Source organism: Achromobacter aegrifaciens, assembly GCF_902859965.1.
GTDB lineage: Bacteria > Pseudomonadota > Gammaproteobacteria > Burkholderiales > Burkholderiaceae_B > Achromobacter > Achromobacter aegrifaciens.
In genome coordinates, this window is sequence record NZ_CADIKO010000001.1 from 1,980,647 (window position 1) to 2,093,703 (window position 113,057).

The following is a 113,057-nucleotide window of genomic DNA, read 5'->3' on the forward strand; positions in this document are numbered from 1 at the left end:
ACGCTCCGGCTACGGCGGCGAATCCGCGGCCGCACGGCATGCCGCCCTTCGGACAACTGCTCAACGACGGCGACATCGCGATGCTGGTGACGTACATCCGCAATAGCTGGGGCAATGAGGCGGGCGGCGTGACACCGCTGGAAGTCAAGCGGGCGCGCGCCGCATCGACGCTGAACTGACGCGGAATCAGCGCGCCCTGATGGCCTGCGCGCAGGCCTCGCGCGCCAACTCCCCCAGCACGCGGATGGCCGCCTGCGCAGCGGCGTCCCAAGGATGCCCGTAGTTCAGGCGCAGCGCGCTGCCGAACTGGCCGCTGGCCGAAAAGATCGGTCCCGGCGCCACGCTGATGCCGCGCGCCAGCGCCTGGCGATGCAGCGTCAGCGCATCCACCGCGGCCGGCAGTTCCAGCCACAGGAAGAACCCGCCTTGCGGACGCGTCACGCGCGTACCGGCCGGGAATTCCTGGGCGATCGCCTCGGCCATGCGCTGCTGCTGTGTCTGCAGCGTTTCGCGCAGGCGGCGCAGGTGGCGGTCATAGCCGCCCTGCTCCAGGTATTCGGCGATGGCGCCCTGGGCGGGGCCGGACGCCGATAGCGTCGACGACAGTTTCAGGCGCTGCACGCGTTGCGTGTAGCGGCCGGCCGAGGTCCAGCCGATGCGGTAGCCCGGCGCCAGGCACTTCGAAAACGACGAGCAATGCAGCACCAGCCCCTGGGTGTCATAGGCCTTGGCGGGTACCGGGCGCACCGATCCGAAATACAGCTCGCCGTATACATCGTCTTCGATCAACGGAATGTCGTGGCGTGCAAGCAGCTGGACCAGTTGCCGCTTTTTCTCATCGGGCATCAGGCTGCCCAGCGGGTTCTGGAATTGCGTCATCAGCCAGCAGGCGCGCGGCGCATGACGCTCGATGGCGGCCTGCATCGCGTCCAGGTCGATGCCGGTGCGCGGATGCGTCGGTATTTCCAGCGCCTTCAGTCCATGGCGCTCAAGCGCCTGCAAGGCGCCATAGAACGTGGGGGCCTCGACCATGACCGTGTCGCCGGGCTGCGTGACCGCCTGCAGGCAGAGATTCAGCGCTTCCAGCGCGCCGTTGGTGACGACGATGTCGCTGGCCGGCACGTTGATGCCGCCGATCAGGTAGCGCAGCGCGATCTGGCGGCGCAGGCCGGGATTGCCCGGCGCCAGGTCTTCCACCGTGTCCAGCGGATCCTGGCGCTTGAGATGCACGGCCATGGCCTGGGCCAGCCGCGGCAGCGGAAACAGCAGCGGGGAAGGGAAGGCGGAGCCCAGCGGCGTCACGTCTCGGTTGCGCACCGAGCCGAGGATGTCGAAGATGCGTTCGCTGATCGCGAGCTCCGTCGATTCTCCGTCCGGACTGGAGGCGCCGGGTTCGGGCGGCAGGGATGCGGCAGGGGCGTTGACGTAATAGCCGGAGCGCGGCTGCGCCCGGATCAGGCCGCGCGCTTCCAGCAGATAGTAGGCCTGGAACACCGTCGACGGACTGAGGCCGCGCGCCGCGCACGCGTCCCGCACGGAGGGCAGCTTGTCGCCCGCGCGCAATACGCCGTCGCGGATCGACTTGGCGATCTCGGCGGCCAGAGTTTCATACAGGCTCAAGGTGCCGCCGGCCGATGTGCGCCTACTTGCTGCTTTGCAGGATCGCCATGGCCTGGCGTTCCATGAATTCGCCCAGCGTGTCGATGCCGCGCAGCTTCAGGATGGTGTTGCGCACGGCGGCCTCGACCAGCACCGCCAGGTTGCGGCCCGCGGCCACTTGCAGCATGACCTTGCGCACCGGCAGGCCCAGCATGTCCTGCGTGATGTCCTGCAGCGGCAGGCGCTCGAACTTGTCCTGTGCGGTGGCGCGCACCAGGTGCACGATGAGCTTGAGGCGCATCTTGCGGCGCACGGAGGTCTCGCCGAAGATGGTGCGGATGTCGAGCAGGCCCAGGCCGCGCACTTCCAGCAGGTTCTGCAGCAGCTGCGGACAGTGGCCTTCGATCATGTTGGGGGCCGTGCGCGAGAACTCCACGGCATCGTCGGCCACCAGGCCGTGTCCGCGCGAGATCAGTTCCAGCGCCAGTTCGCTCTTGCCCAGGCCGGATTCGCCGGTGATCAGCACGCCCAGTCCCAGCACGTCCAGGAACACGCCGTGCACGGTGGTGGTGGGCGCCAGCTTCTTGCCCAGGTAGATGCGCAGCAGGTCGATCAACTGCGCGGCCGCCACCGGCGTGGAGAGCAGCGGCACCTGATGCTGGTCGCACTGGTCGATGAGGTCTTGCGGCGGGGTCAGGCCGTCGGCCAGCAGGATCGCGGGCACGCCGCCGATCAGCAGCTCGTCCATGTGATGCATGCGGCGGCGCAGGTCGAAGCGGGTGTAGTACGCCAGCTCTTCCTGTCCGAACACCTGGATGCGGGACGGATGGATCAGGTTCAAGTGGCCGACGAGGTCCGCGGCCGACATGCCGTCGTCGGGAATTGCGCGGTCCGCGGCGCCTTGGCCGGAAATCCAGTTAAAGGGGATTTTGTCGGCGTTGTCGTCGACGAGTTCCTGCACCGTGAGCATGGCTGCGCTTCCGCGTGGAGTTCAGAGTTGGCCGGTCGTGAGCATCTTGTGGACGACAGCGGGATCGGGCTCTGTGGCCAGGGCCTCGCGCAAGGCCTTGTTCGACATGAGCTGCGCCAGTTCGGCCAGGATGTCCAGGTGCTGCTGCGTGGCCGTTTCCGGCACCAGCAGGCAAAGCAGCATCGACACGGGCTGCCCGTCAGGCGCATCGAAAGTGATGGGCTGGGCCAGGCGGATGAAGGCCGCCAGGGCCTGTTCCAGGCCCTTCACCCGGCCATGCGGCACCGCCACGCCCTGCCCGAGCGCGGTGGAGCCCAGGCGTTCCCGGGCGAACAGGCTGTCGAAGACGAGCGCGCGCGCCAGGCCATGGTTGTTTTCAAAGAGAAGGCCGGCCTGTTCGAACGCACGTTTCTTGCTCGTTGCGAGCATATCGAGCACGACGTTGCCGGCGGGTAGGATGCGCGACAAATGATTCATCGGGTCATTATATGGTTATATGACGCACTGCAATAATCGGCCTCTGAGATGCGTCCTCGGCTCGGTCGCATCATGGGGCGGCAAGAGCGACAGCATAGACCGATAGCGGCGGATTGTGGGCATTCTTGCTCCCGGCGGCGGGGTTGGCCCTGGGGAAAGCGTCGGAAACCTGGAAAAACGGAATCGCCGGCGGAACCGGGAATAGGGGACAAATAAGGGGGGGTACTGCGGGAGGTACTACAAGGAGGGGAAGTTTGCCGATGCCCCAGCTGGACGTTGCGTCTAGCGGGACACCGGGACTCAGGCAGGATTTCTAGAATCGCTGTTTAGCTAGTCTCGCAGTGCGAGTGCTCATGAAGCGCGTTACTGCTGGGGTGGCGTTAGATTTGCCGCTTGCCGCTTCACGGACTCCGCCGTGTGACTTCGTACCTTGTCCTTGTGCTTGATGACCTGACGGTCGACTTTGTCAGCAAGAAGGTCTATGGCTGCATAGAGGTTTTCATCGGTTGCTTCACAATGAATGTCCTTACCGCTTAGACGCATGGTGATTTCGGCTCTATGCCGCAGGGGCTCTACCGAGAGCATGACCTGGGTATCGATGACGTGATCGAAATGCCGCAGCACTCGCGCCAGTTTGTTCATGACATATTCCCGGATGGCCGGGGTGACGTCGAGGTGACGACCGCAGATGCTCAGGTTCATAGTGTGCTCTCCTTCTAAAAGAGGAAAAAAGGGTGCGCAAAAAGCGCGGCTGATTCGTTAGGCGTTCTCCTTGATTGAGCGGGTTCGTTTAGTACTAGTGTATAGACTCGGGCCGATAAAACAAGCTGACCTAGCGCAAGTTCATGGCATTTTTATGGCTGAGGCCCCAGGGTGCATGCGGCTTTGCGCAGGCGGCGCCTAGGGGTCTTCCCCAGGGCCGCATTACATGCGGAAATGCTCTCCCAGATAGACTCGGCGCACGGCGGGATCGCCCACGATTTCATCGGGATGGCCGTCGGTCAGAACCTTGCCTTCGCTGATGATGTAGGCGCGGTCGCAGATGCCCAGGGTTTCGCGCACGTTGTGGTCGGTGATCAGCACGCCGATGCCGCGGCCCTTCAGGAAGCGCACGATACGCTGAATCTCGATCACGGCGATGGGGTCCACGCCGGCGAAGGGCTCGTCCAGCAGGATGAAGCGCGGGCTGGTGGCCAGCGCGCGCGCGATTTCCACGCGGCGGCGTTCGCCGCCCGACAGGGAGATCGCGGCGTTGCTGCGGATGTGGCCGATCTGCAGTTCTTCCAGCAGCGATTCCATCTGCTCGTTGATCTTGGGCGTGGACAGCGGACGTCCATCCGGCCCCAATTGCAGTTCCAGCACGGCGCGGATGTTCTGTTCCACCGTCAGGCGGCGGAACACGGAAGCATCCTGGGGCAGGTACGACAGGCCCATGTGCGCGCGCTTGTGGATCGGCATCGAAGTGATGACGGAACCGTCGATCTCGATGCGGCCCGCATCCGCGGGCACCAGGCCCACGATCATGTAGAAGCTGGTGGTTTTGCCAGCCCCGTTGGGGCCGAGCAGGCCCACCACTTCGCCGCTGACCACGGACAGGGATACGTCCTGTACCACGGTCCGGCCGTTATAGGTCTTGCGCAAACCAGTTGCGCGCAGGCTGCCCTGCTTGACGCCCGAGGGCGCGGAGGTTACCGGAGTCGGCACTGAAGGTTGGTTCATCGTGGCTGCGAGTGGTGTTGCATGGGAGGCGTTCAACGCCCCTTCTTGGCTGCCTGCTGCTTGCGGCATTCGGCGATGGCTGCGTCCGACTTGGCGCGCGGTTCAGCCACCGAACGGACCCGGCCGCCGGCCGCGGCGGAGTTGGGGCCGCCATGGGCTTCGTAGGTGCCGGTCTTCTCGTTGTAGCGTACCCGCTCGCCGCGAATGGTATCGAACGGTTTCCCACAGACGTAGCGGATCACGACCGCCTGACCGATCAGGTCGAAGGTGCTCTTGGTGCCGTCGTATTCGGCGCGCAGGCCGGTGCCTTCGATGAGCTCGAAGGTTTCCGGGCGTTCCTGGCGGATGGTCACGATCTTGCCCTTGTTGGCGGTGGCCGTGCCGTATTGGTTGCCTTGCGCGTCTTCGTTCATTTCCAGCACGTCGGACGTCAGGGTCATGAGGCCGCGCGTCATGTTGACGTTGCCGGTGAAGACGCTCTTCTTCTTCACGTCGTCGTAGTGCAGGGTGTCCGACAGGATCAGCGTGCTGGGCTCTTCCGCCGGCGTCGCTGCCTTGGGCGCCGGATCCGCGGCATGGGCTGGGGCCAGTGCCGAGGCCGTCAGCAGGATGGCGCCGAGCAAGCGGGTCGTCGGGGCAAGGAGAATCCGGAGGTCGGTCATGGTTTTTTCTGGTCAGTGTTGTTGGCGGGAATTTCGGTCCGGCGTTGCTGCCTGCCTTCGGAACCGGCAATTTCCACATCGGTCGATGCCGAAACCTGCAGTTGGCGCGTTTTGTTGTTGTAGTGCATGCCCGTGCCGTTCATGCGCGAACGGCCTTTGATGACTTCCGCCGGCAGGTCGGTGTAGACCACGTCGTCGTCGGGCAGGATGATCAATTGCTGGCTGCGCACGTCCAGCAGGTCGTTATTGGCGTCCGGCTGGCGGCGCACGTGGGCGTCGCCGTTCATGACGATGCGCTTGCCGCCTTGCTCCATCACGGCGGTCTTGGAGACGGCCACGGTGATGGGGTTGTCCTCGCGCTGGCCCACGGCGCGCGGCGAGGTCACATGGTAGGAATCGTCATCCGGGAAATGTTCGGCGTAGTCGCCTTCCAGCCGGTTGATGGGCTTGCCGTTCGGGTCGGTGCGCAGCATGACGAAGTCGCGCGACCAGGCGTCCATTTCGTGGGTGACGCGGCGCGGCGGATCCGTCTGGATGGCCCGCTGCGCGTAATCCGCCGCCCACCACGAGCTGGCGACCAGCACCAGCAGCAGGAACAGCGCGATCAGGGAGGGAAAACGTTCTTTCATCGGGTCTGCCGCAAGGGCGTATGGGTTGTCCTGGCGGTCATTGGATGGCGCCCGGGCCAAGCAGGCCAGGCGCCGCCAGGAAGGCGCCCAGGCGTCCCTGGGCCGCCAGCAGCAGGTCGCAGCATTCGCGCACGGCGCCGTTGCCGCCGGTGTGCGTGGAGACCCAGTGGGCGGCCTGGCTGACGTAGCCCGGCGCGTTCGGCACGCTGGCGGCGAAGCCGGCGCGCTGCAGGGCCGGTAGGTCGATGACGTCATCGCCCATGTAGCCGGTCTGGTTCAGTTGGACACCGCTGCGCTGCGCAAGTTCGGCCAGGGCGCCGCCTTTGTCCCGTACGCCCTGGATGACCTCGGCGATACCCAGCTCGGCGGCGCGGCGCGCCACGATGGGGCCGGAGCGCCCGGTCATCAGCGCAACCTTCAGGCCGCCTTCCATCAGCAGGCGCAGTCCGTGGCCGTCCAGCGCGTTGAAGCGCTTCTGGAGTTCGCCGTTGTCGCCGTAATAGAGGCTGCCGTCGGTCAGCACGCCGTCCACGTCGAACACCATCAGGCGCACTGCGGCGGCGCGTTCGCGCACGCCGGCGGGGATGCGGGCCAGGACCAGCGCTTCGGCCGGATGCGTCACGGGTACAGAAAGAGTCATATTCATACCACTTTGGCGGCCATCAGATCATGCATGTGCAGGGCGCCGAGCAGAACGCCGTCGCTGTCCAGCACGAGCATGTGGTTGAGCCGTAGTTTGTCCATTTGCTGGGCCGCCTCGACGGCCAGCGCGTCGGGAGTGATGCTGCGGGGCGAGCGCGTCATGCCGGATTCGACGGTCAGGCTGCGGATGTCGCCCTGCCGGGCGATCAGGCGGCGCAGGTCGCCGTCGGTGAAGATGCCTAGGGGGCGACGCTGCGCGTCGGTTACGACGGTCATGCCCATGCCCTTGGCGGACATGACTTCCAGCGCCTGGGATACCGGGGTGCCGGCCATTACGATGGGCAGGGCGTCGCCCTGGCGCATGACGTCGCGCACATGGGTCAGCAGGCGGCGGCCGAGCGCGCCGCCCGGGTGCGAACGGGCGAAATCCTGCGGGCCGAAGCCGCGGGCCTCCAGGCAGGCGACGGCCAGGGCATCGCCCAGGGCCAGCGCAGCGGTGGTGCTGGCCGTGGGCGCCAGATTCAGCGGGCAGGCTTCCTGCGCCACGCTGGCGTCCAGGTGGACGTCGGCCAGCCGGGCCAGTTCGGACTGCGGATTGCCGGTGATGGCGACCAGCTTGGCGCCCATGCGGCGGGCGACAGGCAGGATCGTCAGCAGTTCCTGACCGGAGCCGGAATAGGAAATCGCGATGAGGACGTCATCCTGGGTGATCATGCCCAGATCGCCGTGGACGGCCTCGGCGGCGTGCACGAAAAAGGCCGGCGTGCCGGTCGAGGCGAGGGTCGCCGCGATCTTGCGGGCCACGTGGCCGGTCTTGCCGATGCCGCTGACGACCACCCGGCCGCGGCAGGCCAGCAGCATCGCGACGGTCTGCGTGAAGCTGTCGTCCAGCCGGGCGGACAGGTCCATCAGGCCCTGGCATTCGATCTGCAGCGTTCTGCGCGCAGATGCCAGCGCGGTCTCGGACGATGTTGTGGGATGGTCAGTCATACGTGGATTTTAATATCAGTATGCGGGTTTGCCCCCGGAAAGGGCGTATGGCATGCTGGCGGGTCATTTCAACGGCTTTCCAACTTTTTTCCAGGCCCGCTCCATGTCCAGCATTTCCAGCCCCGTCCTTGGCACGCCTTTGTCCCCCTTGGCCACCCGCGTCATGCTGCTCGGGTCCGGCGAATTGGGCAAAGAGGTCATCATTGCCCTGCAGCGGCTGGGCGTGGAAGTCATTGCCGTGGATCGGTATGCCGACGCCCCGGGCCACCAGGTGGCGCACCGGGCGCATGTGGTCTCGATGACGGACCCGCAGGCCCTGCGCAAGGTCATCGAACAGGAACGGCCCCACGTTATTGTCCCCGAAATCGAAGCCATTGCCACCAATTTGCTGGTGGAGCTGGAAGAGGCGGGCGTGGCCCGGGTGACGCCGACCGCGCGCGCGGCCCAGCTGACCATGAACCGCGAGGGCATCCGCCGGCTGGCGGCTGAAACCCTGGGGCTGCCGACCTCGCCGTACCGATTTGTCGACACCGAAGAAGAACTGCGCGCGGCCATCGACGGCGGCATCGGCTATCCCTGCGTCATCAAGCCGGTCATGTCCTCCTCGGGCAAGGGCCAATCCGTCATCAAGAGCGCTGACGACGTCGAATCCGCCTGGCGCTACGCCCAGGAGGGCGGCCGGGTGGGCGGCGGGCGCGCCATTGTCGAGGGCTTCATCCGCTTCGACTACGAAATCACCCTGCTGACCGTGCGCGCCCGCGGCGCCGACGGCCAGGTCGAGACCCGCTACTGCGAACCCATCGGCCACAAGCAGGTCGACGGCGATTACGTGGAAAGCTGGCAGCCGCACCCGATGTCTCCCGCCGCGCTGCAACGTTCGCGGGACATCGCACTGGCGGTCACCTCCAACCTGGGAGGCCTGGGCATCTTCGGCGTGGAGCTGTTCGTGGCCGGCGACCAGGTCTGGTTCTCGGAAGTCAGCCCGCGTCCCCACGACACCGGCATGGTCACCATGATCACCCAGGTCCAGAACGAATTCGAACTCCACGCCCGGGCGTTCCTGGGACTGCCGGTGGATACCAGCCTGCGCCAGCCCGGCGCCAGCAGCGTCATCTACGGCGGGGTCGAGGCCGCGGCGGTCTCGTTCCACAACGTGGCCGAAGCGCTGGCCGAACCCGGCACCGACCTCCGTCTCTTCGGCAAGCCTGAATCCTTCGTCAAGCGCCGCATGGGCGTGGGCCTGGCCGTGGCCGAGGACGTGGCGGCGGCTCGCGCCAAGGCCAAGCGGGTGTCGGCGGCGGTGTCCGTCAAGGCCGGCTAACGCTTCTTTTTCCCCTTTTCCAGCGGCCACCAGCTCACCGGCTGGTGGCCGCTTGCGCTTGTCCGCGGCTTTTGCCAAACCCGCGGAAGCCGTCTGTCACTGCCGCGACATCATGTCTTGCGATCATCCCCCTGCCGCCGGTGTGGTTTGCGCTTTCGCATGGATTGTTTGATAATTTCGGAAATTCCAGAATTTTCTGAAATCGGTGTAACTGTTTTTATCGGCCAGGGCGACGCGTCCTGGCCTTGTCGGCGTAGCGCAACCCATGGCCCTGTCTCCCCAAAACGAACGATTCGTCCTGCATTTCGGCGAAATGGGCAGCCGGTGGGGCGTGAACCGCACGGTCGGCCAGATCTACGCCCTCCTGTTCCTGTCGCCCAAGCCGCTGAACGCCGATGACATTGCCGAAACCCTCGGCTTCTCGCGCTCCAACGTCAGCCTTGGGCTGAAGGAGCTGCAGTCCTGGCGGCTGGTCAAGCTCATGCATCAGGTCGGCGACCGCCGCGACTACTTCGAAACTCCCAAGGACGTCTGGGAGATCTTCCGCATCCTGATGGAAGAAAAGCGCAAGCGCGAAATCGATCCCACGCTGACCCTGCTGCGGGACACCTTGCTGGAACCCCCGTCGGGTCCGGATGAGGCATACGCGCAACAACGCATGAACGACATGCTGGAGCTTATCGAACTGTCCACCGGATGGTTCGATGAGGTTCAACGACTGCCGCCAGAAACCCTGCAGAACCTGATGAAGCTCGGTTCGAAAGTGCAGAAGGTGCTGGGTTTCGCCGGCAAATTGCGGGGCAAGGGCTAAGCCTGATCCGCCCCGATTTTTCAGGAAACCTCTATGAAGTTGTATGCAACGCCCGTAACATGGCGCGAGAGACGGCCTGGGAACCATGCCGGTTGCCGCGGCACCTCAACTGCTTGGGAGCGACCCAATGATTGATCTCGACGTCGTAAATCTGTCGCGATTCCAGTTTGCCGCGACCGCGCTCTACCACTTCCTCTTCGTCCCCCTCACGCTAGGCCTGTCGTTCATCCTGGCCATCATGGAAAGCGTGTACGTCATGACCGGCCGCGCCATCTGGAAGCGGATGACGATGTTCTGGGGCACGCTCTTCGGCATCAACTTCGCATTGGGCGTCGCCACCGGCGTCGTGATGGAGTTCCAGTTCGGCATGAACTGGTCCTACTACAGCCATTACGTAGGCGACATCTTCGGCGCGCCGCTGGCGCTCGAAGGGCTGATGGCCTTCTTCCTGGAAGCGACCTTCGTCGGCCTGTTCTTCTTCGGCTGGAACCGCATGTCCAAGGTCAGCCACCTGATCGTGACCTGGCTGGTGGCGTTCGGCACCAATTTTTCGGCGCTGTGGATCCTGATCGCCAACGGCTGGATGCAGAATCCGGTCGGTTCGATCTTCAATCCCGACACCATGCGCATGGAGATGACCGACTTCGCCGCGGTGATCTTCAACCCCGTGGCGCAGGCCAAGTTCGTGCACACGGTCAGCGCAGGCTACGTCGCGGGCGCCATGTTCGTCATGTCGATCAGCGCCTGGTACCTCCTGAAGGGCCGCCACATCGACCTGGCCAAGCGCTCGATGGCGGTCGCCGCCAGCTTCGGTCTGGCCTCGGCGCTGTCGGTCGTGGTGCTGGGAGACGAAAGTGGCTACCTCACCACCGAACACCAGAAGATGAAGATCGCGGCCATCGAGTCCATGTGGCACACCGAGCCGGCCCCCGCGTCCTTCAACCTGATCGCCATCCCCAACCAGGCCGAGCGCAAGAACGACTTCGCCATCGAGATTCCCTACGTCATGGGCATCATCGGCACGCGTTCGCTCACCACGCCGCTGCTGGGCATCGACGACCTGATCCGCCGCGCCGAAAACCGCATCCGCGATGGCATGGTGGCCTATGACGCCTTGCAGAAGATCCGCGCCAATCCCAAGGACGTGGACGCGCGCATGGTGTTTGACAAGACCTGGCCCGACCTGGGCTATGCGCTGCTGGTCAAGCGCTATCAGCCCGACATGAGCAAGGTCACCGAAGACGACATCAAAAAGGCCGCCGTCGATACCGTGCCCAACGTGGCGCCGCTGTTCTGGGCGTTCCGCATCATGGTGGCGGTGGGCATGTACCTGATCCTGTTCTTCGGCGTGGCCTTCTGGCTGGCCTCGCGCGGGCGGCTGGACAGCCGGCGCGGTCTGCTCAAGGTGGCGTTGTGGAGCCTGCCGCTGCCCTGGGTCGCCATCGAAAGCGGTTGGTTCGTTGCCGAATACGGCCGCCAGCCCTGGGTGATCGAAGGCGTGCTGCCGACCTACTACGCGGCTTCCGGCCTGACCATCGTCGACCTGGCGATCAGCCTGACAATATTCCTGGTGCTGTACACGGTGCTGCTGATCATCGGCGTGAAGGTGATGCTGCACGCTGTGAGGAAGGGACCGAAATCCGATGGGCCGGCGCCCGGCGCTGCCGCCGCCGATCCTGTGCACGCTGCCGTGCGGGCCTGAAGGAGAGACAGCGATGGATACTCTTATTCCTTTCGACTACGGCACGCTGCGCGTGGTCTGGTGGGTGCTGCTGGGCGCGTTGCTCATCGGCTTCGCCGTCATGGACGGCTTTGACCTGGGCGTGGCCGCGCTGCTGCCGGTGGTAGCCAAGACCGACGCCGAGCGCCGGGTAGTGATCAACGTGGTGGGACCGGTCTGGGAAGGCAACCAGGTCTGGCTCATCACCGCGGGCGGCGCCATTTTCGCGGCATGGCCCTTGCTGTACGCCGCGTCGTTCTCCGGGTTCTATCTGGCGATGATGCTGGTGCTGATCGCGCTGATCCTGCGGCCGGTCGGCTTCAAGTACCGCAGCAAGATGGAAGGCACCAGCTGGCGCAACCGCTGGGACGGCGTGCTCTGTTTCTCGGGCGTGGTGGCTTCGCTGGTGTTCGGCGTGGCCATGGGCAACATCATCCTGGGCGTGCCGTTCACGTTCGATCCGGTGACCTTGCGTCCGATCTATGAAGGCCACTTCTACCAATTGTTCATGCCGTTCGCGTTGTTGGCCGGCGTGCTCAGCGTGGTGATGCTGGCCATGCACGGCGCCGTGTTGCTGGCCTGGCGCACGGAAGACCCGATCTCGTCGCGCGCCCGCAACTGGGGCAGGCTGTGCGCCTTGCTGACCGCGGCGCTGTTCGCGGCGGGCGGCTTCTGGGTGGCAAGCGGCTTGCCTGGCCACGTGATCACCAGCGCGGTGGACATGGCCGGTCCGTCGGACCCGATGCTCAAGGCCGTGACGGTGCAAAACGGCGCCTGGATGGCCAACTACGCGAAATGGCCGCTGATGTGGATCGCGCCCGCGCTGGGCGTGGGCGGCGCCGTCCTGGTGGCGCTGCTGCTTAGCGTGCGCGCCAACGTGCTGGCGTTCCTGGCGTCGTCGGTGTCGATCGCTGGCGTGATCCTGACGGTGGGCTTTTCGCTCTTCCCGTTCATCATGCCCTCGTCGACCAAGCCGCAGGCCGGCCTGACCATTTGGGACGGATCCTCCAGCCACTTGACGCTATGGATCATGGTGATCGCGGTCGCCATCTTCCTGCCCATCGTGACCGTCTACACCGCTTGGGTCTACCGCGTCATGCGCGGCAAGGTCACCCATGAGTCGGTCGGCGACACGCCCAACTCATACTGATAAAGGAGCCTCCACCATGTGGTATTTCTCGTGGATACTCGGTCTGGGCCTGGCGTGCGCCTTCGCCATCCTCAATGCAATGTGGTTCGAGCTGCGCGAGGGTCATACCCATGATCCGCGCGCCAGCCGCGACGACGAGTGAGCGGCGGCGCCAGCAGCCTCGAGCACGATCCCTCGGCCACCCTCAACAAACCGCCGCGCGAACAGTCGCGGTGGTTGATGGCGCTCGCCAAGACGGCCAGGCTGCCGCTGATGCTGGCGGGCGCCGCGCCTCTGGTCAGCGGCGCCTTGCTGGTGGTGCAGGCCTGGTTGCTGGCCAGCGTGCTCGACGCGGCCATCGTCAGGCAGGCGCCCCGGCAGGAGCTGCTGGGCGACATCCTGGCTATCGCAGGGCTCATGCTGGTGCGCGCCTGCATCACCTGGGCGGGCGAGCGCGCGGGCGCGGACGCGGCCGAGCGCATCAAGCGCCACGTGAGGCTGTCGCTTTTCCGGCGTTTGGTGCAGAAGGGGCCGTACTGGAGCCGGGGGCAGGCGTCTGGAGAACTGGCGAGCGCAGTGGTGGACCAGGTCGAGGCCCTGGACGGGTTCTTTGCCAAGTACCTGCCCGCCATGGCCGCGGCCGCCATGCTGCCGGTCGCTTTTTCGGTGGTGCTGCTGCCGATGGACGTGATTGCCGGACTGGTCCTGCTGATCACGGCGCCACTGATTCCCTTGTTCATGGCCCTGGTGGGCTGGGGCGCCCAGGGCGCAAGCCGCCGGCACCTGCGCGCCTTTGCGCGCTTGTCGGGCTTCTTTGCCGATCGGCTGCGCGGTCTGTCCACCCTGAAGCTCTATGGCCGCGCCGAGGCTGAAGCCGAGTCCGTCGTGGCGGCCAGCGACGCGCTGCGCCAACGCACGATGTCGGTGCTGCGCATCGCGTTTCTTTCATCGGCGGTGCTGGAGTTCTTCGCGGCGCTGGGCGTGGCCGGGGTGGCGGTCTATATCGGATTGACCTATCTGGGATTCCTGGATCTGCGCTGGTCGCCGCTCACTCTGCAGGCAGGGCTGTTCTGTCTGCTGATGGCGCCGGAGGTCTATGCACCGTTGCGCCAGTTCGCGGCGCACTATCACGATCGCGCGGCCGCGCTTGCGGCAGTTTCGCAGATCTCCCTGCTGTTCGATGGCTTGCCGCAGGCTGGCGATGCTGCAACCGATGGAGCGCCTGGCGCAGGCAAGGCCGCCGCAGGCCCGGGACGCGTTTCCGAAAGCCGCGGCGCCGGCGCCGCCCTGGCCATTGCGGGTTTGAACCTTGACGCGCCAGGCCGCAGCCAGGCGGTACTGGCGGACGCTGGCCTGACCTTGGCGCCCGGCGAGCATGCCGCGCTGATGGGGCCCAGCGGCATCGGCAAATCCTCCCTGATCGAGGCGATTGCGCGCCTGCGGCCGTTTCAAGGCGATATCCGCATCGACGGCGTGCCCTTGCCGGATTGGGGCGAGGCGGCACTGCGCCAGCGCGTGGCGCTGATTGGGCAGAAGCCGCAGCTGCTGACGGGATCCATCGCCGACAACATTCGCCTGGGGCGTCCGGAGGCTTCCGATGCCGAAGTGCAGGCGGCCGCGCGCCGCGCCTGCGTGCTGGAGTTCGCCGAGGCCCTGCCGCAAGGGCTGGCGACGCAACTGGGCGGCCGCGGGCACGGCCTGTCCGGCGGCCAGGCGCAGCGCGTCGCGCTGGCGCGTCTATTCCTGCGCGATCCGGGCTTGATCCTGCTGGACGAACCCACGGCGCATCTGGACGAAGGCACGCAGGCGCGCGTGCTGGACGCGATCCTGGAATTCTCGGCCGGCCGTACCTTGTTGCTGGCAACGCACGCGCCCGCGGTGGCGGCCCGGCTGGGCAGGACGTTGCAGGTGGTTGGCGGAAAAGTGGAAGACGCATGAAGAATCTGTTGTTGCTCCTGCCGCTCTATGTGCGCCGAAAAAGCGGGCTTTTACTCGCATTGTTCTGCGCGCTGGCCACCGTGGCGGCCGGCGTGGGCCTGCTGGGCGTGTCGGGCTGGTTCCTGACCGGCGCGGCGCTGGCGGGGGCGGGCGGCGCGTTCAATCTGTTTGCGCCTTCGGCGCTGGTGCGGGGTTTGTCGTTCCTGCGCATCGTGGCGCGTTACGCCGACCGCGTAGTGGGCCATTCCGCCACGCTGCGCCTGCTGGCGGACCTGCGCGCCAAAGTGTTCTCGGCCTTGATCCGGCTTACGCCGCGGCAATTGGCGCGCTATCGCGACGGCGATCTGGTGGCGCGCATGACGGGCGACGTCGACGCGCTCGATACGGTCTTCCTGTTTGTGCTGGCGCCCTTGATCACCGCCATCCTGGCGGGAGCGGTGTTGACCGCGGTGTTGGGATCGTGGGTGCCCGCCGCCGCACTGGCGCTGGCCCTGGCCTTGCTGGTCGCATGCGTGCTGGTGCCCTTGTGGCTGCTGCGCGCCGCGCGCAAACCTGGCGCGGCGGCCCAGGAGAGCGCGGCGGGACTGCGCGCCGCGACGCTGGACGCGGTGGATGGGCATGCCGACATGGTGGCCTTGCACGCGCAGGCGCAGACGGCCGCGCATTTCGAACGTCTGTGCGACGCCAGTGCGCTCGCCCGCCGCAGCCAGGCGCGGGTGGCGGCGCGGGGACAGTTTTTCCTGCAGGCCGCCGCCGGCGCATCGGTGCTGGCCTTGCTCTGGTTCGGCCTGGACACGCTGGAGATGGGGCGCATGGAAGGTCCCACGCTGGCCGGATTGTTGCTGGCGGTCATCGGCATTTTCGAAGTGGCCGGCCCGATCATGCGGGGCGCATCGCGCATGGGCTCGGCCATCTCGGCGGCCGGACGCATCCGTGAAGTCACGCAAAGCGAGCCGGACATGCAGGATCCGACGACGCCCAGCGCCTTGCCCGAGAGCGGCGCGCTGGAGCTGGACGGCGTGCGCTTTGCCTATCCCGCCCGGGGAGCGGCCGCGAGTCCGCCCGTGCTGGACGGCGTAAGCCTGCGCGTGGCGCCTGGTGAACGGATCGCCATCGTGGGACCCAGCGGCGCGGGCAAGTCGACACTGTTGCACCTGCTCCTTCGTCTGGAAGACCCGCAGGCGGGACAGGTGCGTTTCGGCGGCTGCGACGCGCGCGCCTGTACGCAGGCGGATTGGCACCGGCGCATCGCGCTGCTGTCGCAGGACGCTCCCGTGTTCCTGGGAACCCTGCGCACCAATCTGCTCATCGGCGATCCCGAGGCGGACGACGCCGCCTTGTGGCGCGCGCTGGACGCTGCGCGGCTGGGCGACTTCGTGCGTGGCCTGCCCGATGGCCTGGACACCTGGGCGGGGGAGACGGGGTCGCAGCTGTCGGCGGGACAGGCGCGCCGCTTGTGCCTGGCGCGTGCGCTGTTGTCGCCAGCTGCGGTCATCGTGCTGGACGAACCCACTGCCGGTCTGGACGTCGAGGCCGAAGCGGCATTCTTCAGCGATCTGGCGGGCGCCTTGCGGGGACGCGCCGTGGTGCTGGCCACCCACGCTGCGTTGCCCGCAGGGGCGGTCGATCGCCGCTACGCACTGCAGGGCGGCCGGCTACAGCAATGTGAATTGTCATCGCGGACGGCAACCCTGGCTTAAGCGCTGTTGCGAGGTTATAGTTCGCCTTGCTTCAATTCTTCAGGGCCGTCTTCCATGCAGACCGACAACGCCGAGTACATCCGGCGCACCATCCGCAGCGTTCCAGACTGGCCCCAACCCGGTGTCATTTTTCGCGACATCACGCCCGTGCTGCAGGATCCGCGCGCGTTCCGGGTGCTTATCGATCTCTTCGTCTATCGCTATATGCGCCAGCGCCTGGACCTGGTGGCTGGCGTGGATGCGCGCGGCTTCATCGTGGGCAGCGTGCTGGCTTACGAACTCAATCTGGGCTTTGTGCCGGTGCGCAAGAAGGGCAAGCTGCCGTTCCGCACCGTGGCCGAGGAGTACTCGCTCGAGTACGGGAACGCGTCGGTTGAAATGCACACGGACTCCGTGCGCACCGGCCAGCGCGTCCTGCTGGTGGACGACCTGATCGCCACCGGCGGCACCATGCTGGCCGCCATCAAGCTGCTGCAGCGCCTGGGCGCCAACGTGGTCGAGGCGGCCGCCATCATCGATCTGCCCGACCTGGGCGGTTCCGCCAAGGTCGCCGCCACCGGCACGCCGCTCTACACCGTCTGTCAGTACAGCGCCGACACGCCCGCGTAACTCATTAACAACCGCCGCTCAAGCGTCCGACAACCTGGGTTGTATGAAATCCAGGAAAGCCTTGGTCTTCGCCGGCAGCATGCGCGAAGGCAGCAGCGCGAAGAGCGGCAGGGGCGTCAGGCTCCACTCCGGCAGCACCCGCACCAGGCCCGCTTGCTTGATGGCGCGTTCCATCGCGTCAAAGACCAGCAGCGGCGTGATGCCCAGGCCTTGTCCGGCCAGCCGTCCGAGCATGCCGACGTTGTTGGCCGACAGGCGTCCCGACACTTGTACGCGTTCCACCTTGTCGCCCGAATGCAGCATCCAGAAGGATGACTCCTCGCGCATGGTGGGGCGCAGACATTCGTGATGGCTGAGATCCGCGGGCACCCGAGGCTCGCCGTGGCGGGCCAGGTACTCGGGAGAGGCATATAGCTGATGGGCCATCAGCACGATCTTGCGCGAGATCAGGCTGGAGTCCGGCTGCTGGCCAAAGCGCAGGATCAGGTCGAATGGATTGCTGATGGGGTCGATCGGGCGCATGCTCAGATCGAAGTCGCATTCGATATCCGGATGCTGCTCGCGGAATTCGCTGATGACGGCGGGCAGGAACAGCTGCGCCAGGCTGGTGGGCAGCGAGATGCGCAGGCGTCCCTTGGGTTGCACCGCCATGTCCAGCAACTGATCGTGCGCAATGCGCGCTTCTTCCACGATATGACGGCAGCGTTCGAAGTAGATGGCGCCGGCCTCGGTCAGGTCGATCTTGCGCGTGCTGCGGTTGAGCAGCCGCATGCCGATGCTGCGCTCCAGTTCGCTGACGCGGCGCGAGAGCGTGGACGTGGGAATATTCAAGGCTTCGGCCGCGTGGCTGAAGTTCTTGCGCTTGGCGACTTCGACAAACAGAGCGATGTCGTTAAGCTGGATATCCATGGGGGCTCTCACGATTTAATTCCATTTCTGGGTGGATTCATATGATAAATGGAATAATTGTCCCGCCAGTAGAAATGTCTATTTCCCCACGCTGAACGGCGCATCCACCCGATCAGCTGCATATGTTCTCTTACCTAGCTTGCTTCCCGCTGAATGCTGGCAAGTCTTGCCGTCGCTGGATGGTATGGGGAACCGTGCAAAAAATGCGCAGATTCTGGCGATAACATCCCGTAATTGTCCCATCTGTGCAAATATGTTCCCCAAAATAAGGGTTTTTACTAGGCCGCAATCGCCAGATACTTCGTCCCAGCAATCAAATTGTCATATCGCACCTGCCAGCCTGGCAGAAGACGATGTGCAAGGTTTAGGATGGAGTCATCTCAATGAAAGCCCTAGCTACCGCACTCATGGTTACCGCAACGTTGGTGGGTATGTCCGCCGCTCACGCCGATGGCAAGACGCGTGAACAGGTCCAGCAGGAACTGCAAGCCGCCAAGGCCGCCGGCCAGGTCACGTTTGGTGAACTGGACTACCCGCCCGCCACCGTCGAGCGCACCAGCCTGTCGCGTGAACAAGTCCAGCAGGAACTGCAAAGCGCCAAGGCCGCTGGCCAGGTGACCTCTGCTGAACTGGACTACCCGCCCAAGGCCGCCGTGTCGCAAACCGCGGGCAAGAGCCGCGAACAAGTGCGCCAGGAACTGGCTGAAGCCAAGGCGCGCGGCGAGTACAGCTTCGGTGAACTGGACTATCCGCCCCAAGGCCGTTAAGTCGCCCCGCTACCAAGGAAAAAGCCCCTACGGACGCCGAGGGGCTTTTTTCTGCGCGGTGCGCTCGGCTGCGCTTGCCAAATAGTGTCGCGTTTGCGCATCAGAATTGTGCGAATCAGCCAACAAGTCTTGTTGGCCGGTCAGGCGCGGCAGGAGAATATCCGAGGCTTGTTTGATTTTTTGCGAGCCTTAATTCGCATTTGATATCAACACGTTAACGCAGGTTTCCAAAGAGGGTAGCTAGTCAGAAGGCCGTGATTATCCCAACCATGGAAAGTAGTTCTTCGAAATCCGGGTTACTTCGAATTGGCGCAGGCTGGACACTGGCTTCAGTGCATGCGCCGCTAACTTGTTCGCAGCGGCACGCAGACTCCCAGCTCTGTGCGCGGTGGGTTTGCGGTTTGCCTTTCATCTCGCCATTTTGGGGACTTATATGAAGAAGACGCTATTGGCTGTCGCGCTGCTGGCTGGTTTTGCCGGCGTTGCGCAAGCCGCAGACTCCGTGACGCTGTACGGCTTGATCGACGCCGGTATCGGCTACGAGAAGGTTAAGTTCGACGGCAATTCGCAAAGCCGTTTCGGCGGCGTGCAGGGCGTGAGCAGCGGCTCGCGTTTTGGCCTGCGCGGTACCGAAGATCTGGGCGACGGCCTGCGCGCGGTGTTCACGCTGGAAGGCGGCTTCGGCCCCATGAACGGCAAGTCGCTGCAGAACGGTCGCCTGTGGGGCCGCCAGGCCACCGTGGGCCTGGACAGCGATACCTGGGGCCGCCTGGAATTCGGCCGCCAGACCAACCTGGCTTCCAAGTACTTCGGTTCGATCGACCCGTTCTCGATCAGCTACAACACCGCCAACATGGGTACCACGTTCGGTAGCGCCAACACGATGCGCCTGGACAACATGGTCCTGTACCAGACCCCCAGCATGGGCGGCTTCAAGGTGGGCGTGGGTTACTCCTTCAGCGCCGATGACGCCGTCAGCGACACCTCGCAGACCGGCTTCCAGACTGGCAACAACAACCGCGTGCTGACCGCGGGCGTGCAATACGTCAACGGCCCGTTGAACCTGGCTGCTGCGTATGACCGCTTCAATCCGTCCAACGGCCAGACCGGCGGCAAGTCCGAAGCCCGCATCCAGGAATACATCCTGGGCGGTTCGTACGACTTCGAAGTCGTGAAGGTTGCGGCGGCATTCGGTCAGACTCGCGACGGCTGGTTCGTCGGCCAGAACATGGGTACCACGCCCGCTGGCATGCAGAACCTGGGCACGTTCAAGCTGGCCGACGGCTTCCGCGCCAATTCGTACATGATCGGCGCGACCGTGCCGCTGGGCCGCCACGCGGTCTTCGGTTCGTGGCAGCGCGCGACCGCCAGCAACGACAAGCTGACGGGCGACGACGCAACGTTCAACGTCTACAGCTTGGGCTACACCTACGACTTCACCAAGCGCACCAACCTGTACGCGTACGCCTCCTACGGCGACAACTACGCGTTCCAGCGCGATGCGACCGACACGGCAGTCGCCGTGGGTGTGCGTCACCGTTTCTAAGCGCTAGGACGTCCGGCAAGACCTTGCTGAATGCGCGGCTCATCTCCGTGGGCCGCCGAGTGACAGCGAACCCCCCCCTACTGGTTGCCGCCGGACGTTTGTAGAGCAGGGAAGGGAAGGGCCTCCGCAAGGAGGCCCTCTCGTTTTTTATGCGCCCGCGTGAAGGGCGTGGATTTAGAGGAACAGCTTGTAGGCCGGATTGTCGGTCTCGTTCCAGTGGGGATAGCCCAGTTCCGCGACGAAGCTGCGGAACTGCTTCTTGTCGGCGGGCGGCACCTGGATGCCGATCAGGATGCGGCCATAATCCGCACCCTGGTTGCGGTAATGGAACAGGCTGATGTTCCAGTCCGGATTCATGGCGTTCAGAAAACGCATCAGCGCGCCCGGGCGTTCCGGGAATTCAAAGCGGTACAGCAGTTCGTTGCGCGCCAGCGCCGAGCGCCCGCCCACCATGTGGCGCAGGTGGGTCTTGGCCATTTCGTCGTGGGTCAGGTCCAGCGTGTCAAAGCCGTGACGGCGGAAGTTTGCGGCGATCTTGTCGGGTTCGGACGCCGAGGACACCTGGATGCCGACGAAGACGTGTGCGCGGTCCGCGTCGGAGATGCGGTAGTTGAATTCGGTCACGCTGCGCTCGCCCACCAGTTCACAGAAGCGGCGGAAGCTGCCGCGCTGTTCCGGCATGGTGACGGCGAACACGGCTTCGCGCATTTCGCCGACTTCGGCGCGTTCGGACACGAAGCGCAGCCGGTCGAAATTCATGTTGGCGCCGCAGGCGATCGCCACCAGCGTCTTGCCCTTCAGATTGTGTTCGGCCGCGTACTGCTTGGCGCCCGCGACCGCCATCGCGCCGGCCGGCTCCAGCACGCTGCGCGTGTCCTGGAACACGTCCTTGATGGCCGCGCAGATCGCATCGGTGTTGACCACCACGAAGTCGTCCACGTACTGGCGCGTGAGCTTGAAGGTTTCCGCGCCCACCATCTTGACCGCCGTGCCGTCCGAGAACAGCCCCACATCGTTCAACTGCACGCGGCGGCCCGCGCGCACGCTGCGCAGCATGGCGTCGGAATCTTCCGTCTGCACGCCGATGATCTTGATTTCCGGGCGCAGCTGCTTGATGTAGGCGGCCACGCCCGCGATCAGCCCGCCGCCGCCGATGGCCACGAAGATGGCGTCGATCGGGCCGGGATGCTGGCGCAGGATCTCCATGCCCACGGTGCCCTGGCCGGCGATCACGTCAGGGTCGTCGAAGGGGTGGACGAAGGTCAGCTTCTCTTTCTTTTCCAGGATCTGCGCGTGCGCGTAGGCGTCGGAAAAGCTCTCGCCGGCCAGCACGACTTCGCCGCCCAGGCGGCGCACCGCGTCGATCTTCACTTGCGGGCTGGTGGTGGGCATGACGATGACGGCGCGGCAGCCCAGCCGGCTGGCGGCCAGCGCCACACCCTGGGCGTGGTTGCCCGCCGAGGCCGCGATGACGCCGCGGTTGCGCGCGGCCGGGCTCAGGTTGGCCATCTTGTTGTAGGCCCCGCGCAGCTTGAAGCTGAACACCGCCTGGGTATCTTCGCGCTTGAGCAGCACCGTGTTCGAGATCCGCTGCGACAGCAGCGGCGCCGTCTCCAGCGGCGATTCGACCGCTACGTCGTAAACCTTGGAGGTCAGGATGCGTTTCAGATAGTCAGTGGACATGGACAGCGGGCGGGGCAAGAAGTAGGAAGGTGGGGCAGATTATGCACCCGCGCGCGGCTACACTCGCCCCACTATGGAAGAAAGTCTGTTATCCGCTGTGCATTGGATGCTGGGGGTGCTGTCGCTGCCCTCGGTCGGCCTGTCCGCGATCTTCACGGTCTCGCTGGTGTCCGCGACCCTGCTGCCCTTGGGTTCGGAACCCGCCGTGTTCGGCTACATCAAGCTGGCGCCGGACATGTTCTGGCCGGCCATCCTGGTGGCGACCGCGGGCAATACCGTGGGCGGCGCCATCAGCTATGCCATGGGCCTGGGCGCCGAGCGCGCCGTGCAGCGCTGGAAGGAACACCACCCCCATCCGCATCCTGACGCGACCGAAGGCGGACGCATGCGCGGACGCTGGAACGAGCGGGCCCATGACTGGATCCACCGCATGGGGCCGCCGGCGCTGCTGCTGTCCTGGCTGCCCGCAGTGGGCGATCCGCTGTGCGCCGTGGCAGGGTGGCTGCGGCTGTCGTTCTGGCCTTGCGTGGTCTACATGGCCATCGGCAAATTCCTGCGCTATCTGGTCATGACGGCCGGACTGCTGTGGTTTTTCCCCGGGCAGATCTAGCGCCAGGATTGCACTTAATTGGGGACGCACCGCCCCTCTCATTTCCGAGTTTCGAGCGCTTCCCTAGGGGTATTAGGGGCCAGACTCGGCCTATGGCATAAAATAATTTTTTAAGGGCCCCCTTCTTGCAGCCATGAACGCCCCACTCGCTAGCCACATCTTGAACGGGGCGATGCCGCCCGCAGCACCCGCGCGCTTGCGCGAAATCCCGTACAACTACACGTCGTTTTCCGACCGCGAGATTGTCGGCCGCTTGCTGGGCGACGACGCCTGGAGCCTGCTGAGCGACCTGCGCGGCGAACGCCGTACCGGCCGTTCCGCGCGCATGCTGTACGAGGTGCTGGGCGACATCTGGGTGGTGCGCCGCAACCCCTATCTGCAGGACGACCTGCTCGACAATCCCAAGCGCCGCAAGCAGCTCATCGAAGCCCTGCATCACCGCCTGGGCGAAATCGACCGTCGCCGCGAACCGGACGTGCCCGCCGAGGCCGGCCATGATCCGCACCGCGACGAGAAGGTCGTCGGACTGCTGGCGCGGGCGCGCTCCGCCATCGCCGCATTCGAGGGCGAATTCGACCAGACCGCCATGATGCGCAAGCAGGCGCAGAAGGTGCTGGGCCGCATCACCGCCCGCGACAACATCAAGTTCGACGGCCTGTCGCGCGTCTCGCACGTGACCGACGCCACCGACTGGCGCGTGGAATACCCCTTCGTGGTGCTGACGCCGGACTCGGAAGACGAGATCGCCGCGCTGGTCACCGCCTGTATTGAACTCGGGCTGACCATCATCCCGCGAGGCGGCGGCACCGGTTATACCGGCGGCGCCATTCCGCTGACCTGGAAGTCGGCGGTGATCAACACCGAAAAGTTCGACAAGCTGGGCAAGGTCGAGTCCTGTCTGCTGCCCGGGCTGACCGAGCCCGTGGCGGTCATCCATGCCGGCGCCGGTGTGGTGACCAAGCGCGTTTCCGAGGCCGCCGAGGCCGCGGGCTTCGTGTTCGCCGTCGACCCGACCTCGGCCGAGGCTTCCTGCGTGGGCGGCAACATCGCCATGAACGCGGGCGGCAAGAAGGCCGTGCTGTGGGGCACCGCGCTGGACAACCTGGCCTGGTGGCGCATGGTCGACCCGAACGGCAACTGGCTGGAAGTCAGCCGCCTCGACCACAACATGGGCAAGATCCATGACGTGGACGTGGCGCGCTTCGAGCTCAAGTGGTTCGACGGCCGCGGCAAGCCGGGCGAGCGCCTGCTGAAGACCGAAACCCTGGAAATCCAGGGCCGCGTGTTCCGCAAGGAAGGCCTGGGCAAGGACGTCACCGACAAGTTCCTGGCTGGCCTGCCCGGCATCCAGAAGGAAGGCTGCGACGGCCTGATCACGTCGGCGCGCTGGGTGCTGCACCGCATGCCGCGCTACACGCGCACCGTCTGTATGGAGTTCTTCGGCCAGGCTCGCGACGCGATCCCGTCGATCGTCGAGGTCAAGGGCTACCTGGACGGCGAAGGCCGCGCCCGCGGCGCCATCCTGGCAGGTCTTGAGCACCTGGACGAACGCTATCTGCGCGCGGTGGGCTACGCCACCAAGAGCAAGCGCGGCGTGCTGCCCAAGATGGTCCTGATCGGCGACATCGTCGGCGACGACGAAGACGCCGTGGCCGCGGCGTCCAGCGAAGTCGTGCGCCTGGCCAACACGCGCCACGGCGAAGGCTTTGTGGCCGTCAGCCCCGAAGCGCGCAAGAAGTTCTGGCTGGACCGTTCGCGCACCGCCGCCATCGCGCGCCACACCAACGCCTTCAAGATCAACGAAGACGTGGTGATCCCGCTGCCGCGCATGGGCGAGTACACCGATCACATCGAACGCATCAACATCGAACTCTCGACCAGCAACAAGCTCAAGCTGCTGGGCGAGCTGGACGCCTATCTGTGCACGCCGTTGCCGGTCGGCAAGATCGACGACACGGACGTCGAGACGACCCGCGCCGAAATGCTGGCCGAGCGCACGCGCCAGGCGCTGGAACTGGTGGCCGCCGTCCGGCAGCGCTGGCAGTGGCTGCTGGACAACCTGGACCTGCCGCTCCTGCAGGCGCTGCCCGAGCTGCACGGCCTGGGCCTGGGTGAATTGCAACCCGCCTTGTCGGACCGCCTCGCGGCGCAGCCCGGCGCGCGCGTCTTCGACGTGGTGCAGGACCGCACCATCCGCCTGTCCTGGAAGACGGAGGTGCTGGCGGGCCTGCAGCGCACGTTCTCGGGCGCAGCCTACAAGAAGATCATCGACGAGATGATCGCCATCCATGGCCGCGTGTTGAAGAGCCGCGTGTTCGTGGCGCTGCACATGCACGCCGGCGACGGCAACGTGCATACCAATATCCCGGTCAACTCGGACGACTACGGCATGCTGCAGGAGGCCCACCAGGCCGTCGAGCGCATCATGCAGATCGCCCGCGACCTGGACGGCGTGATCTCGGGCGAGCACGGTATCGGCCTGACCAAGTACGAATTCCTGACCGAGGCCGAACTGGCCCCGTTCCAGGACTACAAGCGCCGCGTCGATCCCAACGGCCACTTCAACGCCGGCAAGCTGATGCCGGGCGCGGACCTGCGCCACGCCTGGACGCCCAGCTTCAACCTGATGGGCCACGAGTCGCTGATCATGCAGCAAAGCGACATCGGCGCCATCTCCGAATCCATCAAGGACTGCCTGCGCTGCGGCAAGTGCAAGCCGGTATGCGCCACCCACGTGCCGCGCGCCAACCTGCTGTATTCGCCGCGCAACAAGATCCTGGCCACCTCGTTGCTGGTGGAAGCCTTCCTGTACGAAGAGCAGACCCGGCGCGGCGTCAGCCTCAAGCACTGGGAAGAGTTCGAGGACGTGGCCGACCATTGCACGGTCTGCCACAAGTGCTACAACCCCTGTCCGGTCGACATCGACTTCGGCGACGTGTCGATGAACATGCGCGCCGTGCTGCGCCGCATGGGCCGCAAGTCGTTCAATCCGGGCACGGCCAGCGCCATGTTCTTCCTGAACGCCAAGGATCCGGCGACCATCAACGCCACCCGCAAGGCGATGGTGGGCGTGGGCTACAAGGTCCAGCGCGCCGCGCATGACCTGCTGTCGGGCCTGGTGAAGAAGCAGACCGCCGCGCCTCCGGCCACGGTGGGCAAGCCGCCGCTGCGCGAGCAGGTGGTCCACTTCGTGAACAAGAAGATGCCCGGCGGGCTGCCCAAGCAGGCGGCGCGCAAGCTGCTGGACATCGAAGACGCGAACTACGTGCCCATCATCCGCGATCCCAAGGCCACCACGGCCGACACGGAAGCGGTGTTCTACTTCCCGGGCTGCGGCTCCGAACGCCTGTTCTCGCAGGTGGGCCTGGCCACGCAGGCCATGCTGTGGCACGCGGGCGTGCAGACCGTGCTGCCGCCGGGCTACCTGTGCTGCGGCTATCCCCAGCGCGGCAACGGCATGACGGACAAGGCCGAGCAGATCATCACCGACAACCGGGTGCTGTTCCACCGCGTTGCCAACACGCTGAACTACCTGGACATCAAGACGGTGGTGGTCAGCTGCGGCACTTGCTACGACCAGTTGGCGGGCTACGAGTTCGACAAGATCTTCCCGGGCTGCCGCCTGATCGACATCCACGAGTACCTGCTGGAAAAGGGCATCAAGCTGGAAGGGGCCAAGGGCGTGCGCTACATGTACCACGACCCCTGCCACACGCCCATGAAGCTGCAGGAACCCATGAAGACCGTGCGCGCCCTGGTTGGCGACGACGCCGTCAAGAGCGACCGCTGCTGCGGCGAATCGGGCACGCTGGCCGTGAGCCGTCCGGACATCTCCACGCAGGTGCGCTTCCGCAAGCAGGAAGAGCTGCTCAAGGGCGATGCCGCCTTGCGCAGCGACGGTTTCACCGGCGACGTGAAGGTGCTGACCTCCTGCCCGTCGTGCCTGCAGGGTCTGTCGCGCTATGAAGGCGACACCGGCATGGACGCGGACTACATCGTGGTCGAGATGGCGCGCCATATCCTGGGCGAAGGCTGGATGGAAGAGTACGTGCGCCGCGCCAACGCGGGCGGCATCGAGCGGGTGCTGGTCTAGGCCGGCAGTCCGCGCAAGATACGCGCAAGAAAAAACCGCGGCCATTGCTGGCCGCGGTTTTTTTTCAGCTGTGGCAGTGAGCCGGAGGTTTACTCCAGCTTGATGCCGGCCTTCTTGATCACGTCCGCCCAGGCGCTGCGTTCCTGTTCGGCGTAGGCCTTGAACTCCTGCGAGGACATCGGCATCGGGATGACGCCCATGTCCAGGATCTTCTGCGATACGGCGGGCGACTTCAGCGTGGCTTCCAGGTCGGCGGCCAGCTTCTTGACGACGGGCTCCGGCAGGCCGGCCGGGCCGACCAGGCCTTGCCAGGCATAGGCGGTGAAGTTGGGCACGCCTTGTTCGGCCATGGTGGGCACGTCCGGCAGCGCGGCGACGCGTTCCGGAGTGGCCGCGGCCAACACGCGCAGCTTGCCGGCCTTGACGTTGGGCAAGCCCGAGGCCAGGTCGATGAACATCAGGTCTACCTGTCCGCCCAGCAGATCCTGCACGGCGGGCGCTGCGCCCTTGTAGGGCACGTGCAGCACGTTGGCGTTGGTACGCTGCTTGAAGAGTTCCAGCGCCAGGTGATGCGGCGAACCCGCGCCGGCGGACGCCGCCGACAGCTTACCCGGCTCTTTCTTGGCGGCCTGGATCACGTCGTCCACGGTCTTGAACGGCGAATTGACGTTCACGGCCAGCAGCAGCGGGAACTTGGCGATGCCGCCGATGTAGGTGAACTTGGACGGATCGTAGGACAGCTTGGCGTACAGCGACGGGTTGAAGGCCAGCGTGCCCGAGTCGGCCGTGCCGACCATGTAGCCGTTGGCCTCGGCCTGGGCGATGGCGGTGGCGCCGATGATGGTGGCGGCGCCGGGGCGGTTTTCGACCACGATGGTCTGGCCCAGCGGCTTTTCCAGGCCGCTTGCCACCGTGCGCGCCACGACGTCGGTGCCGCCGCCGGCCGGGTAGGGCACGATCCAGCGGATCGGCTGGGTGGGCCAGGATTGGGCCGAGGCCGCGCCGGCGGCCAGGGACAGGGCGGCCAGCGCCAACAGGCGCTTCGCGTGCTTATGCATGGGGTGTCTCCAAGTGCGGAATTGAGTATGGGCCGCCGCCGCAGGGTAAGCGGGGGGCCTGTTATGCGCCGTTATTATGCCTTGCGTCCCCGGCAATCGGCAGATGTTTTGTGCCCTGTTCTCAGCGGCTTATTGCGGATCGGGATAGCTGCGGGCGCCGAAGATCGCCGAGCCGATACGCACCTCGGTCGAGCCTTCCTCGATCGCCAGCTCGAAGTCTCCGCTCATGCCCATCGAGAGACGGTCCAGCGATACGCCTGGCAGGTTTTCCTGCCGCAGGCGGTCGCGCAGCTCGCGCAGGGTGCGGAAGCAGGCGCGCACCTCGGCGGGATCCGGCGAATTCACGGCCAGCGTCATCAGGCCTTGCACACGTAGCGTCGGAAAGTCGGCGGTGATGCGGCGCAGGAAGGCGGGCACGTCGGCGGGGTCCATGCCGTACTTGGTGGGCTCGGACGAAGTCTTGACCTGCACCAGCACGTCCAGCGTCCGGCCTTCGTTGGCCAGGCGGCGGTGCAGGGCTTCGGCCAGCTCCACCCGGTCCAGCGACTGGACTTCGGCGGCGTCGCGCGCCGCGTCGCGGGCCTTATTGGTCTGCAGATGGCCGATCAGCACCCATTGCAGGCCCAGGCCGTCCAGCGCCGCGGCTTTCTGGCGGATTTCCTGCGTCTTGTTTTCGCCGTAGCGGGTCAGCCCCAGCGCCATGCCCTCGCGGATGGCGTCCACGCCGAAGGTCTTGCTGACGGGCAGCAGCGTCACGCTGTCCGGGCTGCGGCCGGCGCGCGCGCAGGCGTCGGCGATGCGTTGCTGGATCTGGGCAAGGCGCCCGGCCATGGTGTCTACGGCGGTCATTCAGCTCTCTGGTAGGAACGGGATGTCCCATAGTGTAGGACTGCGCCCGATCGTTTCGCCACAGCGCCCGTGCGCGTCGTTGACCCTGTCTGATCGGCAGGCTTAGAATTTGAAGATATTTGTTTATATTTCAATGTTCTATGCCATCCGGCGCCGCCCCAGCGGGCGACACGGTATCCAACCTACACAGTCTCCCGCCATGTCCACCGCAGCGCCTGAATACGCTTTCGCCACGCCTTTCCTGAATCCCCCAGCTTCCCCCATCCGATCGCTCATGCCGTATGCCATGCGGCCGGGCACCATTTCGCTGGCGGGCGGCTATCCCGCGCAGGAACTGTTCGACGTGGAAGGCCTGTCGATCGCGTCGACCCAGGTCCTGGCCCGCCTGGGCGCCTGCCTGCAGTATTCCAACATCGACGGCCAGGCCAGCCTGCGCCACGAGCTGGCACGTCTGTCGGCCGAGCGCGGCCTTATCTGCAACGCGGATACCGAGCTGGTCGTGACCGGCGGCTCGCAGCAGGCCCTGGCTTTGCTGACCCGCGTCATGCTGCAGCCCGGCGACCATGCCATCATCGAATCGCCCGCGTTTCCGAATTCCGTGCAGGCGCTGCGTTACACCGGCGCAACGGTGCATACGGTGCAGTCGGGTCCCGAAGGCATCGACGTGGACGCGCTGGACGAACTGGCCGGCCGCATCAAGCCCAAGATGGTCTGCGTGGTCGCATCGTTCTCCAACCCCTGCGGCGCGACCCTGACGCGCGAGCGCCGCCTGCGGCTGCTGGAACTGGCGGTCAAGCACCGCTTCCTGATCGTTGAAGACGATCCCTACAGCGAACTGCGCTTTGCCGGCGAAGCAGTGCCGCCCATCGCCGCGCTGGCCGAGGGCGAAGCGCGCCACTGGGCCGTGTACCTGGCCAGCATGTCCAAGACCATGGCGCCGGCGCTGCGCATCGGCTGGCTGGTGGCGCCGCCCGAAGTCCGCCGCCGCTGCGTCAGCGCCAAGGCAGCCGACGACATGGCCTCGTCCGCCTGGATCCAGGAAGTCGTGGCCCAATACCTGGCCAATGGCCGCTACGGCGAACACGTGCCGCGCATCCGCGCAGCCTACGGCCTGCGCTGTGACGCCATGGCGGAATCGCTGGCCCGCGAACTCAACGGCCGCGTCACCTTCAGCAAGCCCGAGGGCGGCATGTTCTTCTGGGCCCGCCTGACGGGCGAGATCGACGCCACGCGCCTCTTGCCCTACGCCATCGAGCACGAGGTCGTCTACGTGCCGGGCAAGGCGTTCTACGCGGATGCTGCGCAGGCCGACCTGCATGCCATGCGCATGTCGTTCGCCACCATGAATGAAAGCCAGATCGCCCAGGGCATGGTGCGGCTGGGCCGCGCGCTGGACGCGTGCGAGGCCAACGAACCAGTGTCGATCTCGCTGGCCGCCTGATGCCGGCTTGACGGCGCGCATGCGCCGCTGTGCGGCCTGTTGCTATGCTCTTCTGCCTGTCCGCCCCGGCGCTTGCGTGCCGGGGCGCGCATACCTAAATAAGCGCTGGTTATTTGGTTTGGGCGCTTCATGTCTATAAGCTTCTTGCCTCGGCGCGTTCCCGCGCCCGCAAAGCAGAACAGGAAACGAGGTCATGAACATTGCAAAAGGGTTGATCGGCGCAGCGTTGCTGGCGGCAGCGGCGCAGGGCGCGCAAGCGGCCACGCTGGACGTGGTGCGCCAGCGCGGCGCCGTGGCTTGCGGCACGACCACAGGCTTCGCGGGCTTCTCCGCGCCTGACGCACAAGGCAAGTGGCAGGGGCTGGACGTCGACCTGTGCCGCGCGATTGCCGCAGCGGTCTTCGGCGACGCCAGCAAGATCAAGGTGGTGCCGCTGAATTCGCAGCAGCGCTTCACCGCCCTGCAATCCGGCGAGGTGGACGTGCTGACGCGCAACACCACGGTGACGCAGCAGCGCGATACCGCACTGGGCATCATCCACGCCGGCATCAACTTCTATGACGGCCAGGGCTTCCTGGTGCCGAAGTCCCTGGGCGTGAAGAGCGCCAAGGAGATCAACGGGGCCACCATCTGCCTGCAGACCGGCACGTCCAACGAAAACACGCTGGCCGACTGGGCCCGCGCCAACAACGTGAGCTACAAGCCGGTCGTGATCGAGACCTTCAACGAGGTGGTCAACGCCTTCGCCGCGGGCCGTTGCGACGTCTTCAGCACCGACGCCTCGGGCCTGGCCTCGATTCGCATTTCCAAGCTGCAGAACCCCGACGACTACGTGGTGCTGCCCGAGATCATCTCCAAGGAACCGCTCGGCCCCTTCGTGCGCCAGGGCGATGATGCCTGGCTGAACATCGTGCGCTGGTCGTTGTCGGCCATGATCGAAGCCGAGGAATACGGCGTGTCGTCCGCCAACGTGGACGAGCAGGCCAAGAGCGCCAACCCCAATATCAAGCGCATCCTGGGCGTCACGCCCGGCAGCGGCGCCAACCTGGGGCTGGACGAGAAATGGGCCTACAACATCGTCAAGCAGGTGGGCAATTACGGCGAAAGCTTCGAGCGCAACGTGGGCCAGGGCAGCCCGCTGAAGATCAAGCGCGGGCTGAATGCGCAATGGACGCAGGGCGGCCTGATGTACGCGTTGCCAATACGGTGATGACGGCGGGTTTCGCGCGTTGGGTACTCGATTGCCCGTGCGCGAAGCCCGATGGCTTTATCCGCGCCGGTACAACTCCGCGATCTTCACGAACGCGGCGCGCAATTCCCGCGTGCCGCCCTGGAAGATCATCGGCCGGCCGCGGTGCGTGAACACCACCAGCCGCTTGGAAAACAGCATCGGCACGAAGCGCGCGTAGCGCACGTCTTCCCAGGCGACTTCGCGGCGCGTGAACCAGGTCTGGCGCAGGCCGCGTTCATCGATGGTGGTGATGGATGTCTGCATGTGCCAGGAAACGAACAGCAGCCCCAGGAAGCACAGTCCCACCACGACGGCCAGCAAAGTGTCGAAGGGCTGCGAGGGCGCGCGGATGGCGGTGGTGACCACCTGCACGCCCAGCACTGCCAGGATGACCCAGGTCAGGATGCGGACCCAGTCGGGCCAGGCCTGGCCGGACAAGGGCAGGGGACCGATGGTCCGCAGCAGCGCCGCGTGCTCCTCGGCGGAGGGCGTGCTGGCCGGAGTATTCATGCGATCCGTCATGCCGCCCGTTTGGCGGCGATGGCGTTGCCGGCGCGGCTCGAGCCCTTGCGGTTCAGGTGGGCCGACATCCACTGGCCGATATCGACCACGGCGTCGAAATCCACGCCGGTGTCGATGTCCAGTCCGCGCAGCATGTACAGCACGTCTTCGGTGGCGACGTTGCCGGTGGCGCCCTTGGCGTAGGGGCAGCCGCCCAGGCCGGCCACCGACGTGTGGAAAATCGAGATGCCGGTTTCCAGCGCCGCCAGGATGTTGGCCAACGCCTGCCCGTAGGTGTCATGGAAGTGGCCGGAGATGCGGGCCGGGTCGGCCACGCGCGTCACCGCGGTCATCACTTCGCGTACGCGCCGGGGCGTGCCCACGCCTATGGTGTCGGCCACGTCGATCTCGTCGACCTGCATTGCCAGGTAGCGCTGCGCCACGTCCACCACCGCTTCCACCGGTACTTCGCCCTGATAGGGACAGCCCAGCGCGCAGCTGATACTGCCGCGCACGCGGATGCCGGCGGCGCGCGCGGCCTGCACCACGGGCTCGAAGCGCGCGATCGATTCGGCGATGGAACAGTTGATGTTCTTCTGCGAGAAAGCTTCGCTGGCCGCGCCGAAGATTACGATTTCGTCGGCGCCGGCGGCCAGCGCACCCTCGAAGCCCTTCATGTTGGGCGTCAGCACGGAATAGATGGTGCCGGGACGGCGCTCGATGCGGGCCATGACTTCCGCGCCGTCGGCCATTTGCGGCACCCATTTGGGCGACACGAACGAGGCGGCCTCCACGTTGGGGAAGCCTGCGGCGGATAAGCGGTTGACCAGTTCCACCTTGATGTCGGTGGGCACGAATTCCTTTTCGTTCTGCAGGCCATCGCGGGGCGACACCTCGACGATCTTCACGCGGGAGGGCAAAGCCATGTCTATTCCTGTCTCGGGATGGGGTAGGCGGCGCGGCAGGGCGGCGCTATCTGCTCAATATTAGCGCCATAGCGCCGACCCTGTTTTGCAGGGAGGTCCAGGGGGAACAACCCTATTTCATGCGTTGGTAACGGCCGTCGTCCAGCTGGACGACGCGGCCTTGCAGCTCCAGTTGCACCAGTTGCGTCTGCAGGTCGGCGGTGTCCATTCCACTGCGGGCCTGGATCGCATCCAGGTGCAGCGGATCGTAGCCCAGCGCGTCCAGCACCGGGTGGTCAGGCAAGGCCTCCGCGGCGGCAGGCTGGGCGCGCGCGGCCGGCGTGGGGTCGCCGCCCAATTCGTCGGTGATGTCGCGGGCGGTCTCCACGAGCTTGGCGCCCTGGCGGATCAGCGCATGGCAGCCGCGCGAAAGCGGTGAATGGATGGATCCGGGAATGGCGAAGACCTCGCGCCCGCCTTCGGCCGCCAGCCTGGCCGTGATCAGCGATCCGCTCTGGCGGGCGGCTTCCACTACCAGCACCCCGCGCGCCAGCCCGGCCACGATGCGGTTGCGCTTGGGGAAGTGCTGCGGCAGCGCGCCCGTGCCCAGTGGCAGTTCCGACACCAGTGCGCCGTGCGCCGCGATGCGGTGCGCCAGGTCGCGATGCTTGGCGGGGTAGATGCGGTCTATGCCGGTGCCCATGACGGCCACGGTGCCGGCGCCATCGGGGCCGGCGTCCAGCGCGCCTTCATGGGCGGCGCCGTCGATGCCCAGCGCCAGCCCGCTGATGACGCGCCAGCCATGCCCAGCCAAATGCCGCGCAAAGGCGCGGGCGTTCTCCTGGCCGCCGGGCGTGGCGTTGCGCGCGCCCACCACGGCCAGCGACGGTCCCTGCAGGAAAGCGGGGTCGCCTGCGACATACAGCAGGATGGGCGGGTCGGCGATGGTCAGCAGGCTTTGCGGATAAGTCGGATCGGCCAGCGTCAGGATGTGCCGGCCGGGCGCGGCTACCCATTCCAGCGCGCTTTCGACCTGCGCTGCCATTTCTGGCGGCATCGGGGCGGCCAGTTGCCGCGCCAGCGCCTCGGGCAGATGGCGCGACAAGGCGGTGGCGCGCTGGGCGTAGATCTGTTCGGGCAGGCCGAGCGCGCCGAGCAGGGTGCAGGCGGTGGCGGAGCCTATGTTCGGTTCCAGGGACAGGCGCAGCCAGGCGGCCAGTTCGGAAGGGGATTGCGTAAGCGGCATCGTGCGGGCGCGTAAGGGCGTCGGTGGTGCGAGAGTGTCGCATGCGGGGCGCTGGACCGCGGGCCCGAGGCGGATTGATTTGCGGCGCGGAGCGGCCAGGAAACGCCGCGGACATGGCAATCCGGCCAATCCCGGGATTAGCCGAAAACTATTAGAAATCAAGAGTCTAATGAATTAAACTCTTATGTAAACCTGACTACTGGCATTTCCCCCGCAATGGCTTTACTTCCTATTCTTCGCTACCCGGACCCGCGCCTGCACAAAAAGGCCAAGCCGGTCGCCGAGGTCGACGACCGCATCCGCCAACTGGTGCGCGACATGGCCGAAACCATGTACGACGCGCCGGGCGTAGGGCTGGCCGCGACCCAGGTCGACGTGCATGAGCGCGTCGTCGTGATCGACGTGTCCGAGGAAAGCAACCAGCTGCTGGTGCTGATCAATCCCGAGATCACCTGGCGCAGCGACGACTACAAGATCTACGAAGAGGGTTGCCTGTCCGTGCCCGGCGTCTATGACGACGTCGAGCGGGCCTCCCGCATCCGTTGCAAGGCGCTGGATATCGACGGCAAGCCCTTCGAGTTCGAGGCCGACGGCCTGCTGGCCGTGTGCGTGCAGCACGAGCTTGACCATCTGGAAGGCAAGGTGTTCGTGGAATACCTGTCCAGCCTGAAGCAGAACCGCATCAAGACCAGGCTCAAGAAGGCCGAGCGCGAAGCGTTGCGAGCGTAAGGGGCTCACCCCCTACCCGCTGCGCGGGCCCCCTCAGGCGGGCCGCCGTCCAGGGGGCGGCGCAGGCGAACCGGCAAAGCCGGATCCGCGGCGCCCCGGATCGGCCAGGCCTCCTGGCTGCGGGCAACGCGATTCTTTGAACGTCCGTTCCATTTCATTCTTCTTTTCTCGTCCCATGCGCCTAGTCTTTGCCGGCACGCCGGAATTCGCCCGTATCGCCTTTGACGCCCTGCGCGCCGCAGGCCACGAGATCCCGCTGGTCATGACCCAGCCCGACCGCCCGGCCGGGCGCGGGCTGAAGCTGACGCCCAGCCCCGTGAAGCAGGCGGCACTGGACGCCGGCATCGATGTCGCCCAGCCGCGCAGCCTGCGCCTGGACGGCCGCTATCCCGAAGAGGCCGGCGAGGCTCGGGCCCTGCTTGAGCGTGTGGCGCCCGACGTGATGGTGGTGGCGGCCTATGGCCTGATCCTGCCGCAGTGGGTGCTGGACCTGCCGCGCCTGGGCTGCCTGAACATCCATGCCAGCCTGCTGCCGCGCTGGCGCGGCGCCGCGCCCATCCAGCGCGCCATCGAAGCCGGCGACGAGCAGACCGGCGTGACCATCATGCAAATGGATCAGGGCCTGGATACGGGTGACATGCTGCTGGAACGCATCGTGCCCATCGGCGGCGACACCACGGCGGCCGAACTGCACGATGCATTGGCGCTGGCGGGCGGGGAGGCGATCGTTGCGGCGTTGGACGCGCTGGCTCAAGGCGGACTGACGCCGCGCAAGCAGCCCGAGGCCGGCGTGACCTACGCCGCCAAGCTAGACAAGGCCGAAGGCGCGCTGGATTGCACGCAGCCAGCTGAACTGCTGGCGCGCCGCGTGCGCGCCTTCAATCCCGTGCCGGGCGCCAGCATCCGCCTGCCCGGCCTGGCAGATCCGGTGAAGGTGTGGCGCGCGCAGGCGCTGGACCAGGCCACGACGGCCGCGCCAGGCAGCGTGCTGCGCGCAGATGCCACGGGCATCGACATCGCCACCGGCAACGGCGTGCTGCGTCTGTTGGAACTGCAGAAAGCGGGCGGCAAGCGCCAGCCCGTGGACGTGTTCGCGCGCGGCTGGCAGCCGGCCTGAACCCGCCGGGGCCTGGCGGCCCCGGGATCTTTCTTCAATACAAGGTGCTGGCCACGCGGGCAGGCAATTCGCGGTCGTAGGTGACGCCGTCGAAGGTGCCCGCCGTCAGGTCCGACAGGATGCGGCCCACGCTGGGCAGCGCGGTGCGCGGCACCTGTGTCGCCGGATCCCATAGCTTGGAGCGCAGCAAGGCGCGCGAACACTGGAAGTACACGGTGTGCACGTCCACGACCAGCACCGAGCGCGGGAGCTTGCCGTCCATCTCGAAGCGCGCCAGCAGCGCCGGGTCCACGCTGATGCGCGCCGCGCCGTTGACCCGCAGGGTCTCGCCCACGCCCGGCACCAGAAACAGCAGCGCGACCCGAGGATCGGCCAGGATGTTGCGCAGGCTGTCGATGCGGTTGTTGCCGCGGCGGTCCGGCAGTAGCAGCGTCTTGTCGTCCTCTACCACCACGAAGCCGGCGGGATCGCCGCGCGGCGAAGCGTCCAGGCCATCGGGGCCCGCAGTAGCCAGCACCGCGAAAGGCGCCGCTTCGATGAAGGCGCGGTAGTGCGGATGCACATGATCCACCTCCTTCTTGATGGAGGCTTCGCCGGACGCGCCATACAGCGCCTGCAGGGCGTTTGCGTCGGTGACCAGATGGGCGGGATCGATATGCATGGCTGCGGGTTCCAGGTTCAGGCCAGCGCGGCTGGCAGGTCGGCAACGGTCAGGAACAGCTCGTCGGGGCCGCGTTCGCGCAGGGCCTCGACATGGTTATAACCCCAGGCGACGGAACCGATACGCACGCCGGCCTTGCGGGCGGCGTCGATGTCGCGCATTTCGTCGCCCACCAGCAGGAAGCGCTCGGGGGCGGTGCCATGCTGCTTGAGCAGGCGGTCGATCTTGGCGGACTTGCCGAACAGGTCGGTGCCGCATTCGTAGTCGTCGAACAGGGCGGCGGTTTCAGCGCCCAGCACGCGCTGCACGTTCTCGATGGAATTGGAGCTGACCACCGCCAGCCGCAGCCCGCCCGCCTTCAGGCGCGCCAGCGCGTCGGGAATGCCGTCGAACAGGTGCACGCTGGGGTCGATTTCCTGCATCAGCGTGCGCACGTGGGCCATGATGGCGGGCAGCTTCCACAGCGGGATGCCCAGAAACTTGAGGATCTCGGCGGCATCGCGATGGCGCAGCTGGTCGCGTTCGGAGGCGTCGATCTTGCGGAAGCCATATTTGTCGGCCACCGTATTCAGGATGGAGTTGAACCATGGCATGGTGTCCGCCAGGGTTCCATCAAAATCAAAAGCGGCGATGTCGTATTTCAAGTCGCGGGTCTCTGAGCCTGTTGATGCTGAAAATAGCGTTGTGCCGGCCCTAGGCGCCGTTCGGATGCAGCAGATAGTGCACGACGGGAGCCAGGCCCTCGAGCGGCGGCGCGCCGGCCACGACGCGGGCGGCGCTGGTCCAGGGATAGTCCAGACCCAGCAGCCAGCCGAACACGGCTTCGGTGTCGTGCGCGGGCAGCGTCACCATGGTTTCGATGGTGATGACGAGGTTGCTCGCGCGATAGGGCTCGGGCTGGAATTCCCAGTCATAGCGGCCACAGCCCACACGGACGTTGCCCGTGGCCTTTTCCGTCATGCCCACGATCCAGTCGCACTGGTAGGCGGGCAGGCGCGCCTCGGCCTCGGGTCGCGCCAGATAGAACGTGTAGACGTTGTCGTAGGTCTGGCCGAACTTGCGCACCAGCGTATCGGTGATGGCAGCCAGGCCGTGCGACTCGGGCGGGAAGGCGATGGCCTGCGTGCGCAAGGCCATCTTCAGCACGGCGTCCGGCGCGAACGCGCGCGCCATGTAGTGCGGGCGGTTCTCGTCCTTGGCATGAAAGTAGTCGCGCAGGACGGACTCGGTGCTGGCGGGAGTCAACGCATGGGTGGGCATTGCGGGGCTTCCGTTGTGGTCGGGTGGATGGATGGCCTCAGGCCTTGATCTGTTCGAACCACTTCGAGACATTGGGCGGTTCGTACATGGCGTAGCGGTCCAGCAGCAAAGCAGGGTCCTCTTCCACCACCAGCATGTCGCGATGCTGGGGGCGGATGAATTCTTCCTCGACCGCATGGTCCACGAACTGGACCAGCGCGTCGTAGTAGCCGGCAATGTTCAACAGGCCGCAGGGCTTCTGGTGCATGTTCAGCTGCGCCCAGGTCCAGACCTCGAAGAACTCTTCCAGCGTGCCCGCGCCGCCGGGCAGCGCGATGAAGCCGTCGGCCTTCTCCATCATCATGGCCTTGCGCTCGTGCATGTTCTGCACCAGGTGCAGCTCGGTCAGGCCGCGGTGCGCCTGCTCCTTCTTCATCAGCAGTTCGGGGATCACGCCGATCACGCGGCCGCCGGCGGCCAGCACCTCATTGGCGACCACGCCCATGATGCCCACTACCGAGCCGCCATACACCAGCCCCAGATCGCGCCGCACCAGTTCGCGGGCCAGCACGCGGGCCTGCTCGATGTAATCCGGCCGGGCGCCCGGGTTCGAGCCGCAATACACGCAAATGTTCTTCAAAGTCATAGATCTTCGGGTGATGCCCATCCCGTTACAGATTGCGTCACGGGTTTTCGGGAAGCCCATAGTTTACGCAAGGATCGAAAACCGTTTTCGCCGGGCAATTTGGGGGGCGCAGGCAATGTTTGGACACAGCATGTTCCGCCACGATCGGTAGACTGGGTTGTACGGAGAGACTGGAAGCCCAGTGTCGCAGTGCTTTCACTTAACCAAGAGGAGCCACGATATGGAACAAGCAACCCGTACCCAAGCGCAGACGAACCGCCCGTTCGACATGGACGTGAAGGCCATACGCGCCAAGGCGCGCCAGGACATCGAGTCCGGCGCCGTGACCGACACCTATCGCGCCGACCGCCAGACCGTGCTGAAGCTGCTGAATGAAGCGCTGGCCACCGAGATCGTCTGTGTGTTGCGCTACAAGCGCCACTACTTCATGGCCCGCGGGCTGAACGCCGAGCCCGTGGCCGCGGAATTTGCCGAACACGCCACGCAGGAACAGGACCATGCCGACCGGCTCTCGGAACGCATCGTGCAGCTGGGCGGCGAGCCCAACCTGTCGCCCAAGGGGCTGTTGGAGCGCAGCCATTCCGAGTACGTCGAAGGCACGTCGCTGGAGGACATGATCAAGGAGAACCTGATCGCCGAGCGCATCGCCATCGACAGCTACCGCCAGATGATCGAGTACATCGGCGAACAGGACACCACCACGCGCCGCCTGCTGGAAGAGATCCTCGCGGTGGAGGAAGAGCACGCCGACGACATGTCGGACTTCCTGGCCAAGCGCTAGCGGACGCGGCGCGCCGCCCGGGCGTCATGGCGGCGCGCGGCGGCGTCCAGCGCCGCATGATGGGTCTCGGCCCAGCGGTCCAGCGCGATCAGGGCCACGTTCAGGGATTGGCCCAGTTCGCTCAGCCGGTAGTTCACGTGCGGCGGCACGGTGCCCAGGTCCTCGCGCAGCACCAGGCCGTGACGCTCCAGTTCCTTGAGCGTCTGGGTCATGACCTTCTGTGAAATCCCGTCCAGCCGGCGCAGCAGCTCGTTGTTGCGCATGGGGCCATGTTCCAGCGCAGGCAGGATCAGCGGCACCCATTTGCCGGCAATCAGTTCCAGCGCTCGGCGCGACGGGCAGGCAGCGTCGAACACGTCGCCCGAGGGCACGGAGGCGGATGACTTTTTCATAGTTACCAAAAGGTGCGTACTTGTCTTGTGGTAACTATAGTCTCTAAGCTAGCCGTTCCCTGGTTCTGGCAGGAGGCCGCAATGGCCTGGTTGATTCTGGTCGCCGCGAGCGCGGTGGAAATCGTGATGGCCCTGGCCTTGAAGTATGCGGATGGCTGGACGCGATTCTGGCCCAGCGTGATCGGCATTGCGGCCGCCCTGGGCAGCGTGTTCCTGCTGACGCTGGCCATGAAGGAGCTGCCTGCTGGCACGGCCTACGCCATCTGGACCGGTATCGGGTCCGTGGGCATTACCGTGCTGGGAATCATGCTGTTCGGGGATTCGCCGTCTGCCGCGCGCCTGCTGTGCATCGCGATGATCGTGGGCGGCGTGGCTGGGCTCAAGCTGCTGGAAGCCTGAGCTGCGCGCGGCGGGCGCCGCGCGCAGGAGCGGATTCAGATCGCGTCGGCCCAGAGGTCGTATTCGTCGGAATCGGTGACGCGGGCGCGCACCAGATCGCCCGCCTTCAGGGGCTTGTCCGAGCTGACGTAGACGCAGCCGTCGATTTCAGGCGCATCGGCGCTGCTGCGGCCCACGGCGCCGTCTTCGTCCACTTCGTCGATCAGCACGTCGATCTCGCGGCCCACCTTCCTGGCCAGGCGGGCGGCGGAGATCGATTGCTGCAGCTCCATGAAGCGTTCCCAGCGTTCCTGCTTGACCTCGTCCGGTACCGGATTGTCCAGCAGGTTCGCGGGCGCGCCTTCCACCGGCGAATACTGGAAACAGCCCACGCGGTCCAGCTGCGCTTCCTGCATCCAGTCCAGCAGGTACTGGAAGTCTTCCTCGGTTTCTCCGGGGAAGCCGACGATGAAGGTCGAACGGATCGTCAGGTCCGGACAGATCTCGCGCCAGCGCTTGATGCGGGCCAGGGTCTTGTCCTCGAAGGCCGGGCGCTTCATGGCCTTCAGGATGCGCGGGCTGGCGTGCTGGAACGGGATGTCCAGGTAGGGCAGGATCTTGCCCTCGGCCATCAGCGGGATCACTTCGTCCACGTGCGGGTACGGATACACGTAGTGCAGGCGCGTCCACACGCCCATCTCGGACAAGGCCGTACAGAGCTCGGTCATGCGGGTCTTCACCGGACGGCCGTTCCAGAAGCCGCTGCGGTACTTCACGTCCACGCCATAGGCGCTGGTGTCCTGCGAGATCACCAGCAATTCCTTCACGCCCGCCTTGACCAGGCGCTCGGCTTCGCTGAGCACATCGCCCACCGGCCGGCTGACCAGGTCGCCGCGCATCGACGGGATGATGCAGAAGCTGCAGCGGTGATTACAGCCTTCCGAAATCTTCAGATAGGCGTAGTGCCGCGGCGTGAGCTTGATGCCTTGCGGCGGCACCAGGTCCAGGTAGGGGTTGTGGTCCTTCTTGGGCGGCGCTGCCTCGTGCACCGCGCGCACCACCTCTTCGTATTGCTGCGGGCCGGTTACGGCCAGCACGCTGGGGTGCACGTCGCGGATCACCGATTCCTCGACGCCCATGCAGCCGGTCACGATGACCTTGCCGTTCTCGGCCAGGGCTTCGCCAATGGCCTCCAGCGATTCCGCCTTGGCGCTGTCGATGAAGCCGCAGGTATTGACGACGACCACGTCGGCATCGTTGTACTCGGGCGTGACTACGTACCCTTCGGTGCGCAGTTGGGTCAGGATGCGCTCGGAGTCGACCAGGGCCTTGGGACAGCCCAGGGAAACGAATCCCACGCGCGGGGTCCGGCCGTCGGCGTTGGCGGCGGCGATGGTGTCGGCCAGGGCGGAGGTGGCGGACGCGTTCGCGTCAGCGTCGTTGGCCTTGCCGGGGCCCTTGCCAGGCCGGGAGGTTTCGAGGATTTCCAATGTCGTTCACCAAAAAATCGCGCGGCAAGCGTGTCGCGCGGCGGATGTGTTGTTCGTGTCGGGCGAGGCCGGGGCGGCTGGCCTCAGGATTCAGCGTGTTCGTTGGCGGGCCACGGGGGCAGCTCTCGCAGGGTCTCGGGATGCATCATTGCTACCTGCAGCAGGGTCTTCGCCGCGCCCGAGGGGGTGCGCCGTCCTTGCTCCCAATCTTGCAGAGTGCGTACGCTCACGCCCAGCAGTTCAGCGAAATCCGTTTGCGGCAGGCCCACGCGGCTGCGTGCTTCGCTGATATGCGACGCCTGCCACGGTACGCTGCGCGCCGTCGGGGCAGCATTCTTCATGGCTCTTCAAAAGTCGGGCGCCTGTATGGCGTCCCAGGGTTCAGGCCATCGCACCAGGATGGGCGGCGAAGGCGAATTTTTAATTATACGGCATTGCCGTAGGTCAAGCGCGGGGCGCTCCAATAGCGCGATGTGCCTGCTGTCAGGAATCATCCCCGCGCGTAGTGCGGTCGCGAGGCGGATCGATGCATCCACGTTGTTGGGTGCTGCCCAACGTGTATCCGCGCGGGATTTGGAATCGAGGTTGCATCAAGGCGCGCTGCGCCGATACAGCGCCAGCGTCCCCGCCAGCCCGATCAGCAGTCCCCCGCAGACGCGGTTCAGCCAGCGCAGGCCGGCGCCCTGGAAGGCGCGCACCATCTGCGCGCCCAGCGCGGCGTAGGCCAGCATCACGGCGACGTTCATCAGCGCCATGACCCCGGCCAGTACGGCGTACTGCGCCAGCAGAGGGGCGGCGGGATTGATGAACTGGGGCAGGAAGGCGGACATGAACAGCAGCGCCTTGGGGTTGGTCAGCGCCACCGCGAAGCTGCGCAGGCCCAGCGCCAGGCCGGCCGGACGCCGGGCGTCCGCCTGGGCGGCGGGCATGACCAGCGCCGCGTCCGAGCGCAGCATCTTCCAGCCCAGGTACGCCAGATAGGCCGCGCCCACCCATTTGATGAGCTGGAAGGCGATTTCGGACGCCGCCAGCACCACGCCCAGGCCCGACGCCACCGCGCCGATCAGGACCAGGTCGGCCAGCACCGCGCCGGCCATGCCCCAGCAGGCAGCGCGCACGCCGTGGCGCGAACCGTTGCTCATGGCGAGCAGGACGGTGGGGCCCGGCGTGATGATGGTGACGGCCGAGGCCAGGATGAAGAGCAGCAGGGTGGCGAGGGTCATGAGGGGCTCCGTGGCTGGGGCCAGTGTGCCGCGACGGCCGCCATTCGTCCAGGTCCGGCTACCATAGCGGTCTTATCTCCTGAATTTGCATCATGTCCACGCGTTCCGACTCCCCAAATTTGGCCCCTCCGCTGTCCTCCGTCCTGCTTTCCAGCGCGGAGGTGGTCGAGAGCGTGCTGGACGGCCGCTCCCTGACGGACGCGCTGGCCGACGTGGAATCGTCCCTGCGGCCCGCCACGCAGGCCGTGTCGTTCCATGCGATGCGCTACCTGGGCTGGGCCGACGCCGTGGGTCGCGAGATGGTGCAGCGCTATCCCAGCGTGTTGTTCGAATCTTTGTTGCTGGTGTCGCTGACCCTGCTGAAGGAAGAAGGCGATGCCGCCGCCGCCCTGCCGGGCATGCCGGTCTACGCGGCGCATACGGTGGTGGACCAGGCCGTGACGGCGGCCTCCCGCAGCCGCGCCCTGGCTTCCTATAAGGGCATGCTCAACGCCTGCCTGCGTCGTTTCCTGCGCGAGCGCGCGGCGCTCGAGGCTGCCGTGGCGGACAGCCCCGAGGCCCAATGGAACCACCCCGGCTGGTGGGTCAAGCAGCTGAGCGTGGCCTATCCGCGGGAATGGCGCGAGATCCTGGCTGCGGCCAATGTGCCCGCGCCGCTGACTCTGCGGGTCAATCGCCGCCGCGCCAGCCGCGAGCAGGTGTTGGCCGCCTTCCAGGCCGCCGGCCTGGCGGCCGAACCTGTGAGCCAGTCCGGCCTGGTACTGGCCACGCCCAAGCCGGTCACGCAACTGCCCGGCTTTGCCGAGGGCTGGTGGTCGGTGCAGGACGCCGGCGCGCAACTGGCGGCCGAACTGCTGGCGCCTGCCGACGGCATGCGGGTGCTGGACGCCTGCTCGGCCCCTGGCGGCAAGACCGCCCACCTGCTGGAGCTGGCCGATATCGATCTGCTGGCGCTGGATGCCGACGCCGACCGGCTGGCCCGCGTCGGGCAGAACCTGGACCGGCTGGGTCTGGCAAGCGATCGTGTCCAGTTGAAAGCGGCGGATGCGGCCGACCTGGACGCCTGGTGGGACGGCAAGCCGTTCGACGCCGTGCTGGCCGACGTCCCCTGCACGGCCTCGGGCATCGTGCGCCGCCATCCCGACATCCGCTGGCTGCGGCGCGAGAACGACGTGCGTCGCACGGCCACCCTGCAGGCCAGCATCCTGGACGCGCTCTGGCGCACCGTGGCGCCCGGCGGGCGGCTGCTTTACGTGACCTGCTCGATCTTCCCGATCGAGGGTACGCGCCAGGCGCTGGAGTTCATGCAGCGCCATCCGGAGGCGCAGCGCCTGGACGCGCCCGGCCAATTGCTGCCATTTGCGGTCGATGCAACACCTGCGGCGCAGCGCGACGGGTTTTTCTACGCCTTGTTTGCCAAGCAGTCCTGAATCGCCAAGAATAGGGGGCATGACGTAGTTCCGGTGCCGTATGTCCATTATTCCGCGCTTATTTCTCGGGTTGTTGCTCGCATCTGCCTTGCTTTCCTTCGTGCCGGGCGGGCAGGCGCATGGGGCGGAACCCAAGGTCACCGAAGTTCGCCCGGCGGTTCGAGACGGCCAGCTCCAGATCGACGCGGACATCGAGTTCGAACTGAACTCGCAGCTGCGCGAAGCCGCCCAGCGCGGAGTGCCGCTGTATCTCACCGCCGATCTCACCGTCACGCGCGAACGCTGGTGGTGGTTCGACAAGTCCCTGGTCGACACGTCCCGCACCTGGCGCATCATCTACAACGCCCTGACCCGGCAATGGCGGGTGGGCGTGGGCGAACTGACCTTTCCAGTCGCCTCGCTGGATGACGCCATGGGGGTCATCCGGCATATCCGCAACTGGCCGGTGGCGGACGCCGCCGACTTCGATGCGGGCGTGCTGTACGGCGGCCAGTTGCGCCTGCGCCTGGATACGTCGCTGCTGCCGCGGCCCTTCCAGGTCAACGCCCTGAACAGCAGCTCCTGGGTACAGTCGACGCCGTGGATGGACTTCACGTTCGTGCTCAGCGACAAGGAGAAAGACCCGTCATGAGGCTTGTGCTTCGGCTGGCCCTGATGGTTGGCGCCGCAAGCGGCCTGGCATTGCTGGGGCTGTTGGCGTGGTCCACCGGCAATGCCTCGCGCTTTGCGCGCTACTACGACACGCTGCTGGTGCTGAATGGCATTTTTGCGCTGGCGCTCTTCATCTGGGTGGTGGCGCTGACCGTGAGGCTGGCGCGGCAGATCCGTCGACGCCAGTTCGGCGCGCGGCTGACGGCCCGTTTTTCCCTGGCGTTTGCGCTGATCGGCGTGGTGCCCGGCGCCCTGATCTACACCGTGTCGGTGCAGTTCATGTCGCGCTCGATCGAATCCTGGTTCAACGTGCGCGTGGACACGGCGCTGGAGGCGGGCCTGAACCTGGGCCGCGCCGCGCTGGATTCGCTGCTGGCCGACCTGGACGCGCGTGCGCGCTCCATGGCGATGGAACTGAACCGCAGTTCCGACAGCGGCGTGACGCTCGCCTTGACGCGGCTGCGCGAGGCCAACGGCGTGCAGGAAGCCATGGTCTTTACCGGCAGCGGGCGCATGATCGCGTTCTCCACCAGCCAGTACGGGCAATTGCTGCCCGCGATGCCGCCGTCCACCGTCATGAACCAGCTGCGGCTGGCGCGCGGCTACTCCGCCGCCGAGGCCGATGACCCGGTGACCCCCGGCGCTGAAGGCGGGCTGCACCTGCGGGTGGTGATTCCGCTGACCGGCCCCGACCGCTACGACAACCTGTTGGGACCGGCATCCGAACCGCGTTGGCTGCAGCTGCTGCAGCCGGTACCCGAGCAGATCGCCCACAACGCCAATCTGGTGCAGCAGGGTTTTCGCGACTACCAGGAGCTGGCGCTGTCGCGGCTGGGCTTGCGCAAGCTGTACGGCATCACCCTGACCCTGGCCTTGCTGCTGGCGGCCTTCGGCGCCATCGCGGTGGCGCTCTCATTGTCCAAGCGGCTGGTGCGCCCGCTGCTCAGCCTGGCGGGCGGCACGCAGGCCGTGGGCGTGGGCGACTACCGGCCCTTGCCCGAGCCGCCCGAGCGCGACGAAGTCGGCCAGCTCACGCGTTCGTTCAACGCCATGACGCGCCAGCTCGACGAGGCCCGCCGCATGGTCGAGAGCAACCGGCAGCAGCTGGAACGCTCCAATGTCTATCTGGAAAGCGTGCTGTCGAACCTGTCCTCCGGGGTGCTGGTGTTCGACGAATCGTTCCGCGTCACCACCGTCAACCAGGGCGCCCAGACCATCCTGGGCGCGGACCTGCGCTCGGTGATCGGACGGCCGCTGGAAACCGTGGCCGGCATGCTGGAGTTCGCCAACATCGTGCGGCAGGCTTTTTCCGCCCACGCCGCGGTGGGGTCCGAGCGCCAGCACTGGCAGCAGCAATTCGAGATCGCCCCGGGCCAGGACGACGCGCCCGCTGGCTCGCAGCCCCTGACCCTGCTGGCGCGCGGCACGCATCTGCGCGTGGACGGGCGCGGCAACGGCTATCTGGTGGTGTTTGACGACATCACCGAAGTGATCTCGGCCAACCGGACCGTGGCCTGGGGCGAAGTCGCCCGCAGGCTGGCGCACGAGATCAAGAACCCGCTTACGCCGATCCAGCTATCGGCCGAGCGGCTGGCGATGAAGCTGGAGGGCAAGCTGCCTCCCGCCGAGGCCCAGATCGTGGCACGGTCTACCAATACCATCGTCAACCAGGTGGCATCGCTCAAGCAGATGGTGGACGACTTCCGCGAATATGCCCGCACGCCGCCGGCCGTGATGCAACGCATCGACTTCAACGCCCTGGTGGCGGACGTGCTGTCGCTGTACGGCTGGGAGCCCGAAGGCGGTTCGTCGCGCCTGGCCGAAAAGGCCCTGAATCTGGACGTGACGCTGGCGCCGGACCTGCCGCCCATCGAGGGCGATCCCACCCAGTTGCGGCAGGTGATCCATAACCTGATGTCCAATGCCCGCGACGCGATCGCCGAGCAGGGCGGGCAAGGGCGGGTCAGCGTGACCACGCAGCTCATGCGCAGCGAGCAGCCCGACCGGGCGGCCCATCAGGCGCTCAGGTTCACGGTCGCCGACACGGGCCCGGGCTTTCCTCCCCAGGTCATGCAGCGCGCGTTCGAGCCCTACGTCACCACCAAGTCCCACGGGACTGGGTTAGGATTGGCAATCGTACGCAAGATCGTGGAAGAACACGGCGGGCGTATAGACCTTGCGAACCGCAAGGAAGGGGGCGCGCGGATCTCCATATTGTTGACCCGGCTGGCTTCCGAGGCCGATACTATGGACGCGACCGCGCAAGAAAAGGATAATGCGGCTACGCAATAGGTGGATGCTTTATGGCCAGAATTCTGGTGGTTGACGACGAAGTCGGTATACGCGAGCTTTTGTCGGAAATCCTATACGACGAAGGACACACGGTCGAGCTGGCTGAAAACGCGGCGCAAGCGCGCGCCGCACGCTTGCGCATGCGTCCTGACCTGGTGTTGCTGGACATCTGGATGCCGGACACGGACGGCGTCAGCCTGCTCAAGGAATGGGGCTCGCAAGGCCTGCTGGACATGCCCGTGATCATGATGAGCGGCCATGCCACCATCGACACGGCAGTCGAAGCCACGCGCATCGGCGCCATGGACTTCCTTGAAAAGCCGATCACGCTGCAACGCCTCCTGAAGACGGTCGCCGCCGGCCTGGCGCGCGGCCGCGCGCCGCATCCGGCGCCTGCCGCCGCGCATTCGGCCGTGGCCAGCCCCGCGGTGGCGCTGGAAGACGAACTCGATCCCCCGGTCCAGGCCGCCGCGCCGTCCAATGAAGTCCCCGTCACGTCCAACGGCCAACTGGGCAGCATTTCGCTGGACCAACCGCTGCGCGAGGCGCGCGACGAATTCGAGCGCATCTATTTTGAATACCACCTGGTCCGCGAAAGCCACAGCATGACCCGCGTGTCGGAACGCACGGGGCTGGAACGCACCCACCTGTATCGCAAGCTCAAGCAATTGGGCATCGAGTCCGCCCGCAAGCGGAGCTCATGAAGATCCTGATCATGGGCGCTGGTCGCGTAGGCACCAGCGTGGCCGAGAACCTGGTGTCCGAAGAGAACGACATCACGGTGATCGATTCGGATCCTGTCCAGCTCCAATACCTGCAAGAACACTTCGACCTGCGCGTCGTCCATGGCGACGGCTCGCAGGTTTCGGTGCTGGAGGCCGCTGGCGCTGCCGACACCGACCTGCTGATCGCCTGTGCGGCCTCGGATTCGGCCAATATGGTGGCCTGCAAGATCGCGCGCCAGCTGTTCAACATTCCCCGCCGCATTGCCCGCATCCGTTCGGTGGAGTTCGCCGAACACCCGGAACTCATGAGCGAAGAGGGCTTCTGCATCGACGCCCTGATCAGCCCCGAGCGCAGCGTCACCACCTATCTGCACAGCCTGATCGAATTTCCCGAGGCCCTGCAGGTGGTGGAGTTCGCCGAAGGCCGGGTCAGCGTCGTGACCGTGCGGGTCGGGGCGGGCAGCCCGATGGCCCATTCGCCGGTCGACAAGCTGCGCGACGTCTGGCCCGACGTGAAGGCGCGCGTGATCGACGTGCTGCGCGGCGGCAGGCCGCTGCGGGCCGGCAGCGGTACCGTCGTCGCTCCGGGCGACGAGGTGGTGCTGGTGGTGGACTCGCGCGATGCGCGCCGCGCCGTTCGGCAGCTGCGTGAGGCCGAGCGTGCCGTGCGTCGCGTGATGATCGCGGGCGGCGGCAACATCGGCCTGCGCCTGGCGCGCCAACTGGCCGAGGAAAAATACAGCGTCCGCATCATCGAGCGCGACCAGAAGCGCTGCGAATACCTGGCGACCCAGTTGCCCGACAGCGTGCTGGTGCTGCACGGCAGCGGCACCGACGAGGCGTTGCTGGAACGCGAGAACATCGAGGACATGGACACCTGGCTGGCGCTGACCAGCGACGACGAGGACAACATCATGTCCTCGCTGCTGGCCAAGCGCCTGGGCGCGCGCAAGGTGATCGCGCTGATCAACCGCCAAGCCTACGGCGAGCTGATGCAGGGCAGCCATATCGACATCGCCGTGTCGCCATCCCAGGCCACCATGAGCGAACTCCTGCGGCATGTGCGCCGCGGCGACGTGGCAGCCGTGCACCGGCTGCGCCAGGGCGTGGCGGAAGCGCTGGAGGCCATCGCCCACGGCGACCGCTCCACCTCCAAGGTGGTGGGGCGCGCGGTCGGGCAGATCAGCCTGCCCAAGGGCGCCAGCATCGGCGCGCTGGTGCGGGAGGACGAAATCATCCTGCCGGACGCCGACACCGTGATCGAATCCGACGACCACGTCATCGTCTTCGTACCCTCGCGCCGGCAGATGCCGCGCGTGGAAAAGCTGTTCCAAGTCTCGGCGTCGTTCTTCTGATGCGCGCCGCCTCCTTCCTTCTGCGCGGGCCGCGCGCGGCCGGATAGCTCCATGAAGCGCGTCCTGGGCACCCTCTACATCCTGGGCCTGACGATGGTGATGTTCGCGCTCACCATGCTGATCCCGCTGACCGTCGCCTACGTGGGCGGCGACGGCGCGCGTGAGGCCTTCCTGGACGGGTTCCTGATCTCGGTGGGCATAGGCGGCGGCCTGGCCGCGATAACGCGCCGCGCCCGCTGCGAGCTGCGGGCGCGCGATGGCTTCGTGCTGGTGTCGGCCGTGTGGGCGGGTCTGCCCCTGCTGGCGGCCATTCCGCTGCTGCTCTACTTCCATGGCGCCGGCTTGCCGCTGTCGTTCACCGGCGCCTATTTCGAGGCCATGTCGGGCCTGACCACCACCGGCGCCACCGTCCTGACCAATCTGGACACCTTGCCCGCGTCGATCAACCTGTGGCGGGCCACGCTGATCTGGATCGGCGGCATGGGCATCCTGGTGCTGGCCGTGGCCATTCTGCCCCTGCTCGGGGTCGGCGGGCACCAGGTGGTGCGGGCGGAAACCCCCGGACCGATGAAGGACGAGCGGCTCACGCCGCGCATCGCCAGCACCGCCAAGGCGCTGTACGCGGTGTATTTCGTGTTCTCCATCCTGTGCTTCCTGGCCTACCGGGCGGTCGGCCTGTCGTGGTTCGAGGCCTGGTGCCACATGGCCACCACCATGGGCCTGGGCGGCTTTTCGACCTGGGATGACGGCTTCGCCCATTTCGATTCGGTCGCGGTGGAAATGGTGGCGATGGTGTTCATGCTGATCGCAGGCATCAACTTCGCCACCCACTTCAACGCCTTCCGCCAGCGCAGCGCGCGCGCCTACGTGCGGTGTCCGGAGGCGATCCCCTATCTGGTGGTGGTATTGGGAGTCGGGCTGGTCATCTCGGTGTTCCTGTTCCTGAAAGGGGTCTATGAAGACCCGCTGCAGGCGCTGCGCTACGGCATGTTCAACACAATTTCCATGGCGACCACCACGGGCTACGCCAATACCGACTTCGCGCAATGGCCGCTGTTCGCTCCGCTGACCATGCTGCTGCTGTCGGGCTTCGCCACGTCGGCCGGGTCGACCGGGGGCGGCATCAAGATGATCCGGGCGATCCTGCTGGTCAAGCAGGCGCGCAATGAGCTGGTCACAATGTTGCACCCGCACGCGGTCAGCCCGGTGCGCATCAATGGCCGCGCGGTCGAGACCCGCACCATGTCGTCGGTGCTGGCCTTTATGCTGTTCTACGGCCTTTCCATCGCCGTTTTCACCAGCCTGCTGCTCCTGTCCGGCCTGGATCCGATCACCGCCTTCTCGGCCGTCTTCGCCAGCGTCAACAACACCGGACCAGGCCTGGGGCCCGTCGGACCCATGGGCAACTTCGCCGTCCTGTCCGATTTCCAGATCTGGGTCTGCACCTTCGCGATGCTGATCGGGCGCCTGGAACTGCTGACGGTGCTGGTGTTGTTCACCCCTATTTTCTGGCGGAAATAGATAAGGGATAACCCTTATAAGGGTTGTCCCACCCCCTCTTGAAAGCCCCTTGAGCGCTTGCTTTCCGGCTGCCGCAGCCCGGGAGGCCGCGCCATTTCTATGCCGTGAGCGCTCGCTCACTTTCCTTCACAGGGAAAAACCGATTGCTTCGTGATGTTGCACATAAATGTCACGATTTTCCATCTTCTTGCCACAAAACAGCGGCTATCATGCGTGCACAAGCTGCCGTCTAGTGCCCCCCGGGCTGTTTCCGGGCTTCAAGGTCGAACGGCGCACACCCTCATCAAACATTCAGAAAGGAGTCCGAGATGGAACAGATCCCGTTCATTTCGTCGGCCCCCAACACCCTGGGCATCGAGCTCGAGCTGCAACTGATAGACCCGCGCAGTTTTGACCTGACCGCAGCCTCGGACGAGCTGCTGGCCCAAATGGCCAACCACCCCATCGCCGACCGCGTTAAACCGGAAATCACGCGGTCCATGATTGAACTGAATTCCTCGGTGCACGAGCACCCCATGGGCCTCTTGGCCGAGATGCGCGAAATGCGCGACGCCCTGATCGAAGCGGCGGACGCCGTGGGCGTATCGGTCGCTGGCGGGGGCGCCCACCCCTTCATGCGTTGGCAGGAACGGTCCATTTCGGACACCCCGCGCTTCCAGTACCTGGCCGAAATGTACGGTTACCTGGCGCGTCAATTTACGGTCTTCGGCCAGCACATCCACCTGGGCGTCAAGAGCGGCGACGATTCCATCAAACTGTTGCGCCGCCTGTCGCCCTATGTGCCGCACTTTATCGCCCTGTCGGCCTCGTCGCCCTATTGCGAGGGGGTGGACACCTTGTTCTCGTGCTCGCGCCTGAACGCGGTGAACAGCTTCCCGCTGGCCGGGCACATGCCGCCCGAAGTGAAGGACTGGTACCAGTTCGAGGCCCATCTGGCGCAGCTGCGCGCCTATGGCCTGGCGGAAAGCATCAAGGACCTGTACTGGGACATCCGCCCCAAGCCGGAATTCGGCACGGTCGAAATCCGCGTGTGCGACACGCCGCTGACGGTCGAACGGGCTTGCCAGCTGGCGGCTTTTGCCCAGGCCCTGGCGGTGCTGCTGATGCGCGAGGGCGACCCCGGCGACGGCGCCTGGCTGTCCTACCGCAGCAATCACTTCCAGGCTTGCCGCTTCGGCCTGCAGGGCAGCTACGTGACGCCGGACGGCCAGCGCCTGCGGCTGATGGACCACCTGCGCAACCTGTTCCAGCGCCTGATGCCGGTGGCTGAAGAACTGGGCACGGGCGACATGATCGCCGCCCTGCGCGATGAATCCATGCGCAGCGGCAACGATTCCCGCTGGCTGCGCAGCCAGTTCCACCGCTTGCGCGACCTGCCGTTGGTGGTGGAGGCCATGTCGAACGCCTGGCGCGGCGTGGCTTCGCCCGGCGTAGGGCCCGCAGAACCGACGGCGGTCCTGAGGCGCCGCATTCGCGCAACCTCCGAGCCTATGTCGGCGTTGCCGGCTTCCGAGCCCGGGGTCAGCGTGCCGATGCCGGAACGCCTGCACTAGACGGGGAGGCCGGCGCCCGCAAAGCGCCGGCTCTGCCGGTCAGCCTGCGGCCCAGGTCAGGGCGCGCGGTGCCGGCCGCCAATCGCGCTGACCGACAGCCGGGTTTCACCGGCCACGGTGCGATGCGCCGCGGCGCGCCAGGCGTGGCCGTAGGCGACTTCGATACTCAGCACGATCAGACCGTCGGGCCGGCGCTGCGCTTCCAGCGCGGCGCAGAGACGGTCGCGCCAGTCGCGGCCCACCAGGCCGCCGCGCCGGCCTTCGGCCGGGTTGCCGCCCAGCGCGCGTACGTCCTGCAGCAGCTTTTCCGGGCTGCGGTAGGTCAGGGTCAGGATCTCCTGGTCCATGACCGGATCCGCGAAGCCGTTTTCCACCAGCAGGTCGCCGAAATCATGCATGTCCACGAAGGACGGCGTAGCAGTGCGCAGCCCGGCGTCGTCCAGGGCCTGGCGCAGTTCCCGCAGCGTGGCCGGCCCAAGACAGGAGAACATCGCCAGTCCGCCCACTTTCAGGATGCGCCGCCATTCCGCCAGCACGGCGTGCGGAGCGCGGTGCCAGTGCATGGCCAGGTTGGACCACACCAGTTCCAGCGATTCGGGCGCCAGGCCCGTCGCCGCCAGGTCGGCGTTGACGAAGGCAGGGGCGGCCGGGCCGCGGCGCGCCAGCTTGCCGATCCAGGCCGACAGGCCGGCAGGGGCATGGCGCTTGCGCGCCTGTTCCAGCAGCGGTTCGCAGTTGTCCAGCCCGGTATAGGCGGCGTCGGGATAGCGTTCACGCAGCAGCGGCAGGTTGTCGCCCGTGCCGCAGCCCGCGTCCAGCATGGCTTGCGGCTGGACCCGGATGTATTGCAGGCGGCCCAGCATGCGGCGGGCGATTTCCCCGTACAGGAACTGGGCCTCGGCCAGGTCGCCGCGGCGGGCGAATTGCCGGGGCACGTCGGCGCTGACGATGGGCAGGGAGGGGAGCGTTGCGGATTCTGGCAGGGACATTTCGGTCGCACCCGCGTCTGCAACGCGGGCGGATCATGGTTTCATGAGGGATGGCATCCATTATTGCGCATCCCGGCCGCGGCTTCCGATTGCCCCTACGGGTCATGGGGCGGTGGCTGCTGTCGCGCGTCGGTTGCGACTGCCCCTTGTGCGGCGCCCGGGTGGCGGGTGCTAGGCTTTGCGCGGGCTGCGAGGCGGATATTTGCGGCGATGCTCTCCGCCGGGCCGATAGTGGGGTGGTCGCGCGTCGCCCTGCAGCGCCACGCTGTCCTCGTTGCGCCCTGCGGTTGCGCCCGGATGCGCCGCACTGCGCCGCCTGCCTGGGCGCGCCCCGGACGTTTTCGCGCACGATTGCCGCCTTTGACTACGCGCCGCCCGCCGACACCCTGATCCTGATGCTGAAGACCCGGCTGCGCCTCAGCATGGCGCCGGTGCTGGCCCGGATGATCGCGGCTGCCGTGGCCCGCGACGGGCCTGCGTCGGACGGCGCCTTGCTGGTGCCCGTTCCCGCCAGCCGTGCATCGCTGCGCCAGCGCGGCATGAATCCGGCCGGTGAAATTGCGCGCAGCCTGGCGGCGGAGCTGGGGCTGCCGCTGGCGCGCGGGCTGCTGCGGCGCCGGCGCGAGACGCCCCGGCAGACCGCGCAGGGCCGCCAGGCCCGCCGGCTCGGGGCGCAAAACCTGTTTTATTGCGTGGGCGACGTGCGCGGCCGGCAGCTGCTATTGGTGGACGACGTCATGACCACCGGCAGCACCGCCAACGCGGCCGCCGCTGCGCTGCTGGCAGCAGGAGCTGCGGATGTCACGGTGCTGGTGGCGGCGCGCACGCCCTGAGCCGGCCCCCAGGTAAATCGGCGACAATTCCCGGTGCGCGGCGACGTTTCCGCCGCAAGCCGTCCCGAGTCCCTAGCGCCATGTTCCACGTCATCCTTGTTTGTCCTGAAATCCCGCCCAATACCGGCAACGCCATCCGCCTGTGCGCCAATACGGGCGCGCAATTGCACTTGGTTCGTCCCTTGGGCTTCGAGCTCGACGACGCCCGCATGCGCCGCGCCGGCTTGGATTACCACGAATGGCAGCCCGTCCGCGTGCACGACACGCTGGAGGAGGCTTTGGCCGATACCGGCGCCGCGCCGTCCAGCATCTACGCGCTGACCACGCATGCGCAACGCAGCGTGGCGGATATCGGCTTCAAGCCGGGCGACGTGTTCGTATTCGGCCGCGAAACTTCGGGCCTGTCGGAAGAACATCAGGCGATGTTCCCGCCCCAACAGCGCCTGCGCCTGCCGATGCGCGCTGGCCAACGCAGCCTGAACCTGTCGAATGCCGTCGCCGTGACGGTGTTCGAGGCCTGGCGTCAACAGGGGTATGAAGGGGGAGTGTGACGGCGGCGCGCTGAAGCCGGCGCGCCTGGCCCGTCACGGCTGGGCTGCAATCAATCCAGCGACAGATTCAGCTTCTCGATCACCTGGTCCCAGCGCGCCTTTTCATTCTTGATGCGGGCGGTCAGGGCTTCCGGCGTGGACGGCGCGGGGGTGAAGTACTGCAGCGCCAGCTGCTTGCGCACCGCTTCGCTGCCGATGATGCGCGCCAGCTCGCTGTTGAGCCGTTCGACGATGGGCGTGGGCGTACCGGCGGGAACCAGCACGGCATTCCAGGAAATGGCTTCAAAGTCCGGATAGCCCTGGGATGCCATCGTCGGCACGCCCGGCAGCGCCTCGCTGGGCTGCAGGCTGGTCACGGCCAGCAGCTTCACCTTGCCGTCGCGGGCCTGGGGCACGGCGATGGCGGGCACCATGAAGCCGGCCTGGACATCGCCGCCGATGATGGCCGAGATGACCTGCGGGAAGCCGGAATAGGGGATGTGCGCCAGGTCTACGCCGGCGCTTTCCTTGAACATTTCCATCGCCAGATGGGCCGAGCTGCCCGGGCCCACGGAACCGTAGTTCAGCGAATTGCCGCGGCCTTTCACCAGCGTGACGAAGTCCTTGACGTTATCGACCTTCAAGCTGCTGGGCACGACCAGCACGTTGGGGCTGGTGCCCACCAGGGATACCGGCTGCAGGTCGCGCAGCGGGTCATAGCCCAGCGTCTTTTTGTACAGCGTGGGGGCGGTGACCAGCGGGCCGTTGATCGTGTAGAGCAGCGTGTAGCCGTCCGGCTTGGCCTGCGACACGATGCGCGTGCCGATGTTGCCGCCGGCGCCCGGCTTGTTGTCGATCACGATGGGCTGGCCCAACGCCTGCGACAGCGGTTCCGAGATGGTGCGCGCCAGGATGTCGGGCGACGAGCCGGGCGGGAAGGGCACGACCATGTGGATCGGACGGTCGGGCCAGTCGGCATGGGCGGCGGCGGGCAGGATGGCGGCCAGGCTCAGGCACAGGCCGCGTAGCAGCGGGCCGACCCGGAACTTGCGGGTTTGCGTCATGAAGGATGTCTCCTCGGGGTTGTGCGTGGTATTTGTTTTTGGGGCGGCTCAGCGGGGCCGGTTGTCCGGCGACGCGTCCGGCTGGCTGGCTATCCCGCTTTCGTAGCGGGCGTCGCGCGCCAACAGGGCGGACACGGCCGTCATGGGGGCCACGCCGTCGAACAGCACGGCGCAGACGGCTTCGGTGATGGGCAGTTCGACCCCGATGGCGCGGGCGCGGTCCAGCGCGGCGCGCGCGCAGCGCACGCCTTCGGCCGTGATGCCGCTGGCCAGGATGTCGGCCAGCTTGCGCCCGGCGCCGATCTCCAGGCCCACGCGTCGGTTGCGCGACAGCTCGCCTGTCGCGGTCAGGACCAGGTCGCCCAGGCCGGTCAGCCCGGCGAAGGTCTCGGCCTGCGCGCCCAGCGCCACGCCGAAGCGGGTCATCTCGGCCAGGCCGCGGGTGATCAGCGCGGCGCGGGCATTGGTGCCCAGGGCCAGGCCGTCGCCAATGCCGCAGGCGACCGCGATCACGTTTTTCAGCGCGCCGCCCACTTCCACGCCCACCAGGTCGGTGCTGGCGTAGACGCGCAGCGCCGCGCCGTGGAAGGCGGCAGTGGTGGCATCGCGCAAGGCGGGGCTGTCGCTGGCCACGGTCAGCGCGACCGGCAGGCCCTGCGCGACTTCGCGCGCGAACGAGGGGCCCGACAATGCGCCGCCGGTGGCGCCAGGCAGGGCCTCGCGCATGATTTCATGGGGCAGCCTGGCCGTGTCGGCTTCAAAGCCCTTGCACGTCCAGACGATGGGAGTGTCCTGCAATCCCAGCGCGGGCAGCCGGCGGGACAGCTCGCCGCAGATGGCGGTCAAGCCGGCCACGGGCACGCCCAGCACGATCAGCCGGCGCGCGCCGTCTTCTTGCAGGCTGCGCAGCGTGGCGTCGAGATCGGAGGAGATATTCAGTGCCTGCGGCAGGGCGATGCCCGGCAGGTAGCGCGCGTTTTCGTGCGAGGCGGCCATGTCGGCGGCCTGCGCGGCATCGCGCGCCCAGAGTACGGTGGCGTGGCGGCGGCTGGCAGCCGCCGCCAGCGCGGTGCCCCAACTTCCCGCACCCAGGACGGCGACGCGCAGGCGTGGCTCGATGGGATTTTTCATCGCCGAGCCGCCTCAAGATGAAAAGCGCCCCCACGGGGGGCAGCAAGCCGAAGGCGCAGCGTGGGGGCTCTTTTCATTGGACGCCGCGGCTGCTTTACTGGCGGGTCGCGCCGGGGGGCAGGATGATGCCCGAGTCGCTGCCGTTGCCGTTGGCGGCGCTTTGCTGCTGTTGCAGCTCGGCCAGGCGCTGCTCGTACAGGGCCTGGAAGTTCACTTCGGTCAGGTGCAGCGGCGGCATCGAGGTGCGGGTGATCGCGTCGGCGATGTTGGCGCGCAGGTAGGGGTACAGCATGGTCGGGCAGACGATGCCCAGCAGCGGGTCGAGCTGTTCTTCGGGGATGTTGGCGGCCTCGAAGATGCCGGCTTGCGTGCCTTCGACCAGGTACACGACCTTTTCATTGATGCGGGTGGTGACGGTGACGGTAACCGTGGTTTCGAACACGGTTTCAGCCAGGCGCTGGCCACCCACGGTGATGCTCACCTCGACCTGGGGCGCTTCCTGTTCCAGGAAGACGTGGGGCGCATTCGGCATTTCCAGCGAAAGGTCTTTCAGGTAGACGCGCTGCAGATTGAACGAGGGCGCGTTGCCGCCTTCTTGCTGGGTGTTTTGGTCTTGATCAGCCATGAGTGTTTCCGTTGGTGGGAGGGGCAAAAAGGGGGCGATTTAGCTGGCCAGCATGGGGGCAAGGCCACCCGAGCGGTCCAGGGCCATCAGGTCGTCGCAACCGCCGACGTGGGTATCGCCGATGAAGATCTGCGGGACGGTGCGCCGGCCGGTGCGTTCGATCATGACGTCGCGCTGGGACGGGTCCCGGTCGATCTGGATGATTTCCAGGTCGGTCACGCCGCGCTGCTCCAGCAGGGCTTTGGCGCGGGCGCAATAGGGACAATAGTCCTTGCTGTACATGACGACTTTATTCATGGGCGCTCCTGTGAGTACAAGAATAGGTAGATGGGGGCGCGGCCCCAGGCTTCAACCCTTCTGGGTCACGGGCAGGCTGGCGGCCGACCAGGCGCGCATGCCGCCGTCCAGCGGCACGACGTCGGCGAAACCCTGGGCGCGCAGCTTGGCGGCGGCGCGGGCCGAATCGCGGCCATTGTCGCAAACCACGACCAGCGGCTTGTTCTTGGGCAGCGCGGCGGCCTTTTGCTCCAGATCGGCCGCCGGCACGTTGCGGGCCTGGGCGATGTGGCCGGCCTGGAACTGTTCGGCGGGACGGACGTCGACCCATACGGCCTGGCGCTGGTTGACCATCTGGATGGCCTCGGTCGTGCTCACGGCCGAACCGGTGCGGCCTTTGCGCAGGGCGGGGATGGCCAGCATGATGCCGGAGATCACGGCAACGGCGACGATGAAGACGTTGTTTTTATCGATCAAGAATTGCAAAAGGTCCACGGGGCATCCTGAAGTGCGGCGACTAGCCTGGTATAGGCGAACCCTGATGCGCCGCGCCGCAGAAATGGGCGGGTGCGCCGGGGCAAAATCAAGGGCAAAATCGCTCAATTATAAAATGAGCGCATTCCTTCACTTTAACCCGCGTTACAAGCGTCCCAAATCATGCACAAACTCGTTCTGATGCGCCACGGCGAAAGCCAGTGGAATCTGGAAAACCGCTTCACCGGTTGGACCGACGTCGACCTCACCGAGACCGGCCGCGAACAGGCCCGCAAGGCCGGCGAACTGCTCAAGAAAGAAGGCTTCACCTTCGATCTGGCCTACTCGTCGCTGCTCAAGCGCGCCATCCGCACCCTGTGGATCGCCCTGGACGCCATGGACGCCATGTACACCCCGGTCGGCGTGACCTGGCGCCTGAACGAACGTCACTACGGCGCGCTGCAAGGCTTGAACAAGGCCGAAACCGCCGCCAAGTACGGCGACGAGCAAGTGCTGATCTGGCGCCGCGCCTACGCCATCGCCCCTGAACCGCTGGCGCTGGACGACGAACGCCACCCGCGTTTCGACAAGCGCTACGCCAAGGTGCCGGCCGACCAGCTGCCCGCCACCGAATGCCTGAAGGACACCGTGGCCCGCGTGCTGCCGTTCTGGAACGAATCCATCGCTCCGGCCATCCGCGCCGGCCGCAATGTCCTGATCGCCGCCCATGGCAACAGCCTGCGCGCCCTGATCAAGCACCTGGACAACGTGTCGGACGAAGACATCGTCAACCTGAACATTCCCACCGGCCAGCCGCTGGTGTACGAATTGGATGATGACCTGCGCCCGATCCGCCACTATTATCTGGGCGATGCCGCCGAGATCGAGGCGGCCATGGCTGCGGTGGCAGCCCAGGGCAAGGCTAAGAAGGACTGATATTCCTATGCGTCGCGCGGCAGGGTTGTTGTTGGCGGTCATGTTGACCGGTGGGGCGCTGTCGGCTCGCGCCGCGCCCAACGACCTTGCCGGCCGCCAGTCCGACGCGGAAAAGCAGCAGGCCGCCTTGCGCGACCGCATCGAGAACCTGCAAAAGGATATCGATGACCGCGAGGCTGCCCGCAAGGAAGCCGCCGACTCGCTCAAGCAGTCCGAGTCGGCGATTTCCAAGATCAACCTGCGCCTGCGGGAGCTGGCCGAGGCCAACCGCCAGGCGCAGGCCGACCTGACCGGCCTGGAAAAGCAGATCGGCGCCCAGCAGGCGGTGCTGGCCAAGCGCCGCACCGAACTGGCCGAACAGCTGCGCACCCAGTACACCAGCGGCCTGTCGCCCTGGACCGCCCTGTTGTCGGGCGACGATCCCCAGGTGCTGGGGCGCAACCTGGGCTATCTGGATTATGTGTCGCAGGCCCGCGCCCAAGCCGTGCAGGCCCTGCGCGAGGACATCGAGCGCCTGGCCGCCCTGCAGGGACGCGCCGACGCCCGCCGCGCGGAAATCGAAAAAGTCGTGGCCGAGACCTCCGAGCAGAAGACCGCGCTGGTCGGTCAGCAAAAAGAGCGCGCTACGCTGCTGGCCCAGCTGGAAGGGCAGATCGCCGCCCAGCGCGCCGAAGCCAACAAGCTGGGCCGAGATGATCAGCGCCTGTCGCGGCTCATCACCGATCTGGACGCGGCCATCGCCAAGCAGATCGAGGACGCCCGCCGCGCCGAGGAAGCGCGCAAGCGGGCCGAGGAAGTGCGTCGCGCGGAAGAAGCGCGCCGCGCCGCCGAGGAAGCCAAAAAACGCGCCGACGCCGAGCGCCGCGCCGCCGACGAGGCCCGCAAGAAGGCCGAGGCTGACCGCAAGCTGGCCGCAGACAATGCCAAGCAGGCCGCCGACAACGCCAAGCGCGAGCGCGACGCCCGTGACGCCCGCGATGCCGCCCAGGCGCGCGAACAGGTCGAAGCCGCCTCACGCCAGAACCGCGGTCCCGTGGCCGTGGCCGACCCGGATGCCGCCGGACTGCGCCCGGCCGAGCAGAAGCAATCCCGGCTGACCACGCCCGAACCGCCGCCTCAGACCAAGCCCGCGGAACCGCCCAGGAAGGCGGAACCTATAGAGGAAAAACCCGCTCCAAGCCGTAGCGAGCCTGCGCAGCAAACCCAGACCGCGCGCGCCGCGCCGGCGGTGGGCGGCGGCAACGGCTTGCGCCACGGGCTGTCCATGCCGGTGCGCGGCCAGGTGCAGGGGCGCTTCGGGGTCGACCGTCCGGATGGCGGCGTATGGCGCGGCGTGGTGCTGCGCGCGGCCGAAGGCACGCCGGTCAAGGTGGTGGCCCCCGGCACGGTGGTCTACGCCGATTGGCTGCGGGGTTTTGGCAACCTCATCATTGTGGATCATGGGCAGCAATACCTGACCGTCTATGCTTACAACCAAAGTCTGCTCAAACGGGTGGGAGATTCGGTGACGGGTGGCGATACCATCGCCACGGTCGGGGCGACCGGCGGCCAAGTGGAATCCGGCCTATACTTTGAAATTCGCCATCGTGGCGCTCCTGTGGATCCGGCACAATGGCTGGCGCAGTAGATTGATGTCGTTGGTAATTACCAAACCCCATCGGCGAAAACAAAATTCGGGAAGTGTGCATGGGCACTCGTAAGTTTCGCGGTTTCGGTCTGATTGCCATCGGTGCGGTGGCTGGTGTGTTGCTCAGCGTAGGCGTGACCGCGGTCGCCCAGCGCGGCAGCCCTCTGCCACTGGACGAACTCAGGCAGCTGAGCAATGTGTTCGCCGCCATCAAGAACAACTACGTCGAGGCCGTCGACGACAAGACCCTGATCGACAATGCCATCTCCGGCATGGTGTCGAACCTCGACCCGCACTCGGCCTACCTGGACGCCGATGCCTTCCGCGAAATGCAGACGGCCACGCAAGGCGAGTTCGGCGGCCTGGGCATCGAGGTCGGCGCGGAAGACGGCTTCGTGAAGGTCATCTCGCCCATCGAAGACACGCCCGCGGCCCGTGCCGGCGTGATGGCTGGCGACCTCATCATCAAGATCGACGACACGCCCACCAAGGGCATGACGCTCAACGATGCCGTCAAGCTGATGCGTGGCGCGCCCAAGTCGCCGATCACGCTGACCATCATGCGCGCCGACCGTCCGCAGCCCATCGTGCTGAAGATCGTGCGCGACATCATCAAGGTGCGCAGCGTGCGCAGCAAGATGCTGGACAACGGCATCGGCTACGTCCGCGTCGCCCAGTTCCAGGAAAAGACCGGCGCCGACCTGGCCAAGCAATTGAAGGACCTCGGCGCCAAGGAAGCCCCCAAGGGCCTGGTGCTGGACCTGCGCAACGACCCGGGCGGCCTGCTGACCAGCGCCATCGGCGTGTCCGGCGCGTTCCTGCCGCCCGACTCGGTGGTGGTGACCACCGACGGCCGTACTCCGGACGCCCGCCACAAGTACCTGGCCACGCCTTCGGAATACGCCCGCGGCGAAAGCAACTACCTGGCCGGCCTGCCGGCCTGGACCAAGACCGTGCCGATGGTGGTGCTGGTGAACGTGGGCTCCGCCTCGGCGTCCGAGATCGTGGCCGGCGCGCTGCAGGACCACAAGCGCGCCAAGGTCCTGGGCAACCGCACCTTCGGCAAGGGCTCGGTGCAGGTGATCCTGCCGCTGTCCGAAACCACTGCGGTCAAGCTGACCACCTCGCGCTACTTCACCCCGAGCGGCCGCTCGATCCAGGCCACCGGCATCGAACCCGACTACGTCGTGGCCGACACCGCCGAAGGCGACCTGTTCCGCCTGCCGCGCGAAGCCGACCTGCAGCGCCACCTGTCCAACCAGCAGACGGCCAACGAAGTGAAGTCCAGCGCCGGCGAAGACAACGCCGATGTGCCGGCCAAGGTGTTCGAATTCGGCGGCAAGGACGACTTCCAGCTGCAACAGGCCCTGAACGTGCTGGCCGGCAAGCCGGTGCAGAAGGGTTCGGCCCGCGCCCAGGCCAAGGCTGATGCCAAGGCCGGCGGTGGTACGCCCCAGCGCATGAAGATCACGCCGACCGGAGTCGAGCCCAGCAAGGACAAATGAACGACGAGCAACTGCTGCGCTACGCCCGCCACATCCTGCTCGACGAGCTGGGAATCGAAGGGCAGGAAAAACTGCTGGCGGCGCGTGTGCTCATCGTGGGGGCGGGCGGACTGGGTTCCCCCGCCGCGCTCTATCTGGCCACTGCCGGCGTGGGCGACATCACCCTGGCCGATGACGATGTCGTCGAGCTGAGCAACCTGCAACGCCAGATCCTGCACACCACCGCCAGCGTCGGCCGCCACAAGGCCGAGTCGGGGCGGGACATGCTGGCGGCCTTCAATCCGCAGACTCGGGTCCATGCCCGCGTCGAGCGGCTGGAAGGCCAGGCCCTGTCCGACGCCGTCGCCCAGGCGGACCTGGTGCTGGACTGCACCGACAACTTCACCACCCGCCACGCCATCAACCGCGCCTGCGTGCAGCACCGCAAGCCACTGGTATCGGGCGCGGCCATACGCTTCGACGGCCAGGTCAGCGTCTATGACCTGCGCGACGACAACGCGCCTTGTTACCACTGCCTGTTCCCGGAAGCGGACGACGTCGAGCAGGCCAATTGCGCCACGATGGGCGTGTTCGCCCCGGTCGTCGGCATCATCGGCAGCATGCAGGCCGCAGAGGCCCTGAAACTGCTGTCCGGGGTGGGCGAAAGCCTGTCCGGCCGCCTGCTGTGGCTGGACGTGCGCACCATGCAATGGCGCAGCGTCAACGTCCAGCGCGACCCGGAATGCGCCGTCTGCGGCCATCGCGGGCACTGATTTCCTGACCGGGATTGGCCCCGCGGACAATATTAAAGGCTTGAAATACCTGCTATAACGCCAGCCAGCCTACCCGAAAGCGGGTAGATGGCCAGGGACGTGACCGCGTGGATACAGCACTGAAGTTCAGTTTGCCCAAATGGCGCCTGACGCGTTGGCTGACGCATTCCGGGCACGACACCCCTGCGGACATCCGTTCGGCCCTGATCGCCAGCTTGTTCGGCACGCTGCCCATTTTTGCCGGCGGCGTCATCAACACCCTCATGATCTCCGGCGTGGTCGCCTGGCGCCGCCCCGAGCCGCTGTACCTGTCCTGGCTGGCGATGGAGGTGATACTGGCCCTGGTCCGCGTGCTGATCCTGCGGTCCGCCTTGCGCGCCGCGCCCAAGGGCGGCAATACCCATACCGATATCTACATCTTGCTGGCGCTGCTGTGGGCGTTCAGCGTGGGCTACGGCGTCTTCGTCACCTTCATCAACGGCGACTGGCTGGCCGCCACCCTGGCCGGCGTGTCCTGCGGGGCCATGGCCGGCGGCATCTGCTTCCGGAACTACGGCGCGCCGAGGCTGGTCGGCGCCATGATCTTCCTGAGCCTGGGGCCGATGTGCCTGGGCGCGGCCTTCACCGGCGAATACGTCACAGCCATCGTCTTCATCCAGATTCCGTTCTACCTGGTCAGCATGAGTGTCGCCTCGCACCGGCTCAACCGCATCCTGGTGTCGACCATGCTGGCCGAGCGCGACAGCGAACGTCGCGCCAGCGAAGACGCGCTGACCGGCCTGGCCAACCGCGCCGGCCTGCAGGCCGCGCTGGAGCGCGTCTGCGCCAGCGCGCGCGGCCAGGACAGTTCTGCGGCGCTGTTGTACATGGACATGGACGACTTCAAGCTCATCAACGACACCTACGGCCATGCTGCGGGCGACCAGGTGCTGATGACCATCGCCCAGCGCATGCGCTCCATGTTGCGGGTGGACGACGTGGCCGCGCGGATTGGTGGCGACGAGTTCATCGTGCTGGTGACCGGCATTGACGCCACGGCCGCGCTACGGCTGGGCGAGCACCTGCTGCATGACGCTTCCCAGCCGATCACGCTGGCGGATGGCACGCGGGTCAGTGTCGGCCTGTCCATCGGCATTTCCATTGTGTCCGGCGCCAACCGCAGTCCGGAAGCTGCCTTGCATTCCGCCGATGCCGCCCTCTACCGGGCCAAGGCGCAGGGCGGCCGCTGTTGCGCGGTGGCCGGGGCGGATGAGGCCGAAAAGACCGTCCGGGACGACGAACCCGCCGTCGCCTGATCCGCCCGCTTCGCGTAATCCATCAAGCCTGAACCCGATCTGGAAGCGGCTTCTTTCTCAAAAGTTATCAGATAACCTGAGAAGTGTGCCTATAATGCCGGGATGCTGACCAAGAGCCTCACCCTGACCGAACAGGTCGCCCGCCAGATCGCCGCCGACATCGCCGGGGGCGCCTATCCCGTCGGCGCCAAGCTGCCGGCGGGCCGCGTGCTGGCCGAGCAATACGGCGTCAGCGCCGCGGTCATCCGCGAGGCTACCGAACGGCTGCGCGCCCAGGGTCTGATCCAGAGCCGGCAGGGGTCGGGCAGTACCGTGCTGTCGCGCACCGGGACACAGGGTTTCCAGTTGTCCGCCGGCATCGCCGTGGACCGCAAGCAGCTGGCCGGCGTCTACGAACTGCGCATGGAGCTGGAAGGCGGCGCAGCCGCGCTGGCTGCGCTGCGGCGCGACGATGCGGACCTGGCCGCCATGGCGCGCGCCCTGGCTGACCTGGGATCGCATCTGGAAGACCCGGAGCAGGGCGTGGAGCACGACATCGCCTTTCACCGCGCCATTGCCGCCGCCACGCACAACAGCTGCTACCAGGACCTGTTGCAGTACCTGAACCTGCAGCTCAGGCTGGCGGTCAGCACTGCGCGCAGCAACAGCCGCCTGCAGGCCGGTTTGACGGCCGCCGTGCACCAGGAGCACGTGGCCGTGTTCGAGGCCATCCGCGCGCGCGATCCCGAACGGGCGCGGCACGCCGCCGCCCGCCATCTGCAACAGGCGGCCAACCGCCTGCAACTCGATCTCCTCTCTCCCGCCGCAAGGCAGACATCATGACCGCATCCGACTTTACGCAACGCCTGGTCCAGGCCCTGGGCCCCGATACCGTCATCACCGCCGAGGCCGACATTGCGCCCTGGCTGTCCGACTGGCGCGGCCTGTACAAGGGCAACGCGCAGGCGGTGGTGCGCCCGCGCACGACCGCCGAGGTCGCCACTTGCCTGGCGCTGTGCCAGGAGGCAGGCGTGCCGGTAGTGCCGCGCGGCGGCAACACCGGCCTGTGCGGCGGGGCCACGCCGGATGCCGCCGCGGGCAACGTGGTGCTGAGCCTGGACCGCATGAACGCCGTGCGCTCCATCGACACCATTGCCAACACCATGGTGGCCGAGGCGGGCGCGATCCTGGGCAATTTGCGCCGTGCCGCGCAGGACGCCGGCCGCCTGCTGCCGCTGAGCCTGGCCGCGGAAGACTCCAGCCAGATCGGCGGCAACGTCGCCACCAACGCCGGCGGCGTGAACGTGGTGCGTTATGGCATGGCGCGCGAACTGGTGCTGGGCCTGGAAGCGGTGCTGCCCACGGGCGAGATCTTCCACGGCCTGCGCACGCTGCGCAAAGACAACACCGGCTATGACCTCAAGCAATTGCTGATCGGCTCCGAGGGCACGTTGGGTGTCATTACCGCCGTCGCTTTGCGATTGTTCCCGCGCACTGATGTGCGCTCGGTGGTGCTGGCCGCCGTCGAGTCGCCGGCGCAGGCCCTGCAACTGTTCGAGATCCTGTTCGAACAATGCGGTGCGCGGCTGCAGGCGTTCGAGTACTTCTCGGGCGACTGCCTGGATCTGGTGCTGGCGCACGCCGCGGGTGTGCAGGAACCTTTTGACCAGCGCTATCCGGCCTATGTGCTGGTGGAGCTGGCGGACACGGCCGATGAGGCCGCGCTCAATGGCCTTGTTGAAAACGTGATCGGCACGGCGCTGGAACGCGGCCTGTGCCTGGACGCAGCCGTGTCGGCGTCGCTGGCGCAATTGCAGGCGCTGTGGAAGCTGCGCGAGGAAATCTCCGAAGCCCAACGCGCCGACGGCCCGCACCTGAAGCACGACGTGTCGCTGCCGATCGAACGCATTCCCGACTTCATGGAATCCGCCGAGGCCCGCGTGCGCGCGCTGTACCCGGACATCCGCCCCTTCATCTTCGGCCACTTCGGCGACGGCAACCTGCACTACAACCTGTCGCGCCCGGCCGGAGCCGATCGCGACTGGGTGGCGGTGCATGGGGCGGCGATCACTGATGCGGTGCTGGACGAGGTCAATCGCTATGGCGGGAGCATTTCGGCAGAACACGGGATCGGGCAGCTGAAGCGGGATCATTTCCTGCATAGCAAGGACGCGCTGGAGTTGCGGTTGATGCGGGAAATCAAGGCTGTATTGGATCCTGCGGGGATTATGAATCCGGGGAAGTTGCTGTAGTTTTTTTTGGGTTGTTTTTGAGCGGGGCTTCGGCGGTGTGCATGAGCGAAGCTTCGTAGGCCGCACGGCGGTGCGGGCGGCATGGCGGCGAGCGCCCACGATTGCGGTCCGGAGCGTTCGCTCCGGACTGCCCCTTCGTCATCTTCGTCACCGCCTTCGGCGGTTCCTTCAGATTCCCTCGGGCGCATCGAGGTTGCTCGCCGCCATGCCGCCCGCACCGCCGTGCTATCTGCGTCTTGGCTTGTTGCGTTGCTAGAGCCGTGTTCAGTGGCGAGTCTTGCGGGGCCCGCTCATTGCGGCCGCCCGGGCGGCCGCAATGAGCATGCGCGCTTGCTTGCGTCGTGATGGGAGCGCTGGCGCGAATGCGACGAGCGGTTTGCTAGTGGTTGTCGCCGTTTTTTGGGGGGCGGTGATGGGCGGCGCGCGTTGGACAGAAGCTTGCGCACGCAGATCCTCTCGCGCGCGCCGCCCATCCGGCGGCGGAGTTGAAATGACGACGTTTGCCGCCTCATGACGCTTCAGTAGGATGGGTGAAGCGAGAACCCCAAGCGTCCAGCGCACGTAGCCCGCGGGCAGATCCGTACGTACTTCACTCATCCTGCCCAATTTCACGCACTCACCACCAGCGCGCAGCGTCATCATCCGACGCGAGACACCGCGTAAGCCCCCAAAGGCCGCCCGCGCGGCCGGCCGGGGGCGGGCCCCGCAAGATCCTCGCCCACCCCCGCCGGTGGCGAAAACGCCAAGCAAACAGCTCGTCTCGGCGATCGTGAAAATTCAACAGACAGAGCACGGCGCGGCAGTGGCCTGCCGGGTGCGGGGCGTCGATAAGCCCGAGGGAATCGGAAGGGAAGGCCGTAGGCCTGGACGACGATGACGACGGGGCAGTCCGGAGCGAAGGCTCCGGACCGCAATCGTTGCCCCGCGCCCGGCAGGCCACTGCCGCGCCGTGCGCCTCAAGAACTCAACGCACACGCAGCAGCAAAAACATCACTGCCGATGATAAACCTCGGCTCCCTTCTTAACGAACTCGATGGACTTCTCCTCCATCCCCTTCTGCAACGCATCCTTCTCGCTAACCCCCTGAGCCGCCGCATAATCCCGCACGTCCTGGGTGATTTTCATAGAGCAGAAATGCGGTCCGCACATCGAGCAGAAGTGCGCCACCTTCATCGAATCCTTCGGCAGCGTTTCGTCGTGGAATTCCTTGGCCGTGTCCGGATCCAGTCCCAGGTTGAACTGGTCGTCCCAGCGGAACTCGAAGCGCGCCTTGGACAGCGCGTTGTCGCGGATTGCCGCGCCCGGGTGGCCCTTGGCCAGGTCCGCTGCGTGGGCTGCGATCTTGTACGTGATGATGCCGTCCTTCACGTCCTTCTTGTTCGGCAGGCCCAGGTGTTCCTTGGGCGTCACATAACAGAGCATCGCCGTGCCGTACCAGCCGATCAGCGCCGCGCCGATGCCCGAGGTGATGTGGTCGTAGCCGGGGGCGATGTCGGTGGTCAGGGGGCCCAGCGTGTAGAACGGCGCCTCGTGGCAGTGTTCCAGCTGCAGCTCCATGTTTTCCTTGATCATCTGCATCGGTACGTGGCCCGGCCCTTCGATCATGACCTGCACGTCATGCTTCCACGCCACCTGCGTCAGTTCGCCCAGCGTCTTCAGCTCGGCGAATTGCGCCTCGTCGTTGGCGTCGTATCCCGAACCCGGGCGCAGGCCGTCGCCCAGCGAGAAGCTGACGTCGTAGGCCTTCATGATTTCGCAGATTTCCTCGAAACGCTCGTACAGGAAACTTTCCTTGTGGTGCGCCAGGCACCACTTGGCCATGATCGAACCGCCGCGCGAGACGATGCCGGTCATGCGGTCGGCCGTCATCGGGATGAACGGCAGACGCACGCCCGCGTGGATGGTGAAGTAGTCCACGCCCTGTTCCGCCTGCTCGATCAGCGTGTCGCGGAAAATCTCCCAGGTCAGGTCCTCGGCCTTGCCGTCGACCTTCTCCAGCGCCTGGTAGATCGGCACGGTGCCGATCGGCACGGGCGAGTTGCGGATGATCCATTCGCGCGTTTCGTGGATGTGCTTGCCGGTGGACAGATCCATGACCGTGTCGCCGCCCCAGCGGATCGCCCAGGTCATCTTTTCCACTTCCTCGCCGATGCCGGAGCTGACGGCGGAGTTGCCGATGTTGGCGTTGATCTTCACCAGGAAGTTGCGGCCGATGGCCATCGGCTCCACTTCAGGGTGGTTGATGTTGGCGGGGATGATGGCGCGGCCGCGCGCGATCTCGTCGCGCACGAACTCGGGCGTGATGGCCGCGGGAATCGAGGCGCCGAAGGACTGGCCGGGATGCTGGCGCAGCAGGCGCTTGACCATCTTTTCGCCATCGGGGCCGCTGTCGCGCAACGTCTGCAGGTAGTGCTCGCGGCGCAGGCTTTCGCGGATCGCCACGTATTCCATTTCCGGCGTGATGATGCCGCGGCGCGCGTAATGCATCTGCGACACGTTGGCGCCCGACTTGGCGCGGCGCGGCGGACGCTGCAGGTCAAAGCGCATGGCCGTCAGCTTGGGATCGGTCAGGCGTTCCTTGCCGTAGTCGCTGGTCGGGCCCGACAGCACTTCCGTGTCGCCGCGCTCTTCGATCCAGCCGCGGCGCAGTTCGGGCAGGCCGCGGCGGATGTCGATCTTGGCTTCGGGGTCGGTGTAGGGGCCGCTGCAGTCATAGACCGTCAGCGGCGGGTTCTTCTCGCCGCCGAACATCGTCGGCGTATCGTCCTGCTCGATCTCGCGGAACGGCACGCGGATGTCGGGGCGCGAGCCCACTTCATACACGCGGCGGGATTTGGGCAGCGGTGCGACGGCCGCCGCGTCGACTTCGGCGGTAGCGGCCAGGAATTTGGGATTGGCGTTCATGGAAAGCTCCAAGCGAGTGGTTGGAGCCGATCGGGAAGGAATTCCCGCCGCGCGCGCAAAGACGCATGGCGGGAATACGGCTCCCAGCATCGGCATTATCCGTACTGGTACGAAGGGACTCTCTCAACACGTCCGGCCATGTAGGCGGGACGAGTACCCCTGCGCGAAAGCGAAGTATAGAGGCTGGCGCGCGTTCCGACGAATCGCGCGGCTGCTGCGCCGCGTCGGCCGGAGCAGGCGGGAGCTGGTATTACCGCTTTACAATTGGATTCAGACTATGGCGACACCGTCATTCAGGTTCGGTACACTTTTCCCAGTGCCGGGGATGAAGTGCATCGCCTGGTCTTAGTCCACATTAAGAAGGAAACGAGCATGCAACTGACCCTACGCAAATTGGCGCCCGCCCTGGTAGTCGTGACGTTGGCGCTAGCGGGTTGCAAGACCGCCCCGACTAAGACGTCTGGCGACACCGCCACGCCGCAAGCAGGCCAAGAGGCCGCCAAGCCGGCAGCCGCGGCCTCGGTGGACTTCTACCTGGCGCAGAAGCAGCCTGGCGCAGGCATGCGCGAAATCGCGCTGCCTGACGGCAAGCTCTACATGCAGACCGTGCCCGTCCTGACGCGCGCCGACCTCACCGACGCCGCCGCGCTGGTGGACCGCCAGGGTCAGAACTTCGTCGGCCTGCGCTTCTCGGAAGCTGGCGCCCGCAAGCTCAATGACGTCAGCACCAAGAACGTCGGCAACATGCTGGCGCTCGTGATCGACCAGGAACTGGTCGCCGCTCCGCTGATCGGCGAACCGCTGAACCGCGGCGTGCTGGCCTTTGGCGTGGCCTCGGCCCAGGCCGCCTCGGAAATCGCAGCCAAGATCCGCGGCGACGCTGCCGTGCCGCCGGCTGGCGGCGCCGCTCCGGCTCCTGCTGCCAAGCCCTGAACAGCACAGCAAGCGACAAAAAAGCCCGGCATGCCGGGCTTTTTCATGGCCGCGCACAATGCGCGGGGGAAGGTTGATGAGGGCTTGGCGTCTTTTGCGCGGTCCCATGCGCCTAACGGTGCAGGGCGCGTAGCGCGATCTCAGGCTCGTTGGCCACGACTTTCAGCAGAGCAGCAGCTGGTCCGGTAGGAGACCGGCGCTTTTGCTCCCAGTTTTGCAAGGTGCGAACGCTGACCTGCAACGCCGCCGCAAACTCAGCTTGAGACAGCTTGGTCTGTTCGCGCACCCGCTTCACGTCCAGAGGATCAAGCGTGGATATTCTCGAAGGACGCGTCTCTCCCTTGCGTATCGCTGCCGCTTCTTTGAGACTCGCCTTCAAATCGGCGAATAACTGCCTGTCCATTTCACAAGTCCTTTACCAACGCCCGCAGTTCAGAAAGTTCCGCTGAGTTCAAGTTGTCCCGCAAGTTCTTTGGGTAGGCCAACAGCATCAGAATCTGGTCGTCATCGGTGAGCCAGTAATAGATCACCCGTATCCCCCCGCTCTTGCCGATTCCCGGCCGCGCGTGGCGCACCTTTCGTATGCCGCCTCCGCCAGGAATCACATGGCCGCAGGCGGGATCCTCCAGCAGCATTTGCTGCAATTCACGATAACCATCATCTGGCAGCAGGGACGTGATTTGCCTGGTAAAGACGCTGGTTTCTATGAAAACCATGATTGGATTGTACGCCAATGGCGTAGTCGCATTTGCACGTAATACCGCAAGCGCGCGGCGCGGAAAATCGCCGACGACTGTACGTGCTTTACCGGGAGGCAGGGGAGCTACTGCGCGATATCTGTCACTGGGATGCGCTTGGCGGACGCGCGCTTGCGCGAGGCCGGCAAAGATAGTTTGCGATCAGCCCAGCTTGCGGCCGCGCGTCTTGGCGCCGCGGCGGACGAGGATGGTTTTTTCGATGTAGGCCTGCGTGATCGATTCAAGGATCAGGCGGTCGTCGGTCGTGAGCGATTCGAACTGCGAAGGCGAAATGTTGGGGAAGGGCCAGGGCGCCATCGGACGCGGCCGGCCGCCGGGACGCGGCACGGGTTCGGCCACGCCAGGCGCGGGCAGCGTGTTGCTGAGGTCGTAGCCTTCCACGGGAAGTTCCAGCGGGCCCTTGCCGGTTTCCAGCCATTCGACCTCGACCTTCAAGACCTGCGCCAGCTTGCGGGCCGAGCGGCTTGAGTGCCGCAGGCCGCTTTCGTAGCTGCCGATGGCGCTTTGCGAAATGCGCGCAAGACGAGCGAGGTCTTTCTGCGTGTGGCCACGCAGCAGGCGCGCATGCTTCAGTCGGTCTGAGAATGTTTTCACACCGGCGATTGAAGCTTGCTGGTCACGCGCTTTGGTGGTTATAAATATTACTTAAGTGATATTTATCAAAGGTGAGCGCATGGAGCAACGAGGCAGCGTCTTCGTCGTACGGCTCGACGCAACGGCGCGCGAGGATTTCGCCGAGGCTTTGCGTCTGATGCGTTGGCAGGTCCGCGTGTTCGATTCGTCCGCTGCCGTATTGGAACACTTGCAGGCGCAGGGCGCTGATGCCCTGGTACTTTTGGGAGGTATTAAGGGTGTGCCTGGCCTCATCGCCACGCTGCGCCGGGCGGCGCCCGCTGCGGCGGTGCTGTGGCAGGCCGCGGATGCCAGCGCGTCGGATCGCATTGCCGCGCTGGATGCGGGGGCGGACGTCTGTACCCCTGCGGGCATGGACGCGCTGGAATGGGACGCTCTGCTGCGCAATCTGTACCGGCGCGCGCCGTCCACCGCCTTGCCTTGGCGACTAGACCCGCACGTGGGCGCACTGGCGGGACCGGCTGGCGAGTTCCTGCCGTTGACGGTCACCGAGCGCGCTTTTTTTGTCCGCTTGTTGAGCGCGCCGGGCTACTGCCTGCGCCGGGAATGTTTTTTCCCTGCCGGTACGCGCAAGTCCATGGAAGGGGCGCGGCGGGTGGATGTGCTCTTGTCGCGGCTGCGCAGCAAAGCGCGCCGCCTCAATATCGACTTGCCCGTGCTTGCGGTGCGGGGATGGGGCTACATCCTGCTGCCCGAAGGCGCCGCAAGAGAGCAGGGTCTCAGAGTACTACCAGGTTATCCCGATGCATGAGTTCGGGTTCGGTCATGCTGCCCAGGATGCGCGCGATCTGCGACGAAGGCTGTCGCAGGATGCGGCGGGTGTCGGCCGATGAATAGTTGATCAGGCCACGGGCGCATTCGCGGCCCTGGCCGTCCACGCAGGCGACCACGTCGCCACGGCCGAACTCGCCTTCCACCTCGGTCACGCCGATGGGCAGCAGGCTCTTTCCTTCGCGCAGCAGCGCCTGCACGGCGCCGTCATCCAGCACCACGCGTCCGCGCAGGCGCAGGTGATCGGCCAGCCATTGCTTGCGCGCGGACCACACGGGCAGCACGGCGCGCAATTCGCTGCCGATGCACTCGCCCTGGGCCAGGCGCGTAAGCACATTGCGCTCGCGGCCCGATGCGATGACGGTATGCGCGCCGCTATGCGCCGCGCGCTTGGCCGCCAGCACCTTGGTCAGCATGCCGCCGGTGCCGATGCCGCTGCCCGCGCCGCCGGCCATGGCTTCCAGCGCGGGGTCGCCTGCCTGGGCATGCGACATGAACTTGGCGTCGGGATTCTTGCGCGGATCGGAGTCGTACAGGCCGCGTTGATCGGTCAGGATGATCAGCGTGTCGGCTTCGATCAGATTGGTGACCAGCGCGCCCAGGGTGTCGTTGTCGCCCAGCCGGATTTCGTCGGTGACGACCGTGTCGTTTTCGTTCACGATCGGCACCACGCCCAGGCGCAGCAGCGCGAACAGCGTGCTGCGCGCGTTCAGGTAGCGGTGGCGGTCGGCCAGGTCTTCGTGCGTCAGCAGGATTTGCGCGGTGCGCAGGCCGTATTCGGCGAAGGCCGCTTCGTAGGCCTGGCACAGGCCCATCTGGCCCACGGCCGCGGCTGCCTGCAGTTCGTGCATGACCGACGGGCGTTTGCGCCAGCCCAGGCGCGCCATGCCTTCGGCGATGGCGCCGCTGGAGACCAGCACGATCTGCTTGCCCTGCTTGTGCAGGGCGGCGATCTGCGCGGCCCAGTGCGCCACGGCGGCGCGGTCCAGGCCTCGGCCTTCGTTGGTGACCAGCGACGAGCCGACTTTGGCGACGAGACGCTGGGCGTTGGTGACGACGGAAACGGCGGGTGTTTCAGCAGACATGATGGCGGCCGGCTGCGGCGAGAAAAAGGCGTAATCGTAAGGACTGCGATTATGGCTTATTCGTCGTCGCCGCGCGGCGCGGGGCGCTGGTCGGCGGTCGAGCGCTTGTCGTCGAAGCGCGGGTCCGGCGCGACATAGTTCTCTTCGGCCTGGTCTTGCGACAGGTGTTCCTTTTCGCGTTCGGCGTCCAGGTAGTCCTGCAGCGCATAGATCAGGTCTTGCGTGCCTTCGCCCGACAGGCCGGAAATGCCGAACACCGGGCCCTTCCAGTCGTAGAGTTCAAGGAAGCGGCGCTTGGTGTCCTCGGGATCGGGCACCATGTCCAGCTTGTTCAGGACCAGCCAGCGCGGCTTGGCGGCCAGTTCCGGATCGTAGCGGCGCAGTTCCTCGACGATGGCGCGCGCGTCGACCACGGCCTGCTCGACCGGATCCGCGTCCGGGTCGGGCGTGGAGACGTCCACCAGATGCAGCAGCACGCGGGTGCGCGCCAGGTGGCGCAGGAACAGGTGGCCCAGGCCGGCGCCTTCGGAGGCGCCTTCGATCAGGCCGGGAATGTCGGCCACAACGAAGCTGCGCGACGGCGAGGTGCGCACCACGCCCAGGTTGGGGTGCAGCGTGGTGAAGGGGTAGTCCGCGATCTTCGGCTTGGCATTGGAAATGCGCGTGATCAGCGTGGACTTGCCGGCGTTGGGCAGGCCCAGCAGGCCCACGTCCGCCAGCACCTTCAGTTCCATGCGCAGGTAGCGGTGTTCGCCTTCCTTGCCGGGCGTCCACTGGCGGGGCGCGCGGTTCACGCTCGACTTGAAATGGATATTGCCCATGCCGCCCTGGCCGCCTGCGGCCAGCACCACCTTCTGGTCGTGCTGGTTGAGGTCGAACAGGATTTCGCCGGTGTCGGCGTCATGGATGATGGTGCCCACCGGCACGCGCAGCGTGATGTCCGGAGCGGCCGCGCCGTACTGGTCCGAGCCGCGGCCGTTTTCGCCGTTCTTGGCGCGGTGCAGGCGCGCATAGCGGTAGTCGATCAGCGTGTTGATGTTGCGGTCTGCCACGGCGTAGATGGTGCCGCCGCGTCCGCCGTCGCCGCCGTCCGGGCCGCCTCTGGGAATGAATTTTTCGCGGCGAAAGCTCGCCACGCCATTGCCGCCTTTGCCGGCGACGACTTCGATGGTGGCTTCGTCTACGAATTTCATGATGTCCGCGCGTGTAGTGGTAAGGAGTGGGGCGGGGCCGTCATTCGGCGCCGCCGGGAGGCAGGGGCCGGAACCGTCCGGCTGCTGCCCGAAATCTGGAAAAGCTTAAAACAAAAAAGCCCTGCCGCATGCGACAGGGCTTTTGCCGTTCTGGAACGCGGCGAACCGCGTTGCTGACCGTGCTGGTCCGATTACTCGGCAGCGACGATCGAAACGGTCTGCTTGTTCAACGCGCCCTTGAAGCCGAATTGAACCTTGCCGTCGATCAGCGCGAACAGGGTGTGATCCTTGCCCATGCCGACGTTGACGCCAGCGTGGAAGCGCGTGCCGCGCTGACGCACGATGATCGAACCAGCGGGAATCAATTCGCCGCCGAATGCCTTGACGCCCAGACGCTTCGATTCTGAGTCGCGTCCGTTCCGCGTAGAGCCGCCGCCCTTTTTCTGTGCCATGTTTAGCTCCTGCTAAGTGGTACCGAGTCGCTTCTTAAGCCGTGATGGCTTCGATGCGGATTTCGGTGTAGTTCTGACGGTGGCCCTGACGCTTCTGGTAGTGCTTGCGACGGCGCATCTTGAAGATCTTGACCTTGTCGTGGCGGCCTTGCGCAAGAACCGTTGCCTTGACCACGGCGCCGGAGACGAGGGGCGTGCCAACTTTCAGTTGGTCGCCTTCGCCCACGGACAGCACTTGGTCCAGGGTGATTTCTTGCCCAATGTCTGCCGGTATCTGTTCTATCTTGAGTTTTTCGCCAGCGGCAACGCGATACTGCTTGCCACCGGTTTTTACGACCGCGTACATGGGGGATTCCTTAAATAGGTAAATGGGTTCATCTGCGCTGCCTGCCCTGCTGGGCGGGATTGCCGCTCTGGCGGGCGCTTTCTTCTCCTGGCGCCAGAGCCTGGCAAGAGAGGGAAAGGCCTTGATGCCTGGGAAAGTAGAACCTTCCTTGGCACCCAGAGGGGTGACGCAAATGCAACCGACGTAATTCGGGCATTGCTGACCGAATCCGGAATATTAGCCCGGGACTTTCAGAAAGTCAAAAAGCCGTTGCAGGCTAAGGGCTTAGGTGTCGCATGCGCGCTTCAAGCGCCGGGGATCACCCGCAGGGCGATGTCCCGCGCCACGAGGCGGATGCCCGCAATGACGTCATGGCGGTGCGTCTCGTCCAGCCGGTCGGTGGGGATCGACGTGCTGACGGCCACCCGCTTGCCCTGCGGCGTCATGCCCACGTAGGCGGCATAGCAGACCAGGCCTGTCGCCACTTCCTCCAGATCCTGCGCGAGGCCTGTGCTGCGCACCTGGGCCAGTTCCTGATCGAGCGCGGCGCGGGTGGCGAGGCTGCGCTCGGTGACGCGCGGCAGCGTATCCGGCACGCGGGCGGCCAGGTCTTCGGGCGGCAGGCTGGCCAGCAACGCCTTGCCCAGCGCGCAGGCGTGCGCCGGCAGGCGCAGGCCCAGGTCCGACACCAGTCGCACCGGGCGGCGCGCGTCTTCGCGGGCCAGGTAGACCACGTCGAAGCCATCCAGCGTCGCCAGTTGCACCACTTCGTTGTGCCGCGCCACGAAAGCGCCCGCGGCAGCCTGGAACGCCGCCTGCAGCCCGTCCTGGCGCAGATAGGCATGGCCCAGCGCCATCAGTTCGATGCCGATGACGTAGCCGCCATCACGGCGCTCGATCCAGCGGCGCTGTTCCAGGCAATCCAGCAGCAGATAGAGGGTGCTGCGGGCGAGCTGGCAGGATTCGGCCAGTTCGGATGCCTTGACCGGCGTGTTGCGGCCGGCCAGCACTTGCAGGATGTCGTGCGTGCGGCGGATGGCGGGGACGTCGTGTACGGTTGCCATGCTCTATTTGTCCAACATATTGGACATAAATTCATGATGTTGGACATGATAATGGAAGTCTCCTAGACTGCCCCGCACATCATTCGAACAAGGCGAGGAGACTCATGGACCAAGCAAAGGCGCTGCCCGTCGATCTGGAACAGGCGTTGCTGGTGGGGCGGGTGTGGAGGCCGGGGCATGGTCCCAGCGTCGTGGCGGTGCGCCGCGGCGAGGTGATCGACATCACGGCGGCCGCGTCCACCATGGCGGACCTGCTGGACCGTCCCGACCGCGTGGCGCTCGCCGCCAGCGCCGCCGGCGAGTCGCTGGGCGATGTGCATGCCCTGATGGCAGCCAGCCTGGCAGGCCGGGAGGGCTTGCGCCTGCTGGCGCCTTGCGACTTGCAGCCCGTCAAGGCGGCGGGCGTCACCTTCGCCATCAGCCTGCTGGAACGCATGATCGAGGAAGAGGCCGGCGGCGATGCCAGCCGCGCCGAGGAAATCCGCGTCCGCATGCAGGCGCTGATCGGCTCGGACCTGTCCCGCCTGCGGCCGGGCTCGCCCGAAGCTGCCAAACTGAAGGCCGAGCTGACCGAGCGCGGCCAGTGGTCGCAATACCTGGAGGTGGGCATAGGTCCGGACGCCGAGATTTTCTCCAAGGCGCCGCCCATGGCGTCGGTGGGGACGGGTGCGCATATCGGCGTGCTGCCCGAATCCCGCTGGAACAATCCCGAACCCGAGATCGTGCTGGCGGTGGACAGTCGCGGCGAGGTCGTTGGCGCCACGTTGGGCAACGACGTCAACCTGCGCGACATCGAAGGCCGCAGCGCCTTGTTGCTGACCAAGGCCAAGGACAACAACGGCTCTTGCGCCATCGGTCCCTTCATTCGCCTGTTCGACGGGGACTTCAGCCTGGACAGCGTGCGCCAGGCCGATGTGTCCTTGCGCATCGAGGGCCTGGACGGCTTCGTGCTGGACGGCGTGAGCCACATGCGCGAGATCAGCCGCGATCCGCTGGACCTGGCGCGCCAGGCCTGCGGCAAGCATCATCAGTACCCGGACGGCTTCATGCTGTTCCTGGGCACCATGTTCTCGCCCACCCAGGACCGCATGGGCCCGGGCACCGGCTTCACCCACAAGCTGGGCGACCGCGTCGTGATCGCGTCCGAGCGCCTGGGCGCGCTGGTCAACGAAGTGCGTCTGGCCACCGAGATCGAGCCCTGGACCTTCGGGGTGCGCGCACTTTACGCCAGCCTGGCCGCGCGCGGCCTGCCGAGGCAAGGCGCCTGATCCGCCGCAGGACGGCGCCGGGCAGGGGCGCGCTCCGGGGCGCCACCCCTGCCGGCGATTCCGCCAGGATGACGGCTCGCGTCCGTCACTCCCCGTATAATCCTTGGTCGAATCCTCCCGCCGTCTGCGGCGGGCCCAGCGGTAAGAGCCGGCGCGCGTTCACGCCGCGGCTCGTTTCACTCTCCCGGATACGTCTTGAATCTCCCCGAGCTTGTTGCCCCCATTGCAGACGATATGAAAGCCGTCGACGCGGTCATCCGCGAGCGGCTGAATTCCGAGGTGGTCCTGATCCGCACGATCGGCGACTACATCATAGGCGCGGGCGGCAAGCGCATGCGCCCGGCCATGGTACTGATGGTGGCGCGCGCGCTGGGCTACGAGGGCACGCACCACCAGCTGCTGGCCGCCGTGGTTGAGTTCATCCACACCGCGACCCTGCTGCACGACGACGTGGTCGACGAATCCGACCTGCGCCGCGGGCGTGAAACCGCCAACGCGGTCTTCGGTAACGCCGCCAGCGTGCTGGTGGGCGACTACCTGTATTCGCGCTCCTTCGAGATGATGGTGGAAGCGAACTCGATGCGCGTCATGAGCATCCTGTCCGAAGCCACCACCGTGATCGCCGAGGGCGAGGTGCTGCAACTGCTGAACGTGCATGATCCGGACGTCTCGCAGGAGCGCTATCTGCAAGTGGTGCGCTACAAGACCGCCAAGCTGTTCGAGGCCGCCGCCCAGGTGGGCGCCGTGCTGGCGGGCGCCACCCCCGAGCAGGAAGCCGCCGCGGCCGCCTATGGCCGCCACGTGGGCACCGCCTTCCAGCTGGTGGATGACGTGCTGGACTACAGCGGCGACGCCGCCGCCCTGGGCAAGAACGTGGGCGACGACTTGCGCGAGGGCAAGCCCACGCTGCCGCTGATCCGCGTGATGGAAGTGGGCACGCCGGAACAGCAGCAATTGATCCGCGACGCCATCAAGACCGGCGACGCCGACTTCGCCGCCGTGGCCGCCGCCATCCAGGCTACCGATGCCCTGGAACACGCCCGCCAGGCCGCCGTGGCCGAAGCGGATCTGGCCCGAAAAGCACTTTCTGCTTACCCCATTTCCCCTTTTCAAAAATCTCTGTTAGAATTCTGCGCTTTCGCGGTGAACAGAGATCGCTAAGCGAATTAGGCGAAAAATCTGGGGTAACCCAGGTGGGGAAACCCGGTAGCCTGAAACGTGGCGGTTGATAGTGAAAGCGAAAGATGGCCTGGCTGCACTGAGCGCAACCAAGCCAAGGAAGTTGAAGTAACCGGGGCGTAGCTCAGCCTGGTAGAGTACTGCGTTCGGGACGCAGGAGTCGGAGGTTCGAATCCTCTCGCCCCGACCACTAATTTGTGGTCACACCCGACAGAAGACCCTTTAGCCAAATGGCCATTGGGTCTTTTTTGTTTTGGGCTGCGCGGTGCTTGCTTAGGAATTTCCGCCCATGGGCAGAGGTTTGGGTGGCTCGACCTTGATGTTGTCGCATTTCACCGCCTTCTTTACCGGGACGGGCCTAGTCCGTACCACTCCGTCTACTACGACAAGCTCACGCAAGACGGTATGGGGATGCTGGTAGAGCGTCTCGTAATCTTTTCCCGGCTCCAGAACTGCACTGATCGCTTCGCCGAAGGGACGGCGGTACATGGACATGCCTATGGCGTCGGGATGGGTCGATCCGCCGCCGCGCGAGTAGATGTCGATCGGAATTCCCGCGGTGACGACATATTCGGAATAGTATTCCTCGTCGATATCGGGCATGGGCATGCCGATCACCGTATTGCTGAATCCCCGGACCAAGGGATCGTTGGCTTCGAAGCTGTACGAACGCATGTCATCCTGGCAAGTGCGATTCAGGATGATGGTGGTTTGAGTGCCGAAATAGATCCGCAACCTTGCGCTCACCGCAGGATCGTATTCCTTGGGCAGATACGGGCTCTTCGGGGCGCATCCCGAGGTCAATATGGCAACGCCGATCATTGCCATCGCTGCTCGCCATGCTGTCTTCATCAGTTGCCTTTCGTTGTTAATGCACCATCCTCTTTTCGCGGACCCGCGGTGGGAGGATCTACCTTGGATGCCTGACGCGCGGCGCCAGCCGCCCATGGTTATTAACGGTTATTCGCGGCAAAGCTTGAGGCGCGCCGTAGGGAGTGTTGGCTCGCCAGGAAAAATTTGACGTGTCAGACTACGTTTAGCGAACAACAAAATCACATCCGAGATCTGGTTGTCGGCGGATGGCGCGGCGGGCGCCGGTTCTGTCGTACCTGCTGAGCGCACGCACGCCGGCCGACGCTTTGCGGCAGTTGCTCGCGATGCTGGCGTCGAGGGCTCTGAAGTTGGCGCTCGTACTGATCACCTTCAGGGCTTAACGTGATGATCCCGAACCGGGTGTCGGGCAACCACAACGACTACAAGACCTTCAAGCCATACGACCCGGGCAAGCTGCTGGGCGACACGTAGCCGACGATGCCGGTGCCGCAAGCGGATTCGGGGGGCGGTGGTGGCGACGGTGTTTACGGCGGGGGCGATGGCGCCTGTCGTTGCTGGCGCGGCAAGCGGTTTCGGCGCCACGATGGCGGCGGGAGCTGCCGTTTTGACAGGCGCCTCGGCAGTGTCTGGATTGGCGGCTGTCGGCATCGGATTGGCCGCAGGGGCAATGGGCAGCATTGTCAGCCAAGGTGTAGGCATGGCGATTGGCGTGCAGTCCAAGTTCTCTTTTCAAAGGCGGGGGTGTTGTCGCGCAGTGTTGGCCAGCCCTTCGATGCGCATCATATTATAGAAAGTAGCTATGGCGGGCCAAATGGCTGGTGGAATATACACCCTGCTAGGTATCCAGATCAGCATCAGGGGGGTATCCATCGGTCGCGTAGCTCAGAAAAGCAATTTTTTCAAAAATGATAGAGGAAGAATAAATGGGTACATATGACGATCTCGTGAGTTTGAAGGGGAGTGGCACTCCATTTGATAAGCTGAGAAAAATGCGACCCATTGTTCCGACGCTAGATAAAATTCCTCAGGATTATGTGAATTTCATCGCGGATGTAGGAGCTGGAGAGCTAGGGGATGCGAGATTCATGTTGTACGATGGGTTGATCCCTTCTGAAGAAATATATGGAAAATTGCCGCCAGAGTGGGAAAGAGTCCTGATTTTTGGTGATGATTTTTCGGGATGCAACTCTGGATTCAGAGTGTCCGATTGGAGTGTTGTAGAAATCAATCCTTCTGATATGGAGATAGACGTGATCGCGTCAACATTTCAGATTTTTATTCGAGGAAAAATTAAAAATCTGATGTAATTTTTATCGGTTTTTCGTCCTCAGGCGGTGAAGAAGGCGCTTCAATTTAATCGAGAAAATGAAAATTTAATGTGTCATACTACGTTTAACGCGATTGTTTTGAGGAAGCCCCGACCGTGTATTGGCGTCGGGGCTTTTGTTTTCTGGCCGGGGGGCGGCGGCTTAATGTATTCTGCACGAGTAGTGAAGTGACCTCTGCGGGCCTGTCGGCGGCTACGCGACGACGTATTCCTGCTACGACCAGGCGGGCAACGTCACGCAGTACCGCATGGACGTGTACGACGGTTCGGCCTACTCGAACACCTACACGTATACCCACGCGCGCTATGAAGGCTATTGCGAGGAGACGCTGTCCGGCACCAGCACGGCGTTGGATCCGGGCCAGACCACATACCAGGACGACGTCAACGGCAACCTGGTTGGGGTCACGGACTCCAAGGACAGCAGGAGGAATCAGACGCTGGTCAACGACGCCAACGGCAAGATCCTGCAGCGGGTGCAGGATGGCAAGACCACGCGCTCGCTGATCGCCAACGGCGAGTTGCTGGGCACCACGGGGCCGGGCGCTGGCGTGGATGACTTCTCGCCAGCCTACCGTCCGATCGATGGCAGCAACCCGTCGGCCAGTCCGGGCTCGTACCGGATCCAGGCCGGCGATACGCTGCAAAGCATCGCCCAGCCAGAGGGCAAAGAGCTGGATTTTTGCGCATTTGTTGTTTATATAGTGAACTCGGAGGTGGCGAGGGGGAACTATATGAAAGAGTATTCCTGGTTTTTTATCAGCGATGATTGAATTTACTTTCTCCAATACTCGTGGCTAGAACCTGAACCACGCTCAAGACGCGGTTGGCCAGGTCGCGCGCCTCTATGACGCCAGACCGAAATTTAACGAGTCAGACTACGTTTAACGGACGCCCAAATCACCTTCGAAATCCGGCCGTCGATCGACGGCACCGTCTTGACTTTGGCCTAAGACAAGTTTGATTCAATGTGTCAGGCTACGTTTTATTTAATGTTTCAGCAGGTCCAAGCAATCACTGAACGTTGGCTAGTCGATTACAACGAATACCGCCCGCATGAGTCGCTGGGCGGCCTCCAGTCATCCCGCCGTCATTCCGCGTCTCTAGACTCCCGCCTTTTTCGAACAGGCAGCAGAGATGACGAAGGACAGCAAGCACGGCCAGGGTGATACGCAGATCGTGGAGCAGGCGGCGGATGCCTTGCCGCAGGCGCCCGACAACCGGCGGCGCAGCTTGCTGCGCGCCGGCTTGGGCGTGACGCTGTTGCCCATGGGCGGCAGTTTCCTGCTCAGCGGCTGCAATGGCGGCGGCGACGATGACGATGATGATGACGGCGATGGCGGCACGGGCAAGCCTCAGCCGGCCCTGGTGTCGAGCTTTGCGCTGGCGGTGCTGCCGGATACGCAGTTCTATTCTCGCTACGCGACCGACGCCGAGAACCAGCAGTTCATGCGCAAGTACGGCAGCGAGCCCTACCAGGCGCAGACGCGCTGGGTGGCCGAGCACGCCAAGGCGCTCAACATTCCCTTCCTGGTCCATCTGGGCGATGTGGTCGACCAGCAGGGCAAGCCCGACCAGTGGAAGGTGGCCAGCGCCGCGATGAAGGTGCTGGAAGACGCCAAGGTGCCGTACTCGATCCTGGCGGGCAACCACGACGTGATCGTCGACCGCGACTATGTCGACGAGAGCAGCCAGTCGGCCAATACCGACGCGCAGCGCGACCTGGCCAAGGAACCCTACCTGCAGCATTTCAGCGTCACGCGCGCCAAGCAGCAGGCCACCTTCGGCGGCCGCGATGCCAGCGGCTTTCACGAGTACCACGTGTTCGAGGCCGAAGGGCAGAAGTTCCTGGTGCTGTCGCTGTCCTGGCGCGCATCGAATGACGCGCTGGCCTGGGCCAACCAGGTGCTGCGCGCCAATCCCACGCTGCCCGCCATTCTGATCAACCACCAGCTGCTGAACATCGACAAGGATGGCGTCAGCCCGCTGGAAGTGCCCTACGGCAAGATGCTGTGGGACAAGCTGATCCGCGACAACGATCAGATCTTCATGACGCTCAACGGCCACTACCACGGCGCCACCCGCCTGACCAAGACCAACGCCTATGGCAACGCGGTGGAGGAGATGGTGGTGGATTACCAGATGGCCTACCAGGGCGGCAACGGCCTGATGCGTCTGTACGAATTCGATCTGGGCAACAACGAGATCCGCGTGCTGTCTTTCTCGCCCTGGGTGCCGCAGAAGCCCAAGGACACGCTCAACGCATTTGACCAGGCGGTGCTGACCGCGCCCAACGAGCAGTTCACCATCAAGATGGACTTCGCCAGCCGCTTCTCCGGCTTCAACAAGACGTTCAAGGCGGCGGCGCCCTCGCATACCTCGCTGGTCGAACAGGCCTCGGCGCTGATCCTGGCCAACTACACGGATCCCACGACCGTCGAACAGAAGCCGGCCGCGGACGTCAACGACTACCCGCTGGTGGCGGGGACGCTGGCGCACTGGCGCTTCTTCGGCGGGCAGGCCGGCCTGTCCGTCAAGGTGGGCGAGACCGTCGCGGATCTGACCGGCCTGAATCCGATCCGCCGCGCGGCGCTCAACATAGACGGCGTGGCGGGCGCGCAGGAAGGCGACCTGCTGTGGTCGGACGATCACCATTACCTGTCCGCCGCGCCCGGTTCAGTGCGGTTCCTGAACACCGATAAGAACACCGCGCGCATGAGTTACTTCACCACCGAAGCCACTGCGGCGATCAACGGCGCCACGGTGCCCAACGGCTACACGGTCGAGGCGTTCCTGAAGATCGACCGGGACTGGAGCGCGCAGAAGCACGCCTGGATGAACGTGATGACGCGCGACGGCAAGCGCGGCGATCTGGCCGGGTTCAATGGCGGCGACCCGGAATCCCCGCCCTTGATCTTCGCAGTGTCCAGCTTGCGCGAGATCCAGTGGGAAATCGTGCCGGTCGTGGCGGGTGAGCGCGGCGGCAAGACCAACTGGTCGGGCGAGATCATCGCGGACAAATGGTTCCACGTCGCGGTGGTCAACGACGCCGACACGCACGAGACCATTCTGTACATCGAGGGCGCGCCGGTATTGCGCAACGTCAGCAATGCGCCGGGCCTGGCGACGCTGGCCGCCGACATGCCCTGGGTGATCGGAGCGGGTTCGTGGGACGGCGAACGCGCCGACGGCTTCTTCGGCAGCATCGGCGAGATACGCATCGTGGATAAGGCGCTCAAGCCCGCGCAATGGCTGACCGCGCGCCGCGCGAGCTAGCGCGTCATGCGGGACGCGCGCGACGCGTCCCGCAGGTGTTCAGCGTGGCGCCGCCGCGTCAGCCGCCTCGGCCCGCAGGCACTCGATCAAATCCCGCATCCGCGGCGACAAATCCAGGCTGTGGTGCCGCACGATGCCCAGCGGGCCGAATACGGGAGGCAGCTCGATATCCAGAACGGCAACGCCGCCGCTGCCGGCCGGGTGGCGTGCGACGCAACGGGGCAGCAGCGACAGCAGGTCGCTGCTGGCCATCAGCATCATATTGTTCAGGGCCGAGGCCGATTCGATGCGCGACGGCGGGTACTGGCCGTGACGCTGCAGCAGCATGTCCAGGCCGATGCGCGCCGGGCTGCCGCGCGGCGGCATGATCCACGGATAGGCCGCCAGTTGCGCCCAGGAGACCTGGGCCACGTCCGCCAGCGGATGTCCGCTGCGCGCGCATACGCACATCGGCTCTTCGTACAGCACTTGCGTCAGGGTATCGGGCGTGCGCACGGCGGCGCCCATGCGCGCCACCAGCAGGTCCAGCTTGCGGGTGTGCAGGTCTGGCATCAGCGCTTCCAGTGAACCCTCGCGCACCAGCACATTGACATTGGCCGCCTGTTGCTCGAAACGCAGCAGCGCGCGCGGCACCAGGTAGGCCGCCGCCGCCGAGTTGACGCCGACATGGATGGTTTCCGCGTCGAGGCCGGGCGCGGCGGACCATTCGCCGCTCATGCGTTCCAGGTCACCCAGCACCCAGCGGGCGTGACGGATCAGGGAGTCGCCATGGGGCGTGGGGAAGGTGCCCTTCGGGGTCCGGTCGAACAGCCGGGCGCCCAGCATGTCCTCCAGTTCCGCGAGCATGCGCGACACCGCAGGCTGGGTGGTGGCCATGCGTTGCGCCGCCACGCCGACGTTGTGGACTTCGTCCAGCAATAGCATGAGTTGCAGGTGGCGCAGACGCAGCCGGCCACGCAGATACCAGTCTTGCTGCAGGGGAGCGATGGTGTCGGGAGGGTTCATCTCCACATATCAACTCTGATATGGAAAGTGAAAAATATATCATTGGACTGGAATGATGGGCTGGCCGATGATGATTGCCAGCGAGCCGCCCGCGAATGAGGCGAGCCGCGGGATGGAGACAATCATGCTGAAACTTGTGCGCGGCGCCCTGGCCGCCCTGAGTCTGGCCGTACCTCTGGCCGTTCCCCAGGCGGCCGCCGCGGCTTATCCGGACCGCCCCGTCACGCTGGTCGTGCCCTCGGTGCCCGGCGGCGCGGCCGATGTGGTCGGGCGTCTGGTCGCTGCGGAAATGTCCAAACAATGGAACGTTCCGGTCATCGTGGAAAACCGCGCCGGTGGCGCCGGCGTCATCGGTTCCCAGGCGGTGGCACGCGCCAAGCCCGACGGCTACACGCTGCTGTTGGGGCCGGACGCCTCGTTCACGGCGGTGCCTTACCTGATGCAGGACGTGCCGTATCGTGCCGAGGACTTCGCGCCCGTCGCGACGCTGGCGACCCTGCAGTATGTGTTGGTGGCGGCGCCCACGGCGCCGTTCAAGTCCTTGCGTGAACTGCTGGAGCAGGCGCGCGCCCGGCCCGACTCCATTACCTACGCCAGCGGCGGTCCGGGTTCCACCCATCATCTGGCGATGGCGTTGTTCGAGCATGCCGCTGGCATCTCGCTCAAGCACGTGCCGTACAAGGCCGCGCCCCAGGGCTTTGTCGGCGTGATGGGCAGCCAGGTCGACCTGATGTTCATCGTCGCCAGCACGGCCGTGCCGCAGATCAAGGCCGGCAAGGTGCAGGGGCTGGCCAACGCGGGAGCCGCGCCCATCGCGGGCGCGCCCGACCTGCCGATGGTGAAGGACGCAGTGAAGGACTTCACGTTCTACAGCTGGTTCGGACTGTTCGCGCCGGCGCAGACGCCCGCTCCGGTGCTGGCCGATTTGCAGCGCGCCGTCGCCGCTGTCCTGAAGAGTCCCGAGGTCCGGGACAAGATGCAGGCCCAGGGCATGATCGTGGGCGACCAGGACGGGCTGGGCTTGAGCGAACGCATCGCCCATGACATCCGTGTGCTCGCGCCCGTGCTTTCCGACATCAAGACCGCCACCAGCAAGCAGCAATGAAACGCCCCAACATTCTTCTCATCACGACCGACCAGCATCGCGGCGACTGCCTGGGCTTTGCGGGACGCCGGGTCAAGACGCCGCACATTGATCTGCTGGCGCGCACTGGCACGCATTTCGCGGCCTGCATCACGCCCAACGTCGTCTGCCAGCCTTCGCGCGCCTCCATGCTGACCGGCCTGCTGCCGTTGACGCATGGCGTCTGCGACAACGGCATAGACCTGGACCTGCGTACCGGCGAGGCGGGCTTTGCCGGCAGCCTGGCCGCTGCCGGCTACGACACGGGCTTCATCGGCAAGGCGCATTTCTCCACGCACCACACCTTCCAGGCCACGGGACGGCCCGAATGCCAGTACAGCGAGGCGGGCATGGGACCGGGCTGGGCGGGGCCCTACATGGGCTTCAAGCATGTGGAGCTGGTGGTGGAAGGCCACAACTATTGGCTGCCCACGCCTTTGCCCGGCGGCCTGAATCATTCGCGCTGGCACTACGGCGACGGGTTGGGCGAACTGCGCAACCAGCTGTATGGGACCGACCTGGGCCCGGCCTGCGGCGCGCCGCAGACCTTCCATTCCGCTTTGCCGGCGGCCTGGCACAACTCCGCCTGGATCGGCGATCGCACCATCGATTATTTGCGCGAGCATCGCAATCAGCCGTTCTGCCTGTGGGCATCGTTTCCCGATCCTCATCACCCTTTCGATTGCCCCGAGCCCTGGTCGCGCCTGCATCATCCCGACGAGGTCGATCTGCCGCGCCATCGCGTCACCGACTACGATCGCCGGCCCTGGTGGCACAGGGCCAGCATGGAAAGCAAGCCCATGGGCAATGCCGAAGTGCAGGCGGTACGGCAGAATTTTTCGCGCATGCCGACCCAATCAGACGAGGCGCTGCGCCGGATCATCGCCAACTACTACGGCATGATCTCGCTGGTGGACCATCAGGTGGGGCGCATCATGAAGGCGCTGAGCGAATACGGGCTGGACCAGGACACCATCGTCATCTTCACCTCGGATCATGGCGAATGGCTGGGCGACCACGGACTGATGCTCAAGGGTCCCATGCCGTATGAAGGCCTGCTGCGCGTGGCCATGGTGGCCAGCGGCCCCGGCATCGCGGCCGGGAGAAAGGTGGAAGACCCGGTTTCCACGCTGGACCTTGCTGCGACCTTCTGCGACTACGCCGGCGCATCGGCCCTGGGGCCGCAACACGGCCGCAGCTTGCGTCCGTTGCTGGAAGGCGGGGATGCCACCCGCGAGTTCGCCTTGAGCGAATGGGACGTGGCGGCATCGCGCTGCGGCGTGGAGCTGAAGCTGCGCACTGTGCGCACGCGCGACTGGAAGCTGACCGTCGAACTGGGCAGCGGCGCGGGCGAGATGTATTGCCTGGCCGAAGATCCGGACGAGATGGACAATCTCTTCGACGATCCGGGTCATGCCGCGAAACGGCGGGAACTGGCCGCCATGCTCGCAACCCGGCCTGCGGACCAGTTGCCGGCGCGCGTGCCGGCATCGGGTATCGCTTGAACCTGCGGCGCAAACCGGACGGTCAAGCCTGTTCGGTGGTCGGTTGGCCGGCAGGCTTGCCCAGGGCGCTTTTCACTGCGGCGAGCACGTCGTCGCAGATGAGCGCCACCGCGTCCGCCGACCCGCGCACGCCTGGCTGGTTCAGGCGGGTATCGAGCTGAGCGCACTGTTCGGCCAGCGCGGGCAGGCGGAAAATGGCCAGCATGCCACGCAAGGCGTGCAGTTCGCCGCGCAGGCTGCCGCTGTCTTCGTCGATGGCAGCGCGTTTGATGGTGTCCAGGGACTGCGCGCAAGATTGCTCCAGCGTGCGCAGCAGCGCCGGGGGGAAGGCGCGTCCACCGGTCAAGGCTTGCGGACCGTTATCGGCCGCTGCCGGGGCCTGTTGCGGGCCGCGGCCGGCTTGCCCGCAGACGTCCAGCAAGGCGTGTTCGAGTTCTGTCAGCGGCAGGGGCTTGGTCAGCACCCGCGCGATGCCGGCTTCATTGCAGCGCTGCCGCTCGTGTTTCGTCACGCAGGCCGTGGCGGCGATGACGGGCATGTCCGGCCGCATGGATCGGGCCTGTCGGGCCAGCGCGTAGCCGTCTACGCCGGGCATCGCGAGATCGGTGACCAGCACGTCATAGCGGTGCGCTGCCAGCAGTGCGCAAGCCTGCGCACCTCCCTCCGCCAGATCGACTTCGCAGCCCAGCAGCTTGAACTGTTCTTCGAACAGGCCGCGGTTGGCGGCGTTGTCTTCGGCCACCAGCACCCGCAACGAGCGGGTCGAATGCCGCGGCGCGGGCGCGGGGGCCGCGGTGGACAGGGGCGCGTCCTGCAGCACATGCCGCAAGGCCGAGGCCAGGCCATGCAATCCGTACATCGAAACGCTGAGCTTGCGTCCCGTGTCCTGCGGCGTGGCGGGTCCAAGCATGCCGCAATCGATCACCCATGAAGATTGGTCCAGCAACCTGTCTTCGTCCTCCGGCTGCCAGTCCGTCTTGTCGCCCCAGATGATGAGGACCGTCGCTTCGTCCAGCGTGTCCTCGTCCAGTTCGGATGGATGGCGGCGGGCGGTGACGCGCAGTCCCCAGGTTCGCAGGACGGCTTCCAGGCCGTGACGGCAGTTGTCGCGCGCGGCCAGCAGCAACACCTGCTCGCCGGCGAACCATGGCCTGTCGGCCTCGGTGTTTTCAATGCCCAGCGGCAAGGAGAACGCGAACAGGCTGCCGCTTCCAGGTTCGCTGCGCACGGACAGGGAGCCGCCCATTGCCTCGACCAACCGGCAACACAGGGTCAGCCCCAGGCCCGTGCCGCCATAGCGCCGGCCTATGGTCGCGTCGGCCTGGCTGAAAGCGCGAAAGACACTCCGAGTCTGTTCTTCCGTCATGCCCATGCCGGTGTCCTCCACCTCGACGGCGATGCGGGCCGCGTCGGTGCGGGTACGCAGCACCACCTTGCCGTGGTCGGTGAACTTGATGGCATTGGAGAGCAGGTTGTGGATCACTTGTCCCAGCCGGGTGGCATCCCCTCGCATGGGCTGCCTGAGCGCAGCGCCCAGATCGCCGAGCAAGGCCAGTCCTTTGGCCTGGGCCTGGGGCGCGAACATGGATAGGGCGTGCGAGGCGACTTCGAGCAGGTCGAACTCCGTCTGCTCCAGGCTCAGTTCGCCGGCCTCGATCTTGGAGAAGTCCAGCACGTCGCTGATCGTGGCCAGCAGCAATCCCGACGACACCCGCACGGTTTCGAGATGGTTGCGCTGGATTGGCGCCAGGCGCGAGCGCGAGAGCAGCTCAAGGTGTCCCAGGATGGCGTGCAACGGCGTGCGTATTTCATGGCTCATCGCCGCCAGGAAGGCCGACTTGGCGGCATTGCCGCGGTCCGCGGCGGCCTTGGCTTCACGCAGGCGGTGGGCCAGCTGATATTTTTCGGTGACGTCGATGAACGCAGCCACGACCACGTTAGATCCGCGGTAGCGTGCGCCTGCCATGCTGACCGACAAGGTGACGGGAGTGCCATCGCAGGCAACGAACGAGAGGTCTTCCTCCACCACATCCGTATCGCGCCTGCCTGCGGCCGTGCCGGCGCGCCGCCGATAACGATTGGCCAGCTCTGCCGAAAGGCTGAATTTTCCCACGCCCACGCGCGCGGTCATCTTCTCCATGGCCGGGCTGTGCAACAGCGGACTGCCGCTGGCAGCGTCGATCAGACCCAGGCCCACGGGAGCCGTCTCGATGAGCGTGCGGTTGAGATGCTCGCTCTCCAGCGCCAGCCTGGAACGGTTCATCAAGGGCCGGACCACGCGCAGCTCGAAGTAGAGCAGCAGCGCCCATATCAACGCCAGCGTGGTTGCGGTCATGGTCGCGGGCGTGGTCAGCTGTGCGCTGATGGCATTGACGATGCTGCTCCAGTCCAGCGTGAAGACCAGCACCCAGCCCGTCGGGCCCAATCCTTCTGAAATCGAGAACTGGCCAGAGCGCGTTCTTTCCTGGCGCGTTCCGGCAGGGATGTCGGCGAGGTCGGCGGCCGGAGCGGTTTCCTGCGCGTCGCCGGCACCGCCGCCCGGCGACGCAGCGATGAGTTGGCCGCTGGCGGACATGATGGCGAAGTCGCCCGCCTGCCGGTTTGCCGCCTGCGAGGCGCCGGGTTGCAGGGGGGAATACTCCGTCACCAGCACGGCGACCGGCACGCCCTTGTCCAGTATGGTTCCACCGATGCGGAAGACCTGCTTGCCCGTGATCGGATTAGCGACGGGAGGGATCCAGCGCAAGGAGCGCCATGTGTCGGTGCCGGCATCGGTCGCGATCAGCATGCGCCGGCTGACTTCGCCGGTCAGCAGGGCGAGGTAGCGGTCGCGGTCCGCCAGGATCCTCTGGCGGACCGCTGCTTCGGGGGCAGGGACCAGGCCGGCGATGCTGCCATTGACCCCAAAGAAGAACGAGGCCAGCGAGTTGTCATGGGCCGCGGGCCCGCCTGAGGGAACGCGTCCGATCTGCTCGGCCAGATTGAAGAACTTTCCTGTCGCAGCGTTCGTCACCCGGCCGCCGCCCGAACCCAATATCCATTGAGAGCGGGAATCCTCGTCGGCCTCCACCAGCAGTTCTTCGCCCCGGCTGCGGTACTTTGCGATCTGGGCCGCGTCAAAGGGCGCCGCTTCCCGCCACATCAGCTCCGCGCTTGCCAGGCTGATCCGGAAGGCGTTCTCGCGCGTATAGATTTCCTTCATGAGCACGGCGTGTTCGGCCACGAACGATTGGCGCACGTACTCCAGATATTTTTCGGCGGTGGTCTTGGCTTCCAGGGCGAAGGTCAGCAGCACCGCGACCGTGATCAGCACGCCGCCGCCCAGGCTCTGCCAGCGCTGATAGCGGCGAAAGCGCGTCACGGTGTCGAGCCGCGAGGGGCTCAGGCGGTGGCGTAGTCGAATCAAGGCGCGGGAGGATGGGTGTCAGGCGGCGCCGGCATGCCGTCTCGGATAGGCGGGCGCTGCGGGTTTCTGGGGGCGGGCGCAGCTACTTGAACATTATTCCGGCCCGTTTGGCGCAAAGGCTTGCCAGCGGCTTTGACATGGATCAAGCGGCTGCCACTCGGGTCTGGTCGCGTCCAGCGTGTCGACATTGAACAAGGGGCAAGCACTGGTGCCGCTGGAGACTCAGGCCGCTTTCTCGCCCTTCACGTCGGGTGGCGTCATATCGGCCATCGGCAGGGCGGCGCAGCCGTACCGGACCAGGTCCGCGTCGCGTTCGATGCCCAGCTTCCTCATCGCGCTGCGCTTCTGTGAGCTGACCGTCTGCACGCTGCGGCTGGAAATACGCGATATCTCGGTGATGGTGGCGCCCGCGCAAAACAGACGGATGATCTCTGCCTCTCGCCGCGTCAACCGCGGCTGTTGCGGCGAGAGGGATTCGCGGATGATCATGTCCTTCACCGTCGGCGAATAGTAGGTCCGGCCGCGGCTCATCGCGTGTATCGCTTCGGCGATATGGCGCGTTGAATCTGCCTTGCTGAGGATGCACAGGTTCTTTTCGGCCAGCAGCGCCCGCAGCAGCGTGGGATGCTCGACCATGGTGAGCACGGCCACTCGCAGCGCCGGGAAGCGCCGCCGCAAAAATCCGATGAGCCCCAGCCCGTCGCCGTGCTTGCCGCCCGGCATCGCGTAGTCCGAGACCACCGCGTCGCACGGTTGAGTTTCAAGCAGGGCCACCAGGTCCGTGGAGTTCCTGGCGCAGCCGATCACTTCGATGGCCGGATCTCGCGCGAGCTCGTGGCTCACGCCCAGGGACACGATGGGATGGTCGTCGGCAATGATGACGCGGATGCGGCCGTGTGACATGTTTCTTTCCCCGTTCATCCAGAGCCTGCTGCGGAACTGCCGTGCGTCCATGGCGATTGCCGCCAAGTTTCGCAAGCAGGCGTTTGAAACGCTGTATGTGCGCGGCTGCTGTGGCGATGCCGCGTGCCGCCATATTACCGACGGCGTCCTCGCCAAAGAATAGGAGGAGTACTAAAGTGCGGCGCTCGTCGCAGCCGCCGCCACCCCCAACTCCGCGGCAGGCGACTGCCGAATCGTAGTAGTACGACTCCGATTTCGTAGTCTTCCCACAGTTCCACGCCCGTCCGCTCCGTATTCTGCCGGCAGGACGAGAATCGCCCGGCTTGGCAGGAGCGGCAGCCGGCCCGGGGGCAAACGCTTCCCGTGAAAAAAGGCAGAGAGCAGGGGGCGGGAGATGACAGGGGAGAACGCGCGCCATCGGATGGCTGCGCTGGCCGCCGGGCTGGTCATGGCGTTGTGTGCGGACGTCTCGCGGGCGCAGATCCCGGATGCGGGGCGCGCCATGCGCGACCTGCAATCGGTCTTGCCCGCCATGCCCCCGGGTGGCTCGGCTCCGGAGGTGCAATTGCCCGAACCGCAGCCGCCCGCAGCCGCGTCCGGCGAAGCGGCCACAGGCCCCGCCGTCAAGGTGCTCGAGTTCCGCTTCGAAGGCAACCGCGCCGTTGACGACGCGACGCTGCGGGCGCTGCTGGCCGATCTGGCGGGCACGGCGCTGACGTTTCCGGACTTGCGCCTGGCCGCTGATCGCGTCACCGCTTACTACCATGATCGGGGCTATGTGCTGGCGCGCGCCTACCTGCCGCCGCAAGACATCGATGCGGGCGTCCTGCGCATCGCCGTGCTGGAGGGCAGCTATGGCGAGATCGGTCTGCGAAACCGCTCGCGGATCCGCGATGCTGTGCTGGAACAGCCGCTCTCCGTTCTGCGTCCGGGGGATGCAGTGCAGGCCCGTGAGCTGGAGCGCGCGCTGCTGTTGCTCAGCGAGCTGCCCGGCGTGGCGGTGAAGGGAACGCTGCGGCCCGGCGCCGAAACCGGCAGCACCAGCCTGCTGGTGGATGCCGAGGCGGGACCGCTCGTCTTCGGCAGCGTGGACGCGGACAATTTCGGCGGCTACTACACCGGCGAATACCGGCTGAGCGGAAGCATCGGCGTCAACAACCCCCTGCGCCTGGGCGACCAGCTCAATCTGCGACTGTTGGGGAGCGATGGCGGTCAGCGCTACTACAACGCCGGCTATCAGCTTCCCCTTGGCTCCTGGTCCACGCGCGTCGGCATTGGCATGTCCAGCATGCGGTACGAACTCGGCAGGCGTTTCGAACCCCTGGGTGCGCACGGCCGCGCCGACGTGTCGACCGTGTTCATCCAGCAGCCCTTGGTGCGCACGCGCCGCGCCAGCTTGCGCCTGCAATTGCAGCACGAGCGCAAGCGTCTGGTCGACAGCATGGATCTCTTCGACGTAAGCAGCAGCAAGCGTATCGGGCTATGGACCGTGGCCCTGGCTGGCAGCAGCGAGGACGGATGGCTCGGCGGCGGAAGGACCATCTTGCAGCTGTCGCATGGCCGCGGCCGACTGCGCCTGGGCGATTCGCAAGCCGAGCGCGAGGACCGTCTGACCGTGCGCACTGCGGGCGGGTTCGCCAAGACCAATCTTTCGGCCAGCCGACTGCAGCAGCTCGTGGGCCGCCTGCAGCTTTATGCGCGGCTGGACGCGCAATGGGCGTCGAAGAACCTGGACAGTTCCGAGAAATTCAGCCTGGGCGGACCCTATGGCGTACGCGCCTATCCGCTGGGCGCGGCCAGCGGCGACGAGGGCTGGCTGGCCGGCGTCGAATTGCGCTACCAAATGGTTCCCGGGTGGCAGGCGAGCGCCTTTGCGGACCGCGGCAGCGTGCGCCTGAGCAAACAGCGCTGGACGCGGGGAGGCAACCGCAACGACCTGAGTGCGGCGGGATTCGGCATCACGCAGTACGGCGCCAACCATCAGGTGAACCTGAGCATCGCCTGGCCGATGGGCCGGCAGCTACCCGCGACGGAAGCGGACCGCGAGCCCCGCTTGTGGTTCCAGGCGTCGCGCTACTTCTGACGCAGGCGCATCACGCGCGCAGTTTTCTCAACCGGCGCAGTCTGCCGTGGCGGCGGATGCGCCATTCTCGCGAGGCAATCATGAACAAGACATATGCATTGGTATGGAACGAGGCCAGACAAAGTTGGAGCGTGGCGCGCGAGTCGGCGCGCCGCCATGGAAAATGCGGCGGCGGCAGGCGTGGTCACGTTGCCGCGCTGGCCCTGATCGGGCTGGCGGGCCTGTCTGGCGCACATGCTGCGCCGACGGGAGGGACGATCGCGGCCGGCAATGGCATAGGCGATATCCACACCACGCTGGACCAGAAACAGGTGTCGATCAATCAGCACACGCAAAAGCTGATCATCGATTGGAACAGCTTCAGTATCGGCGCCGACGAACGTGTCGCCTTCAACCAGCCTGGCGTCGGATCCATCGCGCTGAACCGGGTGAACGGCCTGTCGCCAAGTTCGATCCTGGGACGCATGGACGCAAATGGCCAGGTTTTCCTCGTCAACCCCAACGGCATCGTCTTCGGCAGGGGCGCGGAGGTCAACGTGGGCGGACTGGTAGCGTCGACCAAGCAGCTTTCCGACGCCGATTTCAACGCGGGCAACTATCGCTTCGCCGGGCCATCGGAGGCCTCCGTATTGAACCAGGGCGTGATTGCCGCGCGCGACCGCGGCAGCGTCGCGCTGCTGGGCGCCAAGGTCAGCAATCAGGGTGTGATCCAGGCGCGGCTGGGGCGGATCGCGCTGGCAGCCGGCGCAGAGTTCACTGTGAACTTCGACGGCAACGGCTTGCTCGATTTGCGGATGGATGGCGCCGCGCTGTCCGCCCTGGCCGAGAATGGCGGCATGCTGAGCGCCGACGGCGGGCAGGTCCTGATGACGGCCAGCGCCGCGGGAGCGGCCTTGCGCACGGTGGTCAACAGCCAGGGCATCATCGAAGCGAAGACGCTGCAGGGTCAAGGCGGCAAGATTACGTTGGACGGCGGAGGCGCCGGCGTGGTGGTGGCTGCGGGCAAGCTGAATGCCAGCGCGCTTGCCTCGCCAGGCAACGGCGGCGAGGTGGAGATGCGGGGGCAGCAGGTGGCCGTGCGGCTTGGCACTGAGGTCGACACGCGGGCATTGAACGGCGATAGCGGCACCTGGCGCATCGCGTCGGCAGGGGTGACGGTGGGCGAGAACGCCACCGCGGCAAACGTCACGGTGCACGCGGACACCGTCGCCAGCAATCTCGCGGCCACCAACATCGTGCTGGAAGGCGCTGCGGGCGACGTCGCGCTCAATGGCCCGATCGCTTGGCACAGCGGCAACACGCTAGGCTTGGTTGCGGCGGGTGATATCACGGTCAACGCAGACCTGGCCGCAACCGGCCAGAACGTCGCCATCGCCATGTCCGCCGGCGGAGAAATCGCGCTTAACGGCAAGACTGCCATTACCGGCATCAATGGCGCCTTGTCCTTGCAGGCGCCGGGAGGTCATGTGCTGGGCGAAGGGGCGGTGATCACGCTGTCCGGCGCAGGCGCATCGTTCAGCGCCCATGGCCAGCGTTACGCGGTGATCCAGAACCTCGCCCAACTGCAGGACATCGACCGCAACCTGAGCGGCCTGTACGTGCTGGGCAACAACCTGAGCGGACGCGGCTCGATCCAGGCCATAGGCGGTCCGCATGGCATCTTTTCAGGCGTCTTCGACGGTCTGGGCAATACGCTCAGCGGCTATTCGGTCAGCGGCGCCGGTCCCAACGTGGGCTTGTTCGCCGCCTCGTCCGGCAGCATCAGCAATGTCAACCTGGCGTCGATGGCTGTCAATGCGCCTGCCACCGGCGCGGCATCCATGTCGGTGGGCGCGCTGGTGGGCCGCAACTCGGGCCAGATCGTCAACGTATCCACGTCCGGGATGCACGTGAAGGGCAGTTCGTATCACCGTAACGTGGTGGGCGGCCTGGTGGGCACCAACGCCGGCGGCAGTATCGACCGCGCCACCGTCGCAGGCAGCGTATATGCAGGTTCGCACACGATCGCCATAGGCGGGCTGGCAGGTGAAAACCTGAATTCCGCGACGAGCCGCGGCGTCATTACGCGCAGCGTCTCGCGCAATGTCGTATCGGGAGCGATGCAGCGCGATGAGCTGGGCGGCATGGGCGGTCTGGTTGGCGTGAACCGCGGCCTGATCGCGGATGCCTCCAGTCATGCGAGCACGCAGGCCACGGGAGCTGGCCACAATGTGGGCGGGCTGGTGGGCAGCAATCTGGGCGGCGACATCGAACGCTCGCTTGCGACCGGACGGGTGCAGAACGGCAGCGATGCGTACACCGGCGGCCTGGTGGGGTTGAATAGCGGGGCCATTTCAGGCTCGGCCGCCGAAGGTGGCGTCAGTGCCGAGGGCGGCGGCTCCACCGGCGGCCTCGCAGGGCGCAACAGCGCCGGCGGCTTGCTGCTGGACGTCAAGGCCGCAGGCGATGTGACGGCCGCCTATGGCGTCAATGTGGGCGGCCTGGTCGGCGCCAACGATGGACGCATCGATACGGCGGAGGCGGGTGGCGAGGTCAAGGCCGGCTACAACCGGAATGGAGGCCGGGCGGGCGGTCTGGCTGGCTATAACAGCGGCACGATAGAAGCCTCGGTCGCCCGCGGCAAGGTTGCTGGCGGACACTATGGGTACAGCGGGGGACTGGTCGGCTACAACACCGGCACGCTGGGCACGGTCAACGCCAGCGGCAACGTGACAGCGGGGCAGGGCAGTGCGGTCGGGGGGCTGGTCGGCGCCAATCAGGGCCTGATCGTTTCGGCGATGGCCAATGGCAATGTCTACGGCGGCGTCAACAGCCGTGCCGGTGGCATGGTGGGAGAGAACGGCGACATGGGAGAGATCCGGCAGTCCTCTTCCTCGGGCGAAGTGGGTGGCGCGAGCCGCGCCCTGCTGGGGGGCATTGCTGGGTTGAACCAGGGCGAAATCTCCTATTCCAGCGCGAGCGGCAAGGTGAATTTCGTGAACTCTCTTCAGCATACCTACGGCGGCCTGGCCGGCGCGAACTACGGCGTGCTGCGCGCCAACAGCACGTTGGGGCTGGCATCCCTGGCGCCGCCGGTGGGCTTGAACTACGGGATTGTCGAGCGTTGATCGACAGTGCATGAACAGGGCCATGGACGCGCGCGTCCGTGGCCCTGTTGGCATGAGGCGCCCTGGCCTCAGGGAAACTCGAAGGTGAACTCCGCGCTGCCATCGGCGATGCCGGCCTTGACCGCTCCGTCGACCGGCGCCGTGCGGAGATAGTGGGCTCGCAGCATCAGCACGGCCTGGTCGCCGACGCGCTGCATGTCATACGCGGCGCCGAAGCGGACCGGGACTTTGCCGGTATCGTTGATCATGGCAATGCCTATGCCCTCGGCGGCTTCGGAGCCGGGCTTCAGGTTCAGCACATGGGGATCGGTGTTGGGGCCGTACTTGTCGGCAAAAGTAATGGTCGGCTTGGCCGAGGCGCTGCATTGGGTCAGCACGATGGAAAATTCCTTGGCTGGCGAGGTGGCTCCCGGTGTATCGAAGAGCGAGAGGGGCAGGTCTCCCAGCGAGACTGGGATCGTCCGGTAGGCGCCGACCTCGCATTTGTTGGGGACGATTACCCCCGTGCCACCGCCAATGCCGATGACGCCGGTGCCCTGGTAGGAAAACGGCAGACTGCCGCAGACGCCGGTAATGCCCGGTGTCCAGACGGGAAAGTTCTGGATGGCCTCGCCGTAGCCCACCGCGCCCTGCTGGTAGTTGACGGCATAGAGCATCAGCGTGATGTTGGGGTCCACGCCGGTCACTTTCAGTTCACCGCTGGGCAGGTTGGCCGCGGCGTCGGTCAGTACCAGGCGCTGGATGTACTCGGTGACGGTGGAGTTTTTCTGCGACGCGGACCCGGCGGTGTCGTAGTACACGGGACGCTTGTCCATGACCACGGGCAGCGCGCCGGGTTTGATCCGTCTTTCGATGCCGTCCGCGCCCATGACGGATACCTGCAGCCCGATGCCGGGTACGTTTGTCTGCGCCGTGCCGTCGGCGGCCACGCCTGCGTTGGGACCCCACTGCGCCGCCGCAACCAATTCGTGGAGGACGCCTGCGCCCACGCCCGAGCCAAGCTGGAAATTGTTGAAAAGCCCGGCGCCCCGCTCGAACAGCACATCGCCAATCTGCGAGGAACTGGTCAGCGGCGAGACTTCACGCCAGGGGCCGCCGGCCTGGTTCGACTGGCTGCAGTGGATGGCAGGGCGGTTCATGACCAGTTCGCCGCGAACCGGGGCGCACGGCAATGCCATCGCGGCGGCCAGCAGGAGGAGGGCGGCCCGTGCAGGCTTGTCGATCGCATGGGTGCGCGCGGGGATGGGGAGCTTGCTCATCAGGGTGTACTCCTGGATGCCGGGATCGGCTTGGACTCAGTTTGCGGCTGCGAGCGCTGCCGCGCCGTGGATCAGGTCGCCGGCGTCATCGGCGGCCTCGTAGCGCAGCGTGCTTGCGTGCGCCTGGGGTTGATGGCCGGCGGGTAGCGCGAACCGGGAGGTGGCGTACGGCGGCACGGTCAAACCGTCCAGGCGCTGCACGCCCGCCGCGGCGGGAAGCTCCAGCCGTGCCAGCGACACATGGAAAGGGGTGGGGTTGTGCGCTTCCAGCTGCCATGGCGCAGCGGCGTCTCCAGAGCGCCGGTACTTCCACGCGACTTGCGCCGGGGCCTCCCGAGGATCGCCTTGCAGCGCCGGCGGACGGAACAAGACCTTCATCCGCAGCCGGAACGACAGCTGCAACTGGTTGCGGCGCGACGGCTGCAGCGAAGGGATTTCAAGGAAATTGATCCAGAACACCGATTCGCGGTCGCCCGGCAGGGGTTCGCCCGTGTAGCGCAGCTCCAGCGCCTTGCGCTCCCCGGCATCCAGCCGGTAGACCGGGGGCGTCAGCACGAAAGGGACGGGCAGCTTGCTGGGATCGGTGCGCGCCTGCGCTTGCTCCTGGTCCAGCCAGGTCTGCACCAGGATGGGCGTCTCCCCCGAGTTGCTGGTGCGTATCGTCAGCGACCTGGCTTGCGCTGGATAGATGAAGCGTGTGCCAACCACGGTCAGGTCCGCATGCGCCCAGGCTGCCATGCAGGCCATCAGCAGGCCGGCGGTCAGGCGCGGTGCGCATGCGCGCAGCAGGCCCATCATCGGCGCGCCAGCGGGCCGGGGCCCGTGGGCCTGCCGCCGTCCGCCGGCATCGGCGCGCAGGTTAGCGAAAGCTCATCGTAGCCCCGGGCGCGCTGCCGCGCGCGCTCGGGTAGGGCGTAGTCGATGGCGCAGCGCTGCTGCGGCCCCGGTCCCCACTGCACGATGACGCGGCCTTGATCCTGTTCCACCCGCATGACGATGCGGCTGCCCTGACCCACCGCGCCCACCGGCTTGCCGTCGGCGGCGTTCAGCACTTCCGCGCCAAAGGGCAGCGCGGCGCCGTCGGCCTGGCGGGCATCGATCAGCACCGGCCGGGCCACGCGGGTCGGGTAGGACAGCAGCACGACTGCGCCGGCGCGCGGCGCCACGTTGCGCGAACTGGCCTGCAGCTCCACGTCGTCGGGGATGCCGCGCGGATCGATGTCGACGGTGTTGAGCTGGTAGGGGCTCAGGCTGGCGACGACGCCATAGCCACGGGCGTCCAGGCGGTCGCCGCCGTAGCCGATCTGCGCGCCTTGCGCGTGGTCGGCGCGTACCAGCGCGACCGTTTCCCCCAGCGTCTGCGAGAAGGTCACTCCGCCAGCATGGACAAGCACGCCGCCCGACGCGTTCAGCGATGCCTGGCGGAAGCCCGCTCCCTGCGAAATACCCGCTCCCACCCAGGACTGCGGCAGGCGGTAGCCGATGTTTGCGCTTGCCGAGTTGGCGTTCTCGCGGCTGGCATGAGAGGCGGATACCGAATAGGTGCCTTGGTCGGACTCGCCCATCGAGCCCGCGACCGAGGTGGTGAAGTTGGCGCCGGCGCGGGAATCGGCGCTGTAGTAACTGTTGAGCATGGGAGCGCCGCGCTCGGCCCGGCCTAGGGGAATCGAAAGGTTCACGGTGACCAGTGTGGAGTTGTCGCGGCCGCCGCCCCGGTACGAATTTCGGGTGGCCAGGTTTTGCATGCGCTGCACGCCGAAGGAATAGGAAATGTCGCGCCAACGGTTGCTGTAGCCCAGCGCGAAGTTGATGGTGTTGCCATGGCCTTGCCAGTATTGGATGGCCGACCCCGACAGATAGACGTTTCCGCCGTTGACGCCAAGCTGCTGGCTGATGTTGGCGTCGAGCCGTCCGCGCGTGCGGCCCACGTCGCCGAACCAGCGGTAGCGCTGTGGCGCGCCTTGCAGGGCAATGCTCTCGCGCAAGCCCACGAAGCCGCTGGTGGAATAGCGGTAGGCCAGGAGCGAAAAGTTGGTGCCGCTATTGGGCAGGTTCTTGCTGTACGACAGGCGGTAGCTGGCGCCCGTCCGTGTGCCTTCGTCCGGAAGCTCGGCGCGGGATAGTGTGACGTCGGCCGCGAATGCGCCCAGCGCGGTGTTCACCGCGGCGCCGGCCAGCGCGGAACCATAGTGCCGGGTGAAAGCGAGACCGCCGTAACCCGTGTACATGTCGCCCAGCCCGCGCTTGAACGTGCCCTGCAGCAAGTACTGCGAACTGCTGCCCATGCCCAGATCTATCGCCCGCCCCGCCGTCAGGCTGTAGCGGCTGGTGCCGGGCCGCAGCAGTTGGACGGTGGTGGCGAAGGGCACGACGAAGCTGCGCGCGCTGCCGTCCGCCTCCACGATACGCACGTCCAGGTCGCCGCCATATCCCGCCGCCTGCAGGTCTTCGAGCGCGAAGGGGCCGGGCGCCACGGTGGTTTCGTAGACGAGGTAGCCACGCTGGTACACCGACACCTGGGCATTGCTGTTGGCCGTGCCGCGGACAACCGGGGTGTAGGAACGCAACGCGCTGGGCAGCATGCGTTCGTCGCTGGCCAGCTGCACGCCCCGGAACGATACGGAGTCGAACAGGTCGCCGTCGGTGGAGCTTTCTCCCATCAACAGCTGCGACTTCCACGCCGGTACGTCGGTCTTCAGATAGGTATAGCCGCGCTGATAGTTCGCGCCATGGCCCGGCGACCAGGTCGCGCTGCCGTAGTGGCGCAGCCGGAATGCGCCCACGTTGACGCCTGCATTCAGGCCCGCATAGCCACGCGTGGTGCGCGTGCCGCGGCTTTCAGAGGTGAAGAGGTTGCTGTTGTAGTTCAGCCGCGCCGCCGTCACGCCGAAGTCCCAGTTCGATGGATCCACGTAGGCGCCGGGCGTGGAGAGGCGCAGATAATACTTGGGCACGGTGAGATAGAGCTTCTGCTCGGCCACCTCCAATTTGACCTGCGCGCCGGGCACGTAGCGCGACAGCTCGCCGCAGGCTGCGGTCGAGGATAGCGCAAGCATGCCCTCGCCGCGCGCGGCCTTGTCGACGTCCAGGCCAAGACGCGCCAGCAATGCGCTGTCATAGCACGGCGTGGCGCTGGCGCTGCCGGCCAGGAGGCGGAACGGGACCTCCTCCACGCCGCGCCACTGGCCGTTGACGTAGACGTCCAGCTTGTGCCGGCCGGGCTCCATGAAGTTGCCGCGCTCGAAGCGGCTCGTGTCGATGGTCGTGCCGCCTGCGCCTTGGAACATCATCTGCGGGTCGAAGAACGCCTGCTTGCCTTGTGCGGGAGCGACCCAGACCGCCAGCGCGGCGGCAAGACCGGATGCGAGCCTTTCCGCCGCCTGGCGCCGATTCGCTGGACGAGCGGGGTCTGGCAAGCGGGGGCAAGCCCTTGCGTGTAGATTTTCCATCGGGACGTGTCAGCTCTGTGGTTCGCGGGCGCAAGCTGCGCCGCGCCTTTACTCGGTAACGGCCTGCTTTGTCTTCGTGGTTCCGCCGTAGTCGGTGATGACCTCGTACTCGACCGAGACCCGGCCCGCGGGTTTGGCCGCGCGGGACGGCAATTCGAAGCGCGCCTTGTCGAATGGCGCGACCATGCCGCCTTCGAGCACGGTGCGCTTGTCGCCTGCGACCAGATCGACGCTGGCGAAGGAGACGTAATAAGGCGTCGGGTTCGTGACTTCCAGCGCGCGTCCGCGCAGCCTCCAGCTCAACAGCGCCGGCGCGGCTTGAACGTGAGGACGCAGCGCGGCTGGCCTGAAGAAAACCTTGATGCGCGACCGGAACTGGAAGATCAGCACATTGGCTTCGTTCGGATCGCGCGGCGGCGTTTCCAACACGTTGAGATAGAACAGGCTCTCGCGATCGGCGGGCAGCGGCTCGCGGGTGTATGAGATCCTCAGCACCGCGCCGCTGTCCGGGTCCACCCGCACGACCGCTGGCGCCAGGACGAAAGGCACGCGCATGTCCGCTGGCGACCTGTCTGCATTGCCGTCGTCCAGCCAGCTCTGCGCCAGCACGGGACCGGCGCCCGCGTTGCGGATGGCCAGCGTCGCGTCGCGGGAATCCGGCGAGATGACCAGGCGCGTGCTTTGCAGCACCAGTCCGGCCCGGACCGGTGTAGCCCAGGAACACAGGGTCATGGCGCAGACGGCAGCCAGGGATGAAACGATGCGCGCTATCGACGCCATGACCGGCCCGCGCTTAGTTGTAGGACAGCAGATACTTGATGCTCGACGCGCCGGAGCCTGCGCCCGCCGCGCCGCCGACCTCGACATACTTGGCGGCGTACTTCAGTTCCGCCGTCCCCGGATTGCCCGTGATCGTGGCGACCTGCGGCGTGGTTTCCGAACCGCCAATGGGAATGATGCCGGTGTTGCCGGTCGCGTTGTTGCGGATCTGGATCTCGACGTTGGGCGCGCGGTCGGCATCCAGCAGCGCCAGGTTGCCCGCTGGCGTGGCGTTGGTCGGGTCGAACATGATGCGGACCTTCCGGCCGTCGGTGCAGCCTGCTCCGCCCGCGAGATTCAGCTGGAACTCGGCTTCGACGGCATTGCCCAGGCCGACTTCCTCCGGCGTGGGCGTGCCCAGCTGCACTGTCTGCGTGTTGCCCAGGCCCGGGGTGTTGCCGTTGATGTCGCAACCGGGAGCGCGGATAACGCCCATGAAGTTGATGACGCCGTCAACCGCGTGGGCGGGCACCGGCGCGAGCACGGAGACCAGGGCTCCGGAGGCCAGGAGAGAGGCGACGAGACTGCGTTTCATGTTGTATTTCCTTTGAAGCTAGGCTTGCCCGCGGCGATCGAGACCGTCCCGGGCGCGGGTCGGACCGGGACGGTCCTTGCGCATCCGGAAGGCAGCGATCTTTTTGGGGATTCATGTAAGGCCCGACGCCGCGAATGCGGCGATATCCAGGCGGCTCGTACCCGTCGGTTGTGCGCTCGAATCTGCGCGGGCCGGCGAGTACGGATACTTTATGGCGCGGGGGCGGGAAATTTAGTCGGAAGACATCGATTTCCGCATCTGAGAAATACGAATTTGCGCAGGGTCGCGTTGATCGGGAGCCAACCGCCGCCATTGCTGCGTCGCGATTGGCGCCGTCGCTAGTTGGCGTTGTTCAGCGGATGGACGAAGGTGTAGCCCTGTCCATAGCTTGTGCGCAGCGGTAGCTCGATTCCCGCCATGCGCGCCCGTCGGCGTAGCCGCCCGACCACGCTGGAGACGATGGCGCGTTGCAGGTGGATGGGGCGGCTTGCCGCATCCGGCCACACTTCGCGGTGCAGATCCGCAATGCTGCAGTACTGGAAGTCATGCCCGCGCAGGCACGACAGCAGCGCAAATTCCTTGTTGCTCAACGCGATCTTGCCGGCGCTGTCAGGCGCGCGCAGCGTTTTCTCCGCTTCGATCAGGGCCCATTCCCGGACCGGCGTGACGCGGACTGTCGCGACTGTGCCGGTCAAGGCGCGCCGCTGCCGCGCCAGGGCGTCGGCGGCGGGGGCGGCTTCGCGCTGCAGGCGAGTACGCAATGCCGAGGACAGGCGTTCCAGGCTGCTCAGCGCCGCCAGCAGTTCGTCGATGCCCGCGTTCGAGGCCAGGCAGGCGTCGGCGCCGGCGCATATCAGTTCGGCCCGCGCATTGGAGGAATCGTTGGCGGTGATCATGACCACCAGTCCGGTGACGTAGGGGCCGCGCCGCGCGCCCAGCATGGCGGCCAGCCATTCCACGCTGCCGTGCATGACGACGTAGTGCAATCCGGGTTCGGCCAGCTGTTCCTGCAAGCGGAGCGCGGATTGGGTCAGGCACACCATCTGGGCACGGTCGCCCAGCCCTTGGACTAGCGTCGCCGCTGGCTCTATGGCTTCGACGCAGATATGGACGGTGTGGTTGAATGCGGGCTTTTTCATGATCGATGGCCTGTGGTTCGTGGAAGCTGGGAAGATCATTTGTATTCAAGCGTGAAGGTGGCGGTGCCGTTCGCCGCGCCGGCCGTCACCTGGTTTGCGGTCTGGTAGTAGCGGACGTGGAACGGCACGTCATAGACGCCGTCCTTGGACATGCCGACCAAGGCGCTGTCGCCGTACTTGACCGGCTGACGGTCCTTGTCCAGGAGCTGGATGCCGACGCCGGTGGCGGAATTGGCGTCGGGGCTCAAGGCGATCACGCCGGGCGCGCCTGACGCGTGGGGTTTTGCGTCCATGCGCAGGTAGACAGCGTTCAGTTCGGGTTTGGCCTCGCGGCAGTTCAGCTTGATGTTGAAGCGTTGTTCGGCTGCTGTGCTGCCGACCGAGCTGAACAGGTTCTTCCAGACCTTTCCCAGCTGTACGGGCGGAGTGGGAGCGGCGGTGCACGACGGAGTGACAATGGCCGTGGTCCTGCCGGTGAGTATCACTTTCAGGGAGTCCCCTGGCGCGTCCTGCGCGTACAGCGTGGCGTAAGTCCCTTCCTCCAGGGCTCCGTTGCCGGTGTCGGAGCTGATCTTGAAGAGCTGGACGTGAATCCAGCCCTTGTTGCCGATAGTCGTCTCCGTGCCTGTGCCGGAGAGGGACCAGGTCGTCGGGAAATAGAAGGTTCCGACGTGATCGCCCGGTCGCATTCCGATGCGTATGCCGATACCGGGAATGTTGGTGCGATAGATGTGGGTATCGTCTACGACCGTACCTTTGTGCAGGGACGCTAGCGCCTTTCCCCCTCCATCCTTGCAGACGAGGAGCGCGTTGCCTTTGTGGCTGATGGGGAATCGTCTGTCCGCGATCGGCACTACCCTGCTCGGTCCCTTTTCCGGCGGGACGACGATATTGCCCAAGGAGATGTTGATCACATTCCGGGCGATGCCTTCTCCCAGGGCGCACGCTGCCAGGCTTTGCGGCGCATATGCAACCAGCATCAACGCCATGCACGACAGTGCCAGCATGCCGGCAGCGCATCTTTTTTTCTTGATCCGAGAGTCTTTCATTTGTTTTTCATTCCTCAAGCTTGCAATCGCCAAGCCAGGCATCACAGGCACATGTAGGCGACTTCACGTATGGGAGCGGGGCGGTCCTCTTGCGGCAGGGTGTAGGACACACCACAGCTGTCGGCTGCGCCGCGGCCCCAGACGATGCGCATCGTTCCGGACTGCTGCGCGCCGGTCACGAAGGCTTGGCCGTCCGGCCCGACGATGCCGATTTCCTGGCCCGCCTCGTTGTCGATGCGCGCGCCGAACGGCACCACGCTGTTGTCCTTGCGGGTCAGCGTCAGCATCAGGCGATAGCCAACCACCGTCTCAAACCCGGCACGTATCACCGCGCCGCGAGTGGGGACCAGATTCACCGCCGCGTTCTTGACTTCGACGGTGTCGCCCAGGTCTGCGGTGAGCATGGCCAGACGGTTGGAACGGTACGGGCTCAGACTCGGCACGATGGCGTAGCCGCTGGCATCGGTGCTGACGCCCGGATGCGATTCGAAGCGCACGTTCTCTGCCGACGGAGCGTGCACCAGCGCCACGGTTTCACCCAGAGGCTGGCCGAACGTCACGCCGCCGGCATGGACGACGATGCCGCCTGACAGGCCCGCGTTGATCTGGTTGTAGTTGCGTCCCTGCGACGCGCCCAGGTCGAAGCGGCCGATCCTGGACAAGTAGTAGGCGTTGCCGGAGCTGTTGACGCCGTTCTGGTTGGAGGTCGCCGCAGTCAGGTTGTAGCTGAGCCGGTTGTCTTCGAACGCGGAGCCGGAAACGGTGGCCGCGTGGCTGGTCTCGCCATTGTTGCCGGTGGTCAGGGAGTAGTGGGCGCTGCTGCCCGAGGCGCCCAGTGGAATCGACATCGACAGCATGACCCGGCGGTCATTCGAACCGCTGCGGCCGGTGTTCATGTCGACGAAGACGTTGTAGCTGACCTGTCTGTAGGAACCGGAGTATCCGACCTGGATCAGCCGCTCCTTTTGATTCGTCTGCCAGTACGACTGTTGGCGCGCCGAGGCGTAGACCGAACCCCAAGAGCCCAGCGACTGGCTTACCTCGAATCGCAGTTCGTTGCGGCGGCTGGGCATCTTGTAGCCCGGCTCGAAATCGTCGACGCCGGTCGCTTCCCGGAAGGTCCGGTAGCCGCTGGTGGAATAGCGATAGCCGGCGACGCGGAAGTTGGTGCCGATTTCGTCGAGGGATTTGGCATACAGGAAGCGCACGGACTGGCCCTGCGTTTTCAATCGCTCGGTGGAGGTGCGCGCGTGCGACAGGTCCAACGAAATCGCGCCGAAACTGCGCAGATTCTTGCCTACGCCCACGAGGGCGGATTGATAGATGCTGGCCGCGGTGATGCCGCCATACAACGAGAATTCCTGGCCCAGGCCGCGCGCGATCGTTCCTTGCACAAAGGTGGGTTCACGCTCGTCGGAGCCGGAGGCGCTGCGATAGCGTCCGGCGGTGGCGCTGTAGCGCCAGGTGCCTTCGCGCAACAGCGTTGGCACGGAAGCATAGGCCTGCACGTAACGGGTCTGGCGGCCGTCCGACTCCGTAATGGTGACTTCCAGGTCGCCGCCGGAGGACGACGGGTACAGGTCGTCCAGCACGAACGCGCCGGGCGCGACATAGGCGTTGTAGACGATGTAGCCGTTCTGCCTGACAGTGACGAGCGCATTGGTCTGGGCGATGCCGCGTATGGTCGGCGCGTAGCCCTGCATGCTGTCCGGCAGCATGGAGTCGTCCGAAGAGACCTGCACGCCGCGGAATGGCACGCTATCGAAAAAGTTGCCCGGCGTGTTGCCGTCGCCAAGCAGCAATTGGCCGTTGATCGAGCGCAGGTCGCGCTGCAGATTGGTTTCCAGCGACTGCCATTCACCGCGACCGTTGGTGCCGCGGTTGTAGTTGGAGGCGTGGCGCAGGCGCCAGTCGCCGAAGTTCAAGCCGCCGCGCAATCCGGCGTAGGCCGCGTAGGGCGATTCGGCGCCGCGGTTGGAGGAGTTGCCTCCGCCCTGGCGCGACATATTGAGCTGATAATCCAGCAGGGCCGAGGTGATGCCCTTGTCCCAGCGCGACGGGTCGACTGAATCTCGCGCCGCGCGCTTGAGCGCGGCCTGCGGAATGCTCAGATACAGCCGTTGCTTGCCGCCATCGAAATTCACGGCGGCGTCTTGCACCAGCGCGGGCAGGTCCACGCAGGCGCCGTCCGCGCCCGCGGATTCGGGCAGCGCGGCCATGTTGACGCCCCAGTTCTCCAATTGGCCGCGGGTCAGGCAGACCGAGGGCTGCTTGAGGCCCTCCTGGACTTCGACGATGATTCGGCTCGCGCCCATGGACTGATCGTTGACGAACACATCGGCCAGGTACTCGCCCGGCAGCACGCTATTGCCGAAACTGAAGATGGACAAGTCTGCCTGCGGCTGGTCTCCGCCCGTACCCAGGAATTCCTGATTGAAGACCGTGCCCGCCGGCTCGGCGGCCTGAGCGGAAAAGGAAGCCAGGCCCAGCAACAGCGATGCCAATGCCGCGAAAGGGGGCATGCGACCCTGCGATACGCCATTCATTGCATGAGCTCCGGACATTAACGGCTTGCGGCAGGCGCGACGGGCTCGGCCTTGACGTGGACCGGAACTTGGGCGCTGGGTACGCGGACTCTTTCCTCGGGGGTCTCGGCGCCGTAGTCGTTGATGGTCGTGAACACGACGTCCACGTCCCTGGGCGCGGACAGCCCGGACAAGGGGTACTCCAGGGTGCCGCCGGGCGACACCATGCCGCCGTTGATCTCCTGCTGGCCGCCATTGACGTTCAGCGTGGCGAAGGTGACGTGATAGGCGGACGGATTTGCAATCTTGAGCACGGCGCCTCTGCCGCCGGCGGCGACCGCCCACTGCAACTGCTGACGCTGTTCGCCGGGTTTGCCCGCCAGGCCCGACGGCCGGTAGAACAGTTTGATGCGGGTGCGCACCGCGATCTGCAGTACGTTTTCATCCTGGCTCTTTTCCGGGATTTCCTTGACGTTGAGCCAGAACACCGATTCGCGGTCGAGAGGCAGATTGCCGGCCAGGCGCAGTATGCGCAGCACGTTTTCCTGGCCTGGGTCCAGCCGCGACAGCGGCGGGCTTGCCACGAACGGCGCCTTGGCAGCGCCTTCGCCTGCATCGATCCAGGCCTGCACGACGTAAGGGGACACGCCAGTGTTCTTGACGGGAATGGAGGACTCGCGGTCCTTCTCGTTGAAAATGACGCGGGTGCCGCCGACCAGCACGCCGGCTGCCGCATTGGCGTGGGCCAGCGTGGCCACCAGGGCGAAAATCATGAAGGGCCGCGCCTTGTGCACGAACCGTTGCGCGATGTCTTTCAGCATGGGGATCTCGATGTTGTGCTCGCAAGCCATCGGGTTCTCGTGGAACCGCCTGCTGCGAGTAGGCTTGCGGCCAGCCCCGCTTTTGAGGGGCTGGCGGTCCGGCAAAGCGGCGTTACTTGTAGTTCACCGTGAACTGCGCGGTGGCGTTGGCGGGGCCGACGGTGACGGTGTTGGCGGTCGACACATAAACGGCGCCGAACTTCAGATTGTTGGTGCCGGCGCGCAGCGTGTATTCGGGGGACTCCGCTCCCAGCTTGATTTTTTTCTGGGTGGAATCGCGCAGCTCGACGGCCACGCCGGTGGCGCTGCCCAGTTCGCCGATACCGATCGCCAGTGTGTCCGTGTTGATCGTGTCTGCGGTGCCGGTGAACGTCACGCTGGCGCCCTTGGCCGTGGCGCTGCAATTGGCCAGCTGGAGTTCGAATTGCGCGGGCGTCGAGTACTTGCCCACGGCGCCGTCCAGGGTGGTCCGGGACACTTTCCCAAGCGGGACGACCAGGTTGGTTGCCTGGGGCGAGACATCGCACGGGGCATCGACGATTTCGCCAATGAAGTTAATGCGGCCGTCCTCAGCCAGGGCGGTTTGGGAAACTGCGGCTGCCGTGGCGAGCAGGGCAAACTTGATAATGATGTTCTTGTTCATGGAAGTGAATATCCTGAGTCGATTAATAATCAAAAGCGCCGCCTGGGGATTACTGAAAGCAGAGGGCGACCGACTTGCGAAATGCTTTATTTCGGTTTTCAGGAATCAACTTCCGTGCGATTCAGTTGTTATCAAAATTCAATTCGAACAATTGATAAAAGGACGCAGCCGGATAATTCATTCGCCTGCTCCTCCGAATCCCGTATTCCGCATTTCGTCGGCAACTGAAAATTAATAGAATCGGAATTCTGAATTTGTAGGAATTCTCCCTTCTTGTTGTATGAAATTTCATATGAAAACGACAATTGGCGATTCTTTCCAATAATTGCCAACCTTGGCGAAATGAGGCGGTTTTATTGGTCCTATTTGGTATTTTTTGGGCCGTGATTTGGAAGCAACGTTACGCGGAATTTATGGGGCCGGCGACGCGTGCGGAGGGGTGGCGCGATGCCTTCTGCGATAAAATCGCCGTTGCGCAGCGCATATCAAATTCAGCCATAGGCACGACCATCGACAATCTCCAGATGAAGCCTGAAGTTTTTGCTAGCGCTATGCGACGCGGCAATGCCGTTCGAATCAGGATGGCAATTGGGGCGGCCGCGATTCTTGTTGTCGTGCTATGTGCGCTGAGCGCGCCGACCATCGCCGCCTCGCTGCAGCAACAGCTTGCATCTGCTGCGATCCTCTCCTGGGCCTTGAACGGCGTCTTGTTTCTGGCCGTGCTATGGGTCCTGCTGGCACTGAAAGGCACGGCGAATAAAAGCCACGATCTGCTGGCGCATTTGAGGCAAGCCGCGCGCTTGATCGCCGCGGCGCCTGTGGACATGGTTATTCGGGAAAAATCGCTGCGTCTGGTCGGGCTCAGCGATGGCATGCGGCGCTTTTCGGACATCGTCATCAGGAACGGATGGGCCAGGCCCGAGCACATCGATCTGGGATTCCTCTCCGGCGCAGAGAAGGATCAGATTCAGGTGCCGCCCGAAGTTGCCGTCATCGTGCGCGAGTTCCAGGCTGCGGTGGCTACCGGCGAACCGCGCTCTTATGACTACAGCCAGGAGCTGCCAGGAGCCGCCGGAATCCGGGCGGCAATCCAGGCCCAGATTTTTCCTCTGTTTGGCGCTGAAGATCAGGTCATAGGCGTTTTCGCCAAGGGCATGTACTTCCTGGGCCATAGCCAGTCGTTGGAGGATTCGGCAAGCGCACGTGGCCGGGCAGAACGCATCAATGACATGAAAACGCGGTTCCTGGCGGCGGTCAGCCGCGATGTGCGCAATCCCTTGAACGCCATGGCGGGCCTGTTGGAAATGGCGTCGCTTGACGCGGCGATGCCGCGGCAGTCGAAAGAAATGTTGGCGACCGTTCGCTTGTCTACGCGGTCCCTGCTCCAGTTGATTCCGTCCATCGTCGATACGCGCAGAATGGAGACCGGCGATCTGGCATGCGCGCGCGTATCCCATTCGCTGCGCAGGGTGGTAGCCGACGTGGTTGCGCTGTTCGCTCCCAGCGCCTACGAAAAGGGCATAAGCCTGACGCTGGAGGTGGCTCCCGGGGTCGCCGCCAGCCACATGGCGGACGCTCAGGGGTTGAATCAGTTGCTCAACAATTTCCTGTCCAACGCCATCCGATTCACGGAACGGGGCGGCGTCCGGATACATCTGGACGCCACCCCGGTGGAAGATGGCCGGCAATGGGTCTCGCTGTCGGTCATCGATACCGGCAGCGGCATTGATCCGCACATACAGCAGAAGCTGTCGGCCTCCCGCTACGAAGCCGGGCTGAGCGCCTCGCCCGATGGCGCCGGGCTGGGCTTGCACTACTGTCGGCAGATCGTGCATCGCGTTGGCGGAACCATCCGCATCTCCAGCGTCGTGGGCGAGGGTACGCACGTCCATGTCCGCGTGCCGCTGATGCTCGGATCCGGCGAGCGGCGCGACCCGTCGCAAGAGACCGTGCTCGGAATGGCTCAGCGACCCGCCACCGGGTTGCGGACGCTTGTGGTTGAAAGCCAGGCCGCCAACCGCCTGCTGTTGAAAGGCCAATTGGAATTCCTCGGCCATGCCGTCCAGACGGCGGAGGATGGCGCGCAGGGCTTGGCGCTTGCCAGAGCAGGCAGGTTCGACCTGGTGGTCTGCGATGGCATGATGCCGGACATGGACGGGGCAGAGTTCACCCGGGCGCTGCGTGCCGGCGCGGGCGAGTGCGCCACCGTTCCCGTGCTCGGATACACGGCCGACGCGCGCCGGGAAGACCATGAGGCGGGTTTGCAGGCTGGCATGAACGCGGTGCTGGTCAAGCCTGCGGATCTGCGCGCGCTGGAAGCCGCCGTCGCTTCCTGCCTGCCGGCGGCCTGCGTCGCGAGCGGACGTGCACGGGATGGAGCGCCATAGTGGTCCATCGCGAGGCAGACTCCATACTCACGCTTTCCGTATTCCTGAATCTGGCGCTGGCTGCGGCGCTGGTCTTGATGCTGGTCTGGCTCGCGGTGCGCATGCGCAGCGCCAGGTCGCCGCGCGGCGAACTGGCCCGGCTGGCGCGCCTGGCGGATACGCTACCCGCCGGGATTTTCATCCGCGATCTGGATTTGAATCTGGTGACGCGCAATGACGCGCTCAGGGAGTACGCCGCTACATGCCGCAGCGAGGGCTGGAGCCGCCCTCTGCATGTTCCGCTGGAGTCCCTGTCCGCGCCGGACTCGGGCAGCGAACCGCCGCCCAACCTGAACGAGATAATCGACGATTATCGTCAAGTGCTGGCCGGCGGTGAAACCCTGGTCCGCGAACATCCGTTCGAGCATGATCCTACGTGTGGGGTAGCCGCTTGGGCCGCGCCGTTGCGCGGAGAGGACGGCGCCATCATCGGGTTGATCGGGGGCAGCGCACGCTTTCGTGGCTTTCCCGACATGCTGCGGGACGTGTCGACAACTCGGCTCAATATGGAAAGGGCCAACCTGATGAAATCAACGTATCTTGCGTTCATCAGCCATGAACTCCGCACCCCCCTGAACGCGATTATCGGCATGCTTGAACTGATGCTGGCGCGCGGGGGACTCGTCAGCGAGACGTATGAAAGACTTGCCGTGTCGCGCCAGTCGGCGCAATCGCTGTTGTCCCTGATCAGCGGCCTGATCGACATATCCAAGCTGGAAACCGGTCACTTTCAACTGCGACGGCAGAACGTCGATCTGCGCGCGCTGGCGGCCGACACGCTGGCATCATTTCGGGGCGCTGCCCAAGAAAAAGGCCTGCAGTTGACCCTGGACATCGGCCGCGACATTGCCGAGCGTCATTTCTCGGATCCCGTTCGCCTGAAGCAACTGCTGGATAAGCTGTTGTCCAATGCGGTCCGCTTCACGGGGCATGGCCGTATCGATGTCGCGCTGAGCGCCGGGGCCGCCACGGAAGAGGTGCAGTGGATCACGCTGTGCGTCGCGGACACCGGCCCCGGGATTGCCGAGGATATCCAGGCCAGACTGGCTGCC

Annotated in this window: 102 protein-coding genes and 1 tRNA gene (2 of these 103 running past the window's edge); 50 read left to right on the forward strand and 53 right to left on the reverse strand. The window is 65.7% G+C overall.

What is annotated here, in order from left to right; all coding sequences use genetic code 11:
• Window positions 1–179, forward strand: the 3' end of a protein-coding gene (locus HV793_RS09235; RefSeq protein ID WP_175213031.1) for a c-type cytochrome. 1,105 nt of this gene lie to the left of the window's left edge; the window shows 179 of its 1,284 coding nt (coding positions 1,106–1,284); the start codon falls outside the window, past its left edge; its stop codon occupies window positions 177–179.
• Between the two features lie 7 nt (window positions 180–186).
• Here HV793_RS09235 and HV793_RS09240 read toward each other — a convergent pair whose 3' ends face one another.
• The 9 genes from HV793_RS09240 to HV793_RS09280 all read right to left on the reverse strand — a co-directional run bounded on the left by HV793_RS09240 (window position 187) and on the right by HV793_RS09280 (window position 7,688).
• Window positions 187–1,620, reverse strand: a complete 1,434-nt coding sequence (locus HV793_RS09240) for an aminotransferase-like domain-containing protein (RefSeq protein WP_119450189.1) — start codon at window positions 1,618–1,620, stop codon at window positions 187–189.
• Between the two features lie 22 nt (window positions 1,621–1,642).
• Window positions 1,643–2,569, reverse strand: a complete 927-nt coding sequence (gene hprK, locus HV793_RS09245) for an HPr(Ser) kinase/phosphatase (RefSeq protein ID WP_013396727.1) — start codon at window positions 2,567–2,569, stop codon at window positions 1,643–1,645.
• A gap of 21 nt (window positions 2,570–2,590) precedes the next feature.
• Window positions 2,591–3,046: a PTS sugar transporter subunit IIA gene (locus tag HV793_RS09250; protein WP_006389881.1), complete on the reverse strand. Its 456-nt coding sequence runs from the start codon at window positions 3,044–3,046 to the stop codon at window positions 2,591–2,593.
• A 363-nt stretch (window positions 3,047–3,409) separates the two neighbouring features.
• Complete coding sequence (gene hpf / locus HV793_RS09255) at window positions 3,410–3,748, reverse strand: ribosome hibernation-promoting factor, HPF/YfiA family (RefSeq protein ID WP_013396726.1); 339 nt, start codon at window positions 3,746–3,748, stop codon at window positions 3,410–3,412.
• Between the two features lie 222 nt (window positions 3,749–3,970).
• Window positions 3,971–4,765, reverse strand: coding sequence for an LPS export ABC transporter ATP-binding protein (gene lptB / locus HV793_RS09260; RefSeq protein WP_054457765.1), 795 nt, complete (start codon window positions 4,763–4,765; stop codon window positions 3,971–3,973).
• Between the two features lie 32 nt (window positions 4,766–4,797).
• Complete coding sequence (gene lptA / locus HV793_RS09265; protein WP_054457764.1) at window positions 4,798–5,427, reverse strand: lipopolysaccharide transport periplasmic protein LptA; 630 nt, start codon at window positions 5,425–5,427, stop codon at window positions 4,798–4,800.
• Window positions 5,424–6,056: an LPS export ABC transporter periplasmic protein LptC gene (lptC, locus tag HV793_RS09270; protein WP_054457763.1), complete on the reverse strand. Its 633-nt coding sequence runs from the start codon at window positions 6,054–6,056 to the stop codon at window positions 5,424–5,426. Before lptC ends, lptA begins: the two co-directional genes overlap by 4 nt.
• Before the next feature lie 37 nt (window positions 6,057–6,093).
• Window positions 6,094–6,702, reverse strand: a complete 609-nt coding sequence (locus HV793_RS09275; protein WP_082401242.1) for a KdsC family phosphatase — start codon at window positions 6,700–6,702, stop codon at window positions 6,094–6,096.
• Complete coding sequence (locus HV793_RS09280; RefSeq protein WP_175213032.1) at window positions 6,699–7,688, reverse strand: KpsF/GutQ family sugar-phosphate isomerase; 990 nt, start codon at window positions 7,686–7,688, stop codon at window positions 6,699–6,701. Before HV793_RS09280 ends, HV793_RS09275 begins: the two co-directional genes overlap by 4 nt.
• 103 nt (window positions 7,689–7,791) lie before the next feature.
• Between HV793_RS09280 and purT the strand changes: the two genes are divergently transcribed.
• The 8 genes from purT (at window position 7,792) to HV793_RS09320 (ending at window position 16,916) form a co-directional block, all read left to right on the forward strand.
• A complete protein-coding gene (purT, locus tag HV793_RS09285) occupies window positions 7,792–9,009 on the forward strand; it encodes a formate-dependent phosphoribosylglycinamide formyltransferase (RefSeq protein ID WP_054457792.1) in 1,218 nt (405 codons plus the stop codon).
• Window positions 9,010–9,274: 265 nt separating this feature from the next.
• The gene (locus HV793_RS09290) at window positions 9,275–9,820 is read left to right on the forward strand and encodes a GbsR/MarR family transcriptional regulator (protein WP_059378283.1); all 546 of its coding nucleotides are present in this window, start codon (window positions 9,275–9,277) and stop codon (window positions 9,818–9,820) included.
• Between the two features lie 127 nt (window positions 9,821–9,947).
• Window positions 9,948–11,522, forward strand: coding sequence for a cytochrome ubiquinol oxidase subunit I (locus tag HV793_RS09295; RefSeq protein WP_119450190.1), 1,575 nt, complete (start codon window positions 9,948–9,950; stop codon window positions 11,520–11,522).
• Window positions 11,523–11,535: 13 nt separating this feature from the next.
• Window positions 11,536–12,690: a cytochrome d ubiquinol oxidase subunit II gene (gene cydB, locus HV793_RS09300; protein ID WP_054457758.1), complete on the forward strand. Its 1,155-nt coding sequence runs from the start codon at window positions 11,536–11,538 to the stop codon at window positions 12,688–12,690.
• A 16-nt stretch (window positions 12,691–12,706) separates the two neighbouring features.
• Window positions 12,707–12,832, forward strand: coding sequence for a cytochrome bd-I oxidase subunit CydX (gene cydX / locus HV793_RS09305; RefSeq protein ID WP_043546919.1), 126 nt, complete (start codon window positions 12,707–12,709; stop codon window positions 12,830–12,832).
• On the forward strand, window positions 12,829–14,607 hold the full coding sequence (gene cydD / locus HV793_RS09310) for a thiol reductant ABC exporter subunit CydD (protein ID WP_175213033.1): 1,779 nt from the start codon (window positions 12,829–12,831) through the stop codon (window positions 14,605–14,607). Before cydX ends, cydD begins: the two co-directional genes overlap by 4 nt.
• Entirely contained in the window at window positions 14,604–16,307 is a 1,704-nt protein-coding gene (gene cydC, locus HV793_RS09315) for a thiol reductant ABC exporter subunit CydC (protein ID WP_054457755.1), read from the forward strand. Before cydD ends, cydC begins: the two co-directional genes overlap by 4 nt.
• A gap of 54 nt (window positions 16,308–16,361) precedes the next feature.
• Window positions 16,362–16,916 carry an adenine phosphoribosyltransferase gene (locus HV793_RS09320; RefSeq protein ID WP_054457754.1) on the forward strand — a complete coding sequence of 185 codons (555 nt, stop codon included), beginning with the start codon at window positions 16,362–16,364 and terminating at the stop codon, window positions 16,914–16,916.
• Between the two features lie 18 nt (window positions 16,917–16,934).
• On the opposite strand, the gene HV793_RS09325 is transcribed toward HV793_RS09320, so the two are convergent.
• Complete coding sequence (locus HV793_RS09325) at window positions 16,935–17,825, reverse strand: LysR family transcriptional regulator (protein ID WP_013396712.1); 891 nt, start codon at window positions 17,823–17,825, stop codon at window positions 16,935–16,937.
• A 383-nt stretch (window positions 17,826–18,208) separates the two neighbouring features.
• On the opposite strand from HV793_RS09325, the gene HV793_RS09330 reads away from it, so the two are divergent.
• Together HV793_RS09330 and HV793_RS09335 are read left to right on the forward strand one after the other, a co-directional pair.
• Entirely contained in the window at window positions 18,209–18,592 is a 384-nt protein-coding gene (locus HV793_RS09330; protein ID WP_054457753.1) for a DUF4148 domain-containing protein, read from the forward strand.
• Window positions 18,593–19,025: 433 nt separating this feature from the next.
• Window positions 19,026–20,138 carry a porin gene (locus HV793_RS09335; RefSeq protein ID WP_054457752.1) on the forward strand — a complete coding sequence of 371 codons (1,113 nt, stop codon included), beginning with the start codon at window positions 19,026–19,028 and terminating at the stop codon, window positions 20,136–20,138.
• Window positions 20,139–20,312: 174 nt separating this feature from the next.
• Here HV793_RS09335 and ilvA read toward each other — a convergent pair whose 3' ends face one another.
• On the reverse strand, window positions 20,313–21,821 hold the full coding sequence (gene ilvA / locus HV793_RS09340) for a threonine ammonia-lyase, biosynthetic (protein ID WP_054457791.1): 1,509 nt from the start codon (window positions 21,819–21,821) through the stop codon (window positions 20,313–20,315).
• 73 nt (window positions 21,822–21,894) lie between these two features.
• On the opposite strand from ilvA, the gene HV793_RS09345 reads away from it, so the two are divergent.
• On the forward strand, window positions 21,895–22,431 hold the full coding sequence (locus tag HV793_RS09345; protein WP_054457751.1) for a YqaA family protein: 537 nt from the start codon (window positions 21,895–21,897) through the stop codon (window positions 22,429–22,431).
• Window positions 22,432–22,564: 133 nt separating this feature from the next.
• A complete protein-coding gene (locus HV793_RS09350; protein WP_119450193.1) occupies window positions 22,565–26,524 on the forward strand; it encodes a DUF3683 domain-containing protein in 3,960 nt (1,319 codons plus the stop codon).
• 89 nt (window positions 26,525–26,613) lie between these two features.
• On the opposite strand, the gene HV793_RS09355 is transcribed toward HV793_RS09350, so the two are convergent.
• Together HV793_RS09355 and HV793_RS09360 are read right to left on the reverse strand one after the other, a co-directional pair.
• Entirely contained in the window at window positions 26,614–27,582 is a 969-nt protein-coding gene (locus HV793_RS09355) for a Bug family tripartite tricarboxylate transporter substrate binding protein (RefSeq protein ID WP_054457749.1), read from the reverse strand.
• 129 nt (window positions 27,583–27,711) lie between these two features.
• Window positions 27,712–28,431, reverse strand: coding sequence for a YggS family pyridoxal phosphate-dependent enzyme (locus HV793_RS09360; RefSeq protein ID WP_175213034.1), 720 nt, complete (start codon window positions 28,429–28,431; stop codon window positions 27,712–27,714).
• Between the two features lie 199 nt (window positions 28,432–28,630).
• Here HV793_RS09360 and HV793_RS09365 point away from each other — a divergent pair, with 199 nt between their 5' ends.
• Together HV793_RS09365 and HV793_RS09370 are read left to right on the forward strand one after the other, a co-directional pair.
• Complete coding sequence (locus HV793_RS09365) at window positions 28,631–29,872, forward strand: aminotransferase-like domain-containing protein (RefSeq protein WP_054457747.1); 1,242 nt, start codon at window positions 28,631–28,633, stop codon at window positions 29,870–29,872.
• Between the two features lie 193 nt (window positions 29,873–30,065).
• Window positions 30,066–31,082, forward strand: a complete 1,017-nt coding sequence (locus tag HV793_RS09370; RefSeq protein ID WP_054457746.1) for an amino acid ABC transporter substrate-binding protein — start codon at window positions 30,066–30,068, stop codon at window positions 31,080–31,082.
• Window positions 31,083–31,139: 57 nt separating this feature from the next.
• Here HV793_RS09370 and HV793_RS09375 read toward each other — a convergent pair whose 3' ends face one another.
• The 3 genes from HV793_RS09375 to dprA all read right to left on the reverse strand — a co-directional run bounded on the left by HV793_RS09375 (window position 31,140) and on the right by dprA (window position 33,755).
• Entirely contained in the window at window positions 31,140–31,613 is a 474-nt protein-coding gene (locus HV793_RS09375; RefSeq protein ID WP_054457790.1) for a hypothetical protein, read from the reverse strand.
• Window positions 31,614–31,621: 8 nt separating this feature from the next.
• Entirely contained in the window at window positions 31,622–32,530 is a 909-nt protein-coding gene (locus HV793_RS09380; RefSeq protein WP_054457745.1) for a hydroxymethylglutaryl-CoA lyase, read from the reverse strand.
• Window positions 32,531–32,642: 112 nt separating this feature from the next.
• On the reverse strand, window positions 32,643–33,755 hold the full coding sequence (gene dprA, locus HV793_RS09385) for a DNA-processing protein DprA (protein WP_175213035.1): 1,113 nt from the start codon (window positions 33,753–33,755) through the stop codon (window positions 32,643–32,645).
• Between the two features lie 216 nt (window positions 33,756–33,971).
• Between dprA and def the strand changes: the two genes are divergently transcribed.
• Window positions 33,972–34,484: a peptide deformylase gene (def, locus tag HV793_RS09390; RefSeq protein ID WP_054457743.1), complete on the forward strand. Its 513-nt coding sequence runs from the start codon at window positions 33,972–33,974 to the stop codon at window positions 34,482–34,484.
• 175 nt (window positions 34,485–34,659) lie between these two features.
• Entirely contained in the window at window positions 34,660–35,601 is a 942-nt protein-coding gene (gene fmt / locus HV793_RS09395) for a methionyl-tRNA formyltransferase (protein ID WP_175163470.1), read from the forward strand.
• 34 nt (window positions 35,602–35,635) lie between these two features.
• Here fmt and HV793_RS09400 read toward each other — a convergent pair whose 3' ends face one another.
• From HV793_RS09400 to HV793_RS09415, 4 genes are read right to left on the reverse strand one after another with little or no spacing between them, the layout of a single operon-like run.
• A complete protein-coding gene (locus HV793_RS09400; protein WP_054457741.1) occupies window positions 35,636–36,262 on the reverse strand; it encodes a pyridoxamine 5'-phosphate oxidase family protein in 627 nt (208 codons plus the stop codon).
• A gap of 17 nt (window positions 36,263–36,279) precedes the next feature.
• Window positions 36,280–36,906, reverse strand: a complete 627-nt coding sequence (locus HV793_RS09405) for an HAD hydrolase-like protein (RefSeq protein ID WP_054457740.1) — start codon at window positions 36,904–36,906, stop codon at window positions 36,280–36,282.
• A 49-nt stretch (window positions 36,907–36,955) separates the two neighbouring features.
• Window positions 36,956–37,522, reverse strand: coding sequence for a hypothetical protein (locus tag HV793_RS09410; protein WP_119450196.1), 567 nt, complete (start codon window positions 37,520–37,522; stop codon window positions 36,956–36,958).
• 37 nt (window positions 37,523–37,559) lie between these two features.
• Window positions 37,560–38,147: an LOG family protein gene (locus HV793_RS09415; RefSeq protein WP_054457738.1), complete on the reverse strand. Its 588-nt coding sequence runs from the start codon at window positions 38,145–38,147 to the stop codon at window positions 37,560–37,562.
• A gap of 220 nt (window positions 38,148–38,367) precedes the next feature.
• Here HV793_RS09415 and HV793_RS09420 point away from each other — a divergent pair, with 220 nt between their 5' ends.
• Entirely contained in the window at window positions 38,368–38,928 is a 561-nt protein-coding gene (locus tag HV793_RS09420) for a ferritin-like domain-containing protein (protein ID WP_054457737.1), read from the forward strand.
• On the opposite strand, the gene HV793_RS09425 is transcribed toward HV793_RS09420, so the two are convergent.
• Window positions 38,925–39,320 carry a winged helix-turn-helix transcriptional regulator gene (locus HV793_RS09425; RefSeq protein ID WP_175213036.1) on the reverse strand — a complete coding sequence of 132 codons (396 nt, stop codon included), beginning with the start codon at window positions 39,318–39,320 and terminating at the stop codon, window positions 38,925–38,927. The genes HV793_RS09420 and HV793_RS09425 overlap by 4 nt on opposite strands.
• Before the next feature lie 81 nt (window positions 39,321–39,401).
• Here HV793_RS09425 and HV793_RS09430 point away from each other — a divergent pair, with 81 nt between their 5' ends.
• On the forward strand, window positions 39,402–39,719 hold the full coding sequence (locus HV793_RS09430; RefSeq protein ID WP_175213037.1) for a DMT family transporter: 318 nt from the start codon (window positions 39,402–39,404) through the stop codon (window positions 39,717–39,719).
• Between the two features lie 35 nt (window positions 39,720–39,754).
• Here the strand turns inward: HV793_RS09430 and rimO are convergent, their stop codons facing one another.
• From rimO to HV793_RS09445, 3 genes are all read right to left on the reverse strand, one after another.
• The gene (gene rimO / locus HV793_RS09435) at window positions 39,755–41,092 is read right to left on the reverse strand and encodes a 30S ribosomal protein S12 methylthiotransferase RimO (protein ID WP_054457789.1); all 1,338 of its coding nucleotides are present in this window, start codon (window positions 41,090–41,092) and stop codon (window positions 39,755–39,757) included.
• Between the two features lie 179 nt (window positions 41,093–41,271).
• Window positions 41,272–41,529 carry a helix-turn-helix domain-containing protein gene (locus HV793_RS09440; RefSeq protein WP_054457735.1) on the reverse strand — a complete coding sequence of 86 codons (258 nt, stop codon included), beginning with the start codon at window positions 41,527–41,529 and terminating at the stop codon, window positions 41,272–41,274.
• A 249-nt stretch (window positions 41,530–41,778) separates the two neighbouring features.
• A complete protein-coding gene (locus HV793_RS09445) occupies window positions 41,779–42,411 on the reverse strand; it encodes a LysE family translocator (protein ID WP_175163464.1) in 633 nt (210 codons plus the stop codon).
• A gap of 92 nt (window positions 42,412–42,503) precedes the next feature.
• On the opposite strand from HV793_RS09445, the gene rsmB reads away from it, so the two are divergent.
• From rsmB to HV793_RS09480, 7 genes are all read left to right on the forward strand, one after another.
• Complete coding sequence (gene rsmB, locus HV793_RS09450) at window positions 42,504–43,841, forward strand: 16S rRNA (cytosine(967)-C(5))-methyltransferase RsmB (RefSeq protein ID WP_175213038.1); 1,338 nt, start codon at window positions 42,504–42,506, stop codon at window positions 43,839–43,841.
• Between the two features lie 40 nt (window positions 43,842–43,881).
• Window positions 43,882–44,472, forward strand: a complete 591-nt coding sequence (locus tag HV793_RS09455; RefSeq protein WP_082401241.1) for a DUF4390 domain-containing protein — start codon at window positions 43,882–43,884, stop codon at window positions 44,470–44,472.
• A complete protein-coding gene (locus HV793_RS09460) occupies window positions 44,469–46,784 on the forward strand; it encodes a sensor histidine kinase (protein WP_054457732.1) in 2,316 nt (771 codons plus the stop codon). Before HV793_RS09455 ends, HV793_RS09460 begins: the two co-directional genes overlap by 4 nt.
• A gap of 11 nt (window positions 46,785–46,795) precedes the next feature.
• Complete coding sequence (locus tag HV793_RS09465) at window positions 46,796–47,488, forward strand: response regulator (RefSeq protein WP_119450201.1); 693 nt, start codon at window positions 46,796–46,798, stop codon at window positions 47,486–47,488.
• Window positions 47,485–48,864 (forward strand): Trk system potassium transporter TrkA, encoded by a 1,380-nt coding sequence (trkA, locus tag HV793_RS09470; protein WP_054457730.1) that lies wholly within the window; start codon window positions 47,485–47,487, stop codon window positions 48,862–48,864. The genes HV793_RS09465 and trkA overlap by 4 nt, the downstream gene beginning before the upstream one ends.
• Window positions 48,865–48,915: 51 nt before the next feature.
• Entirely contained in the window at window positions 48,916–50,385 is a 1,470-nt protein-coding gene (locus HV793_RS09475; protein ID WP_054457729.1) for a TrkH family potassium uptake protein, read from the forward strand.
• Between the two features lie 308 nt (window positions 50,386–50,693).
• Complete coding sequence (locus tag HV793_RS09480) at window positions 50,694–51,938, forward strand: YbdK family carboxylate-amine ligase (RefSeq protein WP_054457728.1); 1,245 nt, start codon at window positions 50,694–50,696, stop codon at window positions 51,936–51,938.
• A 56-nt stretch (window positions 51,939–51,994) separates the two neighbouring features.
• On the opposite strand, the gene HV793_RS09485 is transcribed toward HV793_RS09480, so the two are convergent.
• The gene (locus HV793_RS09485; protein ID WP_175213039.1) at window positions 51,995–52,927 is read right to left on the reverse strand and encodes a methyltransferase domain-containing protein; all 933 of its coding nucleotides are present in this window, start codon (window positions 52,925–52,927) and stop codon (window positions 51,995–51,997) included.
• A 287-nt stretch (window positions 52,928–53,214) separates the two neighbouring features.
• Here HV793_RS09485 and HV793_RS09490 point away from each other — a divergent pair, with 287 nt between their 5' ends.
• Entirely contained in the window at window positions 53,215–53,760 is a 546-nt protein-coding gene (locus HV793_RS09490) for a ComF family protein (protein ID WP_342357254.1), read from the forward strand.
• Window positions 53,761–53,840: 80 nt separating this feature from the next.
• Window positions 53,841–54,311, forward strand: coding sequence for a tRNA (cytidine(34)-2'-O)-methyltransferase (locus HV793_RS09495; RefSeq protein WP_054457725.1), 471 nt, complete (start codon window positions 53,841–53,843; stop codon window positions 54,309–54,311).
• 50 nt (window positions 54,312–54,361) lie between these two features.
• On the opposite strand, the gene HV793_RS09500 is transcribed toward HV793_RS09495, so the two are convergent.
• From HV793_RS09500 to HV793_RS09520, 5 genes are all read right to left on the reverse strand, one after another.
• Window positions 54,362–55,354 carry a Bug family tripartite tricarboxylate transporter substrate binding protein gene (locus HV793_RS09500; protein ID WP_175213040.1) on the reverse strand — a complete coding sequence of 331 codons (993 nt, stop codon included), beginning with the start codon at window positions 55,352–55,354 and terminating at the stop codon, window positions 54,362–54,364.
• A 48-nt stretch (window positions 55,355–55,402) separates the two neighbouring features.
• On the reverse strand, window positions 55,403–56,485 hold the full coding sequence (locus HV793_RS09505) for an NAD(P)H-dependent glycerol-3-phosphate dehydrogenase (protein WP_054457723.1): 1,083 nt from the start codon (window positions 56,483–56,485) through the stop codon (window positions 55,403–55,405).
• A 94-nt stretch (window positions 56,486–56,579) separates the two neighbouring features.
• On the reverse strand, window positions 56,580–57,110 hold the full coding sequence (gene secB / locus HV793_RS09510) for a protein-export chaperone SecB (protein WP_054457722.1): 531 nt from the start codon (window positions 57,108–57,110) through the stop codon (window positions 56,580–56,582).
• 39 nt (window positions 57,111–57,149) lie between these two features.
• The gene (gene grxC / locus HV793_RS09515; protein WP_054457721.1) at window positions 57,150–57,407 is read right to left on the reverse strand and encodes a glutaredoxin 3; all 258 of its coding nucleotides are present in this window, start codon (window positions 57,405–57,407) and stop codon (window positions 57,150–57,152) included.
• 51 nt (window positions 57,408–57,458) lie between these two features.
• A complete protein-coding gene (locus HV793_RS09520; protein WP_175213041.1) occupies window positions 57,459–57,881 on the reverse strand; it encodes a rhodanese-like domain-containing protein in 423 nt (140 codons plus the stop codon).
• A 162-nt stretch (window positions 57,882–58,043) separates the two neighbouring features.
• Here HV793_RS09520 and gpmA point away from each other — a divergent pair, with 162 nt between their 5' ends.
• From gpmA to HV793_RS09555, 7 genes are all read left to right on the forward strand, one after another.
• Window positions 58,044–58,796 carry a 2,3-diphosphoglycerate-dependent phosphoglycerate mutase gene (gpmA, locus tag HV793_RS09525; RefSeq protein ID WP_054457719.1) on the forward strand — a complete coding sequence of 251 codons (753 nt, stop codon included), beginning with the start codon at window positions 58,044–58,046 and terminating at the stop codon, window positions 58,794–58,796.
• 7 nt (window positions 58,797–58,803) lie between these two features.
• A complete protein-coding gene (locus HV793_RS09530) occupies window positions 58,804–60,423 on the forward strand; it encodes a murein hydrolase activator EnvC family protein (RefSeq protein WP_175213042.1) in 1,620 nt (539 codons plus the stop codon).
• Window positions 60,424–60,482: 59 nt separating this feature from the next.
• Window positions 60,483–61,928: a S41 family peptidase gene (locus HV793_RS09535; RefSeq protein WP_054457717.1), complete on the forward strand. Its 1,446-nt coding sequence runs from the start codon at window positions 60,483–60,485 to the stop codon at window positions 61,926–61,928.
• Window positions 61,925–62,680 carry a HesA/MoeB/ThiF family protein gene (locus HV793_RS09540; protein ID WP_054457716.1) on the forward strand — a complete coding sequence of 252 codons (756 nt, stop codon included), beginning with the start codon at window positions 61,925–61,927 and terminating at the stop codon, window positions 62,678–62,680. Before HV793_RS09535 ends, HV793_RS09540 begins: the two co-directional genes overlap by 4 nt.
• Window positions 62,681–62,787: 107 nt before the next feature.
• Window positions 62,788–63,975, forward strand: a complete 1,188-nt coding sequence (locus tag HV793_RS09545) for a GGDEF domain-containing protein (protein ID WP_175182282.1) — start codon at window positions 62,788–62,790, stop codon at window positions 63,973–63,975.
• A gap of 102 nt (window positions 63,976–64,077) precedes the next feature.
• Complete coding sequence (locus HV793_RS09550) at window positions 64,078–64,797, forward strand: FadR/GntR family transcriptional regulator (RefSeq protein WP_175213043.1); 720 nt, start codon at window positions 64,078–64,080, stop codon at window positions 64,795–64,797.
• The gene (locus HV793_RS09555; RefSeq protein ID WP_054457713.1) at window positions 64,794–66,206 is read left to right on the forward strand and encodes an FAD-binding oxidoreductase; all 1,413 of its coding nucleotides are present in this window, start codon (window positions 64,794–64,796) and stop codon (window positions 66,204–66,206) included. The genes HV793_RS09550 and HV793_RS09555 overlap by 4 nt, the downstream gene beginning before the upstream one ends.
• A 990-nt stretch (window positions 66,207–67,196) precedes the next feature.
• On the opposite strand, the gene thiC is transcribed toward HV793_RS09555, so the two are convergent.
• The gene (gene thiC / locus HV793_RS09560; protein WP_175160793.1) at window positions 67,197–69,110 is read right to left on the reverse strand and encodes a phosphomethylpyrimidine synthase ThiC; all 1,914 of its coding nucleotides are present in this window, start codon (window positions 69,108–69,110) and stop codon (window positions 67,197–67,199) included.
• Window positions 69,111–69,482: 372 nt separating this feature from the next.
• Between thiC and HV793_RS09565 the strand changes: the two genes are divergently transcribed.
• Window positions 69,483–70,043 (forward strand): SecDF P1 head subdomain-containing protein, encoded by a 561-nt coding sequence (locus tag HV793_RS09565; RefSeq protein ID WP_054457711.1) that lies wholly within the window; start codon window positions 69,483–69,485, stop codon window positions 70,041–70,043.
• Window positions 70,044–70,155: 112 nt separating this feature from the next.
• On the opposite strand, the gene nadS is transcribed toward HV793_RS09565, so the two are convergent.
• From nadS to HV793_RS09580, 3 genes are all read right to left on the reverse strand, one after another.
• Window positions 70,156–70,446, reverse strand: coding sequence for a NadS family protein (gene nadS / locus HV793_RS09570; RefSeq protein WP_119450206.1), 291 nt, complete (start codon window positions 70,444–70,446; stop codon window positions 70,156–70,158).
• Window position 70,447: 1 nt separating this feature from the next.
• Window positions 70,448–70,759 carry a type II toxin-antitoxin system RelE/ParE family toxin gene (locus tag HV793_RS09575; RefSeq protein ID WP_175160795.1) on the reverse strand — a complete coding sequence of 104 codons (312 nt, stop codon included), beginning with the start codon at window positions 70,757–70,759 and terminating at the stop codon, window positions 70,448–70,450.
• A gap of 183 nt (window positions 70,760–70,942) precedes the next feature.
• Complete coding sequence (locus HV793_RS09580) at window positions 70,943–71,395, reverse strand: helix-turn-helix domain-containing protein (RefSeq protein ID WP_175213044.1); 453 nt, start codon at window positions 71,393–71,395, stop codon at window positions 70,943–70,945.
• A 79-nt stretch (window positions 71,396–71,474) separates the two neighbouring features.
• On the opposite strand from HV793_RS09580, the gene HV793_RS09585 reads away from it, so the two are divergent.
• Entirely contained in the window at window positions 71,475–72,185 is a 711-nt protein-coding gene (locus HV793_RS09585; protein WP_054457707.1) for a response regulator transcription factor, read from the forward strand.
• Here HV793_RS09585 and proB read toward each other — a convergent pair.
• From proB to HV793_RS09610, 5 genes are all read right to left on the reverse strand, one after another.
• Window positions 72,154–73,290: a glutamate 5-kinase gene (gene proB / locus HV793_RS09590; protein ID WP_054457706.1), complete on the reverse strand. Its 1,137-nt coding sequence runs from the start codon at window positions 73,288–73,290 to the stop codon at window positions 72,154–72,156. The genes HV793_RS09585 and proB overlap by 32 nt on opposite strands.
• 56 nt (window positions 73,291–73,346) lie before the next feature.
• Window positions 73,347–74,483: a GTPase ObgE gene (gene obgE / locus HV793_RS09595; RefSeq protein ID WP_054457705.1), complete on the reverse strand. Its 1,137-nt coding sequence runs from the start codon at window positions 74,481–74,483 to the stop codon at window positions 73,347–73,349.
• Window positions 74,484–74,674: 191 nt separating this feature from the next.
• Window positions 74,675–74,935: a 50S ribosomal protein L27 gene (gene rpmA / locus HV793_RS09600; RefSeq protein WP_006216229.1), complete on the reverse strand. Its 261-nt coding sequence runs from the start codon at window positions 74,933–74,935 to the stop codon at window positions 74,675–74,677.
• Window positions 74,936–74,969: 34 nt separating this feature from the next.
• The gene (rplU, locus tag HV793_RS09605) at window positions 74,970–75,281 is read right to left on the reverse strand and encodes a 50S ribosomal protein L21 (RefSeq protein WP_006216228.1); all 312 of its coding nucleotides are present in this window, start codon (window positions 75,279–75,281) and stop codon (window positions 74,970–74,972) included.
• Between the two features lie 284 nt (window positions 75,282–75,565).
• Window positions 75,566–76,324 carry an IclR family transcriptional regulator gene (locus HV793_RS09610; protein ID WP_054457704.1) on the reverse strand — a complete coding sequence of 253 codons (759 nt, stop codon included), beginning with the start codon at window positions 76,322–76,324 and terminating at the stop codon, window positions 75,566–75,568.
• Window positions 76,325–76,428: 104 nt separating this feature from the next.
• Here HV793_RS09610 and HV793_RS09615 point away from each other — a divergent pair, with 104 nt between their 5' ends.
• The 3 genes from HV793_RS09615 to HV793_RS09625 all read left to right on the forward strand — a co-directional run bounded on the left by HV793_RS09615 (window position 76,429) and on the right by HV793_RS09625 (window position 78,961).
• A complete protein-coding gene (locus HV793_RS09615; protein WP_054457703.1) occupies window positions 76,429–77,592 on the forward strand; it encodes a fumarylacetoacetate hydrolase family protein in 1,164 nt (387 codons plus the stop codon).
• 195 nt (window positions 77,593–77,787) lie between these two features.
• Window positions 77,788–78,753, forward strand: a complete 966-nt coding sequence (gene ispB / locus HV793_RS09620) for an octaprenyl diphosphate synthase (protein ID WP_054457702.1) — start codon at window positions 77,788–77,790, stop codon at window positions 78,751–78,753.
• A 131-nt stretch (window positions 78,754–78,884) separates the two neighbouring features.
• Window positions 78,885–78,961: transfer RNA gene (locus HV793_RS09625), tRNA-Pro, on the forward strand.
• Window positions 78,962–79,044: 83 nt separating this feature from the next.
• Here the strand turns inward: HV793_RS09625 and HV793_RS09630 are convergent.
• Window positions 79,045–79,623: a hypothetical protein gene (locus HV793_RS09630; protein WP_175213045.1), complete on the reverse strand. Its 579-nt coding sequence runs from the start codon at window positions 79,621–79,623 to the stop codon at window positions 79,045–79,047.
• A 905-nt stretch (window positions 79,624–80,528) separates the two neighbouring features.
• Between HV793_RS09630 and HV793_RS09635 the strand changes: the two genes are divergently transcribed.
• From HV793_RS09635 to HV793_RS09650, 4 genes are all read left to right on the forward strand, one after another.
• On the forward strand, window positions 80,529–80,912 hold the full coding sequence (locus HV793_RS09635) for an SMI1/KNR4 family protein (RefSeq protein WP_175213046.1): 384 nt from the start codon (window positions 80,529–80,531) through the stop codon (window positions 80,910–80,912).
• Window positions 80,913–81,180: 268 nt separating this feature from the next.
• Window positions 81,181–81,705, forward strand: coding sequence for a hypothetical protein (locus tag HV793_RS09640; RefSeq protein WP_175213047.1), 525 nt, complete (start codon window positions 81,181–81,183; stop codon window positions 81,703–81,705).
• Window positions 81,706–81,924: 219 nt separating this feature from the next.
• Window positions 81,925–82,101, forward strand: coding sequence for an integrase core domain-containing protein (locus HV793_RS31080; protein WP_225591445.1), 177 nt, complete (start codon window positions 81,925–81,927; stop codon window positions 82,099–82,101).
• Window positions 82,070–84,208, forward strand: a complete 2,139-nt coding sequence (locus HV793_RS09650) for a laminin G domain-containing metallophosphoesterase family protein (RefSeq protein ID WP_175213048.1) — start codon at window positions 82,070–82,072, stop codon at window positions 84,206–84,208. Before HV793_RS31080 ends, HV793_RS09650 begins: the two co-directional genes overlap by 32 nt.
• A 39-nt stretch (window positions 84,209–84,247) precedes the next feature.
• Here HV793_RS09650 and HV793_RS09655 read toward each other — a convergent pair whose 3' ends face one another.
• Window positions 84,248–85,213: a LysR family transcriptional regulator gene (locus HV793_RS09655; protein ID WP_175213049.1), complete on the reverse strand. Its 966-nt coding sequence runs from the start codon at window positions 85,211–85,213 to the stop codon at window positions 84,248–84,250.
• A 124-nt stretch (window positions 85,214–85,337) separates the two neighbouring features.
• On the opposite strand from HV793_RS09655, the gene HV793_RS09660 reads away from it, so the two are divergent.
• A complete protein-coding gene (locus HV793_RS09660; protein ID WP_175213050.1) occupies window positions 85,338–86,318 on the forward strand; it encodes a Bug family tripartite tricarboxylate transporter substrate binding protein in 981 nt (326 codons plus the stop codon).
• The gene (locus tag HV793_RS09665; RefSeq protein WP_175213051.1) at window positions 86,315–87,841 is read left to right on the forward strand and encodes a sulfatase-like hydrolase/transferase; all 1,527 of its coding nucleotides are present in this window, start codon (window positions 86,315–86,317) and stop codon (window positions 87,839–87,841) included. Before HV793_RS09660 ends, HV793_RS09665 begins: the two co-directional genes overlap by 4 nt.
• Window positions 87,842–87,863: 22 nt before the next feature.
• Here HV793_RS09665 and HV793_RS09670 read toward each other — a convergent pair whose 3' ends face one another.
• Both HV793_RS09670 and HV793_RS09675 read right to left on the reverse strand, forming a co-directional pair.
• The gene (locus HV793_RS09670; protein ID WP_175213052.1) at window positions 87,864–91,247 is read right to left on the reverse strand and encodes a hybrid sensor histidine kinase/response regulator; all 3,384 of its coding nucleotides are present in this window, start codon (window positions 91,245–91,247) and stop codon (window positions 87,864–87,866) included.
• 222 nt (window positions 91,248–91,469) lie between these two features.
• On the reverse strand, window positions 91,470–92,201 hold the full coding sequence (locus HV793_RS09675) for a response regulator (protein WP_306650739.1): 732 nt from the start codon (window positions 92,199–92,201) through the stop codon (window positions 91,470–91,472).
• 343 nt (window positions 92,202–92,544) lie between these two features.
• Between HV793_RS09675 and HV793_RS09680 the strand changes: the two genes are divergently transcribed.
• Both HV793_RS09680 and HV793_RS09685 read left to right on the forward strand, forming a co-directional pair.
• The gene (locus HV793_RS09680; protein ID WP_175213053.1) at window positions 92,545–94,233 is read left to right on the forward strand and encodes a ShlB/FhaC/HecB family hemolysin secretion/activation protein; all 1,689 of its coding nucleotides are present in this window, start codon (window positions 92,545–92,547) and stop codon (window positions 94,231–94,233) included.
• An 80-nt stretch (window positions 94,234–94,313) separates the two neighbouring features.
• Window positions 94,314–97,340 (forward strand): two-partner secretion domain-containing protein, encoded by a 3,027-nt coding sequence (locus tag HV793_RS09685; protein ID WP_175213054.1) that lies wholly within the window; start codon window positions 94,314–94,316, stop codon window positions 97,338–97,340.
• A gap of 68 nt (window positions 97,341–97,408) precedes the next feature.
• On the opposite strand, the gene HV793_RS09690 is transcribed toward HV793_RS09685, so the two are convergent.
• From HV793_RS09690 to HV793_RS09735, 10 genes are all read right to left on the reverse strand, one after another.
• Entirely contained in the window at window positions 97,409–98,599 is a 1,191-nt protein-coding gene (locus HV793_RS09690; RefSeq protein WP_054457693.1) for a fimbrial protein, read from the reverse strand.
• 36 nt (window positions 98,600–98,635) lie between these two features.
• Window positions 98,636–99,397, reverse strand: coding sequence for a fimbrial biogenesis chaperone (locus HV793_RS09695; RefSeq protein ID WP_225589052.1), 762 nt, complete (start codon window positions 99,395–99,397; stop codon window positions 98,636–98,638).
• Window positions 99,394–102,015, reverse strand: a complete 2,622-nt coding sequence (locus HV793_RS09700) for a fimbria/pilus outer membrane usher protein (protein ID WP_175182042.1) — start codon at window positions 102,013–102,015, stop codon at window positions 99,394–99,396. The genes HV793_RS09695 and HV793_RS09700 overlap by 4 nt, the downstream gene beginning before the upstream one ends.
• 81 nt (window positions 102,016–102,096) lie before the next feature.
• A complete protein-coding gene (locus HV793_RS09705) occupies window positions 102,097–102,828 on the reverse strand; it encodes a fimbrial biogenesis chaperone (RefSeq protein WP_225591444.1) in 732 nt (243 codons plus the stop codon).
• A 13-nt stretch (window positions 102,829–102,841) separates the two neighbouring features.
• A complete protein-coding gene (locus HV793_RS09710) occupies window positions 102,842–103,402 on the reverse strand; it encodes a fimbrial protein (protein WP_054457690.1) in 561 nt (186 codons plus the stop codon).
• Between the two features lie 338 nt (window positions 103,403–103,740).
• Entirely contained in the window at window positions 103,741–104,541 is an 801-nt protein-coding gene (locus HV793_RS09715; protein ID WP_175213055.1) for a winged helix-turn-helix domain-containing protein, read from the reverse strand.
• 35 nt (window positions 104,542–104,576) lie between these two features.
• Window positions 104,577–105,590, reverse strand: coding sequence for a fimbrial protein (locus tag HV793_RS09720; protein WP_175182040.1), 1,014 nt, complete (start codon window positions 105,588–105,590; stop codon window positions 104,577–104,579).
• A 41-nt stretch (window positions 105,591–105,631) separates the two neighbouring features.
• Window positions 105,632–108,136, reverse strand: a complete 2,505-nt coding sequence (locus HV793_RS09725) for a fimbria/pilus outer membrane usher protein (RefSeq protein WP_175213056.1) — start codon at window positions 108,134–108,136, stop codon at window positions 105,632–105,634.
• A 17-nt stretch (window positions 108,137–108,153) separates the two neighbouring features.
• Window positions 108,154–108,966 carry a fimbrial biogenesis chaperone gene (locus HV793_RS09730; protein WP_175213057.1) on the reverse strand — a complete coding sequence of 271 codons (813 nt, stop codon included), beginning with the start codon at window positions 108,964–108,966 and terminating at the stop codon, window positions 108,154–108,156.
• Between the two features lie 82 nt (window positions 108,967–109,048).
• Entirely contained in the window at window positions 109,049–109,579 is a 531-nt protein-coding gene (locus HV793_RS09735; protein ID WP_054457685.1) for a fimbrial protein, read from the reverse strand.
• A 305-nt stretch (window positions 109,580–109,884) separates the two neighbouring features.
• Here HV793_RS09735 and HV793_RS09740 point away from each other — a divergent pair, with 305 nt between their 5' ends.
• Both HV793_RS09740 and HV793_RS09745 read left to right on the forward strand, forming a co-directional pair.
• The gene (locus tag HV793_RS09740; protein WP_175213058.1) at window positions 109,885–111,966 is read left to right on the forward strand and encodes a hybrid sensor histidine kinase/response regulator; all 2,082 of its coding nucleotides are present in this window, start codon (window positions 109,885–109,887) and stop codon (window positions 111,964–111,966) included.
• Window positions 111,966–113,057 carry the 5' portion of a PAS domain-containing hybrid sensor histidine kinase/response regulator gene (locus HV793_RS09745; RefSeq protein ID WP_175213059.1) on the forward strand. The gene runs 612 nt beyond the window's last position, so 1,092 of the gene's 1,704 nt are visible here — the first part of the coding sequence; the start codon lies at window positions 111,966–111,968; the stop codon falls past the right edge of the window. Before HV793_RS09740 ends, HV793_RS09745 begins: the two co-directional genes overlap by 1 nt.

Bases quoted from the DNA above. Each gene is read 5' to 3' on its own strand.
- hprK (WP_013396727.1), bottom strand. From the start codon at position 2,569: ATGCTCACGGTGCAGGAACTCGTCGACGACAACGCCGACAAAATCCCC.
- HV793_RS09250 (WP_006389881.1), bottom strand. From the start codon at position 3,046: ATGAATCATTTGTCGCGCATCCTACCCGCCGGCAACGTCGTGCTCGAT.
- hpf (WP_013396726.1), bottom strand. From the start codon at position 3,748: ATGAACCTGAGCATCTGCGGTCGTCACCTCGACGTCACCCCGGCCATC.
- lptB (WP_054457765.1), bottom strand. From the start codon at position 4,765: ATGAACCAACCTTCAGTGCCGACTCCGGTAACCTCCGCGCCCTCGGGC.
- lptA (WP_054457764.1), bottom strand. From the start codon at position 5,427: ATGACCGACCTCCGGATTCTCCTTGCCCCGACGACCCGCTTGCTCGGC.
- lptC (WP_054457763.1), bottom strand. From the start codon at position 6,056: ATGAAAGAACGTTTTCCCTCCCTGATCGCGCTGTTCCTGCTGCTGGTG.
- HV793_RS09275 (WP_082401242.1), bottom strand. From the start codon at position 6,702: ATGAATATGACTCTTTCTGTACCCGTGACGCATCCGGCCGAAGCGCTG.
- HV793_RS09280 (WP_175213032.1), bottom strand. From the start codon at position 7,688: ATGACTGACCATCCCACAACATCGTCCGAGACCGCGCTGGCATCTGCG.
- purT (WP_054457792.1), top strand. From the start codon at position 7,792: ATGTCCAGCATTTCCAGCCCCGTCCTTGGCACGCCTTTGTCCCCCTTG.
- HV793_RS09290 (WP_059378283.1), top strand. From the start codon at position 9,275: ATGGCCCTGTCTCCCCAAAACGAACGATTCGTCCTGCATTTCGGCGAA.
- HV793_RS09295 (WP_119450190.1), top strand. From the start codon at position 9,948: ATGATTGATCTCGACGTCGTAAATCTGTCGCGATTCCAGTTTGCCGCG.
- cydB (WP_054457758.1), top strand. From the start codon at position 11,536: ATGGATACTCTTATTCCTTTCGACTACGGCACGCTGCGCGTGGTCTGG.
- cydX (WP_043546919.1), top strand. From the start codon at position 12,707: ATGTGGTATTTCTCGTGGATACTCGGTCTGGGCCTGGCGTGCGCCTTC.
- cydC (WP_054457755.1), top strand. From the start codon at position 14,604: ATGAAGAATCTGTTGTTGCTCCTGCCGCTCTATGTGCGCCGAAAAAGC.
- HV793_RS09320 (WP_054457754.1), top strand. From the start codon at position 16,362: ATGCAGACCGACAACGCCGAGTACATCCGGCGCACCATCCGCAGCGTT.
- HV793_RS09325 (WP_013396712.1), bottom strand. From the start codon at position 17,825: ATGGATATCCAGCTTAACGACATCGCTCTGTTTGTCGAAGTCGCCAAG.
- HV793_RS09330 (WP_054457753.1), top strand. From the start codon at position 18,209: ATGAAAGCCCTAGCTACCGCACTCATGGTTACCGCAACGTTGGTGGGT.
- HV793_RS09335 (WP_054457752.1), top strand. From the start codon at position 19,026: ATGAAGAAGACGCTATTGGCTGTCGCGCTGCTGGCTGGTTTTGCCGGC.
- ilvA (WP_054457791.1), bottom strand. From the start codon at position 21,821: ATGTCCACTGACTATCTGAAACGCATCCTGACCTCCAAGGTTTACGAC.
- HV793_RS09345 (WP_054457751.1), top strand. From the start codon at position 21,895: ATGGAAGAAAGTCTGTTATCCGCTGTGCATTGGATGCTGGGGGTGCTG.
- HV793_RS09350 (WP_119450193.1), top strand. From the start codon at position 22,565: ATGAACGCCCCACTCGCTAGCCACATCTTGAACGGGGCGATGCCGCCC.
- HV793_RS09355 (WP_054457749.1), bottom strand. From the start codon at position 27,582: ATGCATAAGCACGCGAAGCGCCTGTTGGCGCTGGCCGCCCTGTCCCTG.
- HV793_RS09360 (WP_175213034.1), bottom strand. From the start codon at position 28,431: ATGACCGCCGTAGACACCATGGCCGGGCGCCTTGCCCAGATCCAGCAA.
- HV793_RS09365 (WP_054457747.1), top strand. From the start codon at position 28,631: ATGTCCACCGCAGCGCCTGAATACGCTTTCGCCACGCCTTTCCTGAAT.
- HV793_RS09370 (WP_054457746.1), top strand. From the start codon at position 30,066: ATGAACATTGCAAAAGGGTTGATCGGCGCAGCGTTGCTGGCGGCAGCG.
- HV793_RS09375 (WP_054457790.1), bottom strand. From the start codon at position 31,613: ATGAATACTCCGGCCAGCACGCCCTCCGCCGAGGAGCACGCGGCGCTG.
- HV793_RS09380 (WP_054457745.1), bottom strand. From the start codon at position 32,530: ATGGCTTTGCCCTCCCGCGTGAAGATCGTCGAGGTGTCGCCCCGCGAT.
- dprA (WP_175213035.1), bottom strand. From the start codon at position 33,755: ATGCCGCTTACGCAATCCCCTTCCGAACTGGCCGCCTGGCTGCGCCTG.
- def (WP_054457743.1), top strand. From the start codon at position 33,972: ATGGCTTTACTTCCTATTCTTCGCTACCCGGACCCGCGCCTGCACAAA.
- fmt (WP_175163470.1), top strand. From the start codon at position 34,660: ATGCGCCTAGTCTTTGCCGGCACGCCGGAATTCGCCCGTATCGCCTTT.
- HV793_RS09400 (WP_054457741.1), bottom strand. From the start codon at position 36,262: ATGCATATCGATCCCGCCCATCTGGTCACCGACGCAAACGCCCTGCAG.
- HV793_RS09410 (WP_119450196.1), bottom strand. From the start codon at position 37,522: ATGCCCACCCATGCGTTGACTCCCGCCAGCACCGAGTCCGTCCTGCGC.
- HV793_RS09415 (WP_054457738.1), bottom strand. From the start codon at position 38,147: ATGACTTTGAAGAACATTTGCGTGTATTGCGGCTCGAACCCGGGCGCC.
- HV793_RS09420 (WP_054457737.1), top strand. From the start codon at position 38,368: ATGGAACAAGCAACCCGTACCCAAGCGCAGACGAACCGCCCGTTCGAC.
- HV793_RS09425 (WP_175213036.1), bottom strand. From the start codon at position 39,320: ATGAAAAAGTCATCCGCCTCCGTGCCCTCGGGCGACGTGTTCGACGCT.
- HV793_RS09430 (WP_175213037.1), top strand. From the start codon at position 39,402: ATGGCCTGGTTGATTCTGGTCGCCGCGAGCGCGGTGGAAATCGTGATG.
- HV793_RS09440 (WP_054457735.1), bottom strand. From the start codon at position 41,529: ATGAAGAATGCTGCCCCGACGGCGCGCAGCGTACCGTGGCAGGCGTCG.
- HV793_RS09445 (WP_175163464.1), bottom strand. From the start codon at position 42,411: ATGACCCTCGCCACCCTGCTGCTCTTCATCCTGGCCTCGGCCGTCACC.
- rsmB (WP_175213038.1), top strand. From the start codon at position 42,504: ATGTCCACGCGTTCCGACTCCCCAAATTTGGCCCCTCCGCTGTCCTCC.
- HV793_RS09455 (WP_082401241.1), top strand. From the start codon at position 43,882: ATGTCCATTATTCCGCGCTTATTTCTCGGGTTGTTGCTCGCATCTGCC.
- HV793_RS09460 (WP_054457732.1), top strand. From the start codon at position 44,469: ATGAGGCTTGTGCTTCGGCTGGCCCTGATGGTTGGCGCCGCAAGCGGC.
- HV793_RS09465 (WP_119450201.1), top strand. From the start codon at position 46,796: ATGGCCAGAATTCTGGTGGTTGACGACGAAGTCGGTATACGCGAGCTT.
- trkA (WP_054457730.1), top strand. From the start codon at position 47,485: ATGAAGATCCTGATCATGGGCGCTGGTCGCGTAGGCACCAGCGTGGCC.
- HV793_RS09475 (WP_054457729.1), top strand. From the start codon at position 48,916: ATGAAGCGCGTCCTGGGCACCCTCTACATCCTGGGCCTGACGATGGTG.
- HV793_RS09480 (WP_054457728.1), top strand. From the start codon at position 50,694: ATGGAACAGATCCCGTTCATTTCGTCGGCCCCCAACACCCTGGGCATC.
- HV793_RS09485 (WP_175213039.1), bottom strand. From the start codon at position 52,927: ATGTCCCTGCCAGAATCCGCAACGCTCCCCTCCCTGCCCATCGTCAGC.
- HV793_RS09495 (WP_054457725.1), top strand. From the start codon at position 53,841: ATGTTCCACGTCATCCTTGTTTGTCCTGAAATCCCGCCCAATACCGGC.
- HV793_RS09500 (WP_175213040.1), bottom strand. From the start codon at position 55,354: ATGACGCAAACCCGCAAGTTCCGGGTCGGCCCGCTGCTACGCGGCCTG.
- HV793_RS09505 (WP_054457723.1), bottom strand. From the start codon at position 56,485: ATGAAAAATCCCATCGAGCCACGCCTGCGCGTCGCCGTCCTGGGTGCG.
- secB (WP_054457722.1), bottom strand. From the start codon at position 57,110: ATGGCTGATCAAGACCAAAACACCCAGCAAGAAGGCGGCAACGCGCCC.
- grxC (WP_054457721.1), bottom strand. From the start codon at position 57,407: ATGAATAAAGTCGTCATGTACAGCAAGGACTATTGTCCCTATTGCGCC.
- gpmA (WP_054457719.1), top strand. From the start codon at position 58,044: ATGCACAAACTCGTTCTGATGCGCCACGGCGAAAGCCAGTGGAATCTG.
- HV793_RS09530 (WP_175213042.1), top strand. From the start codon at position 58,804: ATGCGTCGCGCGGCAGGGTTGTTGTTGGCGGTCATGTTGACCGGTGGG.
- HV793_RS09535 (WP_054457717.1), top strand. From the start codon at position 60,483: ATGGGCACTCGTAAGTTTCGCGGTTTCGGTCTGATTGCCATCGGTGCG.
- HV793_RS09540 (WP_054457716.1), top strand. From the start codon at position 61,925: ATGAACGACGAGCAACTGCTGCGCTACGCCCGCCACATCCTGCTCGAC.
- HV793_RS09550 (WP_175213043.1), top strand. From the start codon at position 64,078: ATGCTGACCAAGAGCCTCACCCTGACCGAACAGGTCGCCCGCCAGATC.
- HV793_RS09555 (WP_054457713.1), top strand. From the start codon at position 64,794: ATGACCGCATCCGACTTTACGCAACGCCTGGTCCAGGCCCTGGGCCCC.
- thiC (WP_175160793.1), bottom strand. From the start codon at position 69,110: ATGAACGCCAATCCCAAATTCCTGGCCGCTACCGCCGAAGTCGACGCG.
- HV793_RS09565 (WP_054457711.1), top strand. From the start codon at position 69,483: ATGCAACTGACCCTACGCAAATTGGCGCCCGCCCTGGTAGTCGTGACG.
- nadS (WP_119450206.1), bottom strand. From the start codon at position 70,446: ATGGACAGGCAGTTATTCGCCGATTTGAAGGCGAGTCTCAAAGAAGCG.
- HV793_RS09575 (WP_175160795.1), bottom strand. From the start codon at position 70,759: ATGGTTTTCATAGAAACCAGCGTCTTTACCAGGCAAATCACGTCCCTG.
- HV793_RS09585 (WP_054457707.1), top strand. From the start codon at position 71,475: ATGGAGCAACGAGGCAGCGTCTTCGTCGTACGGCTCGACGCAACGGCG.
- proB (WP_054457706.1), bottom strand. From the start codon at position 73,290: ATGTCTGCTGAAACACCCGCCGTTTCCGTCGTCACCAACGCCCAGCGT.
- obgE (WP_054457705.1), bottom strand. From the start codon at position 74,483: ATGAAATTCGTAGACGAAGCCACCATCGAAGTCGTCGCCGGCAAAGGC.
- rpmA (WP_006216229.1), bottom strand. From the start codon at position 74,935: ATGGCACAGAAAAAGGGCGGCGGCTCTACGCGGAACGGACGCGACTCA.
- rplU (WP_006216228.1), bottom strand. From the start codon at position 75,281: ATGTACGCGGTCGTAAAAACCGGTGGCAAGCAGTATCGCGTTGCCGCT.
- HV793_RS09610 (WP_054457704.1), bottom strand. From the start codon at position 76,324: ATGGCAACCGTACACGACGTCCCCGCCATCCGCCGCACGCACGACATC.
- HV793_RS09615 (WP_054457703.1), top strand. From the start codon at position 76,429: ATGGACCAAGCAAAGGCGCTGCCCGTCGATCTGGAACAGGCGTTGCTG.
- HV793_RS09630 (WP_175213045.1), bottom strand. From the start codon at position 79,623: ATGAAGACAGCATGGCGAGCAGCGATGGCAATGATCGGCGTTGCCATA.
- HV793_RS09635 (WP_175213046.1), top strand. From the start codon at position 80,529: ATGGGTACATATGACGATCTCGTGAGTTTGAAGGGGAGTGGCACTCCA.
- HV793_RS09640 (WP_175213047.1), top strand. From the start codon at position 81,181: ATGGACGTGTACGACGGTTCGGCCTACTCGAACACCTACACGTATACC.
- HV793_RS31080 (WP_225591445.1), top strand. From the start codon at position 81,925: ATGTTTCAGCAGGTCCAAGCAATCACTGAACGTTGGCTAGTCGATTAC.
- HV793_RS09650 (WP_175213048.1), top strand. From the start codon at position 82,070: ATGACGAAGGACAGCAAGCACGGCCAGGGTGATACGCAGATCGTGGAG.
- HV793_RS09655 (WP_175213049.1), bottom strand. From the start codon at position 85,213: ATGAACCCTCCCGACACCATCGCTCCCCTGCAGCAAGACTGGTATCTG.
- HV793_RS09660 (WP_175213050.1), top strand. From the start codon at position 85,338: ATGCTGAAACTTGTGCGCGGCGCCCTGGCCGCCCTGAGTCTGGCCGTA.
- HV793_RS09665 (WP_175213051.1), top strand. From the start codon at position 86,315: ATGAAACGCCCCAACATTCTTCTCATCACGACCGACCAGCATCGCGGC.
- HV793_RS09675 (WP_306650739.1), bottom strand. From the start codon at position 92,201: ATGGACGCACGGCAGTTCCGCAGCAGGCTCTGGATGAACGGGGAAAGA.
- HV793_RS09680 (WP_175213053.1), top strand. From the start codon at position 92,545: ATGACAGGGGAGAACGCGCGCCATCGGATGGCTGCGCTGGCCGCCGGG.
- HV793_RS09685 (WP_175213054.1), top strand. From the start codon at position 94,314: ATGAACAAGACATATGCATTGGTATGGAACGAGGCCAGACAAAGTTGG.
- HV793_RS09690 (WP_054457693.1), bottom strand. From the start codon at position 98,599: ATGAGCAAGCTCCCCATCCCCGCGCGCACCCATGCGATCGACAAGCCT.
- HV793_RS09695 (WP_225589052.1), bottom strand. From the start codon at position 99,397: ATGATGGGCCTGCTGCGCGCATGCGCACCGCGCCTGACCGCCGGCCTG.
- HV793_RS09705 (WP_225591444.1), bottom strand. From the start codon at position 102,828: ATGGCGTCGATAGCGCGCATCGTTTCATCCCTGGCTGCCGTCTGCGCC.
- HV793_RS09710 (WP_054457690.1), bottom strand. From the start codon at position 103,402: ATGAAACGCAGTCTCGTCGCCTCTCTCCTGGCCTCCGGAGCCCTGGTC.
- HV793_RS09715 (WP_175213055.1), bottom strand. From the start codon at position 104,541: ATGAAAAAGCCCGCATTCAACCACACCGTCCATATCTGCGTCGAAGCC.
- HV793_RS09720 (WP_175182040.1), bottom strand. From the start codon at position 105,590: ATGAAAGACTCTCGGATCAAGAAAAAAAGATGCGCTGCCGGCATGCTG.
- HV793_RS09725 (WP_175213056.1), bottom strand. From the start codon at position 108,136: ATGAATGGCGTATCGCAGGGTCGCATGCCCCCTTTCGCGGCATTGGCA.
- HV793_RS09730 (WP_175213057.1), bottom strand. From the start codon at position 108,966: ATGGCTTGCGAGCACAACATCGAGATCCCCATGCTGAAAGACATCGCG.
- HV793_RS09735 (WP_054457685.1), bottom strand. From the start codon at position 109,579: ATGAACAAGAACATCATTATCAAGTTTGCCCTGCTCGCCACGGCAGCC.